We start from the raw sequence: 115,343 nt of genomic DNA on the forward strand, positions 1-115,343 counted from the left end.
GAGGCCTGCGCACTGCCGGCGTTGCGCAAGGATTTCATGTATGATCCTTATCAGGTGGTCCAGGCCCGCAGCCTTGGTGCCGATTGCATCCTGATCATCATGGCCAGTGTCAGCGATGATCAGGCCGCCGAGCTTGAAGCCGCTGCTGCGGAATGGGGCATGGATGCGCTGATCGAGGTACATGATGCGGAGGAACTGGAGCGGGCGGCCTTGTTGAAAAGCGCGCTGATCGGCATCAACAACCGTGACCTCAAGACATTTGAAACCTCGCTCGATGTGACACGACAGCTCAGCAAGCTGGTGCCGGCAGATCGCACGATTGTTTGCGAAAGCGGGTTGAACAGCCCCGCCGAGCTGGCCGAGATGGCGCGCTATGGCGTCCGCGATTTCCTGATCGGCGAAAGCCTTATGCGGCAGGATGATGTCACTGCTGCCACCCGCGCGCTGTTGGAGAACCCGCTGACCCCTCCCGGAGCCATGTGATGGCCCTGACCCATTTCGACGCGCATGGCGATGCACATATGGTTGACGTGTCCGACAAGGCCGTAACAGCGCGGGTTGCCGTGGCCTGTGGTCACATCAGCATGAAGCGGGAAACATTTGATATCATTTCAGAAGGCAAGGCCAGAAAAGGCGACGTGCTAAGCGTTGCCCGGCTTGCCGGGATCATGGGCGCAAAGAAGACAGCAGATCTGATACCGCTCTGCCACCCGTTGCCGATCAGCAAGGTCGCGATCGAGTTGACGCTGGATCCGGACCTGCCCGGTGTGCGGATCGAGGCGACCGTCAAGACCACCGGCCAGACCGGTGTCGAGATGGAGGCCCTGACGGCGGTGTCGATCGCCGCGCTGACCGTCTATGACATGACCAAGGCCGTGGACAAGGCGATGCAGATTGGCGGCATCCGGGTCATCGTGAAAGATGGCGGAAAATCAGGACGATACGAGGCACAATGATATCCGTCGCCCAGGCCCGCACGGCACTTTTTGAGTTGATCGAACCGCTGCCGTCCGAAGATGTCGACCTCATTGACGCACCGGGCCGCGTGCTGGCGCACGAGCTGCGCGCGCAGCGTGATCAACCCCCGTTTTCCGCCTCGTCCATGGATGGCTATGCGGTCAAGGCCACCGAAGTCGAACTGCACGCGATGTTCAAGGTGATCGGCGAAGCCGCTGCCGGACATCGCTTTGATGCACCCGTTGGAGCCGGTCAGGCAGTGCGTATCTTTACCGGTGCCCCGATCCCGGAAGGTGCGGATTTCGTTGTCATTCAAGAGGATGTCAGCCGTACCGATGATCTGATCACGATCACGGACGACCCCGGAACCAAGACCAACATCCGCCCCGCAGGTGGCGATTTCACCGTTGGCACACCGGTTTCTGCGCCACGCATCCTTGCACCACAGGACATCGCATTGCTGGCCTCGATGAACATCGCGCGGGTCCCGGTGATACGCAAACCGGTGGTTGCGATCCTCGCAACTGGCGACGAACTGGTCATGCCCGGCGAAACGCCCGGCCCCGACCAGATCATCGCATCCAACAGCTTTGGCCTCAAGGCGATGGTCGAGCAACTCGGCGCCACCGCCCGCCTGTTGCCGATTGCCCGTGATACGCTTTCGTCGCTGCGCACGGCGTTCGATCTGGCCAGAGGCGCGGACCTGGTCGTGACCATCGGCGGTGCGTCGGTGGGCGATCACGATCTGGTGGCGCCGGCGGCAGCAGATCTCGGTATGAACCGTGCCTTTTACAAGGTTGCAATGCGTCCGGGCAAACCGCTGATGGCGGGTAAGCTGAACGGCGCGGCCATGGTGGGTCTGCCGGGAAATCCCGTTTCGGCAATGGTGTGCGGACATGTCTTTCTGGCGCCGATGATCCGCGCCATGCTGGGTCTTGGCACCGACCTGCCGCCGCTGCAAACGGCGACGCTGGCCAGCCCCCTCGCCCGGAACGGCCCGCGCGAACACTATCTGCGCGCCGTCGTGAGCGACAACAAGGTCACGGCCTTTGACAATCAGGACAGCTCACTTCTGACGATCCTGTCTCAGGCCAACGCGCTACTCGTACGCGCACCCAACGATCCCGCGCGTCCGGCCGGCGCGTCGGTTTCCTATTTGCCACTCTAGCGGAAACGGCAAGGCGGTTGACACAAAACGAGAACATGCCTAGAACAAACGCAAACCCACAGGCAAGAGGTTCAGGCAATGTTGACCAAGAAGCAGTTGGATTTGTTGGAGTTTATCCATAAACGCGTACAGCGTGATGGTGTTCCCCCGAGTTTTGATGAAATGAAGGCGGCACTGGACCTGCGCAGCAAGTCCGGCATTCACCGCCTGATCACCGGCCTGGAAGAACGAGGGTTCATCCGCCGCCTTGCCCATCGTGCGCGCGCCATCGAAGTTGTGCGCCTGCCCGAGAGCCTGGGCGGAGAGCCGACGACAGGCTTTTCCCCCCGGGTCATCCAGGGTGATAAACCTTCGGGCGCACGTCCGGCCAATACCAATTCGGTGACCGCCAGTGCGGTGGATTTGCCAATGATGGGCCGCATCGCCGCCGGCGTTCCGATCGAGGCAATCAGCCATGTAGAAAACCAGGTCGCGGTGCCGTCTCAGATGCTGTCTTCTTCCGGTGATCACTATGCACTCGAAGTGCGCGGCGATTCGATGATCGACGCCGGCATCAATGACGGCGACGTCGTCGTGATCCGCGAAACCGCTGCGGCCGATGACGGTGATATCGTCGTGGCGTTGGTCGAAGATCACGAAGCAACGCTAAAGCGTTTCTTCCGCCGCAGCGGCGCCATCGCGCTCGAGGCGGCGAACCCGGCCTACGAAACCCGCGTCCTGCCCGAGCACAAGGTCAAGGTGCAGGGCAAACTCGTCGGACTGATCCGCACCTACTGAACCTTGGCATATCGGGTTTTGGGCGTGGGGCGCGTGTTCCACAATCGCCGCCCTGCGGCCTGGCGGGCGGTCACAATCCCCTTGTCGGTGATCGCAAGACTGCCGGTGCGCAGCAGGCGTTTGGAATCAAAGACATCGCAAGGGCCATCGAGGCGTAGCGGAACGGATGAGATCACCATCTGCTTTTCCGAACACGTCGACACCTGCGCCGCACCGGTCTTGCCAATCACATGGACGATTTCGGCAGTGCCCGTCGCCATGACCCTCACCTTGCCCTCCTCTCCCGGCCAGCGCGCCGCCGCGCCCGCCTGATCTGCACCGTCACCATCGTTTTCCAGCCAGTTCCGCGCCACGAAACCTGCCCCGCGCGGTTTGCTCAGCGCCCGGCCGTCATTGGTCATGACGCCGACCAATCCGCCCGTATCTGCGACCAGAATCGCGGGCCGTTCCGCCTGTGACCAGATCGCGAACGCCGCGAGGACCGGCAGAACGCCGGCAAGGCGCGCACGTCCCTGCCACAGCATCAGCCAGAGCATGCCCAATGCGATCATCGGCAGCACCACCGCCCCCGGCCCGGCCACGTACCCCTGTGACCCATCAAGACCGGATACGAACCGCGCCACGCCGAGGATCCACGCCAGCCCCCAACCCATGGGCACAAGCCCTAACGCCTCCAATCCAAACGGCGCCAGGCACAACGCGCCGACCGCTGCCGGAATTACCAGAACCCCCATCAGCGGCACCGACACCAGGTTGGCAATCAGGCCGTAATGCGACAGCGTGTTGAAATGCGCCGCCCCTACCGGTGCCGTGGCCAGCCCTGCGATTGCCGACGACATCAGCACGCCCAGAACCGGCTTTGCCCACCCCGGCGCGCGCGGAAGATCGGCATCCCGCAGCCAGCCAAAGAACGCGATCAGCGCGGTTGTCGCGGCAAAGGACATCTGAAAGCCCGGCCCCAACACGGCCTCGGGTCGCAGGCAGAGCACGATCAGCGCAGCCATGGCCACCGCCCGCAAACTGAAGGCCCGCCGGTCCACCAGTATCGCGAGAAGAACCACCGCAACCATGATGAAGGCACGCTCGGTCGCGACATTTCCGCCCGAGAGCGCCAGATAGACCGCCGCAGCCCCGAGCGCCCCCACGGCCGCCACCTTCTTGACCGGAATGCGAAGCGCCAACGCGGGCAGCAGTGACAGCGACATGCGCAAAACCGCGAACACGAACCCCGCCAACAGCCCCATATGCAGACCGGATATGGCCAGCAGATGCGCGAGATTGCTTGCCCGCAGCGCCCTTAGAGCCTCCTGTCCGACGCCACTGCGATCTCCGGTGGTGACGGCGGCGGCAAATCCGCCAACATCTCCGGGCAGAATGTCGCGCACCCGGCGCGATGCCTCCATCCGCAGGGCGAAGATGCCCAACCCATCCTGACCCAGTTGCGCTGGTGCGACGGTCAGGACCGGATTGCGGGTATAGCCCACCGCACCGAGCCCCTGAAACCAGGCATGGCGGCGGAAATCGAAGCCACCGGGTTCGACAGGGCCTTGCGGTGGCGAAAGATGTCCGGTGGTCATGATGCGCTGGCCGGGTTTCAACGCCGCCGGCGGACCATGAAGCGATATCCGAACCCGGTCGGGACGCCGCGCCGGAGCGACGCGTTCAAGCACGACCTGGTCCAGCGTCACCCGCATCGCATCGGATGCGCTTCGGTCCAACGCCACGACCCGACCCTCGACCGCGCCGTAGTAGCGCCAGTCCAGCACCGGTGCGGCGGCCTGATGCGCGCGTAGTCCGGCCAGACCGAACCCGGTCGCCATCAGAACCACCGCCCATGCCAGCGCTGCCCAGCCCCCTGGCCAACGCAATGCCGCCGCCGCACAGATACTTCCCAATACGCCAAAAGCTGCATAAACCGGCGCATCAGGTTCGATCGGAAGCGAAAAATACCCGCCGATCCCGATCGCGAGACAGACCGGCGCCCACGGAAACAGATGCCCCCTCTGGCCGAGCAACACCATATTGCCCCAGGTCAATCCCCGCATCAGGCCGCGCATGTCCGCCCTCCGCCATCCGGCTCGCCATACATGTGCCAAGCCTACCCGATTCCTGGTTATCAAATGATTACCGGTGTCTTGCAAAACTGAGATGGAGTTCAGCGGCACTCAGAAGCCGTGACGTCGAGTGGTTTGCTTGGGCGTTCAGTCCGACGCCCTAGCCCAGTTCCATCGTTGCAATCGCCTGCCGGTTTGAACCGGTCCGAGGCGCGGGGCCGCGATACATGCGAGCGGTCGCAAAGGTCTCGTCGAAACCGAGGGCCTGTAGTGCATCGCACAGGGCGACATTTTCTGCCGGGACATCGATTATAGCGATATCGGAAGGAAACTCCGCGATGGCACCGCGCGCCAACACCAGCGCCTCCGACGTGGTGTCGGCTACGATTGGGCCGACCTTGACGCCGCTCTGACATTTGCGAACCGTGGCAAACCCTGTGCAGACACTTGCCGTTTCGAGTATCACGGTCCGACGGCTGTCGGCTGCCGAGAGCCAGCCGTTCAGGAAATTCCGCCGTGCGTACCCGTTGGCGATTTCGTCCAGGTCGATCAGACCGGGCAAATCCCGTGGCGTCGCCGCCCGTACGCGCAGATCGGATTCTGCTGTCAGCGTTCCCTCAAACCGGATGGTCGACCCGGCGCGGACAAATCCGGACTTGGCGTAGTTCGCCTGCTGATCTGCGACTCCGTCCAGCCCCACGGTTCGGTGATCTGCGTGTGCAAGCGCATGGTGCCACAGCGCGTAGCCAATCCCCTGCCCCCGAAAGTCCGGACGACACAGGTATAGCCCCAAAAAGGCCATGTCGGCAGAATGGTTAACCACCGAGATCGCGGCGACGACTTCGGCATCAACCTCGGCCACGAAGAATCCCGCAGGATCGCTGCGGTGGAAGACCTCGGCATCGCCGAGACCCGGATTCCACCCTTCCTTGGCGGCCCAGCCGAGCATGATGCCGATCTCTTCCGGTTTCGCGACACGTCGTTTCATTTGATCGACTCCCGCAATTGAGTCTTGGTGCTTGGTTTATCTGGCGCATGGGCACTACAGCATGACTCTGTTTAGACAACGTCCGGCCTTTCGCCCGCGTTTGCAGTGCGCAGAGACGCAATACTGCAAATGACGGGCTGGCCATGAGCTAAACCGTCATATCCTTTCGGATCACAATGGTTTCGCGATCCGCTTCAGGCAAGCCACAATCGGCGCCAAGGTCTCGGACGTACGCAAGAACCTCTCCGGGCCATGCTGCGAATTTCAGTTCGCGCGATACTGCCGTCACGCCAGTCTTCCGTTTCCGGACAAATGACTGTATCCGCCTTTCTGAACCGTGGCGAGCCACCGAGGCGGATGCGCGTTGCGCCCCCTGCCAATCCTGTGATCTTGCATTCCGACAAACATCCAAGAGTTGCCAAGAGGTAAACACCCGCAAATGTCCGACCCCGTAGTTACCCGTTTCGCGCCATCCCCTACTGGATTCCTGCATATCGGCGGCGCGCGCACGGCGCTGTTCAACTGGCTCTACGCCCGCGGTCGCGGTGGAAAATTCCTGTTGCGGATCGAAGACACCGACCGTGCGCGGTCCACCCCCGAAGCCACCGCCGCGATCCTGCAGGGCCTGTCCTGGCTGGGGCTTGATCATGACGGCGAGGTGATCAGCCAGTTTGAAGGGGCCGCCCGCCACGCCGACGTTGCCCACCAGCTATTGGCCGAAGGCAAGGCCTACAAGTGCTTTGCCACTCAGGACGAAATTGCCGCGTTTCGCGAAGCCGCCCGTGCCGAGGGCAAGTCGACACTCTTTCGCAGCCCGTGGCGCGACGCCGATCCCGCGACCCATCCGGATGCCCCGTATGTGATCCGCATCAAGGCCCCACAGGATGGCACGACGGTGATCCGTGACCAGGTGCAGGGTGATGTCACCATTCGCAATGATCAGCTTGACGATATGGTGCTGCTGCGCGCCGATGGCACTCCGGTCTATATGCTCGCCGTGGTTGTGGATGATCACGATATGGGCGTCACCCATGTGATCCGTGGCGATGACCATCTCAACAATGCCGCCCGCCAAATGATGATCTATGATGCGATGGGCTGGACGGTGCCGGTCTGGGCACATATTCCGCTGATCCACGGGCCGGACGGCAAGAAACTGTCCAAACGCCATGGCGCGCTCGGGGCGCAGGAATACCAGGCGATGGGGTATCCTGCCGCCGGGATGCGAAACTATCTCGCCCGGCTGGGATGGAGCCACGGTGACGACGAGTTCTTTACCGATGCGCAGGCGCTGGACTGGTTCGATCTTGACGGAATCGGCAAAAGCCCGGCCCGGTTTGACCTCAAGAAGCTAGAGAATCTCTCCGGGCAGCATATCGCGGTAAGCGAGGATGCTGCATTGCGGCGCGAAATCGAAGGATATCTGGCCGCAGCGCAGCTTGAGCCGTTGACAGCGACACAGGGTGAACATCTTGAAACTGCGATGTATTGCCTCAAGGACCGCGCACGCACATTTCCTGAACTCCTTGAAAAGGCCCATTTTGTATTGACAAATCGCCCCGTGGAGCCCGACGAGAAAGCCGCGAAGGCGCTTGGTTCAGTATCCCATGGTATACTGACAGAATTGACGCCGCAGTTGCAAACTGCTAGCTGGACCAGAGACGATCTTGAGGCGACCCTGAACAGCTTTGCCGAAGCCCAGGGTACCAAGTTCGGCAAACTGGCCGGCCCGCTTCGGGCAGCGCTGGCAGGTCGGGCGGTCACGCCTTCGGTGTTCGACATGATGCTGGTTCTGGGTCGCCAAGAAACCCTGGACCGGCTTAACGAAGCGTCCGGGTAAGTCGGGGTTCATGTCCCGGTCACACGACGCCGATACCAGCAGTGCCGTGCCCCCGCACGGCAAGCCCCCGCACGGGTCAGGCGATGCCCCGCCCGTGGACATAAGAGGAAGGGACATCCATGACTGAATCGACGAAATCCGCGACACTCACAATCGACGGCACGTCCTACGATCTGCCAATCTACTCGCCCACAGCGGGTCCCGACGTACTCGACATTCGCAAGCTTTACGCCCAGGCCGACGTCTTTACCTATGATCCCGGATTTACGTCGACCGCCAGCTGCGACAGCACCATCACATTCATCGACGGCGCCAAGGGCGAGTTGCTGCATCGCGGTTACCCGATCGACCAGCTGGCCAGCAAATCGCACTACCTCGAAGTTTGCTTCCTGCTGCTTTACGGCTACCTTCCTTCCGCCGCGGTGCTCGAAAAGTTTGAAACCACGATCACCCGCCACACGATGATCCACGAACAGATGCACTATTTCTTCCGCGGGTTCCGTCGCGATGCGCATCCGATGGCCACCATGGTGGGCGTGGTCGGAGCCATGTCGGCGTTTTATCACGACAGCACCGATATCGCAGACGAAATGCAGCGAGAAATCGCAACCCATCGGCTGATCGCAAAGATGCCGACCATCGCCGCGATGGCGTACAAATATTCCGTGGGTCAGCCTTTCGTCTATCCGCGAAACGATCTCAGCTATGCGGCGAACTTTCTCAACATGTGCTTTGCCGTTCCGGCCGAAGAGTACCACGTTGATCCCATCGTTGCCCGCGCCATGGACCGTATCTTTACCCTGCATGCGGACCACGAACAGAACGCCTCGACGTCAACTGTGCGTCTTGCCTCCTCGTCGGGCGCAAACCCGTTCGCCTGTATCGCGGCCGGTATTGCCTGCCTCTGGGGGCCGGCGCACGGCGGCGCCAACCAGGCCTGTCTTGAAATGCTCAAACAGATTGGAACGCCCGACCGCATCCCGGAGTACATCGCGCGCGCCAAGGACAAGGACGATCCGTTCCGCCTGATGGGCTTTGGCCACCGCGTCTACAAGAACTTCGATCCCCGTGCGACGGTGATGAAGCAATCCGCGGACGAGGTACTGGATCTGCTCGGTATCGAAGACAACCCGACTCTGCAGGTCGCCAAGGAACTTGAAAGACAGGCGCTTGAGGATCCGTATTTCCACGACAAGAAACTGTTCCCGAACGTCGATTTCTATTCTGGTATCATCCTCGAGGCGATCGGCTTCCCGACGTCGATGTTCACGCCGATCTTCGCCGTTTCGCGCACCGTCGGCTGGGTCAGCCAGTGGAAAGAGATGATCGCCGATCCACAGAACAAGATCGGACGCCCGCGCCAGCTCTACCTCGGAGAGACAGAGCGTGACTATGTGGATATCGAAAACCGCTGATTTTCGGAAAATCCGATGCATAAGGTCCCCGAAGACGATTTCGGGGGCCTTTTATTATGCTGGTGGGGTGGCGGTTTATCGACCTTCGAAATTTGCCGGGCGCTTTTCCATGAAGGCGAGCACCCCCTCGCGGAAATCGCGGGATTTTCCACACTGCCCCTGCAGATGCGCTTCGGTCTCGAGCTGTTCGGGCAATGTCTTGCCATAGCTGCCGCGGATTGCCTGTTTGATTGCGCCATAGGCCATGGTCGGCCCCGACGCCAACTGCGCGGCCCGCGCTTTCCAATGGGCCTCGAAACCATCATCCGCAACGGCTTCCCAGATCAGGCCCCAGTCATCCGCCTGCCGTGCGCTGATCTTGTCGGCAAACAGGGCTGCGCCCATTGCCTTGGCGAACCCCATCTGCCGCGGCATGAACCACGTACCGCCTGCATCCGGCAACAGCCCGATACGGGCAAAGGCCTGAAGGAAGTAGGCGCTCTCACTGGCAATCACGATATCCGTCGCCAGCGCGAGGTTGGCTCCGGCCCCTGCCGCCGGCCCGTTCACGGCCGCGATGGTCGGCACCGGGCAGTCATAGATTGCTTCGAGCATCGGCGCGTATTCATCGCGCAGGGTTCGTTCCAGATCGACCTGGGTCGCATCGCCGGAGTCACCCAAATCCTGCCCGGTGCAAAACGCGCGCCCTGCCCCGGTCAAGACGATCACCCGCGCGGAACCCGCCATGTCGCGCATCGCATGGTTTATCTCGGCCCGCATCTGTCCGGTCAGGGAATTCATCTTGTCCGGACGGTTGAACGTCAATACGCCCAACCCATCCGAGATTTCGACCGTGATTGTCTGATAGTCCATCGCGCCCTCGTCTGTCTGTTCGGCGGCAGACTGACGCAACCGGCCAGGCATTAAAAGAGGAACCCTGCGTTACTCGTCGAGAATTCGGCGCAACCGATCCTGTTCCTCGGAACTCAGCGAGGTCTCTTGCGTCCCTGTGGCACGTGCGCGATTGCGCAGGTATCCAACGCCGATCCCTCCCGCAAGCAACAGCATCATCGGCCCCGCCGCCCATAGCAGCCAGTTGGAGCCGCCGGTTGTCGGACGCAGCAGAACGTATTCGCCATAGCGGTCCACGATGAAAGCAATGGCGTCCTCGTCACTGTCACCAGCCACCAGGCGCTCGCGCACCAACAGCCGCAGATCGCGCGCCAGATCTGCATTGCTTTCATCAATGCTCTCGTTGCGACAGACGAGGCAGCGCAACTCCTTGCTCAGTTCCCGCGCGCGGCCTTCGAGTGCCGGATCGTCAAGCACCTCGTCCGGTTGAACGGCAAGAACCGCAGAGGCCCAGACCAGCAGCACAAGGGCAAGTCGCACGGTCATTCTGCCGGCATCCCCTGCGCCTTGAGACGTCGCGCCCCGGCTGCCACCCGGAACCGGCGATCCGACAGGCTCAGAGCGCCACCGAAGGCCATCAACAGACAGCCACCCCAAATCCAGTTGGTGAAGGGTTTGATATAGACCCGCATGGTCCAACCGCCATTGGCCTGTTTGTCACCCAGCACCACATAGACATCACGCATGAAGCGATAGTCGATCGCCGCCTCTGTGGTGGGCATCCGCGCAACAGGATACTGACGCTTCTCCGGACTCAATCGCGCCAATTCGCGCCCATCTTGTGCAAGCGATACATCACCGGTCGTGCTGAAATAGTTCGGCCCCGTTGTCTCGATCACATCGTGCAGCGTCAGCGTATACGCACCGACGTCGAACGGTTCACCCATTGTGACGACCCGGATATCTTCCTCTTCCCAAGCGGTCAGCCCGGCAATCGCAAACATCGTAACCCCCAGCCCCGCGTGGGCACAGGCCTTGCCCCAGTCTGCCCTTGGCAGCCTCAGCAACCGACCAAAGCGATCGCCACTGCGGCCGGTGCGCGACCAGAGATCGACCAACGCGCCAAACACCATCCACGCACCAAGGAACAATCCGACCGGGCCCAGGGCACTGCGTCCGGACTGCATCGCCCAGACCAGCATGCCAAGCGCCACCGCCAAGACAAAAGCGCCGCGCAAGGGCCGCATCGCGCGGCCAAGGCGACCACGCTTCCATGGCAGCATGGCCCCAATTGGCATTATCAGCCCCAACAGCACCATGAAGGGTGTGAACGCGAGGTTGAAAAACGGTGGTCCGACGCTCAGTTTGCGATCAAAGAACATCTCGGCAATCATCGGCCACATGGTGCCGGTAAATACCACGAAACAGGCCACGGCCAGGATCACGTTGTTCGCGACGAGCGCGCTTTCCCGGCTGACAACGCCAAACACGCCCTTGGCCTCGAGCGCGCCGGCACGCAGGGCAAACAATGTCAGCGCTCCACCTGTAAACACGATAAGGATCATCAGGATGAAGACCCCCCGTTCCGGGTCATTGGCAAAGGCGTGCACGCTGGTCAGCAGACCGGAACGCACGATGAACGTGCCGATGAGGGAAAAACCAAAGGCCAGGATCGCCAGCAGGATCGTCCAGCTTTTCAGGCTCTCGCGCTTTTCCACCACGATCGCGGAATGCACCAGCGCCGCCGCCAGCAACCATGGCATGAAGGACGCGTTTTCGACCGGGTCCCAGAACCAGAACCCGCCCCAGCCCAACTCGTAGTAGGCCCACCATGATCCAAGGGCGATTCCAATCGTCAGGAATATCCACGCCGCAAGTGTCCAGGGCCTCACCCAACGGCCCCATGCGGCGTCGACCCGCCCTTCGATCAGCGCAGCCACCGCAAAGGAAAATGCCATGCTCAGCCCGACATATCCCAAATAGAGGAACGGCGGATGAAACGCCAATCCCGGGTCCTGCAGCAGCGGGTTCAAGTCCTGCCCGTCAAACGGTGGCACCGCCAAACGCAGGAACGGATTCGATGTGAAGAGAATGAAGGCAAAGAAGGCCACCGCGATCGCCGCCTGCACGCTGAGCACCCGCGCCTTGAGCGACGGCGGCAACCCGCCGCCAAACCAAGCTGCCATCGCGCCGAACAAGGTGACGATCAGCACCCAGAGCAGCATCGACCCCTCGTGATTCCCCCAGGTTCCGCTGATCTTGTAGAGCATCGGCTTTGCCGAATGGCTGTTTTCGACAACCAGTTTCAGGCTGAAATCCGACGTCACGAAGGCCCAGGTCAGCGCGCAAAAGGAAAACGCTGTCAGGATGAACTGTACCGTCGCGGCGGGCTCTGCCACCGCCATCCAGCCTGGCCAACGATTGTGGGCCCCGACAAGGGGCACCACCATCTGAACGACAGCAACCATGAAGGCGAGGATCAGGGCGAAATGGCCAAGCTCTGTAATCATGCAACGGGTATAGGCCGCTGCCGCCGGGGGGCCAATGCTTTTCGACGGCCTGCCCCGATCACATTGTCGCAAGCATCACGCGAGGCGACGTGCCTTCCATGCATCCAGCGCCGGATTGGCCTCTGGGTTCAGCACTGCCACGCTCAATGTCGCATCCGGTCCCGGATCGGCGGCGCCGGGGCTGTCGGCCCGCATTTGTTCCAGCTTGCCGATATTCTCCATCACCTGCGGCACCCGCGACATCGTCGTCGCGACCTCGCGCTGGAAATGCTGCGCTTTCATCTGATGACGTGCGCCGAAATAGAACGATACAACAACGCCCAGTAACCACCACAGCGGTTCCGGCACCAGCGCGATCCCCTGCATCCGCGCCGCGAACCACAAGGGGTCGATCATCGCGGTGACAAAGAGGCCAAGCGTCCCGAGCGCCAGCGCGGGGCGCGGCAGCCGGTTAAGCCCGTCCATGAACCGGTCAAACAGCCCGGCGCGCGGGACCTCGAACTCGGCACCAAATTGCTGCATCGCCTGTCCTTGTACAGACGCCGCTCTTTTTGCCCCGGCCTCGGCATTCTCGGTGAACACCTCCGCCGTCTCGCGGATCACGTTGCGCCCGCTACCAAACATCAAACTCAGAAATCCCTGGATCAGCCCCATGCCGCCACCCTCTGTTGAAACTGCGCCTGCGTGAGATGGAATTTGGGGGAAAGGAACTCTTCGGCGCGTTTGATCCAGCCCCCCTTCCCTCCAGCGCGCGTGCGCGCGTATTTGCGGCTCGCCACCCGCCCGTCGGCAATCCGGAAATAATAGTTGCGCCGCGCCACACCATAGGCATCGCGCAACGACATCGCATCCGGCGCCGCTGCGTCCCGCACTGCCGTCAACGTCTGTGGTCCGATCGCGCCGTCAACGGCCACGGCATACCCCATATCCCGCAACATCCGCTGCAGGATCTTCACCGCGTTTCCGCCTGCATTCACGTACATGTCAAACAGGCTAGCCTGTAACGCGGCTGGCATCTCGGCGATCCGGGGGCGCACAAAATAATGGGTGATGAAGATATCCACGGCCTGCGTCTGGCTCAGCGCCATAACATCGGCAACGCCGACCGCGCCATCACCGGTCAGGTCCAGCCCCAGCCGGCGCATCGTATGAATGGTCACACCGTATTTGGTCGCCCCACCCGGATCATCCGGATCATTCACATATCCGCCTTCACGGGCCACGATCTCTTCGGCGATCTGACGTACATTCTGCATGGATTTCTCCCGAACCAACACCGGAAAATCTCCACAAGAATGGTTAACGCCTGCCAATCACAGCGCACGCACCGGTTAACGAGGACCCAAGACCTGATCCGTCCGGCAAGGAAAGTTCAGCGCTTTCAGCTGTCGTTGGGGTCCTGATACACACCCTGCTCTTTCAATGCGTCTACGACCTCTTTGGGCATGTAGGTTTCGTCGTGTTTTGCAAGAATTTCAGTCGCTTCAAATACACCGTTAACGTAATGTCCGGTGCCGACCATACCTTGGTTCTCGGCAAAAAGGTCCGGCAGAACGCCAGAAAACGTGACCGGCACCGAGGCACCGCCATCGGTCACCGAAAACCGGATCACTTCGCCCTGGCCGCGCTCAAGCGTGCCTTCCTCGACCAATCCACCAATGCGAAACACCTCGTTTGGAGCCGGCGGTTCTGCCAGAATCTGACTCGGGGCCCGGAAAAAGTTGATCCCGTCCCGCATTCCGTACCCGATCAGTGCGGTTGCCAACATCAGGGACACCGCCGCCAAGACGATGACCTGCATGCGACGTCGCTTTTTCAGGTTTCGCATCTCTTGCCCTCCTGTTCACGCATCATCAGCGACACCCGTGCGCTCTGCGCGCGAATTCACCCTATGGAAACAGCGGAGCCATCATAAGCCCCAGAGTCTCTTCCTCACCTAACATCAGGTTAGCGTTTTGCAATGCCTGCCCGCTGCTGCCCTTGGTCAGGTTGTCGAGCGCTGCGATCACAATCGCCCGCCCTTCGATCCGATCCGCCGAAACGCCGATATGTACAAAGTTCGAGCCGCGTACATCATGGGTGCTCGGCGCTTGCCCGAACGGCAGGACTTCGACAAAGGGTTCACCACCATATGCCTCCGCAAGGGTCTCGTTGATCACCTGCGCATCGCCCTTCACATAGACCGTCGCGAGAATCCCCCGGTTTGCCGGAATCAGGTGCGGCGTGAACTGCACCCGCACAGGTCGCCCGGCCAAGGCACTGAATTCCTGATCAAACTCCCCTAAATGCCGGTGCGTCCCACCAACGGCATAGGCGTTGTAGCCTTCGCTCAACTCTGCATGCAGCAGGTTTTCCTTCAGGCTGCGCCCGGCACCGGACACCGCGCATTTCAGGTCAAGGATGATGTCGTCCAGATCGATCACCCCCGCCGAAATCAGCGGCCGCAGCGCAAACTGCCCGGTCGCGGCGTTGCATCCGGTCCCGGCCACCAGCCGTGCAGCGCGGATCTCGTCACGATAGAACTCGCTCAGTCCGTAAACCGCCTCGTCCTGCTGCGCCAGGGCCGCATGGGGATTGCCGTACCATTTCTGATAGTCTGCCGGATCGCGCAGCCGGAAATCGGCTGAAAGATCGACAATTTTCAAGCCGCCTGGCAGATCACGGATGACCTCCTGGCTCGTCTTGTGCGGCAACGCGCAGAAACACAGGTCGACCCCAGAAAAATCAATCTCGTCGATCTTGCAGAGCGTCGGCAGAGTCATGTGGCGCAGATGCGGAAATACCTCGGCCATTTTCATACCGGCCTTGCGTTCACCGGACAGGGCGACAATGTCCATGTTCGGATGTCCGGCGATCAACCGGACGAGTTCGGCACCTGTGTATCCGCTGGCACCAAGAATTGCGATTTTGTGGGTCATGTCAGACTTCGTTCATTTATTGTGAATTGAGCTGTGCCAGCGGTCTCAGAACCATGGCAGGCCTAGCGGATGTATCCAGCGCGCGCCTTGACCAAGATCAGGCCGCGGCAAATGTAATCTGTCGTCGCATGAATTGCGTTGCGCGGTCGCTCACACGGCGGGCGTCACCGCTGGTCAGATAGCCGCTCGCCCCGGTGCCCAGCATATCGGGATGCCGCTCAAGATAATCCGCGAGACTCTCGGCGACCAGCGTACCCTGGCTGAACACCTGCACGTCTGGTCCGAGGGCATCCTGGAATGCCTGTTGCATCAACGGATAATGTGTACAGCCCAGGATAGCCGCCTGCGGATGCGGCATCTTGCGCTTCAGGGCATCCACATGGCTGCGCACGAGGGCTTCGGCAAGGATCATGTCGCCATCCTCGATGGCATCCACGACACCGCCGCACGCCTGCGCCTCGACATCGACACCGATCGCCCGAAACGCCAGTTCCCGCTGAAACGCCCGACTGGCCACGGTTGCAGGCGTCGCAAACAGCGCGACATGCTTGACCGCGACCTCACGGGGCGGAGAGTTGTCACCCCATTGCCGTTCGGTCAAAGCCTCGATCAACGGCACAAAAACACCCAGAACCCGCTTGCCCTTGGGCAATCCGCCTTCCTGCATCCGCCGCAGTGCGGCGGCACTGGCGGTATTGCAGGCGAGAATCACCAGGTCGCAGCCCGCATCCCACAAGCGCTCGACCGCCCTGGTCGTCAGATCATAAACGTCATCTGCATCCCGCACTCCATAGGGCGCGTTGGCACTATCGCCAAGATACAGAAAATCCACGTCCGGCAGACGCTTTTGCGCCGCTGCGAGAACGGTCAGCCCGCCGAGTCCGGAATCGAAAATACCTACTGCCATCTTGCTCAAGCGCGATGCTTGTCCTCAAACTCACAGCCGCAGTCATAAGACCTTAATGGCTTTGGAGACAGCCCATAAGTCGATTTTCAAAGAAAATCCATCATCCCTTTTGAGACTGCGGCAACTGGACGTCGCATATTGCGAACCGGACCAGGCCCGACAAGCGGCCGAGTCCCGTCCAACACCGCACCAGGTCCCTATTCCGCGGCACGTGACATCTCGGGTCCACCACGCTGGAAATCCGCCAGCAGTTCCTCACGCCGTTTTGCCGCCTTGGCTTCACTCGCCGCCTTGACGGGACCGAACCCGCGTATATCCAAAGGCAACCTCGCCAGAGCCACGGCGATGTCTTGTGTCTGTGGAGTCACCTTGGACAGAACCACTTTCATGTCCGCCTCATATTGTCGGATCAGCGCGCGCTCCATCTTGCGCTCTGCACTGTATCCGAACAGATCGAGCGGCGTGCCCCGCAGGACCTTGAGGAATCGCATGACCTTGAGCGGCGTCTTCATCCATTCGCCAAAGGCACGTTTTTTCGGCCGGCCATCCGTCCCGGTTCCGCCCAGCATCGGCGGCGCCAGGTGGAACGTCATCTTGAAATCGCCATCGAACTCGGCTGCAGCCTTCTCCTGACTGCCCAGCAGCAGGCGCGCGACCTCGTATTCGTCCTTGTAGGCCAACAACTTGTGATAGCCATTGGCAACGGCTTCCTTCAGCTCTGAGTTCTCGACCCCATCCACAAGCTTGCGATATCGCTTGGCCAGCCGCTTGTTCTGGTACTGCGCCAGATGGTCGGCCCGATAGGCGATCTTGTCGTTCAGGGTCTTCGGCAGTTTGACCACCTTGGGCTTTGACAGCGCAGCCGCCTCTTCCGGATAGAGCACCGCCCAGCGACCGATTTCAAACGCCCGCAGATTTCGGTCGATCGCCGCGCCGTTCAACTGGATCGCCCCGGTCATCGCTTCATAGCTCACCGGAATCAGCCCGCGCTGCCAGGCACCACCAAACACCATCATGTTGGAAAAGATCGAATCCCCCAACGTCGCGCGGGCCAGATCGGACGCATCAAACAGATCGAGCCGGTCCTTGATCCGTGCCTGCAGGGCCAGTTCCAGCCTGTCGGACGGAAGCGCGAATTCGGTATTGCGGGTAAAATCACCAGTGATGATTTCATGGTTGTTGACAACCGCACCGGTCTGTCCCGTCTTGGTCAGGCCAAGCGTCTTGGAACCGGCGCTGACCACCAGATCACCACCGATCAGGGCGTGAGCCTCTCCCGTGGCGACGCGGATGGCACTGATATCCTCGGGTGTGTTGGCAACCCGGCAATGGATATGCACCGCACCGCCTTTTTGGGCCAACCCGGCCATTTCCATCATGCCGGCTCCCTTGCCGTCAATCTGTGCGGCCTGCGCCAACAACGCACCGATGGTGACCACACCCGTGCCCCCGACGCCCGTGATGACCACGTTGTGTGTGCCGTTGATCGCCGGCAGGTCCGGTTGCGGCAGATCGGGAAGCGTCAACTCTGTGGTCGCCTCCTTCCTTACCTTCGCCCCTTCCAGCGTCACAAAAGACGGGCAGAACCCCTTGAGACAGGAAAAGTCCTTGTTGCAACTGGATTGATCAATCGCCCGCTTGCGTCCCAGTTCGGTTTCGACCGGCACGATCGACACACAGTTGGACTGTATCCCGCAATCACCACAGCCTTCACAGATATCGGTGTTGATAAAGACGCGCTTGTCGGGGTCGGGAAACAGCCCGCGTTTGCGGCGACGGCGCTTTTCGGCGGCGCAGGTTTGGATGTAAATGATGGCGCTGACGCCTTCGATCTCGCGGAATTCGCGTTGCACCGCGTCCAGTTCGGCCCGTTCGTGCCATTCCAACCCCTTTGGAAAGGCATCGCGCGCCGGTTCTTCCTTTTCGTCATAGACCACCGCGACCCGTTCGATGCCGATCGCCTTCAGTTCGCGTGCGATCCTCTGCGCATCCAGATCGCCTTCGTTATGCTGCCCGCCGGTCATCGCAACGGCGTCGTTGTAGAGGATCTTGTAGGTGATGTTGGTCTTTGCGGCCTTTGCAGCGCGGATCGCCTGAATGCCAGAATGGTTGTAGGTGCCATCGCCCAGGTTCTGGAAGACATGTTTGGTCTTGGAAAACGGCGCTTCCCCGATCCAGTTGGCCCCTTCGCCCCCCATATGCGTATAGCCGATGGTCGATCGATCCATCCACTGCGCCATGTAGTGGCACCCGATTCCGGCATAGGCACGGCTGCCATCGGGCAGCGTTGTCGAACTGTTATGCGGGCAGCCCGAGCAGAAATAGGGCAGACGCGCGGCGATCTCTTCCGCATTGTCATTGCGCCGTGCATCATTCAGCGCCGACATCCCGGCCCGGATTCCGTCGGTCTCGCGACCTTCTTCGATCAGGATTTCGCCTAGCTTTTCGGCGATCATGATCGGGTCCAGTGCGCCGCGCGTCGGGAACAATTCCATCCGACGCCCGTGCTCCCAGCTATCACCCTTGTGCCAGCCATAGACACGCCGGCCACCGCGATCATCAAAGATCGCTTCCTTGACCTGCACCTCGATCAGCTTGCGCTTTTCCTCGATGACAACGATCAGGTCCAGCCCGTCGGCCCATTCATGAAAGCTGTCCATGTCCAGCGGGAAGGTCTGGCCGATCTTGTAGGTGGTGACGCCCAGACGCCCGGCTTCGTTTTCATCGATGTTCAAGAGCGACATCGCATGCACGAGATCGAGCCAGTTCTTGCCTGCCGCGACGAAACCGATCTTTGCCCCGGGCTTGCCCCAGACACGCCTGTCGATGCGGTTGGCGCGGGCAAATGCCTCTGCGGCAAAGCGCTTGTGATCGATGACCCGCGATTCTTGTGCGGTGGGGGTATCGACGAGGCGAATGTTCAGCCCACCCTCGGGCAGGTCGAAGTCCGGCGTGACAAGTTGCATCCGCATCGGATCGCCATCGACCACCGACGTGACTTCGATAGTGTCCTTCATGGTCTTCAGACCGACCCACAGACCGGCAAAGCGCGACAAGGCATAGCCATAGATGCCGTAGTCGAGAATTTCCTGCACGCCAGCCGGGCTGACCACAGGCATATAGGCATCCACCAGTGCCCATTCGCTCTGGTGCAGGACCGTGCTGGATTCACCGGTATGGTCGTCGCCCATCGCCATCAGCACCCCGCCCATCGGGCTGGTCCCAGCCATGTTGGCGTGCTTCATCACGTCGCCGGATCGGTCCACGCCCGGCCCTTTGCCGTACCAGAGACCAAAAACGCCATCGAACTTTCCGTCGCCGCGCAATTCTGCCTGCTGGCTGCCCCACAAAGCGGTCGCCGCCAGGTCTTCGTTCAACCCCAACTGAAACGTGATGTCATGTTCCGCCAACGGTTTGGCCGCGCGCTGCATCTGCAGATCCACGGCACCCAGAGGCGACCCCCGATAGCCCGTCACCAGCCCGGCTGTATTGAGACCCGCGGCCTTGTCCCGTGCCCGTTGCATGAGCATCAACCGCACCAGAGCCTGCGTTCCATTGAGCATGATCGGGCTCTTGCTCAGATCGAAACGATCATTCAACGAGATTTTCTGCGTGCTCATGTTGGCCTCCCCGCTTTACATGATTGTGCCTGCTTTGGGTCGATAATAGGTCATAAATTCTGACCTGTATAGTCAAAAAACACGATTGCCGCGACGTTCCGACTGTTGCATGGAGGTCATACCGGCCCGTCTAATAGAACATCACCCATCACGAAGGCACCTCGCATGGATTGGGACAAGCTCAGAATTTTTCACGCCGTCGCGGATGCCGGTAGCCTGACCCATGCGGGAGACCGCTTGAATCTCTCGCAATCGGCCGTCAGCCGCCAGATTCGTGCGCTCGAAGACAGCCTCGGCGCAACTCTGTTCCACCGGCACGCACGCGGGTTGATCCTGACTGAACAGGGCGAGTTGCTGTTTGATGCGACCAACTCCATGTCCAAGCGGCTCGAAACCGCAGCCGCCCGCATCAAGGACAGCGAAGAAGAAGTCTTTGGAGAGCTGCGGGTCACGACAACCTTTGGTTTTGGACTTCTCTGGCTCGCGCCGCGCTTGCCCAAGCTCTATGAAAAGTATCCGGAGCTCAAGGTTGATCTGATCCTTGATGAGCGTGTCCTTGACCTGCCCATGCGCGAGGCCGACGTGGCCATCCGCATGAAAGAGCCGAGCCAGGCAGATCTGATCCGCAAGCGCCTGATGTCGGTGCAGATGCTCATGTATGCCTCGCGCGAGTATCTCGATCAGAATGGCACGCCTGACAGTGCTGAAGATATCAGCGATCACCGGCTGATCTGTCAGAGCACGGATGCCGCACAGGTCATGGCAGGCGCGAGTCTCGTTCAAACCGTGATGGCCTACAATCCAAGATCCACGTTGACGATCAACAACTATTTCGGCGTGCTGCAAGGCGTCCTGCACAATCTCGGGATCGGTGTCTTGCCCGACTACGTGACCCACGACTTTCCCCAACTGGTACGGGTTCTCCCAGAGATTGAGTCGGCGGATGTGCCGGTCTTTCTCGCCTATCCCGAGGAATTGCGCCAATCACAACGGATTGCGGCATTTCGTGACTTTGTTCAGGAAGAGATCATTACCTACCGCAAGCATTTGAGATCTCTTGAAAAAGCCTGAGCCATGCAAGTGGCGCATAACGGCATTGCTGCGACTGCGGCGATATGGGCCTTGATCGAACGGAAAGCGATGCCTTATTGAACTCATGAAGCGATTGGTGCCTAACAGCTCATCGCTTCATACCTCCCTGTTGGACTTTGGCCGAGCTTAATGCTCGGCCTCTTTTTTTCTGCCATGCATCCAATGCTTTGGGGCGGGTGTTAAGCGGTCTGAAAAGAAATTCTCAATCTTGTTGAATTTTTGGTGATTCCCGGCCAATGAGGACGGCAACACATAGGTTTCTGCGTCTGGGAGTTCGAGCATGGGTCTTTTTTCGCGCGTTTGCGCAGCATTGATCGCCCTCATTGTTTTCCACACGATGGCGACAGGCGCGCAAAGCCAGGCACTGGCGGCCATCAACGGCGGATCAGGCAGCAGCGAAGAGACCACCTCCACCGACCTGCCCGAACCGCTGTCTCAGGACGCTGTCCGCGAAATGGTCGCTCGCATGTCCGATGACCAGGTTCGCGACATGTTGCTGGACCGGTTGGATGCTGTCGCTGCGGCAGAGTCCCAAACCGGCACACCTGCCGGCACCGGCGTCTTTTCACAGCTCAATACCCTCTGGGTCGCGTTCTATTCAAACCCGCTGGATGCGATCGTAAAGCTGCCCACGCTGGTCCAGAAACAAGGCGAGGCCATTGGCGGTTTCGTACGGGAATTTGGCGGTGCCTCTGGCGTCTTCAAGATGCTGGGGCTGACGGCAATCGCCTTGGCCGTCGGATTTGGCGTGGAGTTTCTGGCACAGCGGCTGACCAAAAGATGGCAGCGAAGCCTGCCGCCCTCAGACTCCGCGACCCTGCGGGAGTCGTTGAGTTTCCTGTTCCGGCGTTTCATGCGCGAGATTTTTGGTCTGATCATCTTCTATTTCACGATCCGCATGGTTGGCCGCGCCCTTCTGGATACACAACAGCTGATTTTCGTAGCGCCGATGGTCACCTACCTTATCTGGTGGCCCCGGCTTGGTGCTGCGGTCTCTCGTTTTGTGCTCGCCCCCAAAAAGCCCAGCCTGCGCCTGGTAAGCCTTGATGACCATTGGGCGGCGTTTTTGCACAAAAACCTGGTGGGTCTGATCCTGCTCTCGGGGTTCACTATTTTCGCAGTTGGCTTCAACATGAACGCCGGCCATTCACTTGCCGAAACGCGGATAGGGTTCTGGCTCGATTCAGCGGTCTACCTCTATATCATCTTCATCGCCTGGAGTGCCCGCGACGGACTTGTCGAACTGATGCGCGGCTCCGACCCCGATCGTACGGAATATGACGAATTGGTTGCCCGTTGTTATCCCTACTATGTGATTGCTGTCGCTGCGGGCATGTGGGTTCTGGTCACGATTCTTGCCGGATTGGGCAATGTCGAGCTGCTCCTGAAAGGCGCGCACTACACAACCATGTTCTGGCTCATCATTGCGCCCACATTGGATATGCTCGTCCGGGGACTGGTCCGCCACCTTGTGCCGCCGATGATTGGTCAGGGACCACTTGCCGAAAAGGCATACCGTTCAACCAAGCGCAGCTACATCCGCATCGGTCGCGTGCTCATCGCGGGGATCGTCCTTGTGCTGATTGCCAACTCCTGGGACATGAACATCGCTGACTTTACGTCTCAGCGACAGGGATTTGGCTCGCGATTGATCGAATTCCTGATGACCCTTGCCGTCGGCTACATCGTCTTTGAAGTGGTCTCACTCTGGATCAATCGCAAGCTGGCCAAGGAACAGACCAGTTCGGATCCCGTCAGCGAAGACGTCGCGGTCGGCGAAGGCGGCGGCGCTGGCGGCTCGCGACTGGCCACTGTCCTGCCTTTGCTTCGGCTGAGTGCGCTTACGGGTATCGTCATCATCTTCACGCTACTGGCCGTGGGAACGCTTGGCATCGACATCACGCCGCTCCTCGCCGGGGCCGGCATACTGGGTCTTGCCATCGGTTTTGGCGCTCAGAAGCTGGTGACGGATATCGTTTCCGGAGTGTTCTTCTTGATCGACGATGCATTTCGGGTTGGTGAATACGTTGACGTTGGCGGCACGATGGGCACCGTCGAAAAGATCTCTATCCGCTCGATGCAACTGCGCCACCACCGGGGCAACGTGCACACCATTCCCTATGGAAGCGTCGAAAAGGTCACCAACTTCAGCCGCGATTGGGTGATCATGAAACTGATGTTCACCGTCCCCTTCGACACCGACCCCAACAAGGTCAAGAAGATCTTCAAGAAGATCGGCGCCGAGATGCTTGCGGATCCGTTGTTCGAAAACGACTTTCTCGAACCGTTCAAGAGTCAGGGCGTTCTGCAGTTCGATGACGTCGGCATTGTCATGCGCGGCAAGTTCATGGCCAAACCCGGAACGCAGTTCACGATCCGCAAGGAAATCTACAACCGGGTCCGCAAGGAGTTCGCAGACAACGGCATCGAGTTTGCCCGCCGCGAGGTGCGCGTGGCAATTCCCGGCTTGGATCATGATGACGAACTGACCGACGTTGAGAAACAGGCGATTGCCGCAGGCGCAGGTGGCGCGGTTCAGGCGCAGGTTGAGCAGCAGAGCGAGAAAAAGTAGCAAACGTAAATGCAGTGGCGCAAGATTTTGGGGCCACGCCCTGCGCTCTTGCGCAGTGCTACCGTCCATCCGACGATAGCGCGCAACACCCGAGACCCATTTCTGTTCACGCGGGTCATGGTCTTCGCCAGACCAATTTCATTTCCAAGCTGCGCCGGGCTATCGAATGCGATTGGAGCCGTGGAACACGCACTCCGGCTGCACAAGATTGGAACAGGGCTTTTCCCCGGACGCCGCTTGCACTAACAACACCGCAATCACGACACCCTGGGGAAAGACCGGATGCAAGAGCCAGCCATCACGCCTGAGTTGATTGAAAACCACGGGCTGAAACCCGATGAATACACAGAAATCCTGCGCATTCTTGACCGCGAGCCGACGTTCACGGAACTGGGTATCTTTTCAGCAATGTGGAACGAACATTGCTCCTACAAATCCTCCAAGAAATGGCTTCGGACCCTGCCCACCTCCGGCCCGCAGGTCATCTGCGGCCCCGGCGAAAACGCGGGTATCGTGGATATCGGCGACGGCCAGGCAGTGGTCTTCAAGATGGAAAGCCACAACCACCCCTCCTATATCGAACCCTACCAGGGCGCGGCCACCGGCGTTGGCGGTATCCTGCGCGATGTGTTCACCATGGGCGCGCGCCCGATCGCGGCCATGAATTCGCTCAGCTTTGGCGAAACCAGCCATCGCAAGACCAGACAACTGGTCAACGGTGTCGTTGAAGGTGTCGGGGGCTACGGCAATTGTTTCGGTGTGCCGACGGTCGGAGGCGAAGTTCGGTTTCATGCGGCCTATAACGGCAATTGCCTTGTGAATGCCTTTGCCGCGGGTCTCGCCGACAGCGACAAGATTTTCTATTCGGCGGCCAGCGGGGTCGGCCGCCCGGTCGTCTATCTCGGCGCCAAGACAGGCCGGGACGGCGTCGGCGGAGCGACCATGGCGAGCGCCGAATTTGACGACACCATCGAAGAAAAACGCCCCACGGTTCAGGTCGGCGATCCGTTTACCGAAAAGCGCCTGATGGAAGCGACGCTGGAGTTGATGCAGACAGGTGCCGTGATTTCCATTCAGGATATGGGCGCAGCCGGTCTCACTTGCTCGGCGGTCGAAATGGGCGACAAGGGCGGGCTTGGCGTGCGGCTGAATCTGAACGCAGTCCCTCAGCGCGAAGAATACATGTCGGCCTACGAAATGATGCTGTCGGAGTCCCAGGAACGGATGCTGATGGTTCTCAACCCCGAACTTGAGGCCGAAGCCCGTGCCGTATTCGCAAAATGGGATCTCGATTTTGCCATTGTCGGCGAAACCATCGCCGAGGATCGCTTTATCGTGGAACACAACGGCAAGGTCATGGCCGATCTGCCGCTGGCCACCCTGTCTGGCTCGGCTCCGGAGTATGATCGCCCTTGGGTCCCGACACCACCGGCCGACCCCTTGGCCGATGTGCCGGGCATTGACCCGATCGACGGACTGCGGGCGCTGATCAGTTCGCCGAACTACGCCGCCAAGCAATGGGTCTACGAACAGTACGACACCATGGTCATGGCCGATACCGCCCGCACGCCCGGTCTGGGCGCCGGCATCGTACGCGTGCATGGCACCGACAAGGCGTTGGCCTTCACCAGCGACGTCACTCCGCGCTACGTGCGGGCCAACCCGGAAGAAGGCGGCAAGCAAGCTGTTGCCGAAGCCTGGCGCAACCTGTGTGCTGTTGGGGCGAAGCCGCTGGCGACGACAGACAACCTCAACTTTGGCAACCCGGAAAAACCGGAAATCATGGGCCAGTTCGTCGGCGCGATCAAAGGCATCGGGGCCGCCTGCGCCGCCCTTGATATGCCCATCGTTTCAGGCAACGTATCGCTCTACAATGAAACCGACGGCACCGGCATTCTGCCCACGCCGACCATCGGGGCCGTGGGGCTTCTGGCACATACCGACGACATCATCGGATGCGATGTGCGCGATGGCCACGTTGCCTTGCTGGTTGGCGATACTGTGGGCCATCTGGGCCAATCCGCGCTGCTCGCCGAGGTTTTCAGCCGTGAGGAAGGAGACGCACCGCCGGTAGATCTGGACGCCGAAAAGCGCAACGGTGACTTCATCCGCAACAATCGTACCCTGATCACCGCCTGTACCGACCTCTCCGATGGCGGTCTGGCGTTGGCCGCCTTTGAACTGGCCGAACGCACAGGTGTGGGCATCCACCTTGACGCCCTGTCGACCGAGTATCTCTTTGGTGAGGATCAGGCCCGTTATCTGATCGCCTGCAATTTCGACCAGGCCGAAGCGCTGATGACCGCTGCCGGTCAGGCCGGTGTCACGATAGCTTCGGTTGGGCGGTTCACGGGCGAGATCGTTCAGATCGGCTCTGCCTCTGCGCCGCTGTCCGACCTGGCCCAAACCTACCGCAGCGCGTTTCGGGATTCCCTTGGCTAGGGGATGACGCAACAGCGCTATCTCTATACAGGCGATTGCAAGACATGGTCGACCGCAATCCAAACCATGCTTGAAGGCAAGCGATACCGGATGCCGGGCATAAAACTAATGTATCCCAAGCCGGTCCAGCACGGCATGCTGGCGCACGCGCTAACGACACGCAAACATCTGAAGGACAAACGCTGGGGGCGCAATCGCCAGAAGCCTTGCCAACCCGGATTGGGACGTGGCGGTGATCTCGACAGAACTGTTCGAGTTTTCTTCCCCCGACGCATTGCTGCCGCGATCAAGCAGCATCTCCCGGATTACGCCGAAACCATTCGCGCCATCGCCTATATCCGCCCCCATGTCGGGCGTTTCCTGTCGCAATTCGCAGAGAACCTGAAGAACGGCCAGGCCACCGGCGAGATGCAGGAGTTTGCGCGTGAGTCCTTTCCTGCGCGACGCTGATGTGCGCCATGATTTTCTGGCACGGATTCTCGGCGATCGCCCCTTCGAGATTCACGAAGAGTCCGAGTCCAACGCATCGCTCTGCCTCGCCGACCTCGCATTGATGCGGATGCTGCAACGACGCCTTGCTGCCAGGCTGGGCGCGGACCATCCGTCCTGTGTGCCGTTTGGCAAACAGTTCGAACCCTTCTGCTGGAGGCACCGTCGAAGCGATCCTCGGAAAAGCGGCGCTCGTTAGGAAAACTCTATGACAGGATGGCGGTGCGGTATCACGACGATGCGCGCCGGATGGATGAACACTGGTTTCAGGGGCCTTGTTTTGTTCCCGCACTGGATGCTGCCGCCAATGACACGGTTGCCACGGCTCAGGACCTGAATGTCGAAACGCATTTTGCCCCCGAGACCTTGCGGCTGATGACCTGTTGGGCCGATCTCATCCTGGGACAAATGGGCGAGGATCCGGCAGGTCTTGGAGAACGGATACACCCGCAAGTCTTACGCCGCTCCCCGGTTTGCCTGCAAGACCCGATGACAGGCACAAAACGAAACGGGCGCATCCAGATGACCTCTGCGCCAAAATGCAATGAACCGATCCCTTGCGCCCTGAGCAGCATCGCCCTACATCTGTGTTGAACCAGCAGGAGCAACGCACCACATGGCAATGCAGGCCCATGAAATTGAAGAACTGATCCGCGCCAGCTTTCCGAATGCAACGATCTCGATCACCGATCTGGCCGGCGACGGAAACCATTATGCCGCCGAAGTCATCGACGAGAGCTTTCGCGGCCAGAACCGGGTGCAACAACAGCGCGCGGTCTATGCCGCGCTAAAAGGCAAGATGGATGGCGCCAGCGGAGAGCTCCACGCGCTGGCATTGACCACCAAGGCACCTGCATGACCGACGATGGCTCCGGTGAAAGCACTGGATGCCCGAGATCAGACAACAGACCTAGCGTCAGCCCGACCGGGGTAACGCGCGACACGAGGATAGCGAGATGAGCGATACAGCCACCAAGATCAAGGATACCGTCACCAGCAATGACGTAGTGCTTTTCATGAAAGGCACCAAGGAAATGCCGCAATGTGGGTTTTCCTCCCGTGTTGCCGGTGTGCTGAACTATATGGGTATTGAATTTGCCGACGTGAACGTTCTTGCCGATGAAACGATGCGCCAGGGGATCAAGGATTATTCCGACTGGCCGACCGTTCCGCAACTCTATGTCAAAGGTGAATTCGTCGGCGGATGTGACATCGTCACCGAGATGACCTTGTCCGGTGAACTCGACACTTTGCTTGAAGACAAGGGCGTTACCTATGACAAGGACGCCGCCAATAAAATCCGCGAAGCCAACGGCTGATGAACCCGATCAGAGTCTGGCAATGCCGCCCCATTTTGGGGCGGTTTTTACGTTCTGGTACAGGGTTTCATGTACAGGCTATCATGCAGGGCGCCTGAAGTCTCAAGACTGCCGGAAGCGCCATCCGGTCATTGATCAACAACCGCACAATCGCGCAGGATCCACACTTCCTCGGCGGTATGATCCGCGGCCATATGCATCACGAACGCCTCGTCGCCCTTGGTGTAGAGGCGATAGCTGTCCTGCTCGTCAAATGCGACATACCGCACGCCTGACGCCGAGTGCAACGCACGTAGCGCGACCTGTTTGCCTTCAACCTGCATGACCGCCAGAGCAGGCCCATCTGACGGATTGATGAAGGTCACCGGAACCATCACGTTCCGCTCGCACAGATACGACAGGCTCGTTACGTCCGGACCATCCTGTGCGGACACGGCGATTGGCAAGATCATCAAGAGACAGCTGACAACAAGCGCCCTCATTTTTGGGCCTTTTCCTCGATCTCGCTTGCCAGCGCTTCTGCTTGTGCAGCCAGTTCCGCCAACATATCGGTCACGGCTTGCGGCACCACCGGTACCTCCACCCGTTCTGGGGCGGGTTTTGGCGCATCGCGCAGCTGTTCCAACTCTGCCTGGCGCTCCGCGAGTGCCGACTCAAGATCCCTGATCCGATCTTCGGAGGCCGCGGTTTTGTCGGCAAGCAGGAGACCGGCCATCAGCAGCATCCGCGCCTCGGGCATCCGGCCGACCTGATCCGACAACACCTGTGCCTCGTCGTCCAGCATCTTGGCGGCGGAATGCAGAAAGCTCTCTTCCCCCTCCTGGCACGCAACATTGAATGGGCGACCGCCTATGCGAATAGTGACTTCAGGCATTACAGGTCCTCCCCTTCGGGCAATCCGTTTGCATCGGCCAGGAGCGGCTTGAGTTTGGCCAGAACCACGCCGACCTCCGCAACCTCGGTTGCGCGTGTAGCGCGCAGCGCTTCCAGCTCCGCCAGCATCGCCTTGTTGATCAGGCGCGGTTTCCCGACCCCGTTTTCATTGGCCGTACGCAAGGCCGCATTGCTGCTGCGCAATTGCTCGTTGGCTTCGCGCAGCCGCTGCAAATCCATGTCCAACTGTCCCAGGGCCTGATCGAATGTGGTCAACTCGGCCTTGAGCGCGTCTATCTCCGCCGATTTGTCCAGATCTGCCTTGAGTGCGGCGATCTCGTCATCATGTTCGGCCCGCAGCGCGCGGAGCCTGTCTTCGAGATGCGCGCTCGCGCGCCGTTCCTCCTCCAGGGCAGCGGCAAGATCCGGCCCGGGCGGTGAATCATCTGCCCGTCCGGCAATTTCACTGACCCCGGCATCTATCCGTGACAACGCCGCCGTGATCCGGCTTTGCAATTCTTCGATCTGACTCATGCCCCTCACCCTTCGTACGGTTTTTCAGATTTCGTACGTTTTGCCTGTTGATATTGCCCCGCGCCGCACATTGCAGCTCGGGTGCGAATCGAACCCATTCTCCAATTCTTAGCAGTCTAGCCAAGGGCAAAGCAATTTTCCTGACCTTTGCTTTCAAAGACTTGGGCCAACGGGCTCATCCGATGGCCAAACTGTGCCGGTCTGGCGCTTGATCTTTGGGGTGCGGCTGGTATTGAGCAATCCAGTTACCGCTGACACGATCTGAAAGCCAAAGGAGCCGCCACGTGGATCTCACCGCAATGCGCAACGCCAACCCAGACCACTGGTCAAAAGCGACAGCCATACGCGCCCTGACGCTGGATGCCGTCCATGCGGCCAGTTCCGGCCACTCCGGTATGCCGATTGGCATGGCGGATGTCGCGACTGTCCTGTTTGAAAAGCATCTGAAATTTGATGCCGCCGCTCCGGACTGGCCGGATCGGGACCGCTTTATTCTGTCGGCCGGACATGGCTCGATGCTGCTTTATTCGCTGCTCTACCTCACCGGGTCGAGCGAGTTCCCGCTGGAAGAAATCAAGAACTTCCGCCAATGGGGCGCGAAGACGGCGGGGCATCCCGAGAATTTCCTTGCCAGCGGGATCGAGACCACCACCGGACCGCTCGGTCAGGGTATTGCCAATTCCGTCGGTTTTGCCATCGCCGAAGAGGCGCAGCGCGCGCGCTTTGGCAAGAAGGTCGTGGATCACCATACCTACGTCATCGCCGGTGACGGTTGCCTGATGGAAGGGATCAGCCACGAAGCAATCGGCCTGGCCGGACGGCTGCAACTGGGCAAGCTGATCGTGCTGTGGGACAACAACAACATCACAATTGACGGCAAGGTCGACCTCTCTGACTGCACCAATCAGGTCGCGCGCTTCAAGGCGGCGGGCTGGCAGGTGATCGAGATCGACGGCCATGACCCGGTTGCCATCGACGAGGCCCTGACCGCCGCCAGGAAATCACGCAAGCCGTCGATGATCGCCTGCAAGACCCACATCGCACTGGGCCACGCGGCGCAGGACACGTCCAAGGGGCACGGTGCACTGACGGATCCGGATCAGCTTCAGGCCGCCAAGGATGCCTATGGCTGGACGACTGGCCCGTTCGTGGTTCCGGAGGATGTCAAATCCTCATGGGAGGCGATCGGGACACGCGGCGCATCCGCGCGCACCGAATGGGAAGCGCGGCTTGCCGACCTGTCCGAACGCCGCCGCGACGAATTCAACCGCGCCTACGCACTTGAGGCCCCCAAACGCCTGTCGGCAACCATCCGGGCGCTCAAGAAGCAGGCCAGCGAGGCCGCAAACAAGGTGGCCACCCGTAAATCCAGCGAGATGGTGCTTGAAGTAGTGAATCCGGTGATGAAGGAAACGATCGGCGGCTCCGCCGACCTGACCGGGTCTAACAACACCAAGACCGGCGATCTCGGCATGTTTTCGCCGGAGGATCGCAAAGGACGCTACATTTACTATGGCATCCGCGAACATGGCATGGCGGCGGCGATGAATGGCATGGTGCTGCACGGCGGGATCCGTCCCTACGGCGGCACGTTCATGTGCTTCACCGACTATGCCCGCCCCGCGATGCGGCTGGCCGCGCTGATGCGAATTCCCACGGTGTTCGTCATGACCCATGACAGCATCGGTCTGGGCGAGGATGGCCCAACACACCAACCGGTCGAGCATCTGGCCATCAGCCGGGCCACCCCGAACACGCATGTCTTTCGTCCAGCCGATACAGTTGAAACCGCCGAAGCGTGGGAGCTGGCACTGACCAGCAAGTCGACGCCATCGGTGCTGTCGCTGACCCGTCAAGGGCTGCCCACCGTGCGAACCGAGCACAAGCAAAAGAACCTGACGGCGCAGGGGGCCTATGTGCTTGCGGATGCAGAGGGCAAACGGCAGGCGATCCTGATCGCCACAGGCTCCGAAGTTTCCTTGGCAATGGAAGCGCGCGCGATGCTGCAAGCCGACGGTATCGGCACCCGCGTCGTTTCGATGCCCTGCATGGAACTCTTCGCCGAACAGGACGAGGCCTATCGCAGGCGCGTTCTGCCTGCAGGCCCTTTGAGGGTTGGCATCGAGGCTGCGGTACGGCAGGGCTGGGATCGTTGGCTGTTGGGGGAGCGTGGCCGCGAAGCCAAGGCCGGCTTCATCGGCATGGACAGCTTTGGCGCGTCTGCACCGGCAGAGGAGTTGTACGAGAAATTCGGCATCACCGCAGAAGCGATCGTCGCCAAGGTCAAGGCGTTGCTGGGCTGACATCTGTCCCAACCCAGACCGCGTTCAACCCGCACCATTGAAATCGAATGGGCCGCTTTCGGAAACGACAGCGGCCTTTTTCATTTTTCGTGCCGTTTCAGTGCGTCGGGGCGCCGCCTTTGCCTGACAACCGTTGGATCAACGGCGAAACCACCCGCGTTGCAATCGGGATCAGGATCAACCCGAGGGCCAGCCCGAACACGCCATCCATGGTGGCCGTTGCGATCCACTCGACCGTCGATGTCCAACGCTCGGCGACCAAATTCCCCACAGCGACCGCCAAATCGTGGATTTGGTCGTACAGCCAAGGGAACCCCAGCACGCCCAATCCGTGCAGGATGATCGATCCACCGACCCAAAGCATCGCGGCGGTGCCGACCACCGACAGAACCTTCATCACCACAGGCATCGCGTTGACCAACCCTCGGCCAAAGGCGCGCCCGGCTCCGGTGTGACCATTCTTTGCAACATAGAGCCCGACATCATCCATTTTGACGATCACGCCCACCACGCCGTAGACCGCGATGGTGACGCCTGCCCCGACCACGGCCAGCGTCGCGGCCTGCATCCAGACATTCGGCGCCTCGATCGCGGCGAGCGCTATCGTCATGATCTCGGCTGACAGGATGAAATCAGTCTTGATTGCGCCCTTGATCTTTTGCTCTTCAAGGTGGCCGGGATCCTTGACCGACATATCTTCCGCGACATGCGCGTCACCATGTGGGAACAGCACGTGAAATATCTTTTCCGCGCCTTCAAAGCACAGGTAAGCCCCCCCCATCATCAGAAGCGGCGTGATCAGCCAGGGCGCAAAATTGGCCAGCAGCATTGCCACCGGTAACAAGAGAACGAGCTTGTTGAAGAACGACCCGCGCGCGATCCTCCAGATGATCGGCAACTCGCGCGCCGGGGCAAAGCCCTGCACATACTTCGGTGTCACCGCGGCATCGTCGATGATTACGCCGGCCGTCTTGGCACCTGCCTTGCCGGCGGCCGCCACTACATCGTCAACCGACGCCGCCGCCACCTTGGCGATTGCGGCAACATCATCCAGCAATGCCAGTAGACCACTCATGATTTGCCCCTTTATTATTTGGCCTGCGAAAAGAGCCTAACGCATTGATCCCACAGGGCAAGCGTTAGCGCAACCGCACGCAGTTTGCGCTAACACATTAAGAATGCGGCACTTTCTCTCTTTTTCTGAATCGATTCCGGGGCTATATGCCCACAAGGCACAATATTGTGGAGCCACATAGTATGACCATTAACGTCGGTATCAACGGATTTGGCCGGATTGGCCGCTGTACCCTGAACCATATTGCGTCAAGCGGGCGCAATGATATTCGGGTCATCAAGGCCAATGCGACTGGCCCGATCGAAACCGCGGCACATCTGCTGCGGTATGACAGCATTCACGGTCGCTTTGCGCAGGATATCCGTGTGGGCGAGCGCACATTGGATTTGGGCCAGGGCGAGATCGAGATGTTCTCGACATACGATCCGCATGAACTTGACTGGTCCGGATGCGATGTCGTGCTGGAATGCACCGGAAACTTCAACGACGGCCAAAAGGCGTCGGTTCATCTCGAGCGTGGCGCAAAATCGGTGCTGATCTCCGCCCCGGCCAAGAACGTACAGAAAACCGTGGTCTTTGGCGTCAATGACGAGATGCTCGCCAGAGGCGACAACATGGTCAGCAACGGATCATGCACCACGAATTGCCTGGCGCCGCTGGCCAAGGTTCTGGACGAATCCGTCGGCATCGAGCACGGCATCATGACCACGATTCACTCCTATACCGGCGATCAGCCGACACTGGACCGGCGTCACAGTGATCTTTATCGCGCACGCGCCGCCGCAATGGCAATGATCCCGACATCGACCGGCGCCGCCAAGGCATTGGGTGAAGTGCTGCCCAACCTCAAGGGCCGGCTTGACGGTTCCGCCATCCGGGTGCCGACGCCGAACGTCTCGGCAGTCGACCTGACCTTCCGTGCTGCGCGCAACGTCACTGCCGACGAAGTGAACGCGGCCGTTGCCGAGGCCGTCAAAGGACCGATCGGCAAAGTGATGGCCTATGATCCCGAGCAGAAGGTTTCGATTGATTTCAACCACACCGAAGAAAGCAGCATCTTTGCCCCCGACCAGACCCGCGTCGTGGGCGACCGCATGGTGCGCGTTCTGGCCTGGTATGACAACGAATGGGGCTTCTCGGTTCGCATGGCCGATGTTGCAACCGCGATGGGTCGTCTGAACGGTTGATAACCATCCCATCGGATGGCCATTGAAGACAGACGCCCGGTCAGGCATAGCTGACCGGGCGTTTTCAATTCGACCGAGGTCCGAATGTCCAATACCCTCGCCCTCGTTCTGGGCCTGATGCTCGTTGGCTCTATCGCTGTCGATGTCGTACTCTATGGCGGCGAGCATCTCGTATTTCTGGGCAAAAAACTCTACGAGTTTATCGAATGGTTGGCGTTCTGGCGCTGAGGCGCTGTCACAGGCCGCATCGTGGCTGGCATCACAACCTTTCCAACAGGGCAGCACGGACCTGTGGTGTGACGAATTTGGAGACGTCACCACCAAGTCGCGCAATTTCCTTTACCAACTTGCTGGCAATCGGCTGGTACTTGGCATCCGCCATCAGAAACACTGTCTCGACTTCGTCGTTCAGCATACGGTTCATGCCAACCATTTGATATTCATACTCAAAATCCGCAACAGCCCGCAGGCCGCGAAAAATGATCTGAGCTCCGACGTCCTGAGCACAGTCGATCAGCAGATTCTCGAACGGATGGACGACGATTTCGGTGCCGATCTGATCCGTCAGATCAGCACAATCCGACTTGATCATCGCCACCCGCTCTTCAAGTGAAAACAGCGGGCCCTTGTCCCGGTTGATCGCAACGCCAATCACCAGACGATCAACCATCGGACACGCTCGCCGGATGATGTCGGCATGACCAAGCGTGATGGGATCAAACGTTCCGGGATACAGTGCTACGCGCATTTCGGGTTGTCTCCTGCCTTATGCGGAATGCGGTCCAACCAACGTCAGGGGGTCCGCATTTTCAAGCAAGCTCGGGCTGGCGAACAGAAACCTGTCGCCAGCGGAGGATGCTCTTTTCGGTGTTCAACTGACGGGTCAGTACCCCATGATCATGCCTTCAAGGGCCTGTTTTTCCATCGACAGTTCCGCAAGCTGCGCCTTGACGACATCACCAAGCGTTACAAGACCGATCATCTTGCCGCTTTCCTCGAGCACCGGCATGTGCCGGAACCGTCCTTCGGTCATCATGCCCAGGATCTGCTGCGCCGTTGCCTCGATGTTGCATGTCACGAGCTTGCTGGTCATGTAGGCACTGACCGGTTGTTCCATGCAGACGCTGCCGACATTTGCCAGTTCTCGCACAATATCGCGCTCTGACAGGATGCCCGCCGCGGTTGCTCCACCATCGTCGGACACCACCACGGAACCGATCCTGTTCTTGGCCAGAACCTTCGCGGCCTCCGAAACCTTGGCCGTGGATTCCACCGTCAACACGCCCGGGGTGGCCTTGGATTTGAGAATCTGCTGCACCAGCATTGGGGAGACCTCCGCAATATTCTTTCAATATCAAAAGCCTCGCTGCAATATGCAATCGTGTCAAGACTCCGGTGACGGGCTGCGGCAACAGGGCATGAATTTGCATTCAATATCCATTCGAAACATGGCCACGGATCGCCGATCCGCTTGCGCCGCTCAGGTCTGCGATTCGAGACGCGCCACCTCGCTCCGCACTCCGATTGCCAGTGCTTCGGCAAACTGTGTCAGCCGCTGGCTGCGCTGATCTGCCTGATGGCGCACGAGATAAAAGCTGCGCGTCAGGTTGATCTCCGCTGTCAGCACCTTGCACAGCATCCGATGCGCGGGCAGCGTGAAATCATGAGCAATGCCAAGCCCGACGTGCTGGCACAGCAGTTTGAGCTGAACAGGCACCGAATTGGACGCCAGTTGTACACGCTCTACCCCGAGCTTGTTCAGGTAATCCAGTTCTGCGTCAAAGATCATATCCGGTATGTAGCCAACCATCCGCCGCCCCCGCAGATCCTCGACGCTGTCGATTTTCGGGTGACTGCGCAGGTATCGGCGCGTTGCGACCAAATGCAAATGGTAATCAGTGATCTTCTTGACCAAAAGCTGTCCGGCCGAGGGTGCGCTGACCGCGATCGCCATATCTGCCTCGCGGCGCGACAGATTGACGACCCGTGGCAACGCAACGATCTGAATGTCGAGATCCGGGTTTTCCTGTCCGATTTGCGCGCAAACCTGGGGCAGCAGGTAGTTTGCACAGCCATCCGGTGCCCCGATCCGAATTTGGCCTGACAAACCCTCGCTCTGTCCGTCCAGCGCCTCGGTCGCGGCGCGCATCGCCTGTTCCGCAGCTTCCGCATGCGCCAGAAAACGTTCCCCCGCCTCGCTCAGCGCATAGCCCTGCGGCGACTTCACGAAAAGCGGCGTGCCAAACGCTGCCTCAAGCCGCGAGACACGCCGGCCGACGGTGGCCGGATCGATCTTGAGCACACGCCCTGCGGCGGACAGGCTTTCTTGCCGTGCCACCGCCAGAAATATTCGTACATCATCCCAATGTGGTTCCATCCGGCCCCCTATTGCATTTTTGCAAAGCCTTTTTGAAATCTTGCCTCTGTTCAATGATTTTTTGCAAGGCTATGGTTCCGGCAAGTCGTCAACAGGAGGAATTCGCATGCAAGAACTGACACATTATATCAACGGTGCTCACGTAAAGGGGCAATCAGGTCGATTTGCCGACGTCATGAACCCGGCCACCGGAGAGGTGCAGGCCAAGGTTCCGCTCGCCAACGCCGAAGAGATGGCCTCTGCGGTTGATATCGCCAAAGACGCCCAGGTCGGCTGGGCCGCGACCAATCCGCAGCGCCGCGCACGGGTTATGATGAAGTTCGTTGACCTGCTGAACCGCGATATGAAGAAGCTCGCCGACGCCCTGTCCCGCGAACACGGCAAGACCCTGCCCGACGCCGCAGGTGATGTGCAACGCGGGCTGGAAGTTGTCGAGTACTGCATCGGCGCGCCACAGATGCTGAAAGGCGAATTCACGGATGCGGCCGGCCCCGGCATCGATATGTACTCGATGCGTCAGCCCCTGGGCGTGACGGCCGGTATCACCCCGTTCAACTTTCCCGCAATGATCCCGATGTGGATGTTTGCGCCCGCCATTGCCTGCGGCAACGCCTTTATCCTCAAACCATCCGAGCGTGACCCGTCCGTTCCCCTGATGCTCGCGGAACTGATGGAAGAAGCCGGTCTGCCCAGGGGCATCCTGCAAGTGGTCAATGGTGACAAGGAAGCCGTCGACGCGATCCTGTATCATCCCGAAATCCAGTCGATCGGCTTTGTCGGTTCGACCCCGATCGCGGAATACATCTATGGCACGGGCTGCTCGCAGGGCAAGCGCGTGCAATGTTTCGGCGGTGCGAAGAACCACATGATCGTCATGCCCGACGCCGACATGGACCAAGCTGCCGATGCCCTGATTGGTGCCGGCTATGGCGCGGCGGGTGAGCGTTGCATGGCAATCTCGGTGGCTGTGCCTGTTGGCGACGAAACCGCGGACCGGCTGATTGAGAAGCTGGTGCCCCGCATCGAGACCCTCAAGGTCGGTCCCTATACCGCAGGCGACGATGTCGACTATGGCCCGGTTGTGACGGCCGCTGCCAAGGCCAACATCGAACGGCTGGTACAGACCGGCATCGATCAGGGGGCCAAGCTGGTGGTCGATGGACGCGGCTTCAAGCTTCAGGGATACGAAGACGGCTATTTCATCGGCCCGCACCTCTTTGACCACGCCACCCCAGATATGGACATCTACAAGACCGAGATTTTTGGCCCGGTTCTGACGACGGTGCGCACCCAGACCTACGAAGAGGCGCTGAAACTGGCGATGGACCATGAATACGGCAATGGCACCGCGATCTTTACGCGTGACGGAGACACGGCGCGTGATTTTGCCAGTCGCGTCAATGTCGGTATGGTCGGTATCAATGTGCCGATCCCCGTGCCACTGGCCTATCACACCTTTGGGGGCTGGAAAAAATCTGTGTTCGGCGATCTGAACCAGCATGGCCCAGACGCGTTCAAATTCTATACGCGCACCAAGACCGTGACCTCCCGCTGGCCAAGCGGAATCAAGGACGGTGGCGAATTTTCTATTCCCGTGATGGAGTAAGGCCTCAGTTAGCGATCAGAAAGGGTGCCTTTCGGCGCCCTTTCAACGCCGGACAACCAGTCAACGAACCGCTTCCAAAGCAAAAAGGGCGACCAAACGGCCGCCCCTTTCAAATCCGATCGAAAAGTTGGTTTCAGGCTGCTTTCTTCCTACGGCGCATGGCCACGAGACCACCCATACCACCCAGCAGCAACAGACCTGTCGCTGGCAGCGGAACGGCCGAAATGTCGGCCTGTACGAGAGTAACCGTCGCCGTTGTGGTGATCGACGACCCCGGAAGAATCGCGCGACCGCCCTGAAAATTGATGGAGACGATCCCCGTGTCACCAAAGGCGACATCAATGGGCACATCGTCCCATTGCAATTCGCCAGCGCCGATAAAGCCGCCGATGACACCAACAACGCCACCCGAGCCACCACTGGTGACATCAATCGTCGGCGCGCTGAATGCCAGTGTTGCCGACGCAGCGTAGTTCTCGTAGAACCCGGTGCCATTGCCGGTGAATGTCAGAAAATCAAAGGTCTCCGAGTCGCCGACGTTGTCGAGATCGAATGTCGTCCCAATCAAACCAGCCGCCAGACTTTCGCTGATACAGTCACCAGCCCCGGTGCACCCCGAGAAGAATCCACCGGTCGGCGTCAGGCTCACTGACGAACCGGCTCCAATTGTAAAAGTTGATGCATGCGCAACGCCCGCTGTCGCCAGCATCATGGCCCCCGCGGCACACGTTGCGAAAAACGCGTTCTTACTCATATGTTTATGTCCCTGTTCCCAAATCTCGTTACCAACCGCGCTATGAATACCCGGCTTTACAGATTTGAGACTATCATCAATCGACCTTGCAATCAAGTTTGGGAGTTTGCCTGGCGAGTCATTCCCTGACTTACACCCTTAGCGCGACAGGTGGATTTTGGGCGTTTCGCGCGGCCCGCAATCAAATGACGCTAACATTCGCGTGAGAGCCGCACCAGCAGCGCTTTCGACCTTTGCATCAACCGGCGCTGCATCGTAGAGACTGGGATAACAAGACCACGAGGCTCCGACATGACCAAAAGCAATCTTACCAGGCGCTCCCTTGTACTGGGGATGGCCACGACACTCGCGACGCCCGCATTGCTTCGCGCGCAATCTAACGACGCGTTTCCGCAATCCGAAGCAGCGATACGCGACGAACTGCCCGTGCGCCGCAACACGTCCTCGTTCCAGATGCAACGCTGGCAGGATCATTTCGATACGCTGGGCAAAGGATGCTTGCTGGCCGACATCACCAGCCGCGCAGTGCATTACTGGGGCCCAGACGACTCCACCTACCTGCTCTTTCCCTCCTCGGTTCCCATGTCCGAAGAACTGACGCGACGGGGCTACTCAAAGATCGTCCGCAAGGCGGAAAACCCACGCTGGACCCCGACCGCCTCGATGCGAGAGCGCGATCCATCGCTGCCGGATTTCATGGAGGGCGGCCCCGGCAACCCGCTGGGCACCCGCGCAATGTATCTGGATTGGCCCGCCTACCTCGTGCACGGCACCCATGACACCCGCAAGATCGGCCGCCAGAGCTCCTCTGGCTGTATCGGTCTCTACAATCAGCACGTGGAACAACTCTATCCGCTGGTGCAGATTGGGACGCAGGTCCGTCTGCTCTGATCCCTCTGGCCAGCAACGCTCTGCGCCTCAGCTCTGCGAAAATACTCCGGGGGTGGACGGCGATAATCCTCGATCATTGCCGGAGGGGCAGTGCCCCCTGCCCCTGTTACCTTTGATTCGACGGGCTCATTTCTTTCTGATCCAAAAGCTCTGCGCGCGTCCCTCGGCCAGAAATGGCAGAGCCGCCACGGCATCCGGGCGGCTCTGTTGCAGGAAATACCCTGGCCACAGGATATCATACCCTCCGCCCTGAAGCAGCGCATGCAGCATGTATTGCTCGGCCCAGGAGGGGCAGTCATAGAAGAACCGCTTGGGATATTCATAGGGCAGAAACACGTCATGGACGTGGATCACAACACCGGCTGCCAGCGCCGGGATGATCCGGCAGAACAGATGCGCCACATCATTGCTCATCCGGACCTGGTGGCTGCTGTCAATGAACAGGATATCACCGTCCGCCAGATCCGCGAACAACTCTGGATCCACGCTTTCCAACGTCTCCTTTTCGAACCGGTCCACGACATCCGCGATATCCGCACGCGGCCAGGGATCAATCGCTGTCAGAACCGTGTCCATCGCTCCATCGAGAATGGCTTGCCGGGTAATCCGGGTCGAGTTGCCGCAACCAACTTCAATCACGCGGCGCGGCCGCGCGCGTCGGACCATCAGGTAAAGCGCTTCCGCGTCCGGACTGTCAAAGTACCCGTTGCCCGGCACGTATCCGGTTTCGGTTTTCCCGGCGGACATCAACCGCGCCAGGGCAGCACCGTGTTCAGCGTAACCAGAGACCAGCGTCGAAATGTCGAACCCGTCCATCCCCGGAGACAGGGCATAGGCAGGTCCATTCAAGCCGCCTCGGGCCTCAAAAGCCTGCAGCCGTTCCTGTTCGGCACGATAGGCCGCTCCATCGGTCATCCGAACATCAAGTTCGTCAAGCAAACCATTGATCTTGCGTATCTTGCTACCGTTTCCCATTTTGAACCCTTCGCCACCTGACCGCAAATTCCGATCCCATCTGGCTGACTTGCCCGGTTCCGCTGGACACCGCAACCCGGCACCGGTCGATTTTTCACTTGGCAAGCGTGCTCCCAACCCGTTCACTGGGGCAAAGTCAGCGGCGGAGAGCCATCATGCAGCCGGATTTCACCCTCGGTATCGAAGAAGAATACCTGCTCGTCGATCGCGACAGCTTTGATCTGACCGAAGCTCCACCTGAACTCATGTCCGCCTGCCAGACTGATCTCGAGGACCAGGTCAGCCCGGAATTCCTGCAGTGCCAGATCGAGGTTGGCACCCGCGTCTGTGCGTCGATCGCCGAGGCACGCGAAGACCTGAAACATCTTCGCTCTTGCGTGTCGCGCCATGCCGCCAAGCATAACCTCGCTCCGATCGCGGTCTCTTGCCACCCCTTTGCAGACTGGAAAGATCAGCCGCACACCGAAAAGGACCGGTACAATGCGCTGGAACACGCCCTTGGCGGAGTCGCCCGGCGCATGCTGATCTGTGGCATGCATGTGCATGTCGGAATCGAGGAACAGGCGCTGCGCACCGATCTGATGCCTCAGCTCAGCTATTTCCTGCCACATCTGCTGGCGCTGTCTTCCTCCTCGCCATTCTGGCAAGGGGACGATACCCGGCTGGCCTCCTACCGGCTGACGATCTTCGATAACCTGCCCCGCACGGGCCTGCCGCCCAACTTTGACAGCTGGTCGGAATATGAACGAACAGCCGGCACGTTGATCGATCTTGGCATCATCGAGGACACCAGCAAGATCTGGTGGGATTTGCGCCCGTCACACAAGTTTCCGACACTGGAAACCCGGATCATGGACGTGCAACCGCGTCTTGAACATACGCTGGCGCTGGCCGCGTTGATACAGGCGCTCACCCGCATGCTTTGCCGTCTGCGCGAACGCAACCAGCGCTGGCGGACCTATGACCGGTTCCTGATCGCGGAAAACCGGTGGCGGGCGCAGCGCTATGGCACCACCGAGGGCCTGATCGATTTCGGCGACCGGTCGATCAAGCCCTTTGCCACCTTGCTGGATGAACTGACCGGGCTCCTGTCCGAAGATGCCGAGGCGCTTGAGATACAAAGTGAACTGGCCGCCCTTCGCGGAATCGTCCGCGATGGCACCAGCGCCGCACGTCAGCGTCGGGTACATGCCGAAGCCGCCGAAGCCGGTGCGGCCCCCGGACCCGCCGTCGTAAAACACCTGATAGAGGAGTTTCACGCCGATCTGTAACGTCGGTGCCCGCCCGAGATTGACAATTGAGTGCAGGAGTGGATTGCGGACCATTGCAAAATTCCTGTAAGGATTGAGAATTAAACACCCGTTCAATTCGATGCGTTGGAGGAAACCTGCATGGATTTTGCAATGAACGAAGAACAAACCGCCATATTTGATATGGCGCATGCGTTCGGACAGGACAACATCGCCCCCTTCGCGCGCCAATGGGAGGCCGAAGGCACCATCCCGAAATCGCTCTGGCCACAGATTGGCGAGCTTGGCTTTGGCGGGCTTTATGTCAGCGAGGACGGCGGTGGTTCGGGCCTGAGCCGGCTGGACGCCACACTGGTGTTCGAAGCGCTGAGCATGGCCTGCCCTTCGGTTGCGGCGTTCCTGTCGATCCACAACATGTGTGCCAAGATGCTCGACACCTTTGCCAGCGACGAGATGAAAGAGCGGGTGATGCCAGGTGTCCTGTCGCTTGACACGGTGCTGTCCTATTGCCTGACCGAGCCGGGTTCGGGCAGCGACGCAGCAGCCCTCAAGACCCGCGCCCAAAAGACCAATGAAGGCTACGTGCTGAATGGCACCAAGGCCTTCATTTCCGGTGGCGGCTACTCGGATGCCTACGTCTGCATGGTCCGCACTGGCGAGGATGGCCCCAAGGGTATCTCGACCGTATATGTCGAGGACGGCACACCCGGCCTTTCATTTGGCGGCCTCGAAGACAAGATGGGCTGGCGCTCGCAACCGACGGCGCAGGTACAGTTCGATGATTGCAAGATCGCTGCAAACAACCTGGTCGGAGTAGAAGGTCAGGGCTTTAAATACGCGATGGCGGGCCTTGACGGCGGACGCCTGAACATCTCGTCCTGCTCGTTGGGGGCGGCACAGGCGGCGTTGGACCTGACCCTGTCCTACATGGCAGAACGCAAGGCGTTCGGAACTTCCATCGACCAGTTCCAGGGTCTGCAATTCCGATTGGCTGACATGGAAATCGAATTGCAGGCAGCCCGGGTTTTCCTGCGTCAAGCCGCATGGAAACTGGATACCGGTGCGCCAGATGCCTCGAAGTACTGCGCCATGGCCAAGAAATTCGTGACCGAGGCAGGCAGCAAGATCGTGGATCAGTGTCTGCAATTGCATGGCGGCTATGGCTATCTCGCGGACTACGGAATCGAAAAACTGGTACGGGACCTGCGGGTGCATCAAATCCTGGAAGGCACCAACGAGATCATGCGCGTGATCGTGGCGCGGCATATGCTCGCCGCGCGGTAGCTCGACGTGAGCGACATAAACATCCGCCTGGAAGGGCGTGCCGGGCGTATCACCCTGACCCGCCCGCACGCGCTCAACGCACTCAGCCATGACATGTGCAAGGCCATTGATACGGCCCTGCATTTATGGCGCGAAGACGCGCAGGCGGCGCTGATCATCATCGACGCCGAAGGAGACAAGGCGTTCTGCGCCGGCGGCGATATTGCCGAACTTTACGAGACCGGGATGCGCGGTGAATTCGACTATGGCCGGACATTCTGGCGGGATGAATACCGGCTGAATGCGTTGCTGGCCGGATATTCGAAACCGGTGGTCAGTTTCATGCAGGGCTTCACCATGGGGGGCGGTGTCGGCATCGGCTGTCACGGTCGCCATCGTGTCGTCGAGGAAAGCAGCCGCATCGCCATGCCTGAATGCGGTATCGGGTTGGTGCCGGATGTCGGTGGCAGCTATCTTCTGGCGCACGCTCCGGGGCATCTCGGGGTCTACCTTGGCACCACGGCGGCGCGCATGGATGCCGGCGATGCGATTTTCGCGGGCTTTGCGGATCATTTCATTCCACGTGCCCAATGGGATGATCTTATCCAGATTCTCGAGGCGAGCGGCGATGTGGGTCATCTTGTCTCTCATGCACAGACACCGCCCGAGGCCAGCCTGAAAAGCCGCCTGCCGGAGATCGACAGGCTGTTCGATGCTCCTGCGCTGTCCGGTATTCTGGACCGGCTGGCAGCGGACGACAGCCCCTTTGCGCGTGACACGCTGGCCATCATGCAGCGAAACTCGCCCTTGGCCATGGCCTGTGCCATCGAGATCATTCGGTCCCTTCAGGCCGAAACACCCGACATGTACCGCGCCCTGAGAATGGAATACCGCTATACCCATCGGGCCATGCAGCAGGGTGACTTTCTCGAGGGTATTCGCGCCGCGATCATCGACAAGGATCGGAACCCGCAGTGGAAATTCGCGGACCAGCCGGTTCCGCAAGAGGCCATCGACAGAATGCTCGCGCCGCTTGGCGCGGAAGGGCTGAAGTTTGAAACATGAGGAGAACGCCATGAGGATCGGATTTATCGGGCTGGGCAATATGGGAGCGCCCATGGCGGCCAATCTGGCCAAGGCAGGTCACGCGGTGATTGGGTTTGACATGGCCGAGGTCAGCGTTGACGGTGTGACCATGGCAGGCTCGGCCACCGAATGCGCGGCAGGTGCCGAGGTTGTCATCACCATGCTTCCCAACGGCGCAATCCTGCGATCCGTTGCCGCCGACATCATTCCGGAGATGACCAAGGGAGCCACTCTGGTTGACTGTTCAACCGTGGATGTGGACAGCGCCCGCGCCGTCGCGACCGATGCCGAATCTGCGGGTTTGCTGGCAGTGGACGCGCCTGTTTCCGGCGGAGTGGGTGGTGCATCGGCGGGAACGCTGACCTTCATGGCCGGTGGCAGCGAGGCGGCATTTGCCAAGGCCGCGCCCTTGTTCGAGATCATGGGGCAAAAGGCGGTTCATTGCGGCGAGGCCGGTGCCGGACAGGCGGCCAAGATCTGCAACAACATGATCCTCGGCGTCACCATGATCGCCACCTGCGAAGCCTTCGCGCTCGCCGACAAGCTGGGTCTGGACCGGCAAAAGATGTTCGACGTGGTCAGCACCTCATCCGGATACAGCTGGACGATGAATGCCTATTGTCCCGCGCCCGGCGTTGGCCCGCAAAGCCCGGCGGACAACGGGTATCAGCCCGGTTTCGCCGCCGATCTGATGCTCAAGGATCTGCGCCTGAGCCAACAGGCCGCCGAAAGTGCCGATGCGGACACTCCGATGGGGCAGCTTGCGCAAGCCCTCTATGCGCAGTTCGTCGAAAACGAGGATGGCAAAGGCCGTGATTTCAGCGCGATGCTGCCGCGTTTCGAAAATCGTGGGCGAGAGAGCTGATCCCTCGCCGACGCAAGCCCTATTGCGCGTTCGGAAAAAACAGCTGCTGCCCGTCACGCTGGTAGGCCGCAATGGCCGCCTGCCCCTCTGCACCGGTCAGCCAGTCGATAAATGCCTGTCCCTCCACCGCCTTGACGTCGGGATGACGATCCGGGCTCACAAGGATGACCCCATACTGATTGAACAGGCGCGGGTCGCCTTCAACGAGGATTTCCATTCCGTCCTTGTTGCCAAAGGCGATCCAGGTCGCGCGATCGCTGAGCACATAGGCTTCCATCCCGGCAGCCGCGTTCAGGGTCGCGCCCATGCCCGACCCGGTTTCGCGGTACCAGTCGCCTGAATGCGCCCTCACATCGACCTCCGCAGCACCCCAATGGCGCAGTTCCGCCTTGTGGGTGCCGCTGTCATCTCCGCGCGAGGCAAACCGGGCCCGGGCACTGGCAATCTCCTTTAGGGCCGCGACAATATCGTCGCCACCGCCGAGTCCGGCAGGGTCCTCCTGTGGTCCGATCAACACAAAATCATTGTACATCACGTCCTGGCGTTCCACGCCCCAGCCGTCCGCGACGAATTGCTCTTCCGCCGGCCTTGAATGAACCAGCAACACATCACCATCGCCGTTCATCGCATTCTTGATCGCCTGCCCGGTGCCAACCGCCACGACCCGCACCTCGATGCCGGACTTTTCCTGAAACCCGGCCAGGATCGCATCGAGCAATCCCGAATTCTGTGTCGACGTCGTGGATTGCACAACGATAAAACCTCCATCCGCGAGCGCCGCCGCTCCTGTAGTCAGCGCCAAGCCCAACACAAGGCCCCGGACAAATTTCCCGATCATATTCATGGTCTCCATCGATGCTTGGGATTACAAAACCAGCGCCCCCGCCAGAAACCGCCGCGCGGCCTGGCTTTGAGGGGAATCAAAAAAGTCATGCGCGAGGGCATGTTCCGCAATCTGTCCGGCCTGCATCAGCACGATGTCATGACCCAGACGTCGGGCTTGGCCGATATCATGTGTCACCATGACGATCCGTGTTCCGCGCCGCGCAGCCCGCAGGACCATGGCCTCGATATCCTGTGTCGCCGCCGGGTCCAGAGCGCTGGTCGGTTCGTCGAGAAACAGGATATCCGGCGCGCTCGCCAGCGCCCGCAATACCGCAAGACGCTGAGCTTCTCCCCCTGACAGGCTGCGCGCCGGTTGCCGGGCCTTGCCAGAGAGTCCGCCCTCTTCGAGCAGAACCGCGATCCGCGCCTTGCGATCGGATCGTGTGAGCTTCTGTCGTTTCAGGACAAAGTCCAGATTCGCCGCAACGGATCGACGCAACAGAACCGGTTTCTGAAACACCATCGCCTGTCGTGCCCGCGCGGCGGCGTTCAAGAGCGCCCCATTCTGGCGTACCTGCCCGCGGTCCGGCGCGATAAGCCCGTGAAGACAGCGCAGCAGCAGGCTTTTTCCCGCGCCGTTTGGACCCAGGATGACCGTCGGCCCCTGCCCGTCCAGCGCCAGATGGGCAACATCCAGCAACGTTCCGCCATTGCGTCCGATCCGAAGATCTCTGGCCTCAATCAGCGCCTCGCCAAACGCCTCGTCCGTCAGGAGATCACGCATGACGCATCTCTCCCTGACCTTCACGCAACGCAAGCAGGCTGACCAAACCGGTAACGCTGACCGCGATCCCGATCAGGATGGCCCCAAGCGCCAGTGCCAGCGCCAGATTACCTTTTGACGTTTCGAGAGCAATCGTCGTGGTCATGACCCGCGTTACATGATTGATATTGCCGCCGACCATGATAACGGCACCAACTTCGGCAATCGCGCGCCCGAATCCAGCCAGCAGCGCGGTCAACAGGGCAATCCGGCCGTCCCAGACCAGCGTTGGCACCGACGCCAGACCCGACACCCCCATGCTGCGCAACTGTTCGGCATATTCGGCATCCAGCGTTTCGACGGTCTGGCGGGTCAGCGCGGCGATGATCGGAGTCACCAGAACCACCTGCGCTACAATCATTGCGGTCGGAGTATAAAGCAGGTGCAAGACACCCAATGGCCCGGATCGGGATAGCATCAGATAGACCAGCAGACCCACCACGACAGGCGGCAGGCCCAACAGCGCATTCAGCAATACGACCACCAACCGCCGCCCCGGAAATCGACCGACCGCCAGTGCCGCACCCAACGGCATGCCGATCAAGGCGGCGATCAACACTGCCATAAGCGATACCCGCAGAGACAGCAGAACAATCGCCCAGAGGTCCGAATCCCCTGTGAGGATCAGCGTCATGGCAGATATGAATTCTTGCGAAAAGCTATGCATTATTTCCGGATACATATCTATTTTCGGATCATATGCAATTTATGTCACAGCAATCGCAATTCGTCATCCCCGATCTTAGCCGCACAAGCATGGGCGAGCGCCCGGATTTGACGCTGCGCGTTCTTAGCGGCGTCTGCGTATCTGAATGTTCGGTTTTTGATTCGACGGTGAAAACGGCCCGTACAGCCGGAACCCTGTTGACATAGCCCTTCGGACAATCCAGTCACCAGACCGCGCCAAATGCCGTCAAAGAATGTAACGAAGCGCTATTCTGCGGCCTGCGCGGCCACTTCCGCCGCTTCGATTTCCGCAGCTTTCTTCTCAACCTGTTCGACGATATGTTCGATCATCGCGTCATTGCCGAGTTTGTGGCTCTGCTTGCCCGCGAGATAGACCATCCCGCTGCCCGCGCCGCCGCCGGTGAACCCGACATCCGTCATCAACGCTTCACCGGGGCCATTCACCACACACCCGATGATCGAAAGACTCATTGGTGTCCTGATATGCTCCAGCCGTTGCTCCAGCACTTCAACGGTCTTGATCACGTCAAACCCCTGCCGCGCACAGCTTGGGCAACTGATGATGTTCACTCCGCGGTGCCGCAATCCCAGGGACTTCAGGATTTCATAGCCGACCTTGACCTCTTCCACCGGATCCGCGCTCAGGCTGACCCGGATCGTATCGCCGATTCCCATCCAGAGCAGGTTGCCGAGCCCGATCGCAGATTTGATCGTGCCACTGACAAAGCCGCCAGCTTCCGTGATCCCCAGATGGATGGGCGCGTCGGTCGCTTCGGCCAGTTGTTGATAGGCCGCCGCCGCCATGAACACATCAGATGCCTTCACGCTGATCTTGAATTCGTGGAAATCGTTGTCCTGAAGAATGCGGATGTGCTCCAACCCGCTTTCGACCATCGCATCCGGGCAAGGTTCGCCGTATTTCTCAAGCAGATGCTTCTCGAGGCTCCCGGCATTGACACCGATCCTGATCGAACAGCCATGATCGCGCGCCGCGCCAATGACTTCGCGCACACGGTCCGGAGACCCAATATTGCCCGGGTTGATCCGCAAGCAGGCCGCGCCCGCTTCTGCCGCCTCGATGCCGCGGCGATAGTGAAAATGAATATCCGCAACGATCGGTACGGGGCTTTCGGCAACGATCTCTTTCAGCGCCCTTGACGAGTCTTCGTCGGGAACCGAAATCCGCACGATATCGGCACCCGCCTCCGCAGCGGCCTGAACCTGCGCCACCGTCGCCGCCACATCGGTGGTCAGCGTGTTGGTCATGGTCTGGACGGTTATCGGAGAATCCCCGCCTACCGGAACGGTGCCAACCATGATCCGGCGGGATTCGCGACGATAGATGTTGCGCCAGGGGCGAACGGGATTGAGCGACATGACAACAGGTCCATGTTCCGTTTGGATTACTGGTCTTAGATAGTTCGCCCGCGCACCAACGGCAATGGTCGGATCAGGGTTGCGTCGGCGTGGTGTTGGCTTCTGCGACCATACGCGCGAGATCGCGGTCCTGCTCCAGATCCGCCACCTGGAACCGTTCCTGCACCGTTTCGATGGACAATGGCATGTTGGACGTGACCCGGCCGCGTTCGCCGACCGGGCCAAAATGCTGGTTCTGGTAGGCAAAATAAATCGCCCCGGACTCGCCCGCCCGCAGGACCGGCGGCTCTTCGGTCAGCGGCACATCATAGCTTTGGCCGCCTTCCATGATCCCTTCAAAGATCACCGTTCCATCAGCCGCCGTCACCCGTACCCATGACGGTCGCACGGCAACCATCTGTAGCTGCGGCGCAGCATTTTCCACGACCTGGGGTACAAGCGTGCCTTCGGGACGCGGCCCATCCAGGCGAGGGTCAAAGGACTGTGTATTGCCCGCAGTCTGTATCTCGGGCAAGTCTGGCTGGCTGAACGTACCCACGTTGCGCGGATCGAGAGTGGAAATCGGAGCGTCACGTGCGACCAACACCGGCACATCCAGCGCCTGTGGCCGATAGAGACGATCAAGGGCGTCCGCGCGCGTGGTGGTCGCGTCTACGTCAGCGGGCTGAATTGCACCCTTCAAGGGATCAAGATCCGACAAGACAACAGGCGCCTGCTCTACCGGAGCGAGTTGAACCTGCTGCACCTGCTTGAGCACGCTCCAGCCGCCATAGCCAATCCCGCCGATCAGCGCCAAAAGCACCATCATTGAACCGACGGCCCGCGGCTCAATATGGCTCAGAGCGCTTTCCCGCGAAGGGACAAAGGGCATGTTGGGAGTTGTGAACGGATCGCTCAGGCTGTCTCGGCCCGCATTTCCAGCGCCGCTCTTCTGCTTCTTGACTGTTGATGCAGCGGCGGACATGCCGTGGGCGACGGTAAATCCGCTTTCCTTGCAGAAGGCCGCAAAGGATTCGTCCGGGTCCATGTTCAGGTAGCGCGCATAGGAGCGCACGTAGCCCGCAATAAAACCGGGCGTGTCAAAGGCTGATGGGTCGGAGTTTTCGATCGCCGCGACGTAGGATGCCTTGATACGCAACTCCCGCTGAACATCCAGCAGAGATTTGCCCATCGTCGCGCGTTCGCCGCGCATGGTATCACCCAGACGCAAATCAAAGTCGTCAAACCCCTTGGGTCTCACGATATCTTCTTTGACCTCTGATGTGCGCGTCTGCTTGCGCCCAATCATGCCTGCCCCATATCGACTGCTGCGTCCCGTCACGCGTTTTGAGTCGTCCCTATCGACTCGTTCACGCTCTTCTTTAGATTATGCTAACACAGCACAAGCAATTTGCACACAGACTTGATTTCAAGCGGACAGTTCGGCGCGATTCAGCGCACAATGCGACCACAGGGCGTCCATTGCGGCGACAAGGCGGTCCATTTCCTTGGGGTCATGCACGGGCGACGGCGTAAAGCGAAGCCGCTCGGTTCCCCGCGGTACCGTCGGAAAGTTGATCGGTTGAACATAGATGCCATAGTCCTGAAGCAACATGTCGCTCAGTTTTTTTGTGTGCACCGGGTCGCCGACAATGACAGGCACGATGTGGCTGCCGTGGTCGATGATCGGCAAGCCCATCGCCTTTAGGCGCATTTTCAGAATGCGCGCCTGGGTCTGATGAGTCTCGCGCAGATCCTGCGCCTTCTTGAGATAGGCCACCGACGCGGCTGCGCCTGCGGCAACGGCAGGTGGCAAAGACGTCGTGAAAATGAATCCCGGTGCATAGGAGCGGATCGCATCGCACATCTTGAAGCTGGCAGCTATATAGCCGCCCATCACGCCATAAGCCTTGGCAAGCGTGCCGTTGATGATGTCCAGCCGGTGCATCAGCCGGTCACGCTCGGCAACCCCGGCCCCGCGCGGACCGTACATGCCAACCGCGTGAACCTCGTCGATATAGGTGAGCGCATTGAATTCGTCCGCCAGATCGCAGATCGCTTCAATTGGCCCGAAATCGCCATCCATCGAATAGATCGACTCAAAGGCGATCAACTTGGGAGCGTGCGGATCATCCGCCTCCAGCAGTTCCCGCAAATGCGTCACATCATTGTGCCGGAAGATTCGCTTGGATCCGCCATTGCGTCGAACGCCTTCGATCATTGACGCGTGGTTCAGCTCATCGGAATAGATGATCAGACCCGGGAACAGCTTGGGCAGCGTGCTCAGCGTCGCATCGTTGGCGATATAGGCGCTGGTAAACAGCAAGGCACTTTCCTTGCCGTGCAGGTCGGCAAGTTCGGCCTCGAGCCGCTTGTGGTAAACCGTCGTGCCCGAGATGTTGCGCGTCCCGCCGGATCCCGCGCCGGCAGCATCGAGCGCCGATTTCATCGCGTCCAGAACAACAGGATTCTGTCCCATGCCAAGATAGTCGTTGCCACACCAGACACTGATCTCTGACTCACTGCCATCCGGGCGCGTCCACACCGCGTGCGGATAATGCCCCTTGCGGCGCTCAATATCAATGAATGTGCGATAGCGGCCTTCGTCGTGCAGGCGCGCAATTGCGGTGTCGAGCTTTGCGGTATAATCCACGCGCTCCTCCATCTCTTGTCGTGCCGGACTCAGCGACAGCATTTCTAAACGGCAAGGCCGCATTCACGTTCTGGAATGATTATAGTTTGTGCGACCGTTGATCAACTCCTATCAACCGGCGTCATGTCGCAGCACTGATCTGAATCAAATGCCGTTTTCCGCGTCATCCACGAGCACGACAGGGTCGGGTATTCCTGACTTGTTCTTCTGACCTCAAAAAGAGATGCTCATCCATAGGTTAAGTAATGATTTCAACCCTTTGGTTTCGGTTCAGTTCTCGGTTCAACGGTTTTCATTTTGAGTTTCGTAGTCAGTTAAGTGTTTCGCCCTTCCCCGTCGGCGTCGTGTTTTTGGTGATGTGTTTTTTTGTTGATAGGTAACGCAAGCCCGCCCTGTGGCGGGTTCCAGACGAGGAAACGGCAGCAATCGGCACCCGATACACGGTTTCGGGGCTGATTGCTGCCAAACTACCCCACAACGCAATCGAAATCCCCGAATGCAGAGCACCGGATAGGAAATCCCGAAAGGGACAGTCCGCCCCGATGCACCGCGTTTCCCCAAGGGAGCCCCGCAGAGTCTCTGCGCCCATCGCTTGTTCCATCGGGAGGCCCAGATGACAGCCCAGATCAACATGACCACAACAGTCATTCTCATGGCGCTGACCGCAAGCGGTTACGCGATCGCGACCCTCGGCATGAAACTCGCCTCCTACCAATTGAATGCCTTGGCACTGGTGTTGATGGCGACCGGGCTGGCAGGAGCGGCACTGGCAGAGATCACGCTGTTGCGACAGGCGAACCTGTCGGTCATCTACCTCGGGATCATCGCGGTTGAATCGCTGCTCGTGCTGTCCGTCGCCGCCGTGATCGGCGATCGCCTGACACCGGTCCAGCTCTCGGGCGGGGCAATGGTGCTGGTCGGGATGATCCTGGTGTCGCAGTGATGGCTGGACACCCGATGCGGCGCTGATACGGTCGGAGCGACTCGCATCAACCGGAGCCGAAAATGTCCCTGACCGACGTTCTTTCACGCATCGACACGGATCTGCCCGCCGCAACAGACCGCCTCATGGATCTCCTGCGCATCCCGTCGATCTCGACCGATCCGGCCTTCAAATCGGATTGCGACCGGGCCGCCGATTGGCTGGTCTCTGACCTCAACAGCCTTGGCATCACCACGGAAAAGCGCGCGACACCGGGTCACCCCATGGTCGTTGGCCATCTGGACGGCACCGGCCCGCACCTGCTGTTTTATGGACACTATGACGTTCAGCCTGTCGATCCGCTGAACCTCTGGAATCTCGACCCGTTCGATCCTGACATCCAAGACACGCCCGCAGGCAAGGTGATCCGCGGTCGCGGCAGTTCGGATGACAAGGGACAGTTGATGACCTTTGTCGAAGCCTGCCGGGCGTGGAAGGCGGTACATGGCACCCTGCCCTGCAAGCTGACCTTCTTTCTGGAAGGCGAAGAAGAAAGCGGCTCTCCCAGCCTGGTGCCGTTCATGAAAGAACACGCAGACGAGTTGACGGCCGATATTGCGCTGATTTGCGATACGGCAATGGTCTCGCCTGGTGTACCGTCCATCGCGGGGCAGCTGCGCGGGATGCTCAAGGATGAATTTACCATCCACGGGCCGACCCGCGATCTGCATTCCGGCCATTACGGTGGACCGGGCCTGAACCCGTTGCGCGAAATCTCGCGGATCGTTGCCTCGTTTCACGACACTGAAACAGGGGCCGTGGCGGTCGATGGATTTTACGAAGGCGTCCCCGAGGTGTCCGACGAGATGCTGCGCCAGTGGCAGAACTGCGGCTTTGACGAAGCCGCCTATCTTGGCGGGGTCGGATACACCCAGGCACATGGTGAGAAGGCCTATTCGACGCTGGAACAGCAATGGGCCCGCCCGACCCTTGAAATCAACGGGCTGTGGGGTGGCTATCAAGGGGCCGGAACCAAGACCGTGATCCCCGCCGAGGCGCATTGCAAGCTGACCTGTCGGCTGGTCGGCGACATGGATCCCGATCGCCTGCGCACGCGCATTCGCGCCCACGTCGAGACTCGTTTGTCGCCCGACGCACGAGTCACATGGGATGGCGATCTGGATGGGTCCCCCGCCTCGGTCATGAACACCGATCGCCCGGAATTCGAGGCCGCGCGACAGGCGCTGTCAAATGAATGGAACCGCGAAGCGGTGATCGTGGGCATGGGCGGATCGATTCCCATTGCCGGGTTCTTCAAGGACATTCTTGGACTGGATTCGATGTTGATCGGCTATGCCAACGAGGACGATGCCATTCATTCACCCAACGAGAAGTACAATCTTGCCAGCTTTCACAAAGGCATCCGCAGCTGGGCGCGCATACTTGATGCGCTGACCCGGGCATGAGCGTCCTTCCCGGTTTCACCGATGCCAGTGCCGAGGTGAACGGCCAGACCATCGCCTATTCCCGCGCCGGCGATGGTCCGCCGGTTCTGCTGTTGCACGGCTTTCCCCAGATGCGCGCCATGTGGCGTGGAATTGCCCCCGTTCTGGCGCAACGCTTCACGGTGATCGCCGCCGATCTGCGGGGCTATGGCGAGAGCAGCAAGCCGGAGGCGGTTCAGGAGTATTCCTTTCGCAACATGGCCGCCGATCAGCGGGCGCTGATGGCATCGCTGGGGTTTGACAGCTTTCATCTGGTCGGGCACGACAGGGGCGCACGCACCGCGCATCGTCTGGCGCTGGACTCAGCGAAAGCTGTGCGCAGCCTGACCCTGATGGACATCGTTCCGACGCATTTTCTGCTGGATAAGCTGGGCAAAGAGGTGGCAACCGCCTATTATCACTGGTTCTTTCTCGCTCAACCCGCTCCCTTCCCCGAGACCATGATCGGACAGGACAGCGACTGGTATTACGAGAGCTGCCTCACGGCATGGGGCGGAGCCGAGCTTGAAGACTTCGATCCCGAGGCGCTGTATGCCTACAGGCAAAGCTGGCGCTGGCCTGACGCCATTGCCGCGATGTGCAACGACTATCGCGCGGCGATCCAATACGACTTTGCCCATGATGCCGCCGATCTCGGGCGTCGCGTGACCTGCCCTTCGCTCGTGCTCTACGGCGTGGATGGCGCGATGGCCAAGGCGTACGATGTTCCTGCAAGCTGGGCTGATCGGCTGACTGACATGCGCGCCCGCGCGCTGCCCGGCGGTCATTTCTTTCCCGACCTGCATCCTGCGGAGACCGCCGAAGTCGTACAGGATTTCCTGACGGAGCAATGACCCGGCGTCATTTGCGGCCAACCTTGCACCGGCATGGCAGACCCCCATCTTGAGGGCGCAACCTCCACGGACAAACCAATAGGATCACTCTCATGCGGCCCATCTCGCTGGTTCTCTCTTCCTTTCTTTCGGTCCTTGTTGCCCTGACCGTTCCGGCACAGGCAAAGGACACTGACATGATCACCGTGACCGGCGAGATCGGCTATCGCGAACGTAGCGCACTATGGCCGGAGAGTGTGGCGACCATCACCCTGAGCGATGTATCACGACAGGATGTCGCAGCCCCCGTGATCGCACAGATCGAATTCGCGATTTCCGGTGTGCCCGCCCCGTTCGAACTCAAGATACCAAAGACCAGTATGGCAACCGGGCATAGCTATGCGCTGCGCGCGACGATCCACGACAGTGACGGCACCCTGCGCTGGACAACCGATACCGTCTATCCCGTCGATCCTTTGCAGAGGCGGGCTGATCTTGGTTTGCTCACGCTCAGGCAGGTAGCGGCAACACGGTTGCATCTCGTAGGTGGCGAATGGCTGGTGGAGGATATCAATGGCGAAGGTGTCATGGATATCCTGCAAACAACGCTCGTCTTTGGCACCGATGGCCAGCTTTCGGGCACGGGGGGATGCAACCGCTACTCCGGCACCTATGAGTTGTCCGGAGATATGCTGAGCATTGGCCCCTTGGCATCCACCCGGATGGCCTGCCCCGAAGCGATCAGCAATCAGGAGAACCGGTTTTTCGAGACAATCGCCTCGCCGCTTCGCGCTGCCATGGATGAAACCCGCGCCCTGATCCTGACCGGCGAGGCGGGCAAGACACTCAGGGCGCGGCGCAGGTAGCCGGTTCAGACCAGTCCGCTGAACCGTTCGGGCAACAGGTATTGGGTATCGAAATCGGGGCAGTCGAACTCCCAATACCCGGTTTCGCCGCGTTTCTTCCAGGTCCGATGCATGCGTCGGCGCAGCGGCCCCATCTCAAATCCGTCCTGCATTTTCAACGCCGAAAACGCCTCGAACACCGCGCGGTCATTGCCGCGCGATTCGGCAAACCAGTGGCGGCCGATCGCGGCCTCCTTGATCCCGGCTCCCGTTGCCGCACTGATCACGTTGCGCCGATCCATCGCCTCGGAATAGGCGGCCAGATCGCAGAATTTGAGGTGCAGAAGGTATAGATGATCGGGGGTGTGCAATCGCTCATACTGGGTAAAATGCCCGCCGCGCGCGATCTTGGTCCCTGCCGAAATCACGCAGGGTTTCGAATAGTGCGGTGCTGGCCGCACATGACGGCGTGGCCCGAGGATTCGACCTTCAATCCTGTCAGGCTCAAGCTCAACCCGGTGGATCACTTCCAAACCCAGCGGCGTCAGAACCCGGTTGGGAGGAATCGCCTTCAGGAACTCTGGCAGGTCGATCCCGGCCACGGGATCCAGCACGACCAGTTCATCCACATCACCAACGATCACATGATCATAATAGCAACGCAGCCCCATCACGACATTGTTTAGCATCCGCCAGCGCTTCATGTCGAAATTCTTGTGCGGATCGCCCGGAATGCCGATCACGTTGCACCCTTGCGCCAGGTCGGACACGATCTCGCCGCGCCCGTGATTGACGATGTAGCAGTTCTGCCGACCCAGCAGGCCACCGTAGTGACGCAACCACGCCTTCAGGAAAAAGGCATCATCGCGTACCATCGTCAGGGCCGCCGCTGTCTGCATGAATGCAATCCTGCTCGCTGTTGCGTTTTGGCTTAGTCTTAGCGGCAATGGCGGTATAAGAGAATTTCTAATTTCGGGTTTCCGTCGCCCTGAAACATCCGCATCAGATGCTAGAAGGATCACGCCCTGCTCACTGCTGACTTTGCCCGAACCGGATTGATGGCGCAGCGCGCCGATACGCCCCCGACCCGCTTTCAGGTGCTTGGTGAGCGATCATCCGGCACCAACCTCGTCAAAAGGCTTCTGGGTCGCAATTCCGCATTGCAGCCAACAGAGGCGCTCGGCTGGAAACACGGTTTCCCCCAGGCCATGGCGATCCCTGCCGATCTTGCGGTGATCTGCGTCGTCCGAAACGCGGTGGACTGGGCACTGTCGATGCACTCCAAACCCTGGCATACGGTGCCAGAGCTGCAGCGACTGGCGTTTTCCGATTTCATTCGCACGCCTTGGCAGACCGTCATCGACCGCCCCCGCTACTTCGACGGCGTCGCCGATACAGTTGGTCAGCCTCTATTGCAGGATCGCGATCCGGTTACCGGCAGGACATTCGAAAACCTCATGGCGCTGCGTCGTGCCAAACTTGCGTCGCTGATGGGATACCTGAACCGCGACTGCACCTGTGTCGTCCTGCGGATGGAAGAGGTTCAGACCGAACCCGAACGCCGCATCGACGCTCTGCTTTCGGCCCTTGAGCAACCTCGGCGCGAAACCCCGTTTCGTCCGGTCGGCAAACGACTGGGCTCCAAATTCAAACCAGCGGTCCAACAGCGCCCGCAAACCCCGGACCGTATTTCATCGGATGATCTCGCTTATCTTTTGGCGCATCTTGATCGGGACGCAGAGGCCCGACTCGGATATCTCTATGAGAGTGACGAAACCTAGCGGCGTTTGCCAAAGCGCGCTTCAGCCAATCCCGCCGGTCGCGTCCGATGCAAGACGCCGACTCGCCCCAGACCATCGGCCAGGGTCTCTGATCAGGTACCCTGCCCGCCACGAGTGAGATCGCACGCGCGCCGACGACCTATACCCAGCCAATGGCAGAACGGGACATTTCGGCGCCTTCGCGCATGCCGTGTGTGCGCATCGTCGATGCATTTGCGTGGCAATTCAAGCCAATGCGTGAAGGGTGCCCACACGGCTTGGCATCGAAACGCAGCACAAAAAAAGGAGGAAGTGGCGCGGTTGACGGGGCTCGAACCCGCGACCTCCGGCGTGACAGGCCGGCACTCTAACCAGCTGAGCTACAACCGCGCAGTAGCGGCGGGATAGGCGAAGCAATTGCCATCGTCAAGCGCATAAAGGAACCATGCCACCTCTGCGTTTCCCGGTAATCCCCTGGGACCCGCAGTCATCGGAAAACCACAGGGAAAACGAAAAGGCCGGTAATCGCGAGCCTGTCTCGTTGTTCGCGGGGAATACGCAGCAGTGGCGCGGTTGACGGGGCTCGAACCCGCGACCTCCGGCGTGACAGGCCGGCACTCTAACCAGCTGAGCTACAACCGCCCGCTGCGTCAGGCGGTAATATGGCGCGCTCCCTGCCCCGTCAAGCCGGGTTTGCGCAGAAATTCATTTTTCCGTGGCGCATTCGCGGTCTTCGCCCGAACTGTGCCCCGCGCCACGATGCGCCCTCGCTGCATCCGGGACATGGCTGGCCATCCGCGGCCAGAGAACGGCCCATGTGGCTCCCTCACTTGGATGCGCCCGGTACAACATCTCGAAGCCGTTGCTGACGCCCATGCGGAATTGACTATTCGCCGCGTCGATGTTCCGTTTGTGCATGTTCCGTGGTCCTCTACCAGATGTTCCAGCGCTTTTTGTCCAGGCCTCGGTGACGCAGCACGATGGCCGCGCGATTAGCGCGACGGGCATCGGAACCAATATCGCGGAGGCGGAACTGCGTCACGATGGTGAGCGTGCAGAGCGGATGGCACATGCGCTGCGAGGAGAGCGTGGTGCCCTGCCCTGGGCGCAAGCGACCGCGCCGATCTTTGGGATGGCCGCTGGCCGCGATGGCGTGGCCCAGGTTCAATCTCGCGCCATACTGGAACTGATCGAACGCTGGACCTGTCAGTCGTGGTGGGCCGGGACCTTGCCCGCGAGCCAACCCGGCCCACCTACAGAGGCCGCTTTTGCAAGAGCGCAAGAGAATTGGAAACGTCGCACGCCCCGCCGGACAGGGTTGCTGCAACTTGGCAACCCACTGTTGCCGCCGACCTGTGTCGCCTGGTCCTGTGATCGATCCGGCCATTCACTTTGTTTTGGCACGGCATGCGGGATGGATGGACCCAAAGCGATGACCGCAGCGTTGCGCGAACTCTTTCAGATGGAATTCGGCCTGTCCGTCATTCAACACCGCAAAGCCGGAGGTGTTGAGTTGACAGGATCAGAACTGCACATTCTGGATCGAGCAGATTTGCTCTCGGTCGAAACCATGACCGATCATTTTCAAGAAGCCGGCGACACGAACAACAGGTTTCAAGGCGACCTTTTCAAGGCCCTCGCCGACGCGGGCATTCCAGTCGCCGTAAACCAGCTTGAACACGCCATTGACGGGCATCGGATCGTGATCGCGACATCTGCCGACCTTGAGGTGGTTTCGTCCGGTGAAAATTGGTGCGACACTGCGTTGCGCTGGAAACTCTACGGAGCCTGACACCTCATGCCTGAACCCAATCTGCGCCTCCACCTCTTTGGACGCTTTCGGGTCACGCTGGCGGGTGAGGAGATCCCGGTAAGATCGGCTTCGGCGCGGGCAATTCTCGCCTATCTTGCGGTCTGCAAGAATCATTCCGAGGATCGCGGGCGTCTTGCCGCAACAATCTGGGAATCGTCAGTAGACGCACGGGCTCGCCAGAACCTGCGGCAGGCGCTCCACGCGCTGAGCCGCCCGGACACACCGCTTGCACCTGTTCTGCGCGCCGACCGGACGCGCGTTGCGCTGGAACCGGATTTCGTCGAAACCGATGTCAGACTCCTGCTGCAGGAAATCGACGCTGGCCATGTCCGCGACGAGCTGATTCATGGGGCGCTTCGACCCGACTATCTGCTGGCTGCCGAGCCTGTGCGCGGCGAGTTGTTTGACAGCTGGTTGCGCCTGCTGCGTCAGGACATGGAGAACCGCCTGCGAGAACGGCTGGCAAAGCTGATGGAGCAGCCGGACCCGACGAGTGCCCGGCGCGCGGCCGATGCGCTGCTGGCGCTGGATCCTGCCGACGAACAGGCTGTTCGGTTCCTGATCCAGTACCATCACACCAACGGTCAAACCGCACAGGCCCTGCGGACCTATGAGGCGCTATGGACCTATCTGGAAGAAGAGTTTGACGCCGAACCAGGGCATGAGACCATTGCCCTGATTGCCAGGATCAAGGCGCAGGAGCCAACTCCGGCAATGGATATGCAAACCAACCCCGCGCAGCACTTGCGGATCGGATTGACGCCGGTGACGGCGGGCGGATCATCCTATGCGACCGGTGTCGCCTGCCTGTTCCGCGCCGAGTTGATGGCGACGCTGCTGCGCTTCCGTGCGTTCGAGATTGTCGATCTGAGCATTGCAAGCGCCCCGGTCGACTATGCGCTCGACGTCTCAATCGGTGGCGACGAACGCGAACTCCTGTTGCTGGCCGTGCTGAAACGCAGCAGCGACGGGGCCGCGTTGTGGAGCGATCGCTGGACGGAGCTGACCGATCACTGGCTGCAAACCCAGGCTGCCATCGTCAGCCGATTGGCGTCTTCGCTGTCGATCTATGTCTCCCTGACCCGGATACAGGAACTGCGAAGGACCGAATTCGGGGCGAGCGCGTTTGACGACTGGCTGATCGGTAATCAGCATCTGGATGAATTCCGCGCCGAAGGCCGCGCCGCCGCCGCGCGGTGCTTCAAGCGTGTGATCGAAAAGGCACCCGAGGCCTCGATGGGATACAGCAGCCTGGCCCGCCTGATGAACGCGATGCATCTGATGCAGCCCTGTATGTTCCGCCAGAAAGAGACCCACCGGGAGAGCAAGCGACTTGCGAGCAAGGCGGTTGCGCTCGACCCGCTGGACGCGCGTGCGCATCTGCACCGGGCCTGGGCCTGTTGTCTTTTGGGCGAATACGATCAGGCCTCTGCCGGGTTTGCGATGGCGCGGCAGTGCAATCCGAACGATCCCTGGACGATGCTGTCCTCGGGCCTGGGGGCCGCCTTTTCCGACGAATTGCCCCTTGCCACCGAACTCAGCCAGAGAGTGATCCGCGAGGGCTGGACCACCGCGCCCTTCCAATGGGGGTTTCACATGCCGATCCGGTTTCTTGCCGGTGATTACGAGGGCTGTGTTACTGCCGCCGAGAACGCGGGCACCGCGATCCTCAATGTTCCGGCATGGAAGGCCGCCGCGCTCTGGCATCTGGGCCGAAGAGCCGAGGCGCAGACATCTTGGGCAGAGTTCGAAATGTTGTCACGATCACACTCCACAGACAGTACCAAGCCGAGCAGCCAGACGATCTGTGAATGGTATCTGTCCTGCTTTCCTGTCCGCAATTCAACGCAACGCCGCAAAATGGCGGAGGGTGCGGCAGGCGCGGCAGGGCTTCAGCTGCATTGTGTACAACAATAACCGGCCAGGTAGGGCCGCAGGAATTCATCCAGAGGATTTTCGCCGTCCAACTGAACAACGTATCCTGCGGCATCGCTATCGCTTGCGGTTCCGCCTGCAAACGGGGTCGGCCAATCCTGATCGGATGAACTCCAGGACACCTCGCTGTACATTCTTGGCAGGCTGACCGTCGGCCAGAGATCCTGCTCCAGAGCAGTATGCTGAAATTCGATCGCTTCAGGCTCGGGCAACACGATGGAGAACCTGTCAGGACGCCGTAAGAGCAACTCAATCTCAATGATGTTCTCGCGGAGCGCATAGTCGTCCTCGGTCAGACGGTCATTTTCCGGCAGGTTCGCGAGCGAGTGCTCAAACGCCTCCTTCGTGAAAACGATCAATCGCCCGTCAAGCTCTGTTCGTGCACCCGAAGGATGGCTTTTGGGGTTAATGCTCCATGCCTCGATCAATCCGCCGATCACCCGCAGCGCCTTGCGCGTCTTGAGCTCGATCGGGTTGTTTCCGAATACGGTGTATCGCGGTGCCATCTCAAAATCTCCTAAACAGCCAATGTTCCACCAATGGAGGATAACCTGACTATACGGGAAGCCGCCAAATTGAATAGGTATCCGTCAGCCGCAGGTTGCATGCATTGACGCAACATTGACGGTTCCACATACGAACGCGCGCTAAGCGTGTGTCAGCCGCAGGGCCTGCCGATTAGCAGGTCCGCTTCGCGGTGTTAGAACAAGAACTTTTGATTGGAAAACGTCATGGCCTTTATTCCCAACGACCCCCGCTTTGCCAACCAGTGGCATCTGCTGAACGACACAAACGGACAGTTCGACCTGAATGTGGTCGATGCCTGGGACGACTATGACGGCTCGGGTGTCCGGGTCGCAGTCATCGACCGGGGATTTGACTACAACCATCCCGATTTTGACAACTACCGCACCGATCTGGACTGGGATTTTGAGGACGGCGATGCCGTCGCCCTGCCCGACGTGAATGAAGGGGACAACCACGGCACACCGGTGATGGGCATCATCGGGGCCGCTGCAGATGGAGAGGGCACTGTCGGCGTGGCCTTCGGGGCCGATCTGATTGGCTACAAGACCGACTGGTCCCGCGACCAGATCGAAGACGCGATCAATCTGGCCGTGACCGCCAACCACGACGTGGTCAGCATGAGCTATGGCGAAGGATCCGGTGTTTTCCAGGATCGCGATGGGTTGATCAGTGCGGTGAACAACGCGCTGGCCAATGGCCGGACGGTTGGCGGCGTTGACCTGGGAACGGTCTTGGTCAAATCATCGGGCAACAGCCGCGCACCTGCCAACAACGCTCTGCGCGAGGAAGGCACCGCCGAAGCCATCGACTCGCATCGAGGCACCATTTCCGTGGCCGCCGTCCGTCAGGATGGACAAGTCACCGATTTCTCGACACCGGGCGCAAACGTACTGGTTTCCGCCTTTGCCGATGATCTCAACAACAATCCGTCCATATCCACGACCGACAATACCGGAGCAGCCGGATACACCAATACCGACTACACCAACACATTCGGTGGTACATCCGCCGCCGCCCCGCAGGTGGCGGGCGTGGTTGCCCTGATGCTCGAGGCAAACCCCGATCTTGGCTGGCGCGATGTCCAGTCGATCCTGTCCTATTCCGCGCGCCACGTGGGCAGCGATGTTGGTGCCGCGGCGCAAGGGTTCGAACAGGGAACTGCGGGGGCCGCAAGCTGGCGGTGGAACGATGCCGACAATTGGAACGGTGGCGGGCTGCACGTCTCAAACGACTATGGTTTTGGTCTGGTCGATGCCAAGGCAGCGGTCAGGCTGGCGGAAACCTGGACCAGCACCTCGACCAGCGCCAACGATGCGACGACGTTTCAGGATGGGTTGAACGGCAATGTCACCATCGCAAACGGTTCGGCCTCTGGCGGTTCGAATTTCTTCAACATCAACGAGGCCACCAACATTCGGATCGAACATGTGTCGCTTGAGGTCGAGATTGTCTCAGCCGCTGATCTTGCCGATCTCGAAGTCTATCTGACCTCGCCCCAGGGCACCCGGATTCAGCTGATCGCCGACACCGGGGATACCCAGAACTACAGCGGCGAATGGCGGTTTGGCGCAACAGGGTTCCGGGGCGAGATGAGCGCCGGAATGTGGACTGTGGAGGTGCGGGATGATGACAGCGCGATCAGTTCGCCCATCGTCATCAACGACCTTGACCTGCGCACCTATGGATCGTCGGTCACAAACGACGATCTGTTCATCTTTACCAATGAATTCTCGGACTACGCAGGGGTTGCCGGTCACAGCACCAATTTCGCCGGCGGTGCCGGATCGGACACGATCAATGTGTCCGCCGTGAACGCAGCATCAATCATCAACCTGCAAATCGGCCAGGGTGTCATCGACGGTGTGGCGGTCACAATGTCGAGCATTCAGGACGTCTATGGCGGTGACCATCAGGATATCATCTTTGACGGAGCCGGGTCCAATGACATCTATGGCATGCGCGGCAACGACATTCTGCGTGACACCACCGCTGGCGGCAATGACCGCTATTACGGCGGCGAGGGCAACGACACGATTCAGGTCTACTCCGCCATCGCAGCCGATGCCTTTTACGGTGGCGCAGGCAGCGACACCATCAACTGGGCGCAGAGCGGCGAAACCTCGGCCACATTCGATCTTGCCGGTAACGAAGCCCGTGACAGCAACGGCAATACCGAGGTCATGAGCAGCTTTGCCAATATTGTCGGCACCGCTTATGGCGACACCATCATCGAAAGCAACGCAACCAACGATATCGATGGATATGACGGCGACGACACCGTCATCGTGACAACCGCAATCGCCGCAGACGCCTTTCACGGAGGCTCTGGCCGGGACACCATCGACTGGTCAGCGGTCAGCGAGAACGGCGCGACATTCAACCTTGCGACCGGGCTGGCCACGGACTCGGTTGGCAATACCGAAGTCATGGATAGTTTTGAAAACATTGTCGGCACGGAAAATGATGACACCATTATCGAGAGCATCGCAGCCAATGATATCAACGCGCGCGGCGGGGATGACCTTGTCACTGTCACGTCGGCAATCGGCAGTGACAGCTTTCGTGGCGGCTTTGGCAACGACACCATCGACTGGTCGGGATCGTCCCAAGCCAATGGCGTCTACAATTTCGTTCTCGGCCGGGCCATATCCGGCGCCAATGAAGAGATCATGGAAGGGTTCGAGAACTTCATCGGCACAAACCAAGCCGATACCATCATCGAAGGTAACGGCCCCAACGTCATCCATGCCGGAGGCGGCAACGATACGGTCGAGGTGACCACGGTGATCGGAGTCGACAGCTTTACCGGTGGGTTCGGGACCGACACCATCGACTGGTCCGGCTCGACGCAGGCGAACGGCGTCTATAACATCTCTGGCGGCACCGCGACGTCGGGGCGCAACCAGGAGATCATGTCCGGGTTCGAGAACTTTATCGGCACCAACCAGCGCGACATCATCATCGAAGGCAACGGCACCAATGTGATCAATGCAGGTGGCGGCAACGACACGGTCGAAGTTCACACGGCGATCGGGGTCGACAGCTTTGACGGCGGCTTTGGCAACGACACCATCGACTGGTCAGGTTCGTCACAGGCGAATGGTGTCTATGACATCTCCGACGGCACCGCAACGTCCGGAAACAACGTCGAAACGATGTTCGGGTTCGAGAACTTCATCGGCACCAACCAGCGGGACATCATCATCGAAGGTGCGGGAACAAATGTCATCGACGCAGGCGGCGGCGACGACACGGTCGAGGTCAACACCACCATCGGTGTCGACAGCTTCACCGGCGGGTTCGGGACCGACACCATCGACTGGTCGGGATCATCGCAGGTCAATGGAACCTATGATCTGTCCGGCGGCACCGCCAGCGCGGGTGGCCAGTCCGAAACGATGTTCGGGTTCGAGAACTTCATCGGCACCAGCCAGCGGGATATCATCATCGAAGGCGTGGGAACCAATGTCATCGACGCGGGTGCGGGCAATGATATCGTAACCGTCGGCACAATCGTCGGCGTTGACTCCTATGACGGCGGCGCCGGTATCGACCTGATCGACTGGAGCGGCGTCAACCAAGGCGGTATCAGTTTCAATCTCGGCACGGGTACGGCCACTGCTGGGGGTGGCCAGGTCGAGACCATGACACACTTCGAGAACTTCTATGGAACCGACCTCAATGACAACATTCGCGGGTCCTCCGACAGCAACCTGTTGCGAGGCATGGACGGCGATGATGCAATGCGCGGCCTGCAAGGGCATGATCTCATGGCGGGCGGTGACGGCAACGACAACATGCGCGGCAACGGCGGCAGTGACACGCTCAGCGGCGATGCCGGGAATGATACTCTGCGCGGAGGCGGCGGTGGCGATACGCTTCTTGACGGCGATGGACGTGACCAGATGTTCGGTCAGGGTGGCGCTGATACCTTCAGCTTGATCGTCGACGATTTCATCGATCGCGTGCGTGACTTCGCACTCGGCTCCGATCTGATCGAACTGACCGGATTCGACTATGACGACCTCAACATCGTGGATATGGCGTCGGGAAATGTGCGGATCTTTTATGGCACCGACAGCGTCATCTTGAATGACAATGACGATACGCTTGCAGCCGCAGATTTTTCGAGCGACGACTTCCTGTTCGTCTGATCTGTCCCCGGTACGGGATTGTCCTTGCGGATCTGTCCGAGAATGGGTCGCCGTCTCGCAAGCATATCCTGACCTACACTGTTTCAGGCCTGAGCCCTTGGTGGTTCAGGCCTGTTGCATAACTGTACTGGAGAATGTCAACGCCTGGCCAAGGCGTCGGACAACACCGACAGGACCTGCTGTTCGGGCACATCCGATGTTACAAAGGCCTCGCCGATGTCGCGCGCCAGAATGAACCGCAGCTGCCCGTCCACGACCTTCTTGTCCTGTCCCATCAGGTCCAGCAGACGCGCGGCGGGCGGCAATGCCCCTTCGATATCCGCCAGATCGGTCTTCATGCCCATATCGCGCAGGTGCGCGCGCACACGGCTGGGGCATTCCTGACTGCACAGTCCCATGCGCGCCGACAGTTCAAACGCCAGCGCACAGCCAATCGCAACCCCCTCCCCATGCAAGAGCCGCTGCGAATATCCGGTCGCCGCCTCGAGCGCATGGCAAAAGGTGTGGCCCAGGTTCAAGAGCGCACGGTCGCCCTGCTCGGTCTCGTCCCGCGCAACGATATCCGCTTTCATCTGCACCGACCGGCGCACCGCCTCGACGCGGGCGGCCATATCACCCGCCGCCAGCGCCGGACCGTTTATCTCGAGCCAGTCGAAAAACCCCGCATCGCCCAGCAGACCGTATTTCACCACTTCGCCATAGCCCGCGAGGAAATCCCTTGGCTTCAGAGACCCGAGGATCGCGGTATCCGCCAGCACATGCACCGGCTGGTGAAAGGCGCCGATCAGGTTCTTGCCCTGCGGTGCATTGATGCCGGTCTTGCCGCCAACCGAACTGTCCACCTGTGCCAAGAGGCTGGTGGGAATCTGCACGAACCGCACCCCGCGCCGCAGCACCGCCGCCGCGAACCCGGCCAGATCGCCGATCACGCCTCCGCCAAAGGCAACGACCACATCGTTGCGCTCGACCTTTTGATCAAGCAGCCACTCCACCGTGCGGCCGAACTGCGGCCAGCCCTTGGTCGCCTCGCCCGGCGGCAGGGCCAGCGCGGTCATCTCGATCCCTTGCGCCGCCAGACCGGCGCGCAAGCTCTCCAGATGCAACGCGGCCACTGTTTCATCACTCACCACCGCCACCCGGGGCCGGTGCAGGAACGGCGCAATACGCGCGCCCGCGTGGTCGATCAAGTCAGGCCCGATCTCGACATCATAGGACCGCGCCCCAAGGGCGACATGAACGGTTTCCTGCATCGCTATTCCACTTCCAGAACATCCGGGCGCGTTGCCAGAACGCTCAGCACCCGATCAACCATCTGCTCGATCGACGCGTAACCATCGGAAACAACGGACAGATCCGCCTCTGAATAGATCGGCACGCGCGCATTGAATATCTCTTCCAGAGTCCCGCGCGGATTGCCCGTGCGCAGCAAGGGCCGGGTCTCCTTGTGTTTTACCCGGTTCCACAGCACCGGCAGATCCGCGTTCAACCACAGCGACACGCCGCGCGCGGAAATCATCTCGCGGTTCGCTGCCGCCAGGAACGCGCCGCCGCCGGTCGACAGCACACAGCACTCGCCATCAAGAAGCCGCGAGATGACCTGGCTTTCCTTCTGACGGAAAAACGGCTCGCCATCGCGTTCGAAAATCTCGGGCACGGTCCTGTCGGCGGCCTTCTCGATCTCAGCATCGCTGTCCAGGAACGGCGCGCCCAGCCTCGCCGCAAGCGCCCGGCCAACCGCGGTCTTGCCCGCACCCATCATGCCCACCATGACCACGGTCTTTTTCAACCGTCCAGAATGCGGTTTCGTCCGCACTTTCGTCATGTTTTGCTCATTTTTGCTCATTCTTCTCTGAATGACGTGATCTTCCCGAAAAGGCCATATATATATATTCAAAAGACTGAAACAGGACAGTGCAGCCAAATGCGTAGATTGTTTAAATTATTGTTGTATCTCGTCTGCTTGGCGTTCATCGCCGTGGTTGCCTATGCCTATATCGGGCCGTGGTTCGGTTATGATTTTTCAGAACCTCAAACCGAGATAAGAGAGCCGGTTGAGCTGGATGTCGATTAAAACCGCGCTGGCGCTTGTCCTTCTCCCGGCTTCCCTCTGTGCACAGGAACCTCTTTCGGTGATCGAATGGCTGGGCCAGCATCCTCCCGATGCGGCCAACCCGGTGCATCTGGAGCCGCCGGTCGTGCAAAGCGCCAGACAGCCGGAAATCGAGGTCAGCATACTCGCTGCCGCAGCCATCGCCGTGGGGCTGGTGCCAAATGACGTGACCGGCCTTCCCCTTGATCTTTGGGCCGGCAGCGATGTGAACAATCTGGCCCGTTTGATCGCCGATGTTCCCGTCGCACGCAGTCCGGCCATGCAGACTCTGCTTTACACACTGCTGCTGACCGACGCGTTGCCGCCGGATGGTGAAACAGCGGCCGAAATGTTGTTGCTGGCGCGCATCGATCGCCTGCTTGCGCTTGGCGCAACCGACCCGGCGCAGTCGCTTGCGGAACAGGCCGATCCGACGAACAGCGCCGCATTGTTTCAACGCTGGTTTGACGCCACGCTGTTGACCGGCGACGAAGACCGTGGCTGCGCAGCGCTTGCCCAGGCCCCGCATCTCTCGCCCCGCTATGCGACACGTATCTTCTGTGATGCGCGGCGGGGGGACTGGCAAACTGCTGCGCTGACGCTGGAAACCGCGCATGCGCTCGAACTCCTGCCCCCCGAACAGCTTGATCTGCTCGACCGGTTTCTCAGCCCGGACATCTTTGAAGGTGCTCCGCCACTCCCCGCGCCCGCCGACCCGGATCCGCTGACATTCAGGCTGTTTGAAACCATCGGAGAACGCTTGCCCACGGCGTCTCTGCCCCGCGCCTTTGCAACCGCCGATCTGCGGGACATCGCGGGTTGGAAAGCCCAGATCGAAGCCGCCGAGCGGCTCTCCAGCATCGGTGCCTTGGCGCCAAACCAGCTTCTCGGTCTGTACACCGCGCAGCGCCCATCAGCCTCTGGCGGTGTCTGGGACAGGGTCAGCGCGCTGCAGAAATTTGATAATGCCGTGCTCGCCCGCGACGCCGCCGCCGTCACGCAGACCCTGCCGCGGGCCTGGCGCGCCATGCGCGACGCCAACCTTGCGGTTCCGTTTGCCCAGCTCTTTGCCGACGACCTCGCCAAGGTTGCCCTCACCGATCCGGAAACGCGCGATTTGGCCTGGCGCATCCGTCTGCTGTCCTCCTCCTACAAGATTGCCGGCGCGGCACTGCCAAAGGATGACGCGGACAGCCGCTTTCTCGCCGCACTGGCAAGCGGAGAGCCGACCCGTGTTGCCCCACCCAATGACATTGCCGCCGCAATTGCAGAGGCGTTTGAACTGCCCGCCACGTCTACCGGTCCAGACCTGCCACCGCTTGGCGAGGCCCTGCTCATCGCGATCCGCGATTTTGACAGCGGCACCGACGGCAACATCGCAAACCTGACCCAGGCGCTGGCGTCATTGCGCGCCTTTGGACTTGAAGAAACGGCAAGGCAGGCGGCGCTGCAACTGATGCTGCTCGGAGAGACCTGACCATGGCTGGTCCTGATGACGGTGTGCAGTGGATTTCCATATTTCTCGAAGCGCAGGCAGCCGAGCTTGGTGCGGCGACCAACACGCTTCTGGCGTATGGCCGTGATCTCAAGGATGTGTTGGCCTGGCTGCAGCGGGGCAAGCACACCTTTGATGCCCTGACGCGCGAGCAGATCGAGGAATACCTGATCCATTGCGACGCGCAGGGCCTGTCAAAATCCACCCGCGCCCGCCGCCTGTCGGCGATCCGGCAGCTCTATCGTTTTGCGTTCGAAGAAGGCTGGCGCGCCGACAACCCCGCTATCCAGATCAGGGGACCTGGGCGTGACAAGCGTTTGCCAAAGACGCTGGATGTCGCCGAAGTCGACCGCCTGCTTGCTGCTGCCCGCGAGACCGGGCGCAGCCCGTCGGACCGATTGCGCAATACCTGCCTCATGGAGCTGCTTTACGCCACCGGAATGCGGGTCAGCGAGTTGGTCGCTTTGCCCGTTTCCGCCGCACGTGGCGATCCACGAATGCTGCTGATCCTCGGCAAGGGGGGCAAGGAACGCATGGTTCCGCTGTCACCGCCTGCCCGCGCCGCGCTCACCACCTGGCTTGGCGCGCGGGACGGTGCAGAGGAGAAGGCCGCCGCCAAAGGTGTGCTCCCTTCGCGCTTTCTCTTTCCGTCGCGGGGCAAGTCCGGCCACCTGACCCGGCATCGATTTTACCTGCTGATCAAGGAACTGGCGGCCGCCGGTGGTGTTACTCCTGCCAAGGTTACGCCTCACACCCTTCGCCATGCGTTTGCCACGCATCTTCTGGCCAATGGCGCCGATCTGCGTTCGATCCAGACGCTTCTGGGGCATGCCGATGTCGCCACGACCGAAATCTACACCCATGTTCTTGACGAACGGCTGACAGAACTGGTGATGGAGCATCATCCCCTGGCCCGTGGCCGCAAAGCTCCGAAGTCCGAGACATAGCGCCGTCCCTCTTGATCCGGCACGCGCGCGACCCCATAACCGGTTCAGCATCAAGGATACCCAATCAACCTATGGAAACGAGTTCCTCTGTCATGGACGTCGCCTTCTGGATGACCAGCGCCGCGATCCTGCTCCTTCTGGTCCTGTCGGCCTTTTTTTCCGGCTCGGAAACCGCATTGACGGCGGCCTCGCGCGGCAAGCTGCGAAGCCAGGCCGACAAGGGATCGCGCGGGGCGGAAAAGGCGTTGGCGATCACCGAAGACAGCGAGAGGCTGATCGGATCGGTCCTGCTCGGCAACAACCTCGTGAACATTCTTGCAACGTCACTGGCAACCGCGCTCTTTACCCGTGCGTTCGGCGAATCCGGCGTGGCGCTGGCGACGCTGGTGATGACGATTCTGGTTCTCGTCTTCGCGGAAGTGCTGCCCAAGACCTATGCCATCATCAACTCCGAAAAAGCCGCCGCCGCCGTTGCGCCGGTGATCAGCCTCGTCGTGACGGTCTTTGCCCCCGTTGTCATGGCCGTCCGATTTCTCGTGCGGGGTGTGCTGCGCCTCTTTGGCGTCGAAATCGACCCCGACAGCCATGTTCTCGCGGTGCGCGAGGAAATTGTCGGGGCGCTGCAATTGGGTCATTCCGAAGGCGTCGTGGAAAAGGAAGACCGCGACCGCATCCTGGGCGCGCTCGATCTGGGCGAACGCACCGTGGAAGAGATCATGCTGCACCGTTCCGGCATTGAAATGATCGACACCTCAAGTCCGCCGGAAGACATCCTGCAGCAATGTCTGGATAGCCCCCATACACGACTACCGGTGTTTCGCGACGAACCCGAGAACATCATCGGCGTCGTGCATGCCAAGGATCTGCTGCGCGCCATGTACAAGATGGTCAGCGGCGCGAGCGGCAACGCCCAGCCGCTAAAGCGGTTCCGGATCACCGACGTGGCCAACCCGCCCTATTTCATTCCTGAAACCACGACCCTTGATGACCAGATGCGGCAGTTCCTGCGCATGCGGACGCATTTTGCGCTGGTGGTCGATGAATACGGCAGCCTGCAGGGGCTGATCACGCTCGAGGACATCCTGGAAGAGATCGTCGGCGAGATTACCGACGAGTTCGACCCGGACGCCGAACTGCCGGTTACACGAACAGAGGACGGGCAGTTCATCATCGATGGAGCGATGACGATCCGCGACCTGAACCGCACCACCGACTGGGGTTTGCCCGATGACGAGGCCAACACCATCGCCGGCCTGGTCATCCACGAGGCACAGATGATCCCGGTGATCGGCCAGGTGTTTTCCTTCCACGGCTTCCGGTTCGAGGTGATGGCGCGGGACGGCAACCGGATCACCGGGCTGAAAATAAGGCCCCTGTAACGACAGGCGACAGGGGGCGCTGTCCCCTCCGGTTAATATCGGTGATTTTCTCCGTTCACCCCCCGGAGTATTTCCCGCAAAGATGAAGGAGCGAAAGGATCAGGCGCGCAGGCGGATGCCTTTCGGATCAAAAGGTGGTTCGGCAAGGATGGTGGCACCATGGGGTCGGCCCAGAACCATGACCTCGACCCTGTCTCCGGCGGCGACCATTCGCACAAAGCCAAGCGCAAGACTCTGCCCCACCGTGTAGCCATAGGTGCCTGACGTGACGCGGCCGATGCCCTGGCCATCCCTGAAGATCGGCTCGCCACCGGTAGCATCCGCATGCGAGGCGTCGGTATCGGCGGCATCCAATGCCAGTAACACCAACCGTTCCCGCGCGGGCAGAGCCAGGGCTTCGGCGGCAGCGGATATGTTCAGGAACGTCTTGTCCATCTTGCAGAGCCGGTCGAGCCCGACCTCTTGCGGGTGGTATTCCGGCGAGTATTCGCGGCCCCAGGAGCCATAGCCCTTTTCGATGCGCAGGCTCATCAGGGCGCGGCTGCCCACGGGCCCCGCACCGACTTCCTTGCCGGCCTCGATCAATGCCGCGTAGAGGCGCGACTGGTCGGCCTCGGCGCAGTGCAACTCCCAGCCCAGATCACCGGTAAAGGAGACCCGCAGGGCAAGGCATGCGATACCGGCGATCTCGATCCTCTGACTGCGCATGAATGGGAAATCATCGGTCGCGAGCGACGAATTGGTCAGCCGTTGCAGCAGCGCGCGGCTGTCAGGCCCGGCGACGTTGAACCCGCAAAGCGCGGTTGTGTGGCTTTCGAACGTGGTTCCTGTCGGCAGCGGGACCTGTTTGAAGAACCGCTGGTGATACCGCTCGGCCATCCCGGAACCGATGACCCAGAACTCATCCTCGGACAATCGCGTGACCGTGAAATCCCCGGCGATACCGCCGCGCTTGCCGATCAGGGGCGTCAGGCAGGAGCGGCCCACATTTTGCGGCATCCGGTTGGCAAAGACGGTGTTCAACCAATCCTCGGACCCGGATCCCGCGCAGCGATACTTGGCAAAGTTGGAGATATCGATGATCCCGGCACGGTCCCGCAGCATCCGGCATTCCGCGCCCACCGGCTCCCACCAGTTCTGCCGCGTGAAGCCGTTGGTGTCGGTGACGCCGGGTGCATCGGCGAACCACAGCGGGTGTTCCCAGCCGGTGTTGAGCCCCATGACCGCGCCCATTTCCTTTTGCAGGTCATGGACAGGGCGCATGCGTGCCGGCCGACCGGCGCTGCGTTCTTCGTTGGGGAAATGGATGGCAAAGCGATGCGCATACTGATCGCGCACCCGCGCCTTGGTGAACGCCCTGTCCGCCCATTCGCCAAACCGCGCCATATCCCAGGCGAACATGTCATAGCGGGTCTCGCCTTCGACAATCCATTGCGCCGCCATCAGCCCCATGCCGCCCGATTGGGAAAATCCGGGAATGATCCCGTTGCAGCAAAAGTAGTTCGACAGTTCCGGCACCGGGCCGAACAGCACGTTGGCGTCGGGCGACCAGATCATCGGGCCGTTGATCACCCGCTTGATCCCCGCTTGGCCAACCACCGGCACCCGTTCGATGGCGCGCATCATGTTGTCTTCAATCCGCTCGAGATCATCGGCAAAGAGTTCGTGGCCAAAACCCTGCGGCGTGCCCTCTTCGGCCCAGAAGCGCATGTCCCGCTCGTATGCGCCGACCAGCAGCCCCTTGCCCTCCTGACGCAGGTAGTATTCGCCATCCCGGTCGCTGACCGACGGCAGGCGGCGATCAAGGGCGGCGATCTCGGCGATGGTTTCGGTGACAAAATACTGGTGCTCGGTCGGTTGCAGCGGCAGGGTGATCCCCGCCATCGCCGCCACCTCGCGCCCCCAGAGACCGGCGGCGTTGATCACCCAGTCCGTCGCGATATCACCCTTGGCCGTGCGCACGATCCAACCGCCATCGGGCTTTTGTTCAGTGGCCGTGACCGGGCAGAATCGGATGATCTCTGCCCCGTTCTGGCGCGCGCCCGCGGCATAGGCATTGGTCACACCGCTGGGGTCGACATTGCCGCCGTCGGGCTCCCACATGATACAGCGGATGCCGTCAAAATTCACCAGCGGGTGCAGGCGCTCGGCTTCATCGCGGCTGATTTCGTAAAAATTCATGTCGTAGAGCTTTGCCTTGGCCGCCTGCAGCCGCAGTTGATGCTCGCGCGCCTCAGTCTGCGCGAGATAGAGCGAGCCAGGTTGAAAGACACCGCAGGACTGGCCGGTTTCCGCCTCGAGCGATTTATAGAGGTTCATCGTATAGTGCTGGATGCGTGAGATGTTGGTGCTGTCATGCAGCCCGTGAATGTTGGCCGCCGCGTGCCATGTGGAGCCGCTGGTCAGCTCGTCCCGCTCGAGCAGAACCACGTCGCTCCAGCCGAGCTTGGTCAGGTGATAAAGGATCGAGCAGCCAATGACGCCGCCCCCGATAACAACGGCCTGGGCATGGGTTCGCATGTTTAGGTCCTGCAAATACGTTGCGTTGCCCGGCACCTTGGCGCGGGCAAATTCGCGAAGGTTGCCCTTTCCCGACATGATGCGTCGCGGTGATACAAGTCTGCGAAACGGCCAGGGCTTCTAGCAAATCCCGCACGAGAATCTGCGGGTAATCGATAGGTCACGCCCCTCACCAACGCATTTTCGACAATGGCGCCAGAACCCACGCCCCAAACCAATCGGACCATTTGCGGCGCAAACCTTCTTGCGGACACCGTACGGGCTTCAAACCGGTTCCTTTTCGTCCCAGCCTGCGAATCATCACAGCTATTCCATCATGTGAAACGAGACATTATGACGTCCTTGAAAGCCAAACTTGCCAACACAGACGCGCACCTTTCGGGCGTGGTCTGCACCATCCCGTCCGCGACCGTGACCCAAGCGATTGCCGCCTCGGGTGCGGATTACGTGGTCATCGACATGGAACACGGCGCGCTGGATCATGGCAGCGTCCACGCAATGATCGCAGCAACCCAGGGCAGCGGCTGTGCGCCGCTTGTCCGCGTCGCCGAAAACAACGAGGCGCAGGTCAAGCGCATGCTGGATTTGGGGGCCGAGGGCATCGTGTTCCCGCTGATCCCCACCGCGGCTGATGCAGAGCGCGCTGTCGCCAGTCTGCGCTATCCCCCAAACGGGACACGCGGCTTTGGCCCCTCTATCGCGCAATCGCGCTGGCAATCATCGCTGCCCACCTACCAGAAGGAAGTCGAAGAGGCGCTGATCTGCTGTCTGCTGATCGAAACCGCCGAGGCCGTGGAAAATGCCGCCGAGATCATGTCCGTCCCCGGCATCGACGTCGTGGTGCCTGCCCCGTTTGATCTGTCGACGGCGATGGGCGTCTCCGGTCAGTTCCAGCACCCCGATTTTCTGAACGCTCTAATAACCGTAGAAGACGCCGCCAAGGCCGCCGGCGTACCTCTCATTGGCAATGCCGCCCCCACCCGCGAAGACTGCATCGCGATGCTTGAACGCGGCTATGTCGCGCTCACCGGGTTCGACATCCTCTGGCTGCGCCAAAACCGCAGAGCTTGCCGGCTGGTGCGGCACCTGACAGCACCGACACATCCTGTCGTTTTCTGACAGGCGACACACCCCGCCACGGCCCAGTCTGCTAGAAACAAGAACCGGAGGCCCCGCATGCGAACCACCACCCGTGTTGCCGTCATCGGAGGCGGCGTTGTCGGCTGTTCCGTGCTGTATCACCTGACCAAACTCGGTTGGTCCGATGTCATGCTGATCGAACGCAGCGAGTTGACCAGTGGGTCCACATGGCACGCGGCCGGCGGGTTTCATACGCTCAATGGCGACACCAACATGGCGGCACTGCAGGGGTATACCATCCGGCTCTACAAGGAACTGGAAGAGATCACCGGCATGTCATGCGGCCTGCATCACGTGGGCGGCATCACCTTGGCCGACAATCAGGACCGGTTCGACATGCTGTTGGCCGAGCGCGCCAAGCACCGCTTCATGGGGCTGGAAACCGAAATCGTCGGACCCGAAGAAATTGCCAGGATCGCGCCGATCACCAATCTCGACGGTATCATCGGCGCGCTTTACGATCCGCTTGATGGCCATCTCGACCCCTCGGGCACCACGCACGCCTATGCAAAGGCCGCTCGAATGGGGGGCGCGACCATCCAAACCCATTGCATGGTCCGCGAAACCAACCAGCGCGCTGACGGGACCTGGGATATCGTCACCGACAAGGGAACGATCCACGCCGAACATGTGGTCAATGCCGGCGGCCTGTGGGCCCGCGAAGTCGGCGCAATGGCAGGCGTCTACTTCCCTCTGCACCCGATGGAGCACCAGTATATCGTCACTGACGACATTTCCGAGATCTATGAGCGGGGCGAGGAGCACCCGCATGTCATGGACCCGGCAGGCGAATCCTATCTGCGGCAGGAAGGGCGCGGCCTTTGTATCGGCTTTTACGAACAGACCTGCCGCCCGTGGGCGGTGGACGGCACACCATGGTCGTTTGGTCACGAACTCCTGCCTGATGATTTCGACAAGATCGAACACAGTATCGAATTCGCCTACAAGCGCTTTCCCGTGCTTGCCACCGCAGGCGTCAAATCTGTGATCCACGGGCCGTTCACGTTCGCACCCGATGGCAACCCGCTGGTCGGCCCGGTGCCGGGCCTGCGCAACTACTGGTCGGCCTGCGGCGTCATGGCCGGGTTCAGCCAGGGCGGCGGCGTTGGTCTCACCTTGGCGCAATGGATGATTGAGGGCGAACCGGAGCGCGATGTCTTTGCATTGGATGTCGCTCGTTTTGGCAACTGGATCAGCCCCGGCTATACATTGCCGAAGGTCACAGAGAACTACCAGAAGCGCTTTTCCGTCGCCTATCCGAACGAGGAACTGCCCGCTGCGCGCCCGAACCGCACCACGCCGATGTATGACATCTTCAGCGATCTGGGCGCGGTCTGGGGCCAGCAGTTCGGTCTGGAGGTCGCCAACTACTTTGCCCAAGCCGACGAACCGACATTCGAAACGCCGTCCTTCCGTCGGTCAGATGCCTTTGGCGCCACCGGGCGCGAGGTGCGCGGGGTCCGCGAGGGTGTCGGCATCAACGAGTTGCAGAATTTCGGCAAATACCGCGTCACCGGCCCGCGCGCCCGCGATTGGCTCGATTACATCATGGCGGGCCGCGTCCCCCCACCCGGCCGGGTCAGCCTGTGCCCGATGCTGTCGCCGCGAGGGCGGCTTATCGGCGATTTCACGATTTCCTGCCTGTCGGAATCCGAGTTCCAGCTCACCGCCTCCTATGGCAGCCAAGCCTATCACTACCGCTGGTTCCAGCAGCATCAGCAAGATGGCGTAACCATCGAAAATATCAGCGATACCCGCACCGGGTTTCAGATTGCCGGGCCAAGATCGCGCGAGGTCCTGGCCGCCTGCACCCGCACCGATATCGGCGAGATGCGGTTTCTCGATGTGCGCCGCGTGACCGTGGGCATGACCGACTGCATCGTGCAGCGGCTCAGCTATACCGGTGATCTAGGCTATGAGATGTATTGCGATCCCATGGCGCAACGACAGCTTTGGAATACGCTTTGGCAGGCCGGGCAACCGCACGGGATAATCCCGTTTGGCATGCGCGCGATGATGTCCCTGCGGCTGGACCGGTTCTTTGGCTCGTGGCTGTCTGAATTCTCGCCCGATTACACGGCGGCGGAAACTGGGCTCGATCGGTTTGTCTCGTTTCGCAAGAATGCCGATTTCATCGGACGCGCGGCTGCCGAGGCGGAACGCACCGGGGGCACCACACGCAAACTTGCCGCGTTCGAGGTCGAGGCAGAGGACGCCGATGTTCACGGCTACGAACCGATCTGGCTGGATGGCGAGGTGCAGGGATATTGTACCTCGGGCGGCTACTCCCATCACGCCGGAAAATCCGTTGCTCTGGGTTTCCTGCCAACCGGGCGCATGATCGACGGCCTTGCGGTCAAGATCGAAATTCTGGGGCAGATGCGCCCCGCAACCCTGATCACCACGCCACTTTTTGACCCCGACGGAGCGCGATTGCGCGGATGATTGCACGCGTGCACGTCGGCGTTAGACTATCCGGATGAATGCTCCGGTCACAGACATGCCGATCCTGCTGCTCGCTGCCGGGCGATCTTCGCGCATGCGCGGTATCGACAAACTGTTGCAAGAGGTCGAGGGCAAACCGCTGATCCGGCGACAGGCCGACATCGCCCGAGCCGTCACCAGTGGCGCGGTGATTGTCGCCCTGCCCGAAGCACCGCATCCACGATACGACGCCCTGGCCGGCGCGGAGGTTGTGATGCTTCCAGTTCCGGAGGCCACCGAAGGCATGAACGCCTCTCTGAGAACCGGCATTGCCGCGTTGCCACCGGATGCAGATGCAGCGATGTTGCTGCTCTGCGATTTGCCGGAACTGACCCAGGCGGATCTCGCGCAAATTGCGATGGCCCATGATCCGGACAGCGACACCCGCATCTGGCGTGGCACCACGCAGGACGGTCGACCGGGGCATCCCATCGTTTTCTCGGCCAAGCTCTTTGATCTGTTTCGCACCCTGACCGGTGATGGCGGCGGACGGGAGGTCGTAAAGGCCGCAGGGGCCCATGTTGTTCACATTCCCTTGCCGGGAAACCGCGCCCGGCTCGACCTCGATACACCCGAAGATTGGGCCGACTGGCGCGCCGCGCGAGGTTTATCCTAGACTGCCCTGCCGTCATTGCAGCGCCGCTGGCCGCTGTGGCCTAGCCGACGCTCCCTGCCATCTGTTCGATTGGAACGGAGGCTGCAGGTGTCTCGGTCAGTTCGGGAAACAGGGCGTACATCTCTGCCCGCTGTGCCTCACGGATACCATAGACATGCGGGTCAGCAGGTTGAAATCGCTCGATCCACACGCCGTCTGCGCGCACAACCTCATGCTGCTCAAAGCTGATGTGGACATAGGTCACAGCCGCGTTCTCTGCGTGGTCAATTCCCTCAAGCCCAATGAGATTCTTGGCCGACACCAACAAGGCGTCATCCTCAAGATAGAGCGCCGTATCATCGCTCTTTACCAACACGCGGGTATGCGGGCTCAGGAGCAGGTCCTGCATTGGCAGGCCCTGACCGAGAGCGCCCGCTGAAATTCTTACCGGTCCAAGATGCGGTTCCCGGTCGATCTCTGCGGCTGACAAGTCTCGACGTCCGACCCAGTTCACCGTCTGAACCCCGTGGTCACGGGTTATGACACGGTTCCCGACGCGCAGTTCCGTCAGGCAAACATCGCCGGTTGGTGTTGAAATATGCATTTGTTTACAAAGAATTTCCGAAAATTTCTCTTGCGTTGATCTTGCCAGGCTATCCGGACGACGCGTCATACCCTTTTCCCCAGATATCAGTCTTGATCAGCGTCAGCTTTCGCGCCGTCCGGACAACTTGCACCCATTCCCACTCAGAAACAAAAAACCGGACCCGCCCCCGGGGGCCCGACAAAACCAGAGTAAACTCGTACGTCTCATCAATACCGCGCCGCCGACAACCCACAAACACCAACAGGGCATCGGATCCGTCGTGCAGTGGTGACCCCACACCCTTTGCACGAACATTAGATGAATCAACTCAAGCTGGGGTTGAGTTTCGTTTTGCGCCAACCGCGCTGTGTTGCAGGCGGGCCTTCGCGACAGGAATAATTATGATGCTTTATCAATACAGTAGGAAACGCAGATAATCTCGCGCCGTTATCGCGATACAGGCCTTGCGACATTCGCCTCCGCTCCGCTGGCTCCGGACACCAAGATCGGCGTCGCTGGTGGGTTGTTTCCACACTCGGGTCAATTGCTTTGAATTTGTTGAATTGGACGCGCCGCAATGGCCGTCCCGTCGAATTTGCGCCCGATTCGAAGGCAGCCTGCCCGGAAGCGCCCGGAGAGACTCACAAATTCACCGACACCCTGTTTCACCCGTTCCGGGCCTTGGCGATACCTGGGCATCGCAAAGGTCCTAATCGCGCAACCTCGCAAGTTCTGCCGCTGCGCGCTGCACCGTGACCTCACCAGCCGCCGCAATTGCGCCCGCCACCCGATCGACCTCGCCACCTTCGGCACCCGCAAGGATGGCGATGTTCCGGGCATGCAGTGTCATGTGGCCTTTCTGGATGCCTTCGGTCGCCAATGCCCGCAAGGCCGCCATGTTCTGCGCCAAACCCACCGCAGCCGTCACCTCGGCCAATTCCTGCGCGGTTCGGACTCCAAGAAGCCGGATCGCGGCTTGCGCTGCTGGGTGCGTCTTGGTGGCGCCGCCGATCAGCCCCAATGCCATCGGCATTTCCAACGTTCCGACCAACTCGCCCCCTGCCCCGCGCTCCCACCGGGAGAGGCTGCTATATCGTCCGTCCCGCGCCGCATAGGCATGCGCCCCCGCTTCGATTGCACGCCAGTCATTACCCGTCGCGACGACAACTGAATCGATGCCATTCATGATCCCCTTGTTGTGCGTCACTGCCCGATACGGATCGATGATCGCAAGCGTGCAGGCCTCGACAATCCCCTGCGCCACGTCATCGCCGTCAAACCGGTCCATCTTCAGCGCCTCGGGCGTGATCTCAACCCGGGCCCGCACCAGCCTGCGATCCGCGAGATTTGACAGGATGCGCAGCCGCACCTCTCCCCTCGCGATCTCCGCAACGCGCGGGGCCAGTGTTTCGGCCATGGAATTCACGGTGTTGGCGCCCATGGCGTCCCGCACGTCAACCAGCAGGTGAAGCACGACCATCGGACCGACCGGGGTGTCATCAAACACCTGCACCTCGATATCCTTGCACCCGCCGCCCAGCCCGATCAGCACGGTGTCACGCTGGTTGGCCATCCCGATCAGTTCGTCTCGCGCCGACAACAACCGTTGGCGCGCGCCATGTGGATCGCCCGGTCGTAGTACCTGAATCTGGGCTCTCATGACCGGTGCATCCGACGAGGTGGTGAAACCGCCGCAACCTCGCGCGATACGCGCCATATACGATGCTGCGGCCACGACCGATGGTTCTTCGGTGACCATCGGGATCAGATAGTCCCGTCCGTTGACGGTGAAATTGGTCGCAACACCAAGTGGAAGTTCATATTTGCCGATAACATTTTCGATCATGCCATCGGCAAGTGTCTGCGGAAGACCATCGGCCCCGGACAGCGCGATCTGATCGGCATCGGACATGTTTGCAGCGCGGGCGACCGCCGCGCGCCGATCCTGTGGGGTCATGCCGCGCAGGTTTTCAATGCGAGAACTGAATTCAGCCATCTGAGATCCCCCCGATCTCGCCCGAATTGCACATGGATATCATGGTCGTTTTCCTCTCTGAACCGAACAAGGGTGCCGCAGAGTCAAAAAGATCCTGCACAACGCATCCAACGCCACAATGGGCGTCTCACACGGTGACATTCATTCGACCAACCGGCCGTCTCGATTGTACTTTGCCCCAGCCGTCGTGAGATCGTCATATGTCAGTTGAACTTCGATCAGCGCGACCGATCCCAATGCATAGCCACGATAAGGCAACCCATCGGTTTCCAGGATCGCTCCGGGTGCCGGTTGATCCAGATGACAGTCCGGCATCGGCCAGGGTTCGGGCGTGTTGCCATTGATCCCGACGCGCATCTCGAGCAACCCGCAACGCCACGCCCATAGGTGGGTGACATAGACGAGGTCCTTGCCATCATACTCCCGCAAGGTGATCCAGTTGCCACGCGTCGCGTTGAGAATCGGCTTGACCTCCAGCGCGGTTGTGAACTTGCCGGTCGCCGTTTGTGGCTCTGCGACAAGCTGCGGTGCTTCGGGGGCTGGATTGGCGGGCGCAGTCGTTTCTTCGGATTGTGCGATCACCGTGCCCGACTCTGCCGCAGGCTCGTCGGAAGCGGGGTCTGGTGGATCAGGCGGGGCAGTGGGCACGGGTTCTGCGGCGCGCACCTCCTCTGCCACCTGATCGGGAACAGGCGCTGCAGGAACTGCCGATCCCGCAGCGGAAAAGGAGACCGCAGATTGCAGCCCCACGGAAACCATCAACAAAAGTGCCTCGAACATCAGTATCCCTTCACTCCCCTACGTGGCCGATCCGCTTTGCCTTTCCGGGCTTTTGACCTGTCGACTCCATGCCTATAGTCCGCATCAGGGCCAGCACCGCACATCATCGGCTGGATTGAGTATGACAAAGAAACAGCCACAGCGCCAAGCGTTCAATATTCTGATTGTGGGCCAATCCGGCAGGCTCCAATACGAGGCGCTGCTGTTCGCCGCGTCGCTGCGGCATTGTTCGCCGGACTTTGCGCGCCAGCTCTTCGTCGCCGTTCCGCAGGCCGGGCCCAAATGGAGCAATGACCCTGCAATCAGAAATGTCGCGGTGCTGGATGCACTTGGGCGTCTCGGGGTCAGGATTCTGCCGTTTGAGTCAACGGTCTTTGGCCAGAGTTATCCGCAAGGCAACAAGATCGAGGCGTTGTTTGCCCTGCCGCCGGATGAGCCGTTCGTCTTCTTTGATACCGACACCCTGATTACGGGCGATATTACGTCTGTGCCATTTGATTTCGGGCGGCCAGGGGCCTCGTTGCGCTGCGAAGGAACCTGGCCCGATCCAACCCTCTATGGTCCGCAGCATGGCGAGATCTGGAAATCGCTGTATGACAAGTTCGGACTGGATTTCGAAAGCAGTCTGGACAGGAGCCAGCCCGACAATCACTGGCGGCGGTATCTTTACTTCAACGCAGGGTACTTCTTCGCGGCGCGCCCGCACGAGTTTGCACAGCGGTTTCTGGACTATGCAATTGCGATCCGCGACACACCGCCGCCGGAACTGATCTGCCAGAGCTTTGATCCCTGGCTGGATCAGGTGGCGCTGCCGCTGGTCATTCATTCATTTGGTGGTGGGCGGGAGTCGCTGCCACCCGGCTATCTCGACGGGTCCGTCAGTTGCCACTACCGCGTGTTTCCCCTGCTCTATGCCCGCGAGGAAGATCACACGATCGAAGTGCTCCATACGGTCGCAGCCCCCAACTGGATCAAGAAGGTGCTGAAGGGTCACGAGCCGATCAAGCGGATGGTGTATCAGGGTCGGGGCGCAAAGGTGCGCGCGCTTTTTGACCGAACCGCGCTCCCTCGACGCGAACAGATGATCCGCAACCAGATCAAATCTGCAGGCTTCTGGATGCGCTAGCGCCGTACAGTTGAACCGGAAATCCAGACGTCATCAGTTCGGCGGTCGGGTCCACGGTTCGGCACCGCGCACATCCACGAAGACGCGATACACGGACCGGGTGGCGGTGATGTACATGCGCTGACCGTCCGAACCGCCAAAGCACAGGTTTGAAACCACCTGCGGAACAAGGATCTTGCCCAACAGCGTGCCGTCCTTGTCAAAACAATGCACCCCGTCTGCCGCCGACGACCAGAGGTTGCCAAGCACGTCACACCGAATGCCGTCCGGCAGGCCGGTATCGATCTCGGCAAAGGGTGCGAGTTCTCGCAAGCCGCCGGCTTCCACAGCAAACCGGCGAATGACCGACGGAACGGAGTCGTCATGACTCGACCCGCTTTCCGAAATGTAGAGCGTCTTTTCATCAGGAGAGAAACACAGTCCGTTGGGTTGGGTGAAATCGCTGACGACAACACTCAACTCCCCGCCAGGCGTCAAGCGATAGACGTTGCGGCTGGCTTGTTCCGGTTCGCTGAGATAGCCTTCGAAGTTCGAGAGGATGCCGTAGGTCGGATCGGTAAACCACACCGCTCCGTCCGAGCTGACCACCACGTCATTGGGCGAGTTCAGCCGTTTGCCATCATGCGTTCCCGCCAGAACCGTCAGCGACCCGTCAAATTCGGTACGCACCACGTCGCGCATCCCGTGCCGGCACCCCACCAAACGCCCCTGGCGATCCCGCGTGTTGCCATTGTTGAAACCCGACCCGGCCCGATAGACCGAGACACCGTCGTTCTCGGACCATCGCAGGATCCGCTGGCTGGGAATATCGGAGAACAGAAGGCAGCCATGATCACCGAACCAGACCGGACCTTCGGTCCAGGTGAAGCCCTCGGCGATCATGTCCAGCGTGGACATGGGGTGCACCAGAGCGGCAAAACGGTCGTCATGGATTTCCAGATGTGACGGCATGGTGATCATGCGCGGGTCCTCCTTGTGCTGGCTGCGATGACAATGGCGATGATGATTGCCCCGGTCAGGACGTTGCGCGCGCCGGCTCCCGCGCCGTAGCTGTTGAGCATCGAGACCACGAGAAACATGAACAGCGCCGCGCCCCAGACGCCCGGCACGTTGGAATTTCCACCGGCAATGGAACTGCCGCCGATCACGACAACGGCGATGGACATCAGAAGGTATTCCGCGCCCATGTTCAGCGCGGCACCACCAGAAAAACTCGCCAGCAGGTAACCCGCGAGCCCTGCGAACGTCGCGACCGAGACGTAGGTCGTGGCCCGCACCAGTTCGACCGGAACCCCCGCGAGGCGCGCAGCCCGGAGGTTTTGCCCGGAAGCCAGCAGCCAACGACCCCAGATGGAACGTTCGAGGATGACCCAGACCAGAATGGCCAGCGCCAGCGCCACCCATGCCACGTTGGGCAGGCCAAGAAACCGGCCAGTGGCAAAATCCGCCAGCCCTGTGGGCGGCTTGATCCGCAGGCCCCGGTTCGACCAGATGGCCAGAGATTGATAGATCAGCGACGCCGCCAGCGTTGCGATGATCGGTGGCAGGCGCAGCAGGAAGATCAGCGCATAATTCGCGAGCCCGGCACCAGCGCCGACGCCGAGCGCGATGGCAAGACCCAACAGAGCCGTGCCGGGCTCGCTACCCATCGCCTTCAGCGCCAGCGTTGCCGCCAGCGTCATCGTGGCCGGAATCGACAGGTCCACGTTGCCCGGCCCCAGCGTGATCACCAACATCTGTCCAAGTCCGACGATGGCGGCAAAGGCCCCGAACGACAACGCGGCATAGGCCAGTTCACCGGCACCGCGCCCCGACGTCAGCGCGAGGATCAACGCAAAGGCGGCGGCAGCGGCCAACCAGGACCAGAGCCAGGGTTTGGTCACAGGTTTCATGCCCCCGCCCCCTTCCTGCTGAAGATCAGGCGTGCGGTCAGAACAAGGATCAGGATCGCCCCCTGCGCCCCGATCTGCCAATCCGGAGACAGGCGCATGAAGCTCAGGAAACTTGCCGCCAGCGTCAGGGTGAGCGCGCCGATCACGGCCCCCGTCGGGCTGACCTTGCCGCCGGTGAATTCGCCCCCGCCAAGGATCACCCCGGCAATGGACAAGAGCGTGTAGCGCAGCGCGATGTTGGGGTCCGCCGAAGTCGCCAGCCCGACCAGCGCCATGCCCGCCAGCACCCCGAAGAGACCGGCAAGCCCATAGGCCAGCGCCTTGAGCCGGATCACCGGCCAGCCTGCGCGTTCAACCGACCGTGCATTGCCGCCCACGCCGCGCAGCACGGTTCCAATCCCCGAGCGGATGATCAACAGATGGGTCACGGCCGCAATGATGATCGCGGCAACAACGGCCATGGGCGCGAACGGCGGCTTTACCGTCATCAGCATGCGCAGCCAGTCGGGACTGGACCCGCCGGGCGACGGCAGGATGAACAACGCCAATCCGCCCCAGACGAACGACATGCCCAGAGTCACGACGATGGCGGGTAGCTCAAGCGCATGGATCACCGCCCCGAGCAAGGCGTAGGACAGGATCAGGGCCACGAGTATCAGCAGCCCGAGCATCGGCGTATCATTGAGAAACGTCGCAGTGACGCAGGCCGCGAGGCTGACAAAAGTGCCAAGCGACAGGTCGATGTCGTTGACCATGATGATCATCATTTGTGCAATCGTGGCCAGGGCGATCGGCACCGCGAGGTTGAACAAGAGGTTCAGCCCGAAATAGCTCATCGCGCGCGGTTGCATGTAGAACGTGGCCGCCAGCAGGACGGCCAACGAGACCACCGGGAGAATGATCCTGTGCCGGGCAAGGAAATTCATGATGCCTCCTGCATCTCGAAGGATGCCTGGAGGATGTTCTCTTCGGTGATCTCGGAACCGGTCAGTTCGGCACTGATTTCTCCGTTGCGAAAGACAAACACCCGGTCGCATTGACAGACCTCTTCGGTCTCGGTCGAATACCACAGGAATGTTCCGCCCTTGGCGGCTTCGGTCCGGATCATGGCATAGACATCCTGTTTGGTACCCACATCGACGCCGCGCATCGGGTCATCCATGATGACGACCGGGGCGGACGATGCCAGCGCACGGGCAAACAGCACCTTTTGCTGGTTGCCACCGGACAGGGAGAGGATCGGATTTGTCATATCATCGGTGCGGATGCCGATGCGCCGTTTCCATGTGTCGGAAATCCGGGTCTCTGCCGCGCGATCGACCAGACCGCGTTTCGCGCATTGTTGCAGAGCTGAAATCGAGATGTTGCGCAGGATCGACCAAAGCGGCAGAACGCCGTCGCGTTGCCGATCGCCCGCGACAAACACCGCTCCGGGCGATCGGTCAGGGTGCCATGAAGAGGAACGTGACAGGTAAAGCTGCGCCAGTGCCTCCGCCTGCCCATGCCCGGCAAGACCAGACAGGCCGACGATCTCGCCCCTGCGCGCAGACAGGCCCTGCTCGGTGCGCACAATCTCGGGCCCGAATTCACCCGCGATCTCGGCAGCTTCGCCGTTGTCGGCAGCCACATGCCCCATGGCGTCCACGAGACCCTGCCGGGTAAACTCGTCTGTGGGCCGCTCGGCGACCACCTTGCCATCCTTCAAGACCACGATGCGGCTGGCGACCTCAAAGACTTCACCCAGCATGTGGGAAATGAAAATGACCGCGCCACCCTCGGTGCAGAACCGTCTGACATGCACCAGCAATTGCTCGGAGATGCCCGCGTCCAGCGACGACGTCGGCTCATCCAGAATGACCAGCCGTGCCGTGGAACCGCGAGGGGAAAAGCCGATGGCGATCTCGACCATCTGCCGCTCGGCAATCGACAGCGTATCGACCTCGGCATTGGCATCGATGCCATGGCCAGGAAATATCGTATCGAGACTCTGCACGATCTCGGCCCGCGCCGGGCGCCGCCAGTTGGGGCCCTTCAGGGCGACGTGCGAGATGCGCAGGTTTTCCGCAACCGTCAGATTGGGACAGAGCGACAATTCCTGAAAGACCGAGCGTACGCCTGCCTGCCGCGCGCTATCGGCGGCGGGAAATGCAATATCGCCTGAGGATGGCGCAAGCCCGCCGTTGATCAGGTTGACCAACGTCGACTTGCCCGCACCGTTATGGCCCACAAGCCCGATGCAGTCGCCCGGCGTGACGATCAGGCTGACCCCGTCGAGCGCACGGACCGGGCCAAAATGCCTGGCCGCGTCAATGAGCGTCACGATCGGAGTGCTCTCATGATCAGACATGAGCGCTCCATTCTGCGTTGAAATCAGGGCGGGTCGCCAAGACCGGCAACCCGCCCTAACAGGATCACTTGGCGTCGGCGATGACTTGCTTGGCGTCTTCCAGCGAATAGCTGACGTTCGCGACGGAGCCTTCGGGCGTGGTGGCCAGCGAGGCGTCCAGCGTGTCCTGTGTGATCTTCAGGAACGGCACGGTCAGATCCTTGGGCACCTCTGCGCCCTCCAGCACCTGCTGCGCAACCCAAAACGCAAGCGAGGCGACACCCGGCGCGATCGACAGAGACAGGGTTTCGTACCCGTTGGCATCGCGCTGGTCGGCCCACCACTGCAACTCGTCCTGACGATTGCCCAGCACGATCAGCGGTGTCGGGCGATCTGCGGCCTTGAACGCCTGCGCAGCCCCATAGCCGTCGCCGCCCTGCGTCACGACCCCCACGATATCGGGAAGCGATGGCAGGATGCCCGCAACCGCCTTTTGCGCAACGTCCTGTGCCCAGTCGCCATGGACCGACCCTACGATTTCAAACTGGGAATGCTCTGCCACGCCCTCGTGAATGCCCTTGGAAATCTCGTCATCAACAAAGACCCCGGCCAGACCGCGAATTTCAAGCAGGTTGCCCCCGTCAGGAAGACGCGTGGCGAGGTAGTCGACTTCTTCCTTGCCCATCGCTGCGAAATCCACCGCGATTCGCCACGCACAGGGTTCGGTCACGATACCGTCAAAGCTGACAACTGTGACACCCGCGTCGCAGGCTTCCTTTACTGCGCCATTCAGTGCCGTCGGCGAGGCCGCGTTCAGGACAATCGCGTCATAGCCCTGCAGAATCATGTTCTGGATCTGCGCGGCCTGCTCAGTCGCCTGATTCTCGGATGTTGTATAGGCGTCGGCGGCAGCGACCGCGCCATCGGCCACGGCTTGCTTGCCCGTGTCCTCGAAGGACTGCAGCATCGCCTGCCGCCACGAATTACCCGCATAGTTGTTGGACAGCGCAATGCGCTTGCCAGAGGTGTCCGCCTGAGCCAATCCGGCGATCATGGCAAGCCCTGCCGCGCTCAGCAGCATCTTCGAAATCGTCATGTTTTCCTCCCTGTCGCGCATTCATCATGCGCTGCGTCCCGGCCCGGAAAGGGCTCTGGTGCGGCGATGATGTTGTCCGCTATTGCGGTTGTAAAGGCAGCATCCCGCAGAGATGGTGCGGGTTCCCGCAACGACTTTACGGTCCGGGGTGTTCCATTTCCGCCCTGACCTTGCAAGAATTGCGGGAACGTGCATCGCGCGACGGGAGGACATCATGACCACCGCCTTGCAGACCCCCGCAAAGGGCAATGTTTTTCTGCGCATCTCGGCTCATCTTGCCGAGCGGACCGACATTGCCTCGGCGCTTGAGGCCGTGGCCGACGAAATCGCTGAAGTCATCCCCTTCACCCACGCCGACCTGTGTCTGAAGGACCGGCCCGGATGGCTCTCCAGTTACGAGGTCGGCATCCAGACGCGCTGGTCGCGCGCCAGAACCAGGGTCGAGGCCTCGCCGATTCGCGACCTGATCACCGGCAAGTGCGATTTCATGCTCTGCGAGGACGCGATGCAAGACCCGCGCCAGACCTATCAGGGCGCCTGCTCGGAACCGATCCTGAACCACGAACTCCGCTCGCGCGTGCATGTCCTGATGAAGGTCATGGGCCAGCCCATCGGCACGCTGAACATCTCGCACTCCACGCCCGGGCTCTATGATCACGAGACGGTCCGGCGCGCACAACATGTCGCCGATGTGCTCTCGCCCTATTTCCATGCCCTGCACACCGCCGAACAGGCCCAGCGGGCCACCCAAGTCCGACAAGAGGCGCAGGCGCGGGAAGAAGGTTTGCGGCGTGGTGCGCTGGAACTGACACAAACGCTTGAACAGGAACGCCAACGTATCGGGATGGATCTGCATGACCAGACCCTCGCGGACCTCACGCGACTGCTCAGGGAAATCACCGGCGACGCCGCACCGCGAAGTGACCATATGGTGCATCGCATCGAGGAAATCATCAGCGATCTGCGACGGATCATCGACACGGCGGTGCCCACCCTGCTGGACCTGTTCGGCTTTGTTCATGCCGTGCAGGTGCACCTCGAACGGGCTGTCGGTTCAGAGCAGATCGAGGTGACGGTCACGGACACGACCGATGGGGCGCCGGATCGGCTGGATCCAACAGTACGAACGGCCCTCTTTCGCATCGCGCAGGAAGCCATCAACAACGCCGCGCGCCACTCTGGTGCCGGCCGCATCGAGGTCTGGATCGAACCGCTGGAACCGTCGGGTCTCGTGCTGACCGTACGCGACGACGGGTGTGGCATTCCTTCGACGTTGCAACGGAGATCGGGCCTTGCCCATATGCGCACCCGCGCGCGTCTGATCTCTGCCGATCTCGACCTGCTGGACGATGGGGGCTGCACTCTTCGCGTGATACTGGGAGAGCGATCATGAAGGTGCTGATCGTCGAGGACGATCAATTCCACGCGACCTATCTTCAGGATGCGCTGGCCGAGGCACTGCCGGAAGTGACGGAAATACTTCACGCCATTGATGGCGCTGCCGGCGAGGAAGCGGCGCGCCAGGCCGAAATCGATGCGATTGTCATGGATCTTCAGATGGTGCGCCGCAACGGCATCGAGGCCGCCCGAACAATCTGGGCCGAACGGCCGCAATGCCGTATCCTGTTCTGGTCGAACTACGCCGACGATGCCTATCTGCGCGGCATCGCCCAGATCGTTCCAGAGGACTGCGCCTATGGCTACGTCCTGAAAACAGCGTCGCGCGCGCGACTCAAACTGGCTCTGCGCGCTGTCCTCATCGAGGGGCAGATCATGGTGGATCGTGAGCTTCACCGTTTGCAGACGCGCGGAGCCTCGCCACGTACGCGGCTCGACGAAAGCGAATTCGATGTGCTGGTGGATCTGGCATTGGGCCTTCAGGACAAACTGATCGCGCAGCGACGCGGAATGTCGCTCAGAACGGTACAGAACCGGCTGTTGTCGCTTTATGAAAAACTCGGCGTCATTTCGGAATCGGATGTAGGCTTGACCCTGAACAAGCGCGTGCGGGCGCTAAACCGCGCCCTCGTGACCCGCACCATCAACATCGAAACACTCGAAGCGGCGCAGCGTGACCTGGAAACCTGGATGGCGGACCGCGGTTGAACCATGACCCCTTCCGCAGTCGAACAAGCGACGGGTTTCCATTGCATTTCTTCAAATGGCAGGCCGTACAGATTTGCTTCTTGAAGACTCTTGATCGAGAGGGAATGGCGGACCCAGTAGGATTCGAACCTACGACCTTCGCCTTCGGAGGGCGACACTCTATCCAGCTGAGCTATGGGTCCGCATTGTTGTTCAGCCAATCATTGGACCAAACTTAGGTCCACCTCAAGACCGAGGTATTTCCCATTCGTTACAGCGTCTCGCCCACCTTCACAAAAAGCGTTCCATCCAGCGGGGCGACAGCTGCCTGAGCGATCTATAGCCGTGCGACTCCTGACCCGCAATCGGAAACTGTAGCACCGATCAGGCAAAGAGTTCATGGGCAAGCTCCAAGGCCTCGACCAGTGTGTCCACCTCTTGAACCGTATTGTAGAGGCCAAAGGACGCGCGGCAGGTGGCTGTGAGGCCCAGATGATCCATCAACGGGCCGGCGCAGTGATGCCCGGCGCGGACCGCGACGCCCCGCTTGTCCAGAATGGTCGAAATATCGTGGGCATGGGCGGCCCCGTCCAACGTGAAGGAAAAGATCGCGGCCTTGTCGGGGGTGTTGCCCTGCACCTGGAGCCAGTTCAACCCGTCCAGTCGCGTGCGGGCATAGTCGCGGACGCTGTCTTCGTAGGCCGCGACGTTGTCCATTCCCAGCTCCATCAAATAGTCCAGAGCCGCGCCCAGGCCGATGGTCTGTACAATTCCGGGGGTCCCGGCTTCGAACTTCATGGGCGGGTCATTGTAGACGACGGCGTCCTTTCTGACTTCCTTGATCATGTCTCCGCCCCCCATGAAGGGACGCATTTCCGCAAGTCGTTCGGACCTGACATAGATCGCGCCCGACCCGGACGGGCCATAGAGCTTGTGCCCGGTGATCGCGTAGAAATCGCAACCGATGTCCTGCACATTCACCGGCATGTGCACCGCCGCCTGACTGCCATCCACCAACACCGGCACACCCAAGGCCTGCGCCTCGCGGGTGATGGATCTGACATCGACGCGTGTGCCCAGAACGTTGGACAGATGGGTGATCGCCACAAGTCTGGTGCGCGGTGTGATCGCATCGATCACGGCTTGCGGATCAAGCGCTCCTGTGGAGTCCACATCGACCCATTTAAGAACCACGCCTTGCCGCTCACGCAGAAAGTGCCAGGGAACGATATTTGCGTGATGTTCCATCACCGACAGGACAATCTCGTCCCCTGCCTGCAGGCGCGGCATTGCCCAGCCGTAGGCAACCATGTTGATGCCCTCGGTGGTGCCGGAATTCAGAACGATCTCGTCTTCGGACGCTGCGCCGAGAAACCGCGCGATCGTATCTCGGACCGCTTCGTATTTCTCGGTAGAGAGGTTGGAAAGAAAATGTAACCCCCTGTGAACGTTGGAATATTCTTCGGAATATCCACGTGCCACAGCGTCGATGACCACCTGCGGCTTTTGCGCCGACGCACCATTATCCAGATACGTCAGAGGCTTGCCATTCACCTCGCGCGACAGGATCGGAAAGTCGGTGCGGATTTTTTCGACGTCATACATAGGCAGTCAGTCCAGAAATTGGGCCCCCGAACAGGGAAATGAGCAAGGTCAGGCCCAGCACGATCGCCGCCATCGAGGCAACCAGCACACCGGCGGATTTGGCCAGAGAGTTCAGCCGGTGCGCCTCATTGACGAAATGGAGCAGGATGTACAGCCCATAGATCGACGCCCCGAAAACCAACAGGGCCGACAGCACCGGAACCGTCAGGATGAGCACGATGACAATCACCATCAGCGCCACGCGAAGCCCCTGAAGCCAGAGAATCGCCAACATGATGTCATCAAGCGTTCCGGTTCCGCCCATGAAACGCCCGGTCCAGAACAGTGCAAAGACGGTCAGGACCAGCCCCCCGGCAACGAGGGCCGTATAGAGAACAGGCACCAGAAACATCTCGGGCAGCGGGGACGGACCGGGAACCAGAAGGTTGGAAAGCGCAAAGAGAAGACCGTTGAGCACCGCAACCAAGGCAAGCCCTGTCCAGAGCGCCTCGCGCGGGATCTCCATACTCAACAGGATGCGCGAGGCCTGTGCCGGGGCCTTGACGGTCAATATCGCCAGATCACGCAGGTTCGTAACCGTCATGTCGCTGATCCTTCTGCTTGCAGCAGGCTTGCGCCCCAGAACCAGGTGAAAATTACGAACCAGACAAATCCGACCGCCTGCAATCCCGGCCCCGGACCGATAAACCCGGCAACCAGCCCATGCAAGAGCAGCAATGGTGTCGAGGCCAAAAGCGACCAGAACAACGCGAGGCGCGCGCCGAACCAGTTCCCCTGCCCGCCGAAGAGCCGCGCGATCAGGTGGCTCAGCCCCGCTAGCCCATAGAGCAACAGCGGAGCGATAAAGAGCCATCCGAGCAAGGCGCCGCCCATGAGCATGTTCAACTCCTGACCGCTCAGGTGCGCCTCGCGGGACAGGCGTGGCAACTGCGCGACAAACACGATGAAGCAGGCTCCCATGAGAATGGCCAGCGCGCGATCTTCACGCTGGCCCATGGTTAGCAATCTCTGCATCACCCGTCGCGGGCCACGGTAGGTGGCCGTAATGTCCGACGTCACAGGCATCAGCGGCGACGTGCCAACCAGTTTTCCAGACGCTCTACGATCTTCTCGGCCAGCGCATTGTCCTCGATCTCGTCTACCGCTTCGGCCAGGAAGGCGAGAGTCAGCAGATCCGTGGCGGCGCTGTGCGGTACGCCACGGGTACGCAGGTAGAACAACGCCTCTTCGTCAATGGCCCCGCTGGTGGAGCCGTGCGAACAGGCGACGTCATCCGCGTAGATTTCCAGTTCCGGCTTGGCGAGAAACTGGCTGTCTCCATCCAGCAAGAGCGATTGGCTGATCTGGTAGCCATCAGTTTTCTGCGCACCTTCCTTGACCAGGATCTTGCCCTGGAACACGCCGGTGGCCCCGTTGCGCAGCACCTTCTTGAACACTTGACGGCTCTCGCAATTCACCGCGTCATGAGTGACAAACACCGTATCGTCGTGATGGAATTCGCCATCCCCGACACAGGCGCCTGCCACATGGGCCATTGCATCGTCGCCGGTCAGTTCGATCACGCACTCATTCCGTGTCAAGATGCCGTTGACGGTCAGGGTAAACGACTTGAACACAGATTGCTCTCCAAGTCGGGCAAACATGTGCGTGACCGCCTTGCGTTTGTGGTCTCTGCCCTGCGCACGCACGTGATGCAGCGTTCCGCCATCCGCAATGTCGACTTCGGTGCAATGATTGAACCGTGCAGCGGCAGGCCCCGTTTCCAGAAGCGTCACCTCGGCACCGCTCTCGACGCGCAGCAAGTGGTGCATGATCGCATCCGAAGTTTCGGACTCCTGTCGATAGATCAAGCTGATCGGTTTGCTCGGTTTGCCCGTTACGTGAATGACAAGACCATCCGTTGCAAAGGCAGTGTTCATCGCCGCAAAAGGACGTTCAACAGGCGTTTGGCCCCGCGCTTCCAACATGCCATACAGCGATTTGGCCCAATGGATATCCGACGCGCCGATCTCGGCAAGGCGCTCTATCTTTACCCCTTCAAGAGACATGTCATCCGAGGATTCAGCATCATACACACCATCGACAAACACGATGTTGAGGCTGTCAACACCATCGAAAATCGGATTCTCCCCGGTGCGCAGCAATCCCGCATGCGGCGTACCCGGATCGAGCAGCATGTCAGGCCGCGTGTATTTCCAATACTCGTCGCGCCGCTGTGGCAACCCCATGGCTGTGACACGATCCAGCGCTTCGCGGCGACTGGCCTCGATCCAGCCCCCTGTCGGCAACACAAGCCCCGCCATACGGGCCTCAGTCGCGCTTTGCTTACGATCAGGCAAGGCCATTACGCCACCTCGGACAGAATATCAGTGTAACCGTTGTGCTCGACTTCGATGGCCAGTTCGGGACCACCCGATTTGACGATGCGGCCATCCGCCATGATGTGCACGACATCAGGCTTGATATGGTCCAGAAGTCTTTGATAATGCGTGATAACAAGGAAACCCCGCCCTTCGCTGCGCAAGGCATTCACACCTTCGGCGACCAGCTTCATCGCATCCACGTCAAGGCCGCTGTCGGTTTCGTCCAGAATGCACATCTTCGGTTCGAGCATCGCCATCTGCAGAATCTCGTTGCGCTTCTTCTCGCCACCGGAAAAGCCGACGTTCACCGGCCGCTTCAGCATTTCGGCGTCAATCTTCAGCGCCCTTGCGCGTTCCCGCACCAGTTTGAGAAAGTCCGCGGCACTCATCTCTTCTTCGCCCCGCGCCTTTCGCTGAGCATTCACGGCGGTCCGCAGAAAGGTCATGTTGCCGACGCCGGGAATTTCCACCGGGTATTGAAACGCAAGGAACAGCCCCGCCGCCGCGCGTTCCTCGGGCTCGAGTTCCAGCAGGTCCAGATCACCCAGCATCGCGCTGCCTTCGGTCACCTCATAGCCGTCGCGCCCCGACAGAACATAGGACAGGGTCGACTTGCCCGACCCGTTCGGCCCCATGATCGCATGGACCGTGCCAGCGTCTACGGTCAGGTCCACGCCTTTGAGAATCTGCTTGTCTTCTTCCTCAAGTTTTACGTGCAGGTTTCTGATTTCCAACATTATTTCATTCCTTGCGTATGCGCGTACCGTTCGGCCGCCATGTTTCCCGACGTCAGCCCAGTACCACTGCAGTGCCCGAGGCGGACACCATCAGCATCGACTGGCCGACAACTTCATAATCCAGATCAACACCCACCACGGCGTTTGCACCTTTTTCCGCTGCGCGCTCTTCCAATTCACGCAGCGCGGTGTCGCGGGCATCCTGCAACTTGCTCTCATAGGCACCGGAGCGACCGCCAACGATGTCGGTGATCGACGCGAAGACGTCACGCACCACGTTGGCACCCATGATGGCCTCGCCCACGACAATGCCCTTGTAGTCGGCGATCTGATATCCTTCGACAGAAGGCGTAGTTGTGATGATCATCTTCTCTCCCAAACTGGGCAGAGGTCATTCTGATGCTGACGCCCCGACCCGATCCTTCGCGTATCTTGGTGAGTGGTCGTTTGTGCCTATCCGACTGAACCTTCGAGTGAAATTGCAACCAGCTGCTGCGCTTCCATGGCAAACTCCATCGGCAGCGCCTGCAGGACGTCCTTGCAGAATCCGTTCACCACCAGCGCCACGGCTTCTTCCTCGTCCATGCCCCGGCTCCGGCAATAGAACAGTTGATCGTCATCCACCTTTGAGGTGGTCGCCTCGTGCTCGACCCGCGCCGAGTTGTTGCGCACTTCGATGTAGGGCACCGTATGCGCCCCGCATTTATCGCCGATCAGCAAACTGTCGCACTGGGTGTAGTTGCGCGCCTCTTTCGCCTTGGGGTGCATTGATACCAACCCGCGATAGGTGTTCTGTGCGTGGCCTGCGCTGATACCCTTGGACACGATCCGCGACTTGGTGTTCTTGCCCAGATGGATCATCTTGGTGCCGGTATCAGCCTGCTGATAGTTGTTGGCGATGGCGATTGAGTAAAACTCGCCCTGGCTGTCGTCACCCCGCAGAATGCAGGATGGGTATTTCCATGTCACGGCGGACCCGGTTTCGACCTGCGTCCACATCACCTTTGACCGGTCGCCCCGGCAATCGGCGCGCTTGGTCACGAAGTTATATATGCCGCCCTTGCCGTTTTCGTCGCCCGGATACCAGTTCTGAACCGTGGAGTATTTCACCTCGGCATCTTCCTCGATGATGATTTCCACCACCGCCGCGTGTAGTTGCGCAATATCACGCGCCGGCGCGGTACACCCTTCGAGATAGGACACATAGCTGCCCTTGTCGGCAATAATCAACGTGCGCTCGAACTGGCCGGTGTTTTCCGCGTTGATGCGGAAATAGGTCGACAATTCCATCGGACAGCGCACGCCCGGAGGAACATAAACGAAAGACCCATCCGAGAATACGGCGCTGTTCAGCGTCGCATAATAGTTGTCACTGACCGGGACGACCGAACCCAGGTATTTCTTGACCAGTTCGGGGTGCTCGCGAATTGCTTCGGAAATCGAGCAGAAGATCACCCCGGCCTTTTTCAATTCGGCCTGAAAGGTGGTGCCGACCGAAACCGAGTCAAAAACCGCGTCCACGGCGACCTTGCGGCCCTCGGCGGGCGCGGCCTCGGCGCCTTCGACACCGGCCAGGATCATCTGTTCTTTCAGCGGGATACCCAGTTTTTCATAGGTGGCCAACAGCTTGGGATCGACCTCGTCCAGCGACTTTGGCTTTATCTCCATCGATTTGGGACGGGCATAATAATACTGGTCCTGAAAATCGATCTCAGGGTAATCGACCATCGCCCATTTGGGCTCTTCTTTCTGCAACCAACGATCATAGGCCTGCAGACGCCAGTCTGTCATCCACTGTGGCTCTTCGTTCTTGCTCGAAATCAGACGCACGATATCCGGGTTCAGCCCCTTGGGGGCATAATCCATCTCGATGTCGGTGTTCCAGCCGTACTTATATGCCCCGCCAACCTCGCGGACGGCATCCACCGTGTCCTGATCGACACCTTCTTTTACTTGTGTCTGGTCCACCATGGTCATGGGCACTCTCCTTCAATCACGCCGCGCGGACGCGAAATTTCTGTTCCTTTTCCAACCACGCATCGGCAAAGCGAAGCACGTCGGTTTGTGTTGTTTCCGGCCCCAGCGACACCCGGATTGCACTGGCGGCCGTTGCATCATCATATCCCATTGCGCGCAGCACCCGGCTCGCCTTGGCCTTGCCGCTGGAGCATGCAGATCCGGCACTGATCGCAAAACCAGCCAGATCCATCTGCATGACCTGAGTTTCGCCTTTCCAACCCGGACTGGAGAAACACAAAGTGTTCGGAAGTCTCGCAGCGCCTTTTCCGACAAAAATAGTATTCTTTGCGGCAGCCACAAGAGCGTTTTCTAGAATATTTCTAATTTCGTCGATTCGCTGCCAGACGCCATCGGAAACGTCGCGCGCCGCGGCCTCGGCAGCCGCGCCAAACCCTGCGATGCCAATGACGTTCTCCGTGCCCGAGCGACGCCCCATCTCCTGCCCACCGCCACGGATTTGCGCGGCCAGATCGGTGCCGCGGCGCATGACAACTGCACCTACGCCTTTCGGTCCGCCCAGTTTATGCGCAGAGATCAGAGCCATCTGTGCGCCCAATTTGTTGAACGCAACCGGGATCTTTCCGAACGCCTGGGTGGCATCCACGACCGCGAGACCGTCAGGGAGACTCTGGATCACGCCGGTTTCGGAATTCGCGAGCTGCAGCACGGACCGGGCAGGATCGGTGACGTCAGCCTGACCCATATGCCCAACGGTCAAAGTATCGTCGATCCAGGCGGCAACGGCATCGTGCTCAATGGCCGCACCGTGCAAACCTCGCCCACCGCAGGCCAGAGCCGCCGCTTCGGTCGCGCCAGAGGTAAAGACGATATCGGCCCCTTCGGCACCAATGGCCGTGGCCACCTGCGCGCGCGCCCGCTCAATCAATGCCTTTGCGGCGCGACCTTCGGCATGAACGCTCGACGGATTGCCGACTACATCCATGGCCGAAACCATGGCCGCGCGCGCCTCGGGACGCAGCGGCATGGTGGCATTGTGGTCAAGGTAGACCCTGGTCATTCGTCGACCACGCTAAACAGACCGGGAACCGCCGGACATGGCGCAAGGTCATTGCACACCACGTCCGAAAGCCGGGTCTGATGCAGGAACACGTAGACATGTGCGCTCATGCTCTCCCACAGCCGATTGGTCAGGGATTGCGCCTTGCTGCCCGAAGACGCGCCCGACGCCCCTGCGCCCTTGTGCATTGCATCCACCTTTTCATCCACCGCCGACAGGACCTCGACCACACGGATATCCGACGCCGGTTTTGCCAGCCTGTACCCGCCACCGGGCCCGCGGACCGAAGAAACCAGTTCGGCCCGGCGCAGCTTGACAAACAACTGCTCAAGATAGGGGAGCGAGATGTTCTGGCGCTGAGAGATGTCACCCAACGTCACCAGCGCATCGTCGGGCTGCAGTGCGATATCGACAAGCGCGGCCATCGCATACCTGCCTTTTGTCGAAAGTTTCATGATCGCTCTCCCAAACGGCTGACATTTGCTCGAAATCATTGACGTTCACGCGTCCAATGCGTATGTGCCCCCAGACGAGGCAACGCCCGCGCGCCCAATTAGAACCGTTCTAAGGTAGCTTAGGGAATTCGTCAAGAATTTCGCAGCACCAGAGCAGAAACAGACAGGACTTACCGCCAAATGCCCGAGGTCATCTTTCCCGGACCCGATGGCCGCCTTGAAGGCCGCTACCACCCCCAAAAGGAAAAGGACGCCCCGATCGCCATCGTGCTGCATCCGCATCCGCAATTTGGCGGAACGATGAACAACAAGGTCGTCTACAACCTGCACTACGCCTTCTACAACATGGGCTTTACGGTGCTGCGCTTCAACTTCCGGGGCGTCGGCCGAAGCCAGGGCGAGTATGATCAGGGCATCGGCGAACTGTCCGACGCGGCGAGCGCGCTCGACTACCTGCAATCGATGAACAACAATTCCAAGCATTGCTGGGTTGCGGGCTTTTCCTTTGGTGCTTGGATCGGCATGCAATTGCTGATGCGTCGCCCGGAAATCACCGGCTTTATCAGCGTGTCGCCACCGGCGAACATGTACGATTTCTCGTTCCTGGCCCCTTGCCCGTCCTCGGGACTTGTCATCAATGGCAGTTCTGATCGCGTTGCACCGCCGGCAGATACTGTGTCCCTGGTGAACAAGCTGCACGAGCAAAAGGGCATCACGATCACCCACCAGGAAATCGAGGGGGCTGACCACTTCTTTCAGGACCCTCACATGGATACCATGATTGGCAATGTCAGCGACTACGTGAAGCGCAGGCTGACTGAAACCACACGCTAGATCGGATCGGACGCCGCGATGAGCACCCTGGACACTCTCGCCTCCAAATTGGCCGATGACACGATAGAGGCCATGAAGATCACCGGTGAAGAGCGTCTGTTCGTCGAGGTCGGCGAGCTGATTGGTGCATCATCGCAGACGTTGGAAGAAGCCTATCTGACGGAAATCCGCATCCGGCTCGCCGATCGTGCCGCGCGCAAGTTTCTCGCGACCAAGGTCGCTGCGGCAAAGCGAACGGCGTCCGCCCCTCCCTCGGCATGACGGAACGTCTTGATGCGCAGTTCGCGTTTCTTCGCGAAGCGGACAAGCTGAAATCCATCCTGCGCGCCTCGTGTCTGATCGACGGGTCGCGGCATGAAAACTCGGCGGAGCACAGTTGGCACATCATGCTGTATGCACTTGTGCTGTCGGAACAGGCTGCACCGGGCGTCGATATCAATCGCGTGCTGAAAATGCTGTTGATCCACGACATCGTCGAAATCGACGCCGGAGATGCGCCCATTCACGGCAACGTCGATCACGCCGCAATGGCCGCCAAGGAAGCTGCCGCGGCCGATCGCCTGTTCAGGCTCTTGCCGAGTGATCAGGCCGAGAGCTTTCGCGCCCTCTGGGGCGAATTTGAGGCCGCCGAAAGCCCGGATGCGATCCATGCCAAGAGCATCGACCGACTGCAAACGCCGATTGCGAACCTCGTCACTGGCGGCGGCAGCTGGAAAGACTATGACGTGACGCTGGAGCAGTTGGAAGCGCGTGTCGGTGTTCCCGTCAAACGCGGTTTGCCAAAGGTGTGGGCCTGGCTCCTGCCAAAACTCCAGACGTTTTTCGCAGCGCGGGAACGCGGCTGACACCGCTCTCAGGGTGACATGTAGCGCGCAAGAGTCTCTCGGAACGACGCCGGTATCTGCGCGGCGCGGCGGGTATCCAGATCGAGAAGCACCGACTTCCAATGCGACTCGAACACCGGCGTGCCGTCTTCACGCCAGATACAATTGCGAAAGGTGGCCGAACGGTCGCTGATTTCCGAGATGTCCGTTTCCACGACAAGGGCTTCGCCTTCCAGGACCTCTGATTTGAAGTCGCTCTCGGAATGAACCACCGCAAACGAAAGCCGCTGGCCGTCGACAACCTCTCCCGGAACCCAGCCCATTGCACCCTGCATGGCAAATCCGTTCTGATTGCAAAGTGCAAAGTAACGCGCAACATTCATATGACCCAGGGCGTCACAATCGGCCGTCCCGATCACCACGCGCGTCTTGTGCGACACCCCCATAGCCCAACCTTTCCATATTCGACGTTCCGTGCGACGATACACCGTGCCGCGCGACTGGCAATCCTCCCTGCGACAAAACAGTATACCATGGCATACAGGGCTTTAAGATGTCGTCGGGATCAGTTATATCGCGCATGAAATCGACCCAAGGCCCGAAAGGCAGACCCTATGGCAAACCTCTCCGATACCGATATTGTCTATACCACCGTTGACGAAGCGCCGGAACTGGCAAGCGCGTCGCTGCTTCCGATCGTACGTTTCTTTGCCAAAGCAGCCGACATCACTGTCGACACCCGCGACATCTCGCTCGCAGGCCGGATCATTGCGACCTTTCCGGATTACCTGACGGACGCGCAAAAGCAGGACGACGACCTTGCAGCACTGGGCGAATGGGTCAAGACGCCCGAAGCGAATGTGATCAAGCTGCCAAACATTTCGGCCTCCGTACCACAGTTGGTCGCGGCGGTGACCGAGTTGCAATCCAAAGGCTATGCCCTGCCCGACTATCCCGAAGACCCCAAAACCGACGAAGAAAAAGACGTTCGGGCACGCTATGACTCGATCAAGGGCTCGGCCGTGAACCCTGTTCTGCGGGAAGGCAATTCCGACCGTCGTGCCGCCAAGGCCGTCAAGAACTATGCCATGGCCAACCCGCATCGGATGGGCAATTGGAGCGCGGACAGCAAGACGCATGTCGCTTCGATGCCAGCAGACGATTTTTATGCCAACGAAACCTCCACGACGGTCACCGCTGCACAGGCAGGCGCGGCAAAGATCGTCCTGACCGGTACGGATGGCAGCGAAACGGTACTGAAAGACGGCGTTGAGCTTGAAGAAGGCACCGTGGTTGACGCAACCTTCATGTCCGCTGCCGCATTGCGCAGCTTTCTGAAAGGTGAAATCGCCAGCATGCAGCCGGGCGTTCTGTTTTCGCTGCACATGAAGGCGACGATGATGAAGGTCTCTGACCCGATCATCTTTGGCCATGCGGTTTCCGTCTATCTCGAAGACTTCTTCGCCAGGCATGGGGCCGCACTCGACGCCTTGGGCGTGAATCCCAATTCCGGAATCGGCGATATCGAAGCACGCATTGCGGACAATGCCGAGTTGAAAGCCGATCTTGCAGCGGCCCTCGCTGCGCGCCCGCCGATGTACATGGTGAATTCCGACAAGGGCATCACCAACCTGCACGTTCCGTCGGACGTGATCATCGACGCCTCCATGCCCGCCGTAATCCGTGCGGGTGGCAAGGGTTGGGGCCCGGATGGCAACGAAGCCGATACCAAATGTGTGATTCCGGATCGCTGCTATGCGTCGGTCTACGATGAAACCATCAGCTACTTTAAAGAGACCGGTGCGCTGGACGTGACCACTTCGGGCACGGTGCAAAACGTCGGCCTGATGGCGCAAAAGGCGGAAGAGTATGGATCGCACCCGACCACGTTCGAAATTCCGACGGCTGGCACCGTGCGGATGATCGCCGCCAATGGCGATGTCCTGCACACGCACGATGTTCAGGCCGGCGACATCTGGCGCTCGTCCACCGCGAGGCAGGCGCCGATCGAGGACTGGGTACAGCTGGCAATCGATCGCCAGGCGGCAACCGGCGCACAGGCGATATTCTGGCTCGATGCAGACCGCGCCCACGATGCGGTTCTGATTGAAAAGGTCAAACCGATCCTTCAGGCCAAGGGCGTTGCAGACAAATTCCAGATCCTCGCGCCTCGCGAGGCGACCCGCCTGTCGCTGGAAACGATCCGCAAGGGTGAAGACAGTATCGCCATCACCGGCAACGTTCTGCGTGACTATCTGACCGACCTGTTCCCGATCCTCGAACTTGGCACCTCGGCCAAGATGCTGTCGATCGTCAAGCTGATGCAGGGCGGTGGTTTGTTCGAAACCGGTGCCGGGGGGTCTGCTCCCAAGCACGTGCAGCAGCTTGTCGAGGAAAACCACCTGCGTTGGGACAGCCTGGGCGAGTTCTGTGCGCTTGGCGAGAGCATTTCCTTCCTTGCCGACCGCAAGGGCAACGCCAAGGCTGCAGTGCTGGGCAAGGCCGTTGATGCCGCAACTCAGGGCGTTCTCGACAACGACCGCAGCCCGAGCCGCAAGGTCGGCCAGCCGGACAACCGCGACAGCCACTACTGGTTTGCGCGGTACTGGGCCGAGGCGCTCGTCGCCCAGACAGAGGATGCGGAGCTGGCGGCCTATTTTGCCCCGGTCGCGCAGGCGCTGGCGGATGGCGAAGCCACAATTGTAGCAGAGCTTGCCGCGGTTCAGGGCCAACCGGCAGATATCGGCGGCTACTACAAGGCGGTCCCTGAAAAGCTGACCGCAGTGATGCGCCCCAGCGCAACACTGAACAGCATATTCGCCTGATCACAAACGAAACGCGCGCCCGGACCAATCCATACGGTCCGGGCGCGAATGCATCATTGGAAAGCCGGGAAGCTGCCACTCTGTGCAGCGCTCAGCTACTTCGGAAACGTGGGAAACGCCTCAGTGTCAGGTGCCCCAGAAATTCTGCGAAACGCTTTCGCCCGGTAGTTTCCGTTTCGGGTGCAGGCCCATTCTGATCAAACAGTCTGGAAACTGATATCGCGTTCGTCCGGCCCGACGGCGTAGGGTCTCATTGTCATGATAGCCAAAACGGCCTAGACGCCCCGAACACCACCTTCAAACAGAATGATCCCGGAATGCCAATCCACTATCTTTACCTGCTGCTGGCGATTGTCGCCGAGACGATCGGAACCACAGCGCTTCAGGCCAGTCAGCAATTCACCCGTTTCGGCCCATCCGTGGTTGTCGTGATCAGCTATGGAATCGCCTTCTACCTGCTGGCGCTGGCACTTCGGTTCATGCCGGTCGGCGTCGCATATGCCATCTGGTCAGGATTGGGCATCGTGCTGATCGCACTGATCGGGCTCATCCTCTTCGGTCAGAAGCTTGATCTCGCAGCAGTGATCGGGCTCGGCCTGATCATCGCCGGTATCGTCATCATTCAGCTGTTCTCGAACACCGCCAGCCACTGAGCGTTGCGGAAATCACGGATTAGGTCTGGCTATTGACGGCGTGCCGCGCTATGCGCGCGTCAACTCCCGTACAAAGGCTGAACCTATGGACCTGCGCAACATCGCAATCATCGCACATGTGGATCACGGCAAGACCACGCTGGTGGACGAACTGCTGAAACAATCCGGAACCTACCGGGACAACCAGGCCACCACCGAACGGGCCATGGACAGCAACGACCTGGAGCGCGAACGTGGGATCACCATCCTAGCCAAAGCCACATCCGTGGTCTGGAAAGGCACCCGCATCAACATCGTTGACACCCCCGGCCACGCCGATTTCGGCGGTGAGGTCGAGCGCATCCTGTCGATGGTGGATGGCGTCGTGCTGCTTGTGGATGCCGCCGAAGGCCCGATGCCGCAGACCAAGTTTGTCACCTCCAAGGCGCTTGCCCTCGGGCTGCGCCCGATCGTGGTTCTGAACAAGGTCGACAAACCGGATGCCGAGCCAGACCGGGCACTGGACGAGTGCTTTGACCTTTTCGCCAATCTCGGTGCCAGCGACGAGCAGCTGGATTTTCCGGCGATGTATGCCTCCGGACGCTCGGGCTGGGCCGATATGGAACTGGATGGGCCGCGCAAGGATCTGACGGCACTGTTTGATCTGATCGTGGAACATGTCGCCGCCCCGGCACAGATCGCGCATATGGACGAACCGTTTCGCATGCTCGCGACCACGCTGGGAAATGACCCGTTTATCGGTCGCATCCTGACCGGCCGTGTCGAAAGCGGCACGCTCAAGGCAGGTGAAACCGTCAAGGCGCTGACCCGTGACGGCGCGCTGATCGAGAATTTTCGCTGCACCAAGATTCTGGCCTTTCGCGGCCTGTCGCAGCAGCAGATTGAACGTGCCGAAGCTGGCGATATCGTCAGCCTTGCGGGCATGTCCAAGGCCACCGTCGCCGACAGCATCGTCGCGCCCTCGGTGTCTGATGCCCTGCCCGCCCAGCCGATCGATCCTCCCACCATCACCGTGACCTTCGGTATCAACGACAGCCCGCTTGCCGGACGTGACGGCAAGAAGGTGCAGTCCCGTGTGATCCGCGAACGGTTGATGAAAGAAGCCGAAAGCAATGTCGCGATCAAGATCAGCGATACGCCCGGCGGCGAGGCCTTTGAGGTCGCGGGCCGTGGTGAATTGCAAATGGGCGTCTTGATCGAAAACATGCGCCGCGAGGGCTTTGAACTTTCGATCTCACGCCCGCAGGTCCTGTTTCGGGAGATCGACGGCCAGCGTATGGAGCCGATCGAAGAGGCAACCATCGACGTTGACGATGAGTATTCTGGCTCCGTGATCGAAAAGATCACCGGGGTGCGCAAGGGCGAGCTGGTGGAAATGAAACCCGCCGGCGCAGGCAAGACGCGGATCATCGCGCATGTCCCCTCGCGCGGGTTGATCGGCTATCACGGTGAGTTTCTGACCGACACGCGCGGGACCGGGGTGCTGAACCGCGTGTTCCACAGCTGGGCACCGCACAAAGGTGCCATCCCCGGCCGTCGCGCGGGTGTTCTGATCTCGATGGAGAAAGGACAATCCGTCGCCTATGCGCTCTGGAACCTTGAAGAGCGCGGCCGCATGTTCATTGGCGCACAGGCAGATGTCTACCAGGGCATGATCATCGGCGAGCACAGCCGCGAGAACGATCTCGAGGTGAACCCGCTCAAGGGCAAAAAGCTCACCAACGTGCGGGCCAGCGGCACCGACGAAGCCGTGCGCCTGACCACGCCGATCACCATGTCGCTGGAAGAGGCGATTGCCTATGTCGATGATGACGAACTGGTTGAAGTCACACCCAACGCCATCCGTCTGCGCAAACGCCACCTCGACCCGCACGAACGCAAGCGCGCCGCCAAGGCCGCCAGTTAAGCCGATTTCGGCACCGGCGCATACCACGCGCCGGTCGCTTACGTTAAGGCCCGAGTCTCTGTCCGAGCGACCGGATCCGTCAATCGGTGGTTTCCACAACCATCAGTTCGCGCTCTGACGCGCCGCGCGCATGGTTGAGCGCCGCCTGGTACTCCGGCGAATTGTAGCAGTCGACAGCCGCGTCCACGGACGGAAACCGGGCAACGACGTTGCGCGGGCGTTCCTTGCCTTCCAGTTGAACAAAACGCCCACCGCGCGCGATGAATTCACCACCGTGCTTGGCAATCGCCGGTCCCGCAAGTTCGGCGTATTTGCCGTATGCGTCAGAGTCCGTCACCGTCACATGTGCAATCCAGAGCGCGCCCATATCAGCCTCCCATAACCTTTTCTACCGCCGCAATCGCGGCATCCGCGTTGCCCGTATCCCGGCCACCGCCCTGCGCCAGATCGGGCCGCCCGCCGCCGCCCTTTCCGCCCAGCTCAATCACTGCGGCCTTGACCAGATCGACCGCCGACAACTGACCCGTCAGATCATCGGTGACGCCGGCTGCCACGGCGGCCTTGCCACCTGCGTCTGCAATCAGCAGGACCGCACCGCTGCCGATGCGGGTCTTGTGTTCGTCAATCAACGCCGGAAGATCTTTGCCAGTGACGCCGCTGAGCACCTGAGCAACCAGAGCGACACCATTGATCTGCCGCGCGTCGGGCGCGGCCTGACCACCGCCCACCATTGCCAGCTCACGGCGCAGCTGCGCCACCTCGTTGCCCAGGGCCTTGCGCTCGTCCATCAGCGCACGGACGCGATCGGGCACATCGGCCGATTGCGCCTTGAGCACACCTGCGAGTTCCGAAAGCCGTTGATCCTGTTCACTCAGATAGCGAAATGCCTCCGCCCCCGTCAGCGCCTCGATCCGACGCACGCCGGCGCTTGATGCAGAGTCGCCCAAGGCAACGAACACGCCGATGTCGCCGGTCTGGCGCACGTGGGTCCCGCCGCAGAGTTCGATCGAATAGGTCGCGCCATTGCCGCCCTTGCCCGAACTTGGGTCCACCCCCATTGACACCACGCGCACTTCGTCACCGTATTTCTCGCCAAACAACGCCTGCGCCCCGATCCCGCGCGCATCGTCGGGCGTCATGATACGAGTCTCGACCGGCGCGTTCTGGCGGATGAAGCTGTTCACCTCTTCCTGAACCCGTTGCAACTCTTCTGCGGTCAAAGCCTTGGCATGGCTGAAGTCGAACCGCAACCGATCCTCGGCATTCAGCGATCCGCGCTGCGCCACGTGATCACCCAACGCACGGCGCAATGCCTCGTGCAGCAGGTGCGTCGCGGAATGATTGGCGCGGATGGATGTCCGGCGGCCATGATCCACCGTCAATGACGCGGCCTCTCCAACCCGGATGTGCCCTTCGCTTATCTTTGCGATGTGCAGGAACACCCCCGCCGTCTTGCGCGTATCGGTCACCTGCGCGACACCGCTCTCGGTTCGGATTTCTCCGGTATCGCCCACCTGTCCGCCACTTTCGGCATAGAAAGGGGATTGGTTGAGCGCGATCTGCACCTCCTGGCCCTGCTCTGCCTGATCTGCCGTGCTGCCGTCCCGGACAAGCGCAACGATCTGCCCTTCGGCCGTTTCCGTGTCATATCCCAGGAAATCGGTAGTGCCGTGCTGATCGGCAACATCGAACCAGACGGTCGCATCCGCCGATTCGCCGCTGCCTGACCATGCCGCGCGTGCCTTGGCCTTTTGCTCGGCCATCGCCGCGTCAAACCCGTCTGTATCGACGGTCCGGTCCTGTTCACGCAACGCATCCTGCGTCAGATCAAGCGGAAACCCATAAGTGTCATAGAGCTTGAACGCCGCCTGGCCGGGAAGTGCGGCCCCTTCGGGCAGATTTGCCAGTTCATCGTCCAACAGCTTCAGCCCACGATCAAGCGTCTGCTTGAACCGGGTTTCTTCCTGCTTCAAGGTCTCTTCGATCAAGGATTGCGCCCGGCCCAACTCAGGATAGGCCGCGCCCATCTGCTGTACCAATGCAGGCACAAGACGGTACATCAGCGGATCTTTCACACCCAGGAGATGGGCGTGGCGCATCGCGCGCCGCATGATCCGCCGCAGAACGTAACCGCGCCCGTCATTGGACGGCATCACGCCATCCGCCATCAGGAACGAGGTCGAGCGAAGATGATCTGCAATGACCCGATGATGTGTCTTGCCCGGCCCGTCGGGATCGGTGCTGCTCGCATCCGCGCTGGCCTCGATGAGGCTCCGCATCAGGTCCGTCGCATAATTGTCGTTCGTGCCCTGCAACAGGGCCGCGACCCGCTCGATTCCCATACCGGTATCGATCGACTGGTTCGGCAAGTCCTTGCGGCTGCCGTCCTCGAACTGCTCGTATTGCATGAAAACGAGGTTCCAGATCTCGACAAACCGGTCGCCATCGTCGTCAGGGCTACCCGGAGGGCCACCCCAATGCTGCTCGCCGTGATCATAGAAAATCTCGGTGCAGGGCCCACAGGGACCGGTCGGCCCCATCTGCCAGAAATTGTCGCTGGTCGGAATCCGGATGATCCTGTCGTCAGGCAGGCCGGCAACCTTCTTCCAGATCTCCGCAGCTTCGTCATCCGTGTGATAGACCGTGACCAGCAGGCGGGACTTGTCGATCCCCAGATCGCGGGTGATCAACTCCCAGGCAAACGGGATCGCATCGGATTTGAAGTAATCTCCGAAACTGAAATTGCCGAGCATCTCGAAGAACGTGTGATGCCGCGCCGTATAGCCGACATTGTCCAGATCGTTATGTTTGCCGCCGGCGCGGACACATTTTTGCGCTGTCGTCGCGCGCTTGTAGTCGCGATGTTCGACGCCGGTGAACAGGTTCTTGAACTGGACCATGCCGGAATTTGCGAACATCAACGTGGGGTCGTTCCGCGGCACCAGGGGGCTGCTCTCCACAACCTCATGACCTTGCTTTGCAAAATAGCTCAGAAAGGTGGACCGGATGTCATTCAACGTGGGCATGGGCAAACTTTCGGCGGTTCAAGACTGGACACTGAAATAGCCGCAAGCCCCGGCACTGTCCACCGCCGCAATGAGCCGATATCATTGCAAAAAAGGCGCACCGTGCGGCGCGCCTCTCTGACCTGGTCGTAACTCTATTCCGCTCAGCACTTTGTGGCAGCAGGCCCGTCTGACCGTCGGCGACTCACGCCTCCAGCACATCCTCGCCACTGGCAGCTCCCGGCTTGGGCATATCAAAGTCCAATCCATGTGCCGCCCTGATCTTGTCTTCGATGTCATACGCGATCTGGGGATTGTCCCGCAGATATTGTTTCGCGTTTTCACGACCCTGCCCGATACGCTCATCTCCGTAACTCATCCAGGCACCGGACTTGTCGACGACCCCCGCCTTGACGCCGAGATCAAGCAGCTCACCCATCTTGGAAATGCCCTCGCCATACATGATGTCGAATTCGACCTGCTTGAACGGCGCAGCGACCTTGTTCTTGACGACCTTCACGCGGGTTGCGTTGCCGACAACCTCGTCACGATCCTTGATCGACCCGATGCGCCGAATGTCCAGCCGCACCGAACTGTAGAATTTGAGTGCGTTGCCGCCGGATGTGGTTTCAGGGCTGCCGAACATGACGCCGATCTTCATCCTGATCTGGTTGATGAAAATCACCATGCAGTTGCTGCGCGAGATCGACCCCGTCAGCTTGCGCATGGCCTGGCTCATCAGGCGGGCCTGGACGCCGACACTGCTGTCGCCCATATCGCCTTCCAGTTCCGACTTCGGCGTCAATGCGGCGACCGAATCCACCACCACCATGTTGACCGCCCCGGAACGTACCAACGTGTCCGTGATCTCCAACGCCTGCTCGCCGGTGTCGGGCTGGCTGATCAGCAACTCGTCGATATCGACGCCAAGCTTGCGGGCATATTGCGGATCAAGCGCGTGTTCGGCATCGACAAAGGCACAAACACCGCCACGTTTCTGCTGTTCGGCCACGCAGTGAAGCGTGAGCGTGGTCTTGCCCGAGCTTTCCGGTCCGTAGATTTCCACGATGCGGCCCATAGGCAATCCGCCGATCCCTAGCGCGATATCAAGCCCCAGAGATCCTGTCGAACTGGACTCGATCTCCTGAATGGCGCCCTCGGCTCCAAGCTTCATGATCGACCCTTTGCCGAATTGTCGTTCGATTTGAGCAAGCGCGCTGTCCAGCGCCTTTTGCTTGTCTGCGTTTTTCTTGCTGCTCATGGTCAAAAGATCCGCCATAGTCCTGTTTCCCTGTCTTAGTGTCACACCCGTAGACGGGCGGCAATCTCTGCTTTGTTCACCTCTTGTTCCTGATAGGATCAAATGGAGAACATTTCAATTAGAATTTTCGATATCCCCACTGTTTCTGAAAGGGGTTAAAGAGTAGTTTACCCATTGAAATTGCCAATTCCACGTGGAGAAACGACTGATAGATGCTTGTTTTTCATAAAGAACGCCTGGCATTTCTGGCTGTACCAAAAACCGGCACCACGGCCTATCATGCAGCCTTGTCCAGGCGGGCCGACATCGTCGTTTCACATCCCTCCGGGCTGAAACATGCCTCGGTCTATCGCTACAGTAGATTTTTCCGCCCCATGTTCAACAAGGTGGGCGGCGCCGAAATGGAACTCCTGGCGGTGATGCGTGAACCTGTCAGCTGGCTTGGCAGCTGGTACAGATACCGCCAGAGAGCCGACTTGCGTGAAACAGACCGAAGCACCTTCGGGATGAATTTCGACGAATTCGTACTCGCCTATGTCAAGGGCAACCGACCGGCATTTGCGGACGTCGGAAGTCAGGCCAGCTTTCTCAAGACCCACCCCAGCGGAACCGCAATCACCCATCTGTTTCGCTACGAAGACTTGACCCGGTTGAACAGGTTTCTGGAAGACCGGCTTGGCGTCGAGATCGTGTTGGGACGCAAAAACGTGTCTCCGGAAATGAACCTGTCGCTATCGCCCGACGTTGATCGAAAATACCGGAAAAAGTGTCAGGAGGAGTTCCGTCTATACGATAGTATCGTCTGAAATCCGCCCCTAATGAAGTTGCTGGTGCACCGTATCGGTCAATTGATTGAGGGAGAACGGTTTTGGCAGAAAGACAGAGTTTGGAACCGCGGGCTGCGCATCACCAAACGCGCCCTCTGCATACCCCGATACAAAGACCACCCGCACGTCGGGCCGCTCTTTCAGAGCTTCTCGCACCCAGCTTGGTCCGTCCATTCCGGGCATAACCACATCGGTTACAAAGACATTCACGTTCAACCCGGGATCCTCAAGTGTCTTCAGGGCTTCTTCGGCTGACTCCGCCTCGAGCACCGTATACCCGCGCAGCCGCAGGGCACGCGATGCAAATGCCCTCACGGGTGCTTCATCCTCGACCAGCAGAATCACGCCCTCACCCTGTTTCGCGGTCGGTTGCGGGATGGCTTTCGCAACCTCGGGCACAGATTCGGCCTCGGCCTCATGCACCGGAAAGAACAGCGTGAACACCGTGCCGTTTCCGACCGTGCTGTCGACGAAGATAAAGCCGCCCGTCTGCTTTACGATCCCATATGCCGTCGACAATCCGAGCCCCGTGCCCTCGCCCGTCCTCTTGGTTGTATAAAAGGGTTCGAATATCTTTTGTAGCATCTCCGGTGCGATGCCCGCGCCTTCGTCGCTGACCTTGACGGTCACATAGGACCCGGCGGGAACGGTTGCACGGTCCCGCATCAGCGGTGTTTTCAGCGTGGTGATTTCCGTCTCGATCCTGATTTCGCCACCGGACGGCATCGCATCCCGCGCGTTGACGACCAAGTTCATCAAGACCTGCTCCAATTGCCGTTTGTCCGCTCTGATCGGGTTCAGGACCGGATCGTGGCTCAGCGTCAGTGTCACCTTTTCTCCGACGAGCCGGTTCAGCAGGTGCGTCAGGTCGGACAAGGTGTCGCGCAAATCCAGCACTTCGGGGCGCAGCGTCTGCTTGCGAGAGAACGCGAGCAATTGGCTGACAAGAGCCGCCGCCCGGTTCGCGTTCTGGTTTATCTGCACCAGATCGCCATAGTCCTGATCGCCCTGATCATGTCGCAACAGCAGTAGGTCGCAATGTCCCGAGATCGCCGTGAGCAGATTGTTGAAATCATGCGCGACTCCTCCGGCCAGCTGACCTATCGCCTGCATCTTCTGACTTTGCACAAATTGCGCCTCGAGCGTCTTCAATTCGGTCGCGTCATTCAGAACCGCAATCAGGAGCGGCTCACCATTCTCCGTGACCAGACTCAGCGTGACCTGAACAAACACCTCCCTGTCCTTGCGGCTCACCCGCAGGAACTCTGAATTCTTTTGCGCATTGCCTGAGATCGTTTCCTGCAACCAATCCGAAATCGGTCTGCCCAGCCCTTCCATGGTCTGCCCCAACTTCAGACCCTCGGCGCTTTCAACACCCAACAGGCCGATTGCCATCTGGTTTGCCAACAGTATCCGGCCATCGGTTGCGACTTTGATCATCGGCACCGGTAGCGTTTCAAAGACGATATCATGCCCCTGCCCGTCAGGCGCCTCGGAGGGCAGAAAGTAGAGCTCTCGCCGGCCTGCGAAACTGTTGTTCTCTGCGACCATGACATCGATGGGACCATCCTTGGCGCTCAACCTGTTCAGCGTGCCGGGCCTTACCGGGAGCGATGCAAATAGCCGGTCCAGCGATTTGGCGCGCGTTCCTATCAAGGCGCGCGCCGCATCATTCATGAACAGCACCGCCCCGGACCGACCGGTCGTGATCATCGGAACCGGCAATGACTCCGCACTGCGCGTGCCCGGCGAACGCTCCGGCATATCTTCCAGACGCCAAAGAAAATCGGACTCGCCAACAAGGTGCACCGACAGGCGAACATGGCCCCTGCGCGTCAAGAGATCTTCGCGCGCCGCACCATCGAGGCGAGCGCGGCATTGCAGCCGGTAGAGGACGGCAGAGGGGTTCGCGAACATGATCCGCAATGTGCCCGCCAGCGTTTCGCTTTGCGTATCGGCAAAGCGCGTTGTGGCGGCTGTATTGCTGACCCGGATTTCGCCGTCTTCGTCCGCGACAAAGCTGGGCGAAGAATCCCGTTCAATCAGGGACGAAAGCACCTTGGTTTCCGCGCGATCGGATTTGACGAAGGCGATGTTCCGCACCGCAAAGATCACCGATATTGCCAACAGTGTCGCCGACGCAGCCAGTAAGCTCTGCGAAATCAACCCGCCCGGCATCACAAACAGCCCGACTGCGCCCAACGCGCAGGCGAATCCCACGACGATGCCAATGCGAGCGCCCTCTGGAAGATGGGCCTCCAGAAAGGGCTGAAATGGCACATGGCGGCTGTTCACACGACGACTCCCAAACCTGAATTCGCTACCGCTACTCTCGTGGCCTACGGGTTAAACCAGACTTAACGTGCAAACATTATCGTTTAGGTTGTTTAGATACTCGGCGTATCCCGCGTCAAGTGTGCAGTGTAGAAGCCATCTGTTCCGTGCTGCATTGTCCACTGCTGTTGAACAGCGAGCCGCCAGCCACCGTTCTGTTTCAGGAAACGCTCTATCTGGCCTTGGTTTTCGTCACGCAGCACCGAGCAGGTCGCATAAGCCAGCAGACCGTCATCGGCCACCATTCCGGACACGGTCTCAAGGATCTCGACCTGTATGCCGCAGAGCTCTTGCAGCCCGGTTTCATCCAGACGCCACTTGCCCTCAGGTGCGCGCCGCCAGGCACCGCTGCCGGAGCAGGGGGCATCGCACAGGACCAAATCGAACGGACCCGCCTGTTTCAGATCACTGCTTGGAATTGCCGAAATCGTCGCGCCCGCGCGCGCCGCCCGTGCCGGAAGATCGCGCATTCTATCGGGTGCTACATCATGGGCAAAAATCTCAACCCGCGCCCGTGACGCCATGGCCAGCGCCTTGCCGCCCCCACCTGCACAGTAATCGAGAACGCGCATGCCGTCACGCAAGGGCAGTGCCTCTACCACCGCCTGGCTGGCCGCATCCTGCAGTTCCACCAATCCGGTTTGATAGGCTTCCGATTGCCGCAACCGGCGCGCACCTTCGGTGATTTCAAGCGCCGTGGACGCCGCAGGGTGCGATATCGTTGCAATTCCGTCCTGTAACAACCGGTCCTGTGCCTGAGGCACATCCCCTTTGGCGAGGTTCACCCTGAGATGGACTGGCGCACGGTCTTGCAAAGCCTTTGCACAGGCCTCGCTTTCCTCGGAGAGGCTTTCTGTAAACCGGGGCCAAAGCCAGTCCGGAATATCCAGTGCTTCTGGCCCCGGATCCGGGTCCTGCCCTGCCGAACGCTCTGCGTCCGTCAAGCCTGCAGGCGCATAGGCAACGCCCGTAAAAACTGTCTCCGGATCGCTGCCCGCATGACGCATGGCGCCCAACATCAGACCACGCCCGTTCCGTGCCCCCCCGAGTGCTGCGAATGACCGCATCCGGCGCATGACGTCGAAAACGTGATCCCGCACCGCAACACGATCCTTGGACCCGGCATAGCGACTGCGGCGCGACCAGCCGGTCAATGCCTGCTCAGCCGCTTTTCCGGCCAGTATCTCGTCGAGGATCTCGATCGCGGCCTGCACCCGCGCCGCAGGCGTCATGGATCACGTCCCCCCTTGGCATCCACTCGCAGGGTCATGATCTTGCTACACGCCCACACGATAATTCGGCGACTCACGGGTGATCTGCACGTCATGCACATGGCTCTCCTTGAGCCCTGCACCAGTGATCTTGACGAATGTACAGTTCCTGCGCATCTCGTCCACCGTGGCGCATCCGGTATAGCCCATCGCCGCGCGCAAGCCACCGACCAGTTGGTGAATGACCGCACCGGCACTGCCCTTGTAAGGGACCTGCCCTTCGATCCCTTCGGGCACAAGCTTGTCGCTCGCCGCATCCTTCTGGAAATACCGGTCGGCAGAACCACGCGCCATCGCACCAAGCGACCCCATGCCACGATAACTCTTGAAGCTTCGGCCTTGGTACAGAATGACCTCTCCCGGAGACTCGTCGGTGCCTGCGATCATGCTGCCGACCATTGCACAGGAGGCCCCGGCCGCAATCGCCTTGGCGAAATCGCCCGAAAACTTGATGCCGCCATCGGCGATCACCGGAACATCGCCGGCGCCCGCAGCACAATCCATGATTGCCGTCAGCTGTGGAACTCCAACGCCCGCAACCATGCGTGTGGTACAGATGCTGCCCGGCCCGATCCCGACCTTGATCGCATCCGCACCCGCCCCGATCAGCGCCCGCGTTGCCTCGGCGGTTGCGACATTGCCTGCCACGATCTGCACTTCGTTGGACAGGTTCTTGGCCCGTTCGACTGCATGGGAAACACCTTCGGAGTGACCATGGGCCGTGTCGATCACGATCATGTCCGCCCCGGCATCGACCAGCGCCTGCGCGCGTTCGAACCCGGCGTCGCCCACAGTGCTGGCCGCCGCCACGCGCAACCGGCCCAAATGGTCCTTGCAGGCCGTCGGGTTCAGCACCGCCTGTTCGGTATCCTTGAGCGTCAGCAGACCGGTGAGCTTGCCCTTGGCATCGCTCACCAGCAGCTTTTCGATCCGCCGCGCCTTCATCAGGCTGATCGCTTCGTCGCGATCTGCCGGTTCCCGCAAGATGGCCAGATTGTCAGACGTCATCATGACCCGGACCGGCGTGCTGTCATCGGTCGCAAAGCGCATGTCCCGATTGGTCACGATCCCGACGACGCGCCCCGCTTTGTCCACCACGGGAAACCCGGTTACCCGGTATCTTTCCTGCAGGGCCTTGGCATCCGCCAGCGTTTGATCCGCACCCAGTGTGATCGGATTGTAGACGATCCCGCTCTCGAACCGCTTGACCCGGCGCACTTCCTCGGCCTGCGCCTCGATCGACAGATTGCGATGCACCACGCCCATGCCGCCGGCCTGCGCCATGGCAATGGCCATGCGCGCCTCGGTCACCGT

Annotated in this window: 104 protein-coding genes and 3 tRNA genes (2 of these 107 only partly in view); 48 read left to right on the forward strand and 59 right to left on the reverse strand. The window is 60.3% G+C overall.

The window, feature by feature from the left end; all coding sequences use genetic code 11:
• The 4 genes from trpC to lexA form a co-directional block, all read left to right on the forward strand.
• Positions 1 to 483: the 3' portion of an indole-3-glycerol phosphate synthase TrpC gene (gene trpC, locus QO231_RS07100; protein WP_316774662.1), read on the forward strand. The gene continues 333 nt to the left of window position 1, outside the view; the window shows 483 of its 816 coding nt (coding positions 334-816); its start codon lies beyond the left edge, outside the window; its stop codon occupies positions 481 to 483.
• Positions 483 to 956: a cyclic pyranopterin monophosphate synthase MoaC gene (gene moaC, locus QO231_RS07105; RefSeq protein ID WP_316774663.1), complete on the forward strand. Its 474-nt coding sequence runs from the start codon at positions 483 to 485 to the stop codon at positions 954 to 956. Before trpC ends, moaC begins: the two co-directional genes overlap by 1 nt.
• Positions 953 to 2,125 carry a molybdopterin molybdotransferase MoeA gene (locus QO231_RS07110; RefSeq protein ID WP_316774664.1) on the forward strand — a complete coding sequence of 391 codons (1,173 nt, stop codon included), beginning with the start codon at positions 953 to 955 and terminating at the stop codon, positions 2,123 to 2,125. The genes moaC and QO231_RS07110 overlap by 4 nt, the downstream gene beginning before the upstream one ends.
• Positions 2,126 to 2,203: 78 nt before the next feature.
• Positions 2,204 to 2,902 carry a transcriptional repressor LexA gene (gene lexA / locus QO231_RS07115; protein WP_316774665.1) on the forward strand — a complete coding sequence of 233 codons (699 nt, stop codon included), beginning with the start codon at positions 2,204 to 2,206 and terminating at the stop codon, positions 2,900 to 2,902.
• Here lexA and QO231_RS07120 read toward each other — a convergent pair.
• A complete protein-coding gene (locus QO231_RS07120; RefSeq protein WP_316774666.1) occupies positions 2,896 to 4,959 on the reverse strand; it encodes a ComEC/Rec2 family competence protein in 2,064 nt (687 codons plus the stop codon). The genes lexA and QO231_RS07120 overlap by 7 nt on opposite strands.
• Before the next feature lie 157 nt (positions 4,960 to 5,116).
• Positions 5,117 to 5,944, reverse strand: a complete 828-nt coding sequence (locus QO231_RS07125) for a GNAT family N-acetyltransferase (protein WP_316774667.1) — start codon at positions 5,942 to 5,944, stop codon at positions 5,117 to 5,119.
• Between the two features lie 439 nt (positions 5,945 to 6,383).
• Between QO231_RS07125 and gltX the strand changes: the two genes are divergently transcribed.
• Both gltX and QO231_RS07135 read left to right on the forward strand, forming a co-directional pair.
• Positions 6,384 to 7,784 carry a glutamate--tRNA ligase gene (gene gltX / locus QO231_RS07130; RefSeq protein ID WP_316774668.1) on the forward strand — a complete coding sequence of 467 codons (1,401 nt, stop codon included), beginning with the start codon at positions 6,384 to 6,386 and terminating at the stop codon, positions 7,782 to 7,784.
• A gap of 119 nt (positions 7,785 to 7,903) precedes the next feature.
• Entirely contained in the window at positions 7,904 to 9,199 is a 1,296-nt protein-coding gene (locus tag QO231_RS07135) for a citrate synthase (protein ID WP_316774670.1), read from the forward strand.
• Positions 9,200 to 9,274: 75 nt separating this feature from the next.
• On the opposite strand, the gene QO231_RS07140 is transcribed toward QO231_RS07135, so the two are convergent.
• From QO231_RS07140 to QO231_RS07180, 9 genes are all read right to left on the reverse strand, one after another.
• A complete protein-coding gene (locus QO231_RS07140; protein WP_316774672.1) occupies positions 9,275 to 10,051 on the reverse strand; it encodes an enoyl-CoA hydratase-related protein in 777 nt (258 codons plus the stop codon).
• Between the two features lie 69 nt (positions 10,052 to 10,120).
• Positions 10,121 to 10,576 carry a cytochrome c-type biogenesis protein gene (locus tag QO231_RS07145; protein WP_316774674.1) on the reverse strand — a complete coding sequence of 152 codons (456 nt, stop codon included), beginning with the start codon at positions 10,574 to 10,576 and terminating at the stop codon, positions 10,121 to 10,123.
• The gene (locus QO231_RS07150) at positions 10,573 to 12,540 is read right to left on the reverse strand and encodes a heme lyase CcmF/NrfE family subunit (RefSeq protein WP_316774675.1); all 1,968 of its coding nucleotides are present in this window, start codon (positions 12,538 to 12,540) and stop codon (positions 10,573 to 10,575) included. The genes QO231_RS07145 and QO231_RS07150 overlap by 4 nt, the downstream gene beginning before the upstream one ends.
• Before the next feature lie 75 nt (positions 12,541 to 12,615).
• Positions 12,616 to 13,194 (reverse strand): holin family protein, encoded by a 579-nt coding sequence (locus QO231_RS07155; RefSeq protein ID WP_316774677.1) that lies wholly within the window; start codon positions 13,192 to 13,194, stop codon positions 12,616 to 12,618.
• A complete protein-coding gene (locus QO231_RS07160) occupies positions 13,185 to 13,796 on the reverse strand; it encodes a holin-associated N-acetylmuramidase (protein WP_316774679.1) in 612 nt (203 codons plus the stop codon). The genes QO231_RS07155 and QO231_RS07160 overlap by 10 nt, the downstream gene beginning before the upstream one ends.
• 125 nt (positions 13,797 to 13,921) lie before the next feature.
• Positions 13,922 to 14,368, reverse strand: coding sequence for a cytochrome c maturation protein CcmE (gene ccmE / locus QO231_RS07165; RefSeq protein ID WP_316774682.1), 447 nt, complete (start codon positions 14,366 to 14,368; stop codon positions 13,922 to 13,924).
• A 61-nt stretch (positions 14,369 to 14,429) separates the two neighbouring features.
• On the reverse strand, positions 14,430 to 15,458 hold the full coding sequence (argC, locus tag QO231_RS07170) for an N-acetyl-gamma-glutamyl-phosphate reductase (protein WP_316774684.1): 1,029 nt from the start codon (positions 15,456 to 15,458) through the stop codon (positions 14,430 to 14,432).
• Positions 15,459 to 15,555: 97 nt separating this feature from the next.
• A complete protein-coding gene (locus QO231_RS07175) occupies positions 15,556 to 16,365 on the reverse strand; it encodes a glutamate racemase (protein WP_316774999.1) in 810 nt (269 codons plus the stop codon).
• A 197-nt stretch (positions 16,366 to 16,562) separates the two neighbouring features.
• Positions 16,563 to 19,985, reverse strand: a complete 3,423-nt coding sequence (locus QO231_RS07180) for an indolepyruvate ferredoxin oxidoreductase family protein (protein WP_316774686.1) — start codon at positions 19,983 to 19,985, stop codon at positions 16,563 to 16,565.
• 165 nt (positions 19,986 to 20,150) lie between these two features.
• Between QO231_RS07180 and QO231_RS07185 the strand changes: the two genes are divergently transcribed.
• From QO231_RS07185 to grxD, 8 genes are all read left to right on the forward strand, one after another.
• A complete protein-coding gene (locus tag QO231_RS07185; protein ID WP_316774688.1) occupies positions 20,151 to 21,056 on the forward strand; it encodes a LysR family transcriptional regulator in 906 nt (301 codons plus the stop codon).
• A gap of 301 nt (positions 21,057 to 21,357) precedes the next feature.
• Entirely contained in the window at positions 21,358 to 23,649 is a 2,292-nt protein-coding gene (locus tag QO231_RS07190) for a mechanosensitive ion channel family protein (RefSeq protein WP_316774690.1), read from the forward strand.
• 282 nt (positions 23,650 to 23,931) lie between these two features.
• Positions 23,932 to 26,091, forward strand: coding sequence for a phosphoribosylformylglycinamidine synthase subunit PurL (purL, locus tag QO231_RS07195; RefSeq protein ID WP_316774692.1), 2,160 nt, complete (start codon positions 23,932 to 23,934; stop codon positions 26,089 to 26,091).
• 3 nt (positions 26,092 to 26,094) lie between these two features.
• Entirely contained in the window at positions 26,095 to 26,541 is a 447-nt protein-coding gene (locus QO231_RS07200; RefSeq protein WP_316774694.1) for a hypothetical protein, read from the forward strand.
• Positions 26,516 to 26,779: a hypothetical protein gene (locus QO231_RS07205; RefSeq protein ID WP_316774696.1), complete on the forward strand. Its 264-nt coding sequence runs from the start codon at positions 26,516 to 26,518 to the stop codon at positions 26,777 to 26,779. The genes QO231_RS07200 and QO231_RS07205 overlap by 26 nt, the downstream gene beginning before the upstream one ends.
• A 17-nt stretch (positions 26,780 to 26,796) precedes the next feature.
• Entirely contained in the window at positions 26,797 to 27,174 is a 378-nt protein-coding gene (locus QO231_RS07210) for a hypothetical protein (protein WP_316774697.1), read from the forward strand.
• A 22-nt stretch (positions 27,175 to 27,196) separates the two neighbouring features.
• Positions 27,197 to 27,439, forward strand: coding sequence for a BolA family transcriptional regulator (locus QO231_RS07215; RefSeq protein ID WP_316774698.1), 243 nt, complete (start codon positions 27,197 to 27,199; stop codon positions 27,437 to 27,439).
• A 97-nt stretch (positions 27,440 to 27,536) separates the two neighbouring features.
• A complete protein-coding gene (gene grxD / locus QO231_RS07220) occupies positions 27,537 to 27,899 on the forward strand; it encodes a Grx4 family monothiol glutaredoxin (protein ID WP_316774700.1) in 363 nt (120 codons plus the stop codon).
• Positions 27,900 to 28,027: 128 nt separating this feature from the next.
• Here the strand turns inward: grxD and QO231_RS07225 are convergent, their stop codons facing one another.
• The 3 genes from QO231_RS07225 to QO231_RS07235 are packed head-to-tail and all read right to left on the reverse strand — an operon-like array spanning position 28,028 to position 29,306.
• Positions 28,028 to 28,381, reverse strand: coding sequence for an MliC family protein (locus QO231_RS07225; RefSeq protein WP_316774701.1), 354 nt, complete (start codon positions 28,379 to 28,381; stop codon positions 28,028 to 28,030).
• Positions 28,378 to 28,773, reverse strand: coding sequence for a cell division protein ZapA (locus tag QO231_RS07230; RefSeq protein WP_316774703.1), 396 nt, complete (start codon positions 28,771 to 28,773; stop codon positions 28,378 to 28,380). Before QO231_RS07230 ends, QO231_RS07225 begins: the two co-directional genes overlap by 4 nt.
• Entirely contained in the window at positions 28,773 to 29,306 is a 534-nt protein-coding gene (locus tag QO231_RS07235; protein ID WP_316774705.1) for a hypothetical protein, read from the reverse strand. Before QO231_RS07235 ends, QO231_RS07230 begins: the two co-directional genes overlap by 1 nt.
• Before the next feature lie 284 nt (positions 29,307 to 29,590).
• Between QO231_RS07235 and tkt the strand changes: the two genes are divergently transcribed.
• Complete coding sequence (gene tkt, locus QO231_RS07240; RefSeq protein WP_316774707.1) at positions 29,591 to 31,609, forward strand: transketolase; 2,019 nt, start codon at positions 29,591 to 29,593, stop codon at positions 31,607 to 31,609.
• Between the two features lie 97 nt (positions 31,610 to 31,706).
• Here tkt and QO231_RS07245 read toward each other — a convergent pair whose 3' ends face one another.
• Positions 31,707 to 32,684, reverse strand: a complete 978-nt coding sequence (locus tag QO231_RS07245; RefSeq protein WP_316774709.1) for a DUF808 domain-containing protein — start codon at positions 32,682 to 32,684, stop codon at positions 31,707 to 31,709.
• A 182-nt stretch (positions 32,685 to 32,866) separates the two neighbouring features.
• Between QO231_RS07245 and gap the strand changes: the two genes are divergently transcribed.
• On the forward strand, positions 32,867 to 33,871 hold the full coding sequence (gap, locus tag QO231_RS07250) for a type I glyceraldehyde-3-phosphate dehydrogenase (RefSeq protein WP_316774711.1): 1,005 nt from the start codon (positions 32,867 to 32,869) through the stop codon (positions 33,869 to 33,871).
• An 84-nt stretch (positions 33,872 to 33,955) separates the two neighbouring features.
• Positions 33,956 to 34,099: a hypothetical protein gene (locus QO231_RS07255; RefSeq protein ID WP_316774713.1), complete on the forward strand. Its 144-nt coding sequence runs from the start codon at positions 33,956 to 33,958 to the stop codon at positions 34,097 to 34,099.
• Positions 34,100 to 34,130: 31 nt separating this feature from the next.
• On the opposite strand, the gene coaD is transcribed toward QO231_RS07255, so the two are convergent.
• From coaD to QO231_RS07270, 3 genes are all read right to left on the reverse strand, one after another.
• Positions 34,131 to 34,619, reverse strand: a complete 489-nt coding sequence (coaD, locus tag QO231_RS07260) for a pantetheine-phosphate adenylyltransferase (RefSeq protein ID WP_316774715.1) — start codon at positions 34,617 to 34,619, stop codon at positions 34,131 to 34,133.
• Positions 34,620 to 34,754: 135 nt separating this feature from the next.
• Positions 34,755 to 35,195, reverse strand: a complete 441-nt coding sequence (locus tag QO231_RS07265) for a CBS domain-containing protein (RefSeq protein ID WP_316774716.1) — start codon at positions 35,193 to 35,195, stop codon at positions 34,755 to 34,757.
• Positions 35,196 to 35,351: 156 nt separating this feature from the next.
• On the reverse strand, positions 35,352 to 36,248 hold the full coding sequence (locus QO231_RS07270) for a LysR family transcriptional regulator (RefSeq protein WP_316774718.1): 897 nt from the start codon (positions 36,246 to 36,248) through the stop codon (positions 35,352 to 35,354).
• A gap of 106 nt (positions 36,249 to 36,354) precedes the next feature.
• On the opposite strand from QO231_RS07270, the gene QO231_RS07275 reads away from it, so the two are divergent.
• Positions 36,355 to 37,854, forward strand: coding sequence for a CoA-acylating methylmalonate-semialdehyde dehydrogenase (locus QO231_RS07275; RefSeq protein WP_316774719.1), 1,500 nt, complete (start codon positions 36,355 to 36,357; stop codon positions 37,852 to 37,854).
• 133 nt (positions 37,855 to 37,987) lie between these two features.
• Here QO231_RS07275 and QO231_RS07280 read toward each other — a convergent pair whose 3' ends face one another.
• Positions 37,988 to 38,503, reverse strand: a complete 516-nt coding sequence (locus QO231_RS07280) for a VPLPA-CTERM sorting domain-containing protein (RefSeq protein ID WP_316774720.1) — start codon at positions 38,501 to 38,503, stop codon at positions 37,988 to 37,990.
• Positions 38,504 to 38,899: 396 nt separating this feature from the next.
• Between QO231_RS07280 and QO231_RS07285 the strand changes: the two genes are divergently transcribed.
• Entirely contained in the window at positions 38,900 to 39,499 is a 600-nt protein-coding gene (locus QO231_RS07285) for a L,D-transpeptidase (RefSeq protein WP_316774722.1), read from the forward strand.
• A gap of 126 nt (positions 39,500 to 39,625) precedes the next feature.
• Here the strand turns inward: QO231_RS07285 and QO231_RS07290 are convergent, their stop codons facing one another.
• A complete protein-coding gene (locus tag QO231_RS07290) occupies positions 39,626 to 40,474 on the reverse strand; it encodes a class I SAM-dependent methyltransferase (RefSeq protein WP_316774724.1) in 849 nt (282 codons plus the stop codon).
• A gap of 155 nt (positions 40,475 to 40,629) precedes the next feature.
• On the opposite strand from QO231_RS07290, the gene QO231_RS07295 reads away from it, so the two are divergent.
• From QO231_RS07295 to mmsB, 4 genes are all read left to right on the forward strand, one after another.
• Entirely contained in the window at positions 40,630 to 41,745 is a 1,116-nt protein-coding gene (locus QO231_RS07295; protein ID WP_316774726.1) for a carboxylate-amine ligase, read from the forward strand.
• 120 nt (positions 41,746 to 41,865) lie between these two features.
• The gene (locus tag QO231_RS07300) at positions 41,866 to 43,008 is read left to right on the forward strand and encodes an acyl-CoA dehydrogenase family protein (RefSeq protein WP_316774728.1); all 1,143 of its coding nucleotides are present in this window, start codon (positions 41,866 to 41,868) and stop codon (positions 43,006 to 43,008) included.
• Between the two features lie 6 nt (positions 43,009 to 43,014).
• Positions 43,015 to 44,052, forward strand: a complete 1,038-nt coding sequence (locus QO231_RS07305) for an enoyl-CoA hydratase/isomerase family protein (RefSeq protein WP_316774730.1) — start codon at positions 43,015 to 43,017, stop codon at positions 44,050 to 44,052.
• Positions 44,053 to 44,062: 10 nt separating this feature from the next.
• Positions 44,063 to 44,938: a 3-hydroxyisobutyrate dehydrogenase gene (gene mmsB / locus QO231_RS07310; RefSeq protein ID WP_316774732.1), complete on the forward strand. Its 876-nt coding sequence runs from the start codon at positions 44,063 to 44,065 to the stop codon at positions 44,936 to 44,938.
• A 19-nt stretch (positions 44,939 to 44,957) separates the two neighbouring features.
• Here the strand turns inward: mmsB and QO231_RS07315 are convergent, their stop codons facing one another.
• From QO231_RS07315 to hemA, 6 genes are all read right to left on the reverse strand, one after another.
• The gene (locus QO231_RS07315; protein WP_316774734.1) at positions 44,958 to 45,776 is read right to left on the reverse strand and encodes an extracellular solute-binding protein; all 819 of its coding nucleotides are present in this window, start codon (positions 45,774 to 45,776) and stop codon (positions 44,958 to 44,960) included.
• Between the two features lie 27 nt (positions 45,777 to 45,803).
• Positions 45,804 to 46,547 carry an ATP-binding cassette domain-containing protein gene (locus tag QO231_RS07320; RefSeq protein ID WP_316774735.1) on the reverse strand — a complete coding sequence of 248 codons (744 nt, stop codon included), beginning with the start codon at positions 46,545 to 46,547 and terminating at the stop codon, positions 45,804 to 45,806.
• Complete coding sequence (locus QO231_RS07325) at positions 46,540 to 47,253, reverse strand: ABC transporter permease (protein WP_316775001.1); 714 nt, start codon at positions 47,251 to 47,253, stop codon at positions 46,540 to 46,542. The genes QO231_RS07320 and QO231_RS07325 overlap by 8 nt, the downstream gene beginning before the upstream one ends.
• A 266-nt stretch (positions 47,254 to 47,519) precedes the next feature.
• Positions 47,520 to 48,650, reverse strand: a complete 1,131-nt coding sequence (gene ispG / locus QO231_RS07330; RefSeq protein ID WP_316774739.1) for a flavodoxin-dependent (E)-4-hydroxy-3-methylbut-2-enyl-diphosphate synthase — start codon at positions 48,648 to 48,650, stop codon at positions 47,520 to 47,522.
• Positions 48,651 to 48,723: 73 nt separating this feature from the next.
• Positions 48,724 to 49,938, reverse strand: a complete 1,215-nt coding sequence (locus QO231_RS07335) for a helix-turn-helix domain-containing protein (RefSeq protein ID WP_316774741.1) — start codon at positions 49,936 to 49,938, stop codon at positions 48,724 to 48,726.
• Positions 49,939 to 50,058: 120 nt separating this feature from the next.
• A complete protein-coding gene (gene hemA, locus QO231_RS07340) occupies positions 50,059 to 51,282 on the reverse strand; it encodes a 5-aminolevulinate synthase (protein WP_316774743.1) in 1,224 nt (407 codons plus the stop codon).
• Between the two features lie 613 nt (positions 51,283 to 51,895).
• Here hemA and QO231_RS07345 point away from each other — a divergent pair.
• The 4 genes from QO231_RS07345 (at position 51,896) to QO231_RS07360 (ending at position 55,387) form a co-directional block, all read left to right on the forward strand.
• A complete protein-coding gene (locus QO231_RS07345; RefSeq protein ID WP_316774745.1) occupies positions 51,896 to 52,225 on the forward strand; it encodes a 5-aminolevulinate synthase in 330 nt (109 codons plus the stop codon).
• A gap of 62 nt (positions 52,226 to 52,287) precedes the next feature.
• Complete coding sequence (locus QO231_RS07350) at positions 52,288 to 53,670, forward strand: M20/M25/M40 family metallo-hydrolase (RefSeq protein ID WP_316774747.1); 1,383 nt, start codon at positions 52,288 to 52,290, stop codon at positions 53,668 to 53,670.
• Complete coding sequence (locus QO231_RS07355) at positions 53,667 to 54,542, forward strand: alpha/beta fold hydrolase (RefSeq protein ID WP_316774748.1); 876 nt, start codon at positions 53,667 to 53,669, stop codon at positions 54,540 to 54,542. Before QO231_RS07350 ends, QO231_RS07355 begins: the two co-directional genes overlap by 4 nt.
• 92 nt (positions 54,543 to 54,634) lie before the next feature.
• Entirely contained in the window at positions 54,635 to 55,387 is a 753-nt protein-coding gene (locus tag QO231_RS07360) for an META domain-containing protein (protein ID WP_316774749.1), read from the forward strand.
• A gap of 5 nt (positions 55,388 to 55,392) precedes the next feature.
• Here QO231_RS07360 and QO231_RS07365 read toward each other — a convergent pair whose 3' ends face one another.
• Positions 55,393 to 56,265 carry a glycosyltransferase family 2 protein gene (locus QO231_RS07365; protein ID WP_316774751.1) on the reverse strand — a complete coding sequence of 291 codons (873 nt, stop codon included), beginning with the start codon at positions 56,263 to 56,265 and terminating at the stop codon, positions 55,393 to 55,395.
• A gap of 159 nt (positions 56,266 to 56,424) precedes the next feature.
• On the opposite strand from QO231_RS07365, the gene QO231_RS07370 reads away from it, so the two are divergent.
• Complete coding sequence (locus tag QO231_RS07370; RefSeq protein WP_316774753.1) at positions 56,425 to 57,147, forward strand: hypothetical protein; 723 nt, start codon at positions 56,425 to 56,427, stop codon at positions 57,145 to 57,147.
• Positions 57,148 to 57,439: 292 nt separating this feature from the next.
• On the opposite strand, the gene QO231_RS07375 is transcribed toward QO231_RS07370, so the two are convergent.
• From QO231_RS07375 to QO231_RS07385, 3 genes are all read right to left on the reverse strand, one after another.
• Positions 57,440 to 57,516, reverse strand: a tRNA-Asp gene (locus QO231_RS07375).
• A 175-nt stretch (positions 57,517 to 57,691) separates the two neighbouring features.
• A tRNA-Asp gene (locus tag QO231_RS07380) sits at positions 57,692 to 57,768 on the reverse strand.
• Positions 57,769 to 57,831: 63 nt separating this feature from the next.
• Positions 57,832 to 58,044: a hypothetical protein gene (locus QO231_RS07385; protein ID WP_316774754.1), complete on the reverse strand. Its 213-nt coding sequence runs from the start codon at positions 58,042 to 58,044 to the stop codon at positions 57,832 to 57,834.
• 49 nt (positions 58,045 to 58,093) lie between these two features.
• On the opposite strand from QO231_RS07385, the gene QO231_RS07390 reads away from it, so the two are divergent.
• Positions 58,094 to 58,918, forward strand: coding sequence for a YcaO-like family protein (locus QO231_RS07390; RefSeq protein ID WP_316774755.1), 825 nt, complete (start codon positions 58,094 to 58,096; stop codon positions 58,916 to 58,918).
• 6 nt (positions 58,919 to 58,924) lie between these two features.
• The gene (locus QO231_RS07395; RefSeq protein ID WP_316774756.1) at positions 58,925 to 60,856 is read left to right on the forward strand and encodes an AfsR/SARP family transcriptional regulator; all 1,932 of its coding nucleotides are present in this window, start codon (positions 58,925 to 58,927) and stop codon (positions 60,854 to 60,856) included.
• On the opposite strand, the gene QO231_RS07400 is transcribed toward QO231_RS07395, so the two are convergent.
• Positions 60,832 to 61,380, reverse strand: a complete 549-nt coding sequence (locus QO231_RS07400) for a hypothetical protein (RefSeq protein ID WP_316774757.1) — start codon at positions 61,378 to 61,380, stop codon at positions 60,832 to 60,834. The genes QO231_RS07395 and QO231_RS07400 overlap by 25 nt on opposite strands.
• 225 nt (positions 61,381 to 61,605) lie before the next feature.
• Here QO231_RS07400 and QO231_RS07405 point away from each other — a divergent pair, with 225 nt between their 5' ends.
• Positions 61,606 to 65,556: a S8 family serine peptidase gene (locus QO231_RS07405; protein ID WP_316774759.1), complete on the forward strand. Its 3,951-nt coding sequence runs from the start codon at positions 61,606 to 61,608 to the stop codon at positions 65,554 to 65,556.
• A gap of 137 nt (positions 65,557 to 65,693) precedes the next feature.
• On the opposite strand, the gene aroB is transcribed toward QO231_RS07405, so the two are convergent.
• Positions 65,694 to 66,806, reverse strand: coding sequence for a 3-dehydroquinate synthase (gene aroB, locus QO231_RS07410; protein ID WP_316774761.1), 1,113 nt, complete (start codon positions 66,804 to 66,806; stop codon positions 65,694 to 65,696).
• Between the two features lie 2 nt (positions 66,807 to 66,808).
• Positions 66,809 to 67,399 (reverse strand): shikimate kinase, encoded by a 591-nt coding sequence (locus tag QO231_RS07415; RefSeq protein WP_394356581.1) that lies wholly within the window; start codon positions 67,397 to 67,399, stop codon positions 66,809 to 66,811.
• 78 nt (positions 67,400 to 67,477) lie between these two features.
• Here QO231_RS07415 and QO231_RS07420 point away from each other — a divergent pair, with 78 nt between their 5' ends.
• From QO231_RS07420 to QO231_RS07435, 4 genes are all read left to right on the forward strand, one after another.
• On the forward strand, positions 67,478 to 67,627 hold the full coding sequence (locus QO231_RS07420) for a hypothetical protein (RefSeq protein WP_316774764.1): 150 nt from the start codon (positions 67,478 to 67,480) through the stop codon (positions 67,625 to 67,627).
• A complete protein-coding gene (locus QO231_RS07425) occupies positions 67,617 to 69,122 on the forward strand; it encodes a hypothetical protein (RefSeq protein ID WP_316774765.1) in 1,506 nt (501 codons plus the stop codon). Before QO231_RS07420 ends, QO231_RS07425 begins: the two co-directional genes overlap by 11 nt.
• 2 nt (positions 69,123 to 69,124) lie before the next feature.
• Positions 69,125 to 70,087, forward strand: coding sequence for a tyrosine recombinase (locus QO231_RS07430; protein ID WP_316774766.1), 963 nt, complete (start codon positions 69,125 to 69,127; stop codon positions 70,085 to 70,087).
• A 71-nt stretch (positions 70,088 to 70,158) separates the two neighbouring features.
• Entirely contained in the window at positions 70,159 to 71,466 is a 1,308-nt protein-coding gene (locus QO231_RS07435; protein ID WP_316774768.1) for an HlyC/CorC family transporter, read from the forward strand.
• A gap of 99 nt (positions 71,467 to 71,565) precedes the next feature.
• Here QO231_RS07435 and QO231_RS07440 read toward each other — a convergent pair whose 3' ends face one another.
• Positions 71,566 to 73,986 (reverse strand): GcvT family protein, encoded by a 2,421-nt coding sequence (locus QO231_RS07440; RefSeq protein WP_316774769.1) that lies wholly within the window; start codon positions 73,984 to 73,986, stop codon positions 71,566 to 71,568.
• Positions 73,987 to 74,319: 333 nt separating this feature from the next.
• On the opposite strand from QO231_RS07440, the gene QO231_RS07445 reads away from it, so the two are divergent.
• Genes QO231_RS07445 through QO231_RS07455 form a run of 3 tightly spaced genes read left to right on the forward strand, consistent with a single transcriptional unit; the run spans position 74,320 to position 78,226 of the window.
• On the forward strand, positions 74,320 to 75,105 hold the full coding sequence (locus QO231_RS07445) for an HpcH/HpaI aldolase family protein (protein WP_316774770.1): 786 nt from the start codon (positions 74,320 to 74,322) through the stop codon (positions 75,103 to 75,105).
• Between the two features lie 57 nt (positions 75,106 to 75,162).
• Positions 75,163 to 77,571, forward strand: a complete 2,409-nt coding sequence (locus tag QO231_RS07450; RefSeq protein ID WP_316774772.1) for a GcvT family protein — start codon at positions 75,163 to 75,165, stop codon at positions 77,569 to 77,571.
• Between the two features lie 34 nt (positions 77,572 to 77,605).
• Positions 77,606 to 78,226: a nucleotidyltransferase family protein gene (locus tag QO231_RS07455; protein ID WP_316774773.1), complete on the forward strand. Its 621-nt coding sequence runs from the start codon at positions 77,606 to 77,608 to the stop codon at positions 78,224 to 78,226.
• A 40-nt stretch (positions 78,227 to 78,266) separates the two neighbouring features.
• Here the strand turns inward: QO231_RS07455 and QO231_RS07460 are convergent, their stop codons facing one another.
• The 3 genes from QO231_RS07460 to QO231_RS07470 form a co-directional block, all read right to left on the reverse strand.
• Positions 78,267 to 78,809 carry a Hint domain-containing protein gene (locus QO231_RS07460; RefSeq protein WP_316774775.1) on the reverse strand — a complete coding sequence of 181 codons (543 nt, stop codon included), beginning with the start codon at positions 78,807 to 78,809 and terminating at the stop codon, positions 78,267 to 78,269.
• 691 nt (positions 78,810 to 79,500) lie between these two features.
• Positions 79,501 to 80,787: a hydroxymethylglutaryl-CoA reductase, degradative gene (locus QO231_RS07465; protein WP_316774776.1), complete on the reverse strand. Its 1,287-nt coding sequence runs from the start codon at positions 80,785 to 80,787 to the stop codon at positions 79,501 to 79,503.
• 141 nt (positions 80,788 to 80,928) lie between these two features.
• On the reverse strand, positions 80,929 to 81,567 hold the full coding sequence (locus QO231_RS07470; RefSeq protein WP_316774778.1) for a hypothetical protein: 639 nt from the start codon (positions 81,565 to 81,567) through the stop codon (positions 80,929 to 80,931).
• Positions 81,568 to 81,688: 121 nt separating this feature from the next.
• On the opposite strand from QO231_RS07470, the gene QO231_RS07475 reads away from it, so the two are divergent.
• The gene (locus QO231_RS07475; RefSeq protein WP_316774779.1) at positions 81,689 to 82,693 is read left to right on the forward strand and encodes a hypothetical protein; all 1,005 of its coding nucleotides are present in this window, start codon (positions 81,689 to 81,691) and stop codon (positions 82,691 to 82,693) included.
• Positions 82,694 to 82,726: 33 nt separating this feature from the next.
• Here the strand turns inward: QO231_RS07475 and QO231_RS07480 are convergent, their stop codons facing one another.
• The 5 genes from QO231_RS07480 to QO231_RS07500 all read right to left on the reverse strand — a co-directional run bounded on the left by QO231_RS07480 (position 82,727) and on the right by QO231_RS07500 (position 88,007).
• Entirely contained in the window at positions 82,727 to 83,653 is a 927-nt protein-coding gene (locus QO231_RS07480) for an SMP-30/gluconolactonase/LRE family protein (RefSeq protein WP_316774781.1), read from the reverse strand.
• Complete coding sequence (locus tag QO231_RS07485; RefSeq protein WP_316774782.1) at positions 83,650 to 84,585, reverse strand: ABC transporter permease; 936 nt, start codon at positions 84,583 to 84,585, stop codon at positions 83,650 to 83,652. Before QO231_RS07485 ends, QO231_RS07480 begins: the two co-directional genes overlap by 4 nt.
• The gene (locus QO231_RS07490) at positions 84,582 to 85,511 is read right to left on the reverse strand and encodes an ABC transporter permease (RefSeq protein ID WP_316774783.1); all 930 of its coding nucleotides are present in this window, start codon (positions 85,509 to 85,511) and stop codon (positions 84,582 to 84,584) included. Before QO231_RS07490 ends, QO231_RS07485 begins: the two co-directional genes overlap by 4 nt.
• The gene (locus tag QO231_RS07495; protein ID WP_316774784.1) at positions 85,508 to 86,932 is read right to left on the reverse strand and encodes a sugar ABC transporter ATP-binding protein; all 1,425 of its coding nucleotides are present in this window, start codon (positions 86,930 to 86,932) and stop codon (positions 85,508 to 85,510) included. Before QO231_RS07495 ends, QO231_RS07490 begins: the two co-directional genes overlap by 4 nt.
• A 64-nt stretch (positions 86,933 to 86,996) precedes the next feature.
• Positions 86,997 to 88,007 carry an ABC transporter substrate-binding protein gene (locus QO231_RS07500; RefSeq protein WP_316774787.1) on the reverse strand — a complete coding sequence of 337 codons (1,011 nt, stop codon included), beginning with the start codon at positions 88,005 to 88,007 and terminating at the stop codon, positions 86,997 to 86,999.
• 214 nt (positions 88,008 to 88,221) lie between these two features.
• Between QO231_RS07500 and QO231_RS07505 the strand changes: the two genes are divergently transcribed.
• Positions 88,222 to 89,400 carry a sensor histidine kinase gene (locus tag QO231_RS07505; RefSeq protein WP_316774790.1) on the forward strand — a complete coding sequence of 393 codons (1,179 nt, stop codon included), beginning with the start codon at positions 88,222 to 88,224 and terminating at the stop codon, positions 89,398 to 89,400.
• The gene (locus QO231_RS07510) at positions 89,397 to 90,113 is read left to right on the forward strand and encodes a response regulator transcription factor (RefSeq protein WP_316774792.1); all 717 of its coding nucleotides are present in this window, start codon (positions 89,397 to 89,399) and stop codon (positions 90,111 to 90,113) included. Before QO231_RS07505 ends, QO231_RS07510 begins: the two co-directional genes overlap by 4 nt.
• 105 nt (positions 90,114 to 90,218) lie before the next feature.
• Here QO231_RS07510 and QO231_RS07515 read toward each other — a convergent pair.
• The 10 genes from QO231_RS07515 to QO231_RS07560 all read right to left on the reverse strand — a co-directional run bounded on the left by QO231_RS07515 (position 90,219) and on the right by QO231_RS07560 (position 98,289).
• Positions 90,219 to 90,295, reverse strand: a tRNA-Arg gene (locus QO231_RS07515).
• Positions 90,296 to 90,476: 181 nt separating this feature from the next.
• Positions 90,477 to 91,697, reverse strand: a complete 1,221-nt coding sequence (locus QO231_RS07520) for a cysteine desulfurase (RefSeq protein ID WP_316774794.1) — start codon at positions 91,695 to 91,697, stop codon at positions 90,477 to 90,479.
• On the reverse strand, positions 91,690 to 92,280 hold the full coding sequence (locus QO231_RS07525) for a Yip1 family protein (RefSeq protein WP_316774796.1): 591 nt from the start codon (positions 92,278 to 92,280) through the stop codon (positions 91,690 to 91,692). Before QO231_RS07525 ends, QO231_RS07520 begins: the two co-directional genes overlap by 8 nt.
• Positions 92,277 to 92,762 carry a YIP1 family protein gene (locus QO231_RS07530; RefSeq protein WP_316774798.1) on the reverse strand — a complete coding sequence of 162 codons (486 nt, stop codon included), beginning with the start codon at positions 92,760 to 92,762 and terminating at the stop codon, positions 92,277 to 92,279. Before QO231_RS07530 ends, QO231_RS07525 begins: the two co-directional genes overlap by 4 nt.
• Entirely contained in the window at positions 92,762 to 94,042 is a 1,281-nt protein-coding gene (locus QO231_RS07535) for a SufB/SufD family protein (protein ID WP_316774799.1), read from the reverse strand. Before QO231_RS07535 ends, QO231_RS07530 begins: the two co-directional genes overlap by 1 nt.
• Positions 94,042 to 94,797 carry a Fe-S cluster assembly ATPase SufC gene (sufC, locus tag QO231_RS07540; RefSeq protein WP_316774800.1) on the reverse strand — a complete coding sequence of 252 codons (756 nt, stop codon included), beginning with the start codon at positions 94,795 to 94,797 and terminating at the stop codon, positions 94,042 to 94,044. The genes QO231_RS07535 and sufC overlap by 1 nt, the downstream gene beginning before the upstream one ends.
• A 52-nt stretch (positions 94,798 to 94,849) precedes the next feature.
• Positions 94,850 to 95,164: a heavy metal-binding domain-containing protein gene (locus tag QO231_RS07545; RefSeq protein WP_316774802.1), complete on the reverse strand. Its 315-nt coding sequence runs from the start codon at positions 95,162 to 95,164 to the stop codon at positions 94,850 to 94,852.
• A gap of 86 nt (positions 95,165 to 95,250) precedes the next feature.
• Positions 95,251 to 96,774, reverse strand: a complete 1,524-nt coding sequence (gene sufB, locus QO231_RS07550) for a Fe-S cluster assembly protein SufB (RefSeq protein WP_316774804.1) — start codon at positions 96,772 to 96,774, stop codon at positions 95,251 to 95,253.
• A 16-nt stretch (positions 96,775 to 96,790) separates the two neighbouring features.
• On the reverse strand, positions 96,791 to 97,834 hold the full coding sequence (locus QO231_RS07555) for a cysteine desulfurase family protein (RefSeq protein WP_316774806.1): 1,044 nt from the start codon (positions 97,832 to 97,834) through the stop codon (positions 96,791 to 96,793).
• Positions 97,831 to 98,289 (reverse strand): Fe-S cluster assembly transcriptional regulator IscR, encoded by a 459-nt coding sequence (locus tag QO231_RS07560; protein ID WP_316774808.1) that lies wholly within the window; start codon positions 98,287 to 98,289, stop codon positions 97,831 to 97,833. The genes QO231_RS07555 and QO231_RS07560 overlap by 4 nt, the downstream gene beginning before the upstream one ends.
• Positions 98,290 to 98,469: 180 nt before the next feature.
• Between QO231_RS07560 and QO231_RS07565 the strand changes: the two genes are divergently transcribed.
• Genes QO231_RS07565 through QO231_RS07575 form a run of 3 tightly spaced genes read left to right on the forward strand, consistent with a single transcriptional unit; the run spans position 98,470 to position 99,968 of the window.
• Entirely contained in the window at positions 98,470 to 99,123 is a 654-nt protein-coding gene (locus QO231_RS07565) for an alpha/beta hydrolase (RefSeq protein ID WP_316774810.1), read from the forward strand.
• Between the two features lie 18 nt (positions 99,124 to 99,141).
• The gene (locus QO231_RS07570) at positions 99,142 to 99,384 is read left to right on the forward strand and encodes a hypothetical protein (protein ID WP_316774811.1); all 243 of its coding nucleotides are present in this window, start codon (positions 99,142 to 99,144) and stop codon (positions 99,382 to 99,384) included.
• A complete protein-coding gene (locus QO231_RS07575; RefSeq protein ID WP_316774813.1) occupies positions 99,381 to 99,968 on the forward strand; it encodes an HD domain-containing protein in 588 nt (195 codons plus the stop codon). The genes QO231_RS07570 and QO231_RS07575 overlap by 4 nt, the downstream gene beginning before the upstream one ends.
• An 8-nt stretch (positions 99,969 to 99,976) precedes the next feature.
• Here the strand turns inward: QO231_RS07575 and QO231_RS07580 are convergent, their stop codons facing one another.
• Positions 99,977 to 100,387, reverse strand: coding sequence for an acyl-CoA thioesterase (locus QO231_RS07580; protein WP_316774815.1), 411 nt, complete (start codon positions 100,385 to 100,387; stop codon positions 99,977 to 99,979).
• Between the two features lie 174 nt (positions 100,388 to 100,561).
• Between QO231_RS07580 and QO231_RS07585 the strand changes: the two genes are divergently transcribed.
• The 3 genes from QO231_RS07585 to typA all read left to right on the forward strand — a co-directional run bounded on the left by QO231_RS07585 (position 100,562) and on the right by typA (position 105,331).
• Positions 100,562 to 102,772: an NADP-dependent isocitrate dehydrogenase gene (locus tag QO231_RS07585; RefSeq protein ID WP_316774816.1), complete on the forward strand. Its 2,211-nt coding sequence runs from the start codon at positions 100,562 to 100,564 to the stop codon at positions 102,770 to 102,772.
• A 317-nt stretch (positions 102,773 to 103,089) separates the two neighbouring features.
• Positions 103,090 to 103,425 (forward strand): DMT family transporter, encoded by a 336-nt coding sequence (locus QO231_RS07590; RefSeq protein ID WP_316774817.1) that lies wholly within the window; start codon positions 103,090 to 103,092, stop codon positions 103,423 to 103,425.
• Between the two features lie 85 nt (positions 103,426 to 103,510).
• Positions 103,511 to 105,331, forward strand: a complete 1,821-nt coding sequence (gene typA / locus QO231_RS07595) for a translational GTPase TypA (RefSeq protein WP_316774818.1) — start codon at positions 103,511 to 103,513, stop codon at positions 105,329 to 105,331.
• Positions 105,332 to 105,410: 79 nt separating this feature from the next.
• On the opposite strand, the gene QO231_RS07600 is transcribed toward typA, so the two are convergent.
• The 3 genes from QO231_RS07600 to recA form a co-directional block, all read right to left on the reverse strand.
• Positions 105,411 to 105,698, reverse strand: a complete 288-nt coding sequence (locus tag QO231_RS07600; protein ID WP_316774819.1) for a DUF1330 domain-containing protein — start codon at positions 105,696 to 105,698, stop codon at positions 105,411 to 105,413.
• A 1-nt stretch (position 105,699) separates the two neighbouring features.
• Entirely contained in the window at positions 105,700 to 108,357 is a 2,658-nt protein-coding gene (gene alaS / locus QO231_RS07605; protein ID WP_316774821.1) for an alanine--tRNA ligase, read from the reverse strand.
• Between the two features lie 184 nt (positions 108,358 to 108,541).
• Positions 108,542 to 109,615 carry a recombinase RecA gene (recA, locus tag QO231_RS07610; protein WP_316774823.1) on the reverse strand — a complete coding sequence of 358 codons (1,074 nt, stop codon included), beginning with the start codon at positions 109,613 to 109,615 and terminating at the stop codon, positions 108,542 to 108,544.
• A 194-nt stretch (positions 109,616 to 109,809) separates the two neighbouring features.
• Between recA and QO231_RS07615 the strand changes: the two genes are divergently transcribed.
• On the forward strand, positions 109,810 to 110,403 hold the full coding sequence (locus tag QO231_RS07615; RefSeq protein ID WP_316774825.1) for a gamma-glutamyl kinase: 594 nt from the start codon (positions 109,810 to 109,812) through the stop codon (positions 110,401 to 110,403).
• Positions 110,404 to 110,412: 9 nt separating this feature from the next.
• On the opposite strand, the gene QO231_RS07620 is transcribed toward QO231_RS07615, so the two are convergent.
• The 3 genes from QO231_RS07620 to guaB all read right to left on the reverse strand — a co-directional run.
• Positions 110,413 to 112,719, reverse strand: a complete 2,307-nt coding sequence (locus QO231_RS07620) for an ATP-binding protein (RefSeq protein WP_394356582.1) — start codon at positions 112,717 to 112,719, stop codon at positions 110,413 to 110,415.
• Positions 112,720 to 112,811: 92 nt separating this feature from the next.
• On the reverse strand, positions 112,812 to 113,990 hold the full coding sequence (locus tag QO231_RS07625; RefSeq protein ID WP_316774827.1) for an RsmB/NOP family class I SAM-dependent RNA methyltransferase: 1,179 nt from the start codon (positions 113,988 to 113,990) through the stop codon (positions 112,812 to 112,814).
• A 45-nt stretch (positions 113,991 to 114,035) separates the two neighbouring features.
• Positions 114,036 to 115,343: the 3' portion of an IMP dehydrogenase gene (guaB, locus tag QO231_RS07630; protein ID WP_316774829.1), read on the reverse strand. The gene runs 144 nt beyond the window's last position; the window shows 1,308 of its 1,452 coding nt (coding positions 145-1,452); its start codon lies off the right edge, out of view; the stop codon is at positions 114,036 to 114,038.

The organism is Sedimentitalea todarodis (genome assembly GCF_032595355.1).
Lineage (GTDB): Bacteria > Pseudomonadota > Alphaproteobacteria > Rhodobacterales > Rhodobacteraceae > Sedimentitalea > Sedimentitalea todarodis.

Bases quoted from the DNA above. Each gene is read 5' to 3' on its own strand.
- QO231_RS07575 (WP_316774813.1), top strand. From the start codon at position 99,381: ATGACGGAACGTCTTGATGCGCAGTTCGCGTTTCTTCGCGAAGCGGAC.
- QO231_RS07190 (WP_316774690.1), top strand. From the start codon at position 21,358: ATGGGTCTTTTTTCGCGCGTTTGCGCAGCATTGATCGCCCTCATTGTT.
- QO231_RS07140 (WP_316774672.1), bottom strand. From the start codon at position 10,051: ATGGACTATCAGACAATCACGGTCGAAATCTCGGATGGGTTGGGCGTA.
- QO231_RS07400 (WP_316774757.1), bottom strand. From the start codon at position 61,380: ATGGCACCGCGATACACCGTATTCGGAAACAACCCGATCGAGCTCAAG.
- QO231_RS07525 (WP_316774796.1), bottom strand. From the start codon at position 92,280: ATGACGGTTACGAACCTGCGTGATCTGGCGATATTGACCGTCAAGGCC.
- QO231_RS07470 (WP_316774778.1), bottom strand. From the start codon at position 81,567: ATGTTCGAGGCACTTTTGTTGATGGTTTCCGTGGGGCTGCAATCTGCG.
- QO231_RS07355 (WP_316774748.1), top strand. From the start codon at position 53,667: ATGAGCGTCCTTCCCGGTTTCACCGATGCCAGTGCCGAGGTGAACGGC.
- argC (WP_316774684.1), bottom strand. From the start codon at position 15,458: ATGACCCACAAAATCGCAATTCTTGGTGCCAGCGGATACACAGGTGCC.
- coaD (WP_316774715.1), bottom strand. From the start codon at position 34,619: ATGCGCGTAGCACTGTATCCCGGAACGTTTGATCCCATCACGCTTGGT.
- QO231_RS07215 (WP_316774698.1), top strand. From the start codon at position 27,197: ATGGCAATGCAGGCCCATGAAATTGAAGAACTGATCCGCGCCAGCTTT.
- QO231_RS07290 (WP_316774724.1), bottom strand. From the start codon at position 40,474: ATGGGAAACGGTAGCAAGATACGCAAGATCAATGGTTTGCTTGACGAA.
- QO231_RS07480 (WP_316774781.1), bottom strand. From the start codon at position 83,653: ATGATCACCATGCCGTCACATCTGGAAATCCATGACGACCGTTTTGCC.
- QO231_RS07360 (WP_316774749.1), top strand. From the start codon at position 54,635: ATGCGGCCCATCTCGCTGGTTCTCTCTTCCTTTCTTTCGGTCCTTGTT.
- ispG (WP_316774739.1), bottom strand. From the start codon at position 48,650: ATGTCGCTCAATCCCGTTCGCCCCTGGCGCAACATCTATCGTCGCGAA.
- gltX (WP_316774668.1), top strand. From the start codon at position 6,384: ATGTCCGACCCCGTAGTTACCCGTTTCGCGCCATCCCCTACTGGATTC.
- QO231_RS07500 (WP_316774787.1), bottom strand. From the start codon at position 88,007: ATGACGATTTCGAAGATGCTGCTGAGCGCGGCAGGGCTTGCCATGATC.
- QO231_RS07615 (WP_316774825.1), top strand. From the start codon at position 109,810: ATGCTTGTTTTTCATAAAGAACGCCTGGCATTTCTGGCTGTACCAAAA.
- QO231_RS07200 (WP_316774694.1), top strand. From the start codon at position 26,095: ATGACGCAACAGCGCTATCTCTATACAGGCGATTGCAAGACATGGTCG.
- QO231_RS07625 (WP_316774827.1), bottom strand. From the start codon at position 113,990: ATGACGCCTGCGGCGCGGGTGCAGGCCGCGATCGAGATCCTCGACGAG.
- QO231_RS07425 (WP_316774765.1), top strand. From the start codon at position 67,617: ATGTCGATTAAAACCGCGCTGGCGCTTGTCCTTCTCCCGGCTTCCCTC.
- QO231_RS07600 (WP_316774819.1), bottom strand. From the start codon at position 105,698: ATGGGCGCGCTCTGGATTGCACATGTGACGGTGACGGACTCTGACGCA.
- QO231_RS07435 (WP_316774768.1), top strand. From the start codon at position 70,159: ATGGAAACGAGTTCCTCTGTCATGGACGTCGCCTTCTGGATGACCAGC.
- QO231_RS07245 (WP_316774709.1), bottom strand. From the start codon at position 32,684: ATGAGTGGTCTACTGGCATTGCTGGATGATGTTGCCGCAATCGCCAAG.
- typA (WP_316774818.1), top strand. From the start codon at position 103,511: ATGGACCTGCGCAACATCGCAATCATCGCACATGTGGATCACGGCAAG.
- QO231_RS07450 (WP_316774772.1), top strand. From the start codon at position 75,163: ATGCGAACCACCACCCGTGTTGCCGTCATCGGAGGCGGCGTTGTCGGC.
- QO231_RS07185 (WP_316774688.1), top strand. From the start codon at position 20,151: ATGGATTGGGACAAGCTCAGAATTTTTCACGCCGTCGCGGATGCCGGT.
- QO231_RS07175 (WP_316774999.1), bottom strand. From the start codon at position 16,365: ATGGCAGTAGGTATTTTCGATTCCGGACTCGGCGGGCTGACCGTTCTC.
- QO231_RS07255 (WP_316774713.1), top strand. From the start codon at position 33,956: ATGTCCAATACCCTCGCCCTCGTTCTGGGCCTGATGCTCGTTGGCTCT.
- QO231_RS07370 (WP_316774753.1), top strand. From the start codon at position 56,425: ATGGCGCAGCGCGCCGATACGCCCCCGACCCGCTTTCAGGTGCTTGGT.
- QO231_RS07385 (WP_316774754.1), bottom strand. From the start codon at position 58,044: ATGCACAAACGGAACATCGACGCGGCGAATAGTCAATTCCGCATGGGC.
- QO231_RS07295 (WP_316774726.1), top strand. From the start codon at position 40,630: ATGCAGCCGGATTTCACCCTCGGTATCGAAGAAGAATACCTGCTCGTC.
- ccmE (WP_316774682.1), bottom strand. From the start codon at position 14,368: ATGCGAAACCTGAAAAAGCGACGTCGCATGCAGGTCATCGTCTTGGCG.
- QO231_RS07365 (WP_316774751.1), bottom strand. From the start codon at position 56,265: ATGCAGACAGCGGCGGCCCTGACGATGGTACGCGATGATGCCTTTTTC.
- QO231_RS07225 (WP_316774701.1), bottom strand. From the start codon at position 28,381: ATGAGGGCGCTTGTTGTCAGCTGTCTCTTGATGATCTTGCCAATCGCC.
- QO231_RS07570 (WP_316774811.1), top strand. From the start codon at position 99,142: ATGAGCACCCTGGACACTCTCGCCTCCAAATTGGCCGATGACACGATA.
- QO231_RS07150 (WP_316774675.1), bottom strand. From the start codon at position 12,540: ATGATTACAGAGCTTGGCCATTTCGCCCTGATCCTCGCCTTCATGGTT.
- QO231_RS07405 (WP_316774759.1), top strand. From the start codon at position 61,606: ATGGCCTTTATTCCCAACGACCCCCGCTTTGCCAACCAGTGGCATCTG.
- QO231_RS07485 (WP_316774782.1), bottom strand. From the start codon at position 84,585: ATGAAACCTGTGACCAAACCCTGGCTCTGGTCCTGGTTGGCCGCTGCC.
- aroB (WP_316774761.1), bottom strand. From the start codon at position 66,806: ATGCAGGAAACCGTTCATGTCGCCCTTGGGGCGCGGTCCTATGATGTC.
- QO231_RS07445 (WP_316774770.1), top strand. From the start codon at position 74,320: ATGACGTCCTTGAAAGCCAAACTTGCCAACACAGACGCGCACCTTTCG.
- QO231_RS07510 (WP_316774792.1), top strand. From the start codon at position 89,397: ATGAAGGTGCTGATCGTCGAGGACGATCAATTCCACGCGACCTATCTT.
- QO231_RS07460 (WP_316774775.1), bottom strand. From the start codon at position 78,809: ATGCATATTTCAACACCAACCGGCGATGTTTGCCTGACGGAACTGCGC.
- QO231_RS07160 (WP_316774679.1), bottom strand. From the start codon at position 13,796: ATGCAGAATGTACGTCAGATCGCCGAAGAGATCGTGGCCCGTGAAGGC.
- QO231_RS07545 (WP_316774802.1), bottom strand. From the start codon at position 95,164: ATGATCATCACAACTACGCCTTCTGTCGAAGGATATCAGATCGCCGAC.
- QO231_RS07235 (WP_316774705.1), bottom strand. From the start codon at position 29,306: ATGAGTCAGATCGAAGAATTGCAAAGCCGGATCACGGCGGCGTTGTCA.
- QO231_RS07535 (WP_316774799.1), bottom strand. From the start codon at position 94,042: ATGGCCTTGCCTGATCGTAAGCAAAGCGCGACTGAGGCCCGTATGGCG.
- QO231_RS07505 (WP_316774790.1), top strand. From the start codon at position 88,222: ATGACCACCGCCTTGCAGACCCCCGCAAAGGGCAATGTTTTTCTGCGC.
- QO231_RS07135 (WP_316774670.1), top strand. From the start codon at position 7,904: ATGACTGAATCGACGAAATCCGCGACACTCACAATCGACGGCACGTCC.
- recA (WP_316774823.1), bottom strand. From the start codon at position 109,615: ATGGCGGATCTTTTGACCATGAGCAGCAAGAAAAACGCAGACAAGCAA.
- QO231_RS07155 (WP_316774677.1), bottom strand. From the start codon at position 13,194: ATGGGGCTGATCCAGGGATTTCTGAGTTTGATGTTTGGTAGCGGGCGC.
- sufC (WP_316774800.1), bottom strand. From the start codon at position 94,797: ATGTTGGAAATCAGAAACCTGCACGTAAAACTTGAGGAAGAAGACAAG.
- QO231_RS07590 (WP_316774817.1), top strand. From the start codon at position 103,090: ATGCCAATCCACTATCTTTACCTGCTGCTGGCGATTGTCGCCGAGACG.
- QO231_RS07325 (WP_316775001.1), bottom strand. From the start codon at position 47,253: ATGCATAGCTTTTCGCAAGAATTCATATCTGCCATGACGCTGATCCTC.
- QO231_RS07125 (WP_316774667.1), bottom strand. From the start codon at position 5,944: ATGAAACGACGTGTCGCGAAACCGGAAGAGATCGGCATCATGCTCGGC.
- mmsB (WP_316774732.1), top strand. From the start codon at position 44,063: ATGAGGATCGGATTTATCGGGCTGGGCAATATGGGAGCGCCCATGGCG.
- QO231_RS07315 (WP_316774734.1), bottom strand. From the start codon at position 45,776: ATGATCGGGAAATTTGTCCGGGGCCTTGTGTTGGGCTTGGCGCTGACT.
- gap (WP_316774711.1), top strand. From the start codon at position 32,867: ATGACCATTAACGTCGGTATCAACGGATTTGGCCGGATTGGCCGCTGT.
- QO231_RS07555 (WP_316774806.1), bottom strand. From the start codon at position 97,834: ATGACCAGGGTCTACCTTGACCACAATGCCACCATGCCGCTGCGTCCC.
- QO231_RS07520 (WP_316774794.1), bottom strand. From the start codon at position 91,697: ATGTATGACGTCGAAAAAATCCGCACCGACTTTCCGATCCTGTCGCGC.
- QO231_RS07345 (WP_316774745.1), top strand. From the start codon at position 51,896: ATGACAGCCCAGATCAACATGACCACAACAGTCATTCTCATGGCGCTG.
- QO231_RS07440 (WP_316774769.1), bottom strand. From the start codon at position 73,986: ATGCGAACCCATGCCCAGGCCGTTGTTATCGGGGGCGGCGTCATTGGC.
- purL (WP_316774692.1), top strand. From the start codon at position 23,932: ATGCAAGAGCCAGCCATCACGCCTGAGTTGATTGAAAACCACGGGCTG.
- QO231_RS07560 (WP_316774808.1), bottom strand. From the start codon at position 98,289: ATGAAACTTTCGACAAAAGGCAGGTATGCGATGGCCGCGCTTGTCGAT.
- QO231_RS07265 (WP_316774716.1), bottom strand. From the start codon at position 35,195: ATGCTGGTGCAGCAGATTCTCAAATCCAAGGCCACCCCGGGCGTGTTG.
- QO231_RS07180 (WP_316774686.1), bottom strand. From the start codon at position 19,985: ATGAGCACGCAGAAAATCTCGTTGAATGATCGTTTCGATCTGAGCAAG.
- sufB (WP_316774804.1), bottom strand. From the start codon at position 96,774: ATGACCATGGTGGACCAGACACAAGTAAAAGAAGGTGTCGATCAGGAC.
- QO231_RS07475 (WP_316774779.1), top strand. From the start codon at position 81,689: ATGACAAAGAAACAGCCACAGCGCCAAGCGTTCAATATTCTGATTGTG.
- QO231_RS07300 (WP_316774728.1), top strand. From the start codon at position 41,866: ATGGATTTTGCAATGAACGAAGAACAAACCGCCATATTTGATATGGCG.
- QO231_RS07585 (WP_316774816.1), top strand. From the start codon at position 100,562: ATGGCAAACCTCTCCGATACCGATATTGTCTATACCACCGTTGACGAA.
- QO231_RS07495 (WP_316774784.1), bottom strand. From the start codon at position 86,932: ATGTCTGATCATGAGAGCACTCCGATCGTGACGCTCATTGACGCGGCC.
- QO231_RS07120 (WP_316774666.1), bottom strand. From the start codon at position 4,959: ATGCGCGGCCTGATGCGGGGATTGACCTGGGGCAATATGGTGTTGCTC.
- QO231_RS07270 (WP_316774718.1), bottom strand. From the start codon at position 36,248: ATGGAACCACATTGGGATGATGTACGAATATTTCTGGCGGTGGCACGG.
- QO231_RS07110 (WP_316774664.1), top strand. From the start codon at position 953: ATGATATCCGTCGCCCAGGCCCGCACGGCACTTTTTGAGTTGATCGAA.
- QO231_RS07350 (WP_316774747.1), top strand. From the start codon at position 52,288: ATGTCCCTGACCGACGTTCTTTCACGCATCGACACGGATCTGCCCGCC.
- QO231_RS07320 (WP_316774735.1), bottom strand. From the start codon at position 46,547: ATGCGTGATCTCCTGACGGACGAGGCGTTTGGCGAGGCGCTGATTGAG.
- QO231_RS07285 (WP_316774722.1), top strand. From the start codon at position 38,900: ATGACCAAAAGCAATCTTACCAGGCGCTCCCTTGTACTGGGGATGGCC.
- QO231_RS07335 (WP_316774741.1), bottom strand. From the start codon at position 49,938: ATGATTGGGCGCAAGCAGACGCGCACATCAGAGGTCAAAGAAGATATC.
- QO231_RS07230 (WP_316774703.1), bottom strand. From the start codon at position 28,773: ATGCCTGAAGTCACTATTCGCATAGGCGGTCGCCCATTCAATGTTGCG.
- alaS (WP_316774821.1), bottom strand. From the start codon at position 108,357: ATGCCCACGTTGAATGACATCCGGTCCACCTTTCTGAGCTATTTTGCA.
- QO231_RS07565 (WP_316774810.1), top strand. From the start codon at position 98,470: ATGCCCGAGGTCATCTTTCCCGGACCCGATGGCCGCCTTGAAGGCCGC.
- QO231_RS07455 (WP_316774773.1), top strand. From the start codon at position 77,606: ATGAATGCTCCGGTCACAGACATGCCGATCCTGCTGCTCGCTGCCGGG.
- QO231_RS07145 (WP_316774674.1), bottom strand. From the start codon at position 10,576: ATGACCGTGCGACTTGCCCTTGTGCTGCTGGTCTGGGCCTCTGCGGTT.
- QO231_RS07420 (WP_316774764.1), top strand. From the start codon at position 67,478: ATGCGTAGATTGTTTAAATTATTGTTGTATCTCGTCTGCTTGGCGTTC.
- lexA (WP_316774665.1), top strand. From the start codon at position 2,204: ATGTTGACCAAGAAGCAGTTGGATTTGTTGGAGTTTATCCATAAACGC.
- moaC (WP_316774663.1), top strand. From the start codon at position 483: ATGGCCCTGACCCATTTCGACGCGCATGGCGATGCACATATGGTTGAC.
- QO231_RS07210 (WP_316774697.1), top strand. From the start codon at position 26,797: ATGGCGGTGCGGTATCACGACGATGCGCGCCGGATGGATGAACACTGG.
- QO231_RS07490 (WP_316774783.1), bottom strand. From the start codon at position 85,511: ATGAATTTCCTTGCCCGGCACAGGATCATTCTCCCGGTGGTCTCGTTG.
- QO231_RS07530 (WP_316774798.1), bottom strand. From the start codon at position 92,762: ATGCCTGTGACGTCGGACATTACGGCCACCTACCGTGGCCCGCGACGG.
- grxD (WP_316774700.1), top strand. From the start codon at position 27,537: ATGAGCGATACAGCCACCAAGATCAAGGATACCGTCACCAGCAATGAC.
- QO231_RS07415 (WP_394356581.1), bottom strand. From the start codon at position 67,399: ATGAGCAAAAATGAGCAAAACATGACGAAAGTGCGGACGAAACCGCAT.
- QO231_RS07465 (WP_316774776.1), bottom strand. From the start codon at position 80,787: ATGGCTGAATTCAGTTCTCGCATTGAAAACCTGCGCGGCATGACCCCA.
- QO231_RS07275 (WP_316774719.1), top strand. From the start codon at position 36,355: ATGCAAGAACTGACACATTATATCAACGGTGCTCACGTAAAGGGGCAA.
- QO231_RS07430 (WP_316774766.1), top strand. From the start codon at position 69,125: ATGGCTGGTCCTGATGACGGTGTGCAGTGGATTTCCATATTTCTCGAA.
- QO231_RS07395 (WP_316774756.1), top strand. From the start codon at position 58,925: ATGCCTGAACCCAATCTGCGCCTCCACCTCTTTGGACGCTTTCGGGTC.